Source organism: Streptomyces pluripotens (assembly GCF_000802245.2).
Lineage (GTDB): Bacteria > Actinomycetota > Actinomycetes > Streptomycetales > Streptomycetaceae > Streptomyces > Streptomyces pluripotens.
In genome coordinates this window covers 6832293-6946101 of sequence record NZ_CP021080.1, presented here as the reverse complement: position 1 = coordinate 6946101, position 113809 = coordinate 6832293, and the positions used below count along the sequence as shown (strand labels likewise).

Below are 113809 nucleotides of genomic sequence, written 5' to 3'. Positions count from 1 at the left end.
CCAGCACCACCCCGGCCGCGGTGATCACGCCGCCGGTGGAGACCAGCCCGCGCACGACCCCCTGGCGCACGCCGTACCGCAACGACTCCTCACGCACGCGGGACATGAGGAAGATGTTGTAGTCGACGCCCAACGCCACCAGGAACACGAACCCGTAGAGCGGTACGGACGGATCGGTGCCGGTGAAACCGAACACGTGCCGGAAGACCAGGGCCGAGACGCCGAGTGTCGCGACGAAGCTCAGGGCGACCGTGGACACCAGCAGCAGGGGCAGCAGCAGGGACCGCAACAGTAGGGCGAGGATGACGAGAATGATCGCCAGGACGACAGGGACGATGATCATCCGGTCCCGCTCTGCGGTGTGCAGCGTGTCGTACCGCTGAGCCGTGTAGCCGCCGACCAGGGCGTCGGCGCCGGGCACCGCGTGCACGGCGCTCCGCAGCCGGGCGATGGTGTCCTTGGCGTCTTGGCTGTCCGCGGCCGAACGCAGGGTGGCGTCGACCCGCACCCGGCCGTCCACGACCAGGGGCTCGGCACCCGGACTTCCGGAGGCGGTGACACCGGCGGCGGAGGCGACGCCATCGGTGCGCCGGGCTGCGTCGAGCACCTGCGGCAGCCGCTCGGCGTCGGCAACGATGACGGCCGGGGTGCCCGAGCCGCCGGGGAAGTGCTGACTGAGCGTGTTCTGTGCCGCGACCGATGGTGCGTCGTTGACGAAGATCTCGGACAGCGGGACGCCTTTGGAGGTGAGTGTGGGAGCGAACCCGGCGCAGATGAGCAGGGCGATGAGGCAGCTCGCCCACACCCTGCGGGGCGAGCGGTCGACGAGGCCGGCGACGCGCCGCCACACGCCCCGCGCGATTTCCCCGTCGTCGGCGGGAGTCGGGCGGGCGGGCCAGTAGGCGGTCCGGCCCAGGAGGACGAGGACGGCAGGCAGGAAGGTCAGGGCACTGAGCACGGCACAGCCGATGCCCACGGCCCCGACCGGACCGAGTGCCCGGTTGTTGGTCAGGTCACTGAGCAGCAGGGCGAGCAGAGCGAGAGCGACGGTGGCGGCGCTCGCCGTGATCGGCCCCCAGGACCGCCGGAGCGCGGTCCAGGCCGCGGTGAAGCGGTCCGTGTCCCGGGCGAGTTCCTCGCGGTAACGCGCGCTGAACAGCAGCGCGTAGTCGGTTGTCGCGCCGATCACCAAGATGAAGAGGATGCCCTGTACCTGTCCGTCGACACGGACCGCCGCACTGTCCGCGAGGGCGTAGACGATCGCACAAGCCAGTCCGAGGGCGAAGACGGCGCCGAGGATCACGATCAGCGGAAGCAGCACGCTGCGCTGGACGAGCAGCAAGATGACCAGGACCGTGAGGAGCGCGACGCCGAGCAGGAGGCCGTCGATGCCGGAGAAGGCGTCGGCCAGGTCGGCCTGGGTGGCAGCCGGCCCGGCAAGTGCGACGGTGGTGCCGGGAACGGTGTCGGCGGTTGCGCGGATCCGACCGAGGACATCCGGGAGCCGGTCCCCGAGGTCCGGCCGCACCGGCACCACACCCTGCAACGCCTTTCCGTCCGCGGAAGGCAGGGCTGGGGAAGCCCGGCCGACCACGCCGGGTGTGCCGGTGAGCGAGGCCAGGACTGCGGTGGCGGCTGCCCGACGGTCTCGTACGGATCCCCCTGCGTCGGCTGTCCAGACAACGATCACGGGCAGGGTCTCCTGCTGTTGGAAGGCTCGCTGCTCGGCGATGACACGGGTGGACTCGGCGCTGCGCGGCAGAAAGGCGGCCTGGTCATTGGTGGCGACCTCGCCGAGACGCCCGGCGAAGGGCCCCAGAAACGCGCCGATGGAAAGCCAGACCGCAAGCAGGATGAAGGGGACCAGCCGACGGGCGGTCCGGGTGGTGGTGGCAGCCATCTCTCTCCAGGCTCGGCACGGACTCCTATCGCATCTATCGACCCATCTTGGTCGCCGCGACCGTCTTGGCGATCTCGGCCGTCTCGGCCCTGAGCCATCCCCTAGCGACCGGGTCGTGCGGTGGCCGCCGGTTTTGCGGCCCACAGCTGTCACTTCCCCTGTGGGCCGGTCGGTGGATGCGGTCGGATTCCTCGCCGGAAGCCGGGAAGGCGTGGAGCCCCGGGCCACGGCCGTCCCTGAGGCCGGGCGCGGGTACCCGAACGGCCCGCCCGGGCCTTCCCCAAGGACCTCACGCAGACTCAGATCACGGCCAGGACCGGGTGGCCGCTGGGCGCGCTGAAGAGTCACGCCCGGCAGGGCTGCATCAGATGCGGCGCGGCCTCCGATAGATGCAGCTGGCGTGCACGACAGGGCCGCCCTGCCGCGAGACGGTTCCGCCGGGACTTTCGGTGCACGACTGGTGCAGCGCTTCCAGGGAGCGGATGCTCTCCGACGGCTTTCCGGAGAACCCTGCTGATGTGCAGCACAACAGGCCCACCCCACCTCTACACATAAAAGCCAAATAAGAGCAAACTGGACCATGCAGCGCTTACCACGCACCGCACCAGACGCGGTCTGGCCTGCACAGTCAAAGGAGACGAGTCATGGCCAACGTCTCGCACAGGGGTGACATATCGACTCACCCCGATGTCTCCGAAATGCGGGCGCGCTACGCCCGCATGCTCGGCGGTCGCGATGTGGCGCTCGTGGACGGGCCGGTGTTCCTACTCGGCCTGTACTGCGCGGCGTCTCCGTGGATCGTGCACTACACGACGAGCCAGCCGGCGCTCGTCACCCACAACCTGATCGTGGGGATAGCGATCGGCCTGCTGGCACTGGGATTCACCAGGGCTCCCGAGCGAATGTACGGCCTCAGTTGGGCCATGTGCGCCGTGGGTGTCTGGATGATCATCGCTCCGTGGATCGTGGGCAGCAGCCCGGACGCGGGCGTGATCATCAACAACGTCGTCATCGGGGCACTCGCCTTCACCCTCGGCCTGGCCTGCGCCGGCACGGCGGCGAAGAGCACCCCCACGACGTAGGGCCGGACGCCAAGGAGACGGAGAAGGAGGAGAGGAGGGCCGGAACGACGTGACGGATGGAGGGCCAGTCCCCCGGGCAAGCCAGCCCTCCGCCCCACCCGGTTGCAGGCGCCAGCCGACGCGGGCTGGCGGTCTGGCGGGCTTCGTAGACGGCCGAGGTACCGGAGCCCGACCGGCCTAATCCGGGTCGGTCGGGCTCCGATTGCCCCAGGCCGGCCCCCGATGGGGCTCGGGCCGACACTGCGGGGGCGGACCGGATGGACAGCCCACCCCCTTCGACACGCTCAGCTCACATGGAGCGCGGTGTCGTCCACGACGAAGGAGGTCTGGTACTTGGACCCCTCGGTGCCGGTGAACTTGAGGGTGACGGTCTGCCCTGCGTAGCCGCTGAGGTCAAAGCTCCGCTGGGTGTAGCCCGAGGCCGCGTCGAGGTTCGAGTACGTCGCCAGGGTCGCGAGGACCGTACCGGAGCTGCTCAGCACCTGGACCTTGAGGGTGTCGTAGGCCCTACTGGTCGTGGTCTCCGCCGTGTCCACGTGGAGGAAGAAGCTGAACGTCGCCGCCGTACAGCCGGAAGGGATGGTCACCGGTTGGGAGAGGGTGTCGGTGGTGGCTGTGCCGTACCCGTCGAGCCAGGCATAGTACGAGCCGGACCGCGCCGCCTCGCTCGTCGAGCTGGTGATCACGCCACTGGACGCGTTCCAGACGGAATTGCCCGACTCGAAACCGTTGTTGCCGAGAAGCTGGGCTGCGGTGCAGCTACCGGTGCCGCCTCCCCCGCCACCACCGCTGCCACTGCCGCTGCCGCCCGAACCGGCCAGCCACGCAGTGGCGTTGAGGGCGAGGGCCGCATTGGTGGCGCTGGAGTCGTTCCAGCCGTCGTACAGCCTGTTGCCAGACTGGCCGGTGCCGTCGTCGATGGGCGAACTGTCACCCCAGAACGCGACACGACCGCTGCCGAAGGTGCTGGTGAGGAAGAAAGCTCCGGTGTTCCCGGAGTACCCAGTGCGGTAGAGCAGGCCCTTGACGCTGGAGTTGTCGGCGGGCTTGAGAGTGGCGGTCGTTCCACTGGCGATCAGGCTCTTGGTGACCGTGCCGAACGAACCGTGCAGAACCGGGTCGGTGCTGTCACTGATAGCCGAAGGGTGGTCGGAACTGATGCTGAGCGAGTCGATGGAGAAGCCGAACGGATCGGCGGAGTCGACACTGTTGTTCGCCATCAGGTCGTTGAGGATCTCGACCGCGTCCTCGCCGTCGTTGTTGCGGTCGGCGCCGGTGTGGTCGGAGATCATGAACAGGCCACCGCCGTTCTTCACGAAGTTCATGATCGCCGTCTTCTCGGCGGTCGTGAACAGCGTGTTGGGCTCCGGCAGAACCAGCGTGTCGAATTGCGACAGGTCCATCGAGGAGGAGCCGCCGTAGCTGAGGCTGGAGCCCGGCGGCAGCGTCTTCAGACTGTAGTCACCGGCCTTCTGGAGCGCGACGCCCCACGAGGACAGAGCGCCGGTCCAGTCCGTCTCGGCGGACGGCGACGCGTCCTCGCCGAGCGGGTCGGGCTGACTGGTGGAGATGATCCAGTCGGCGTTGCCGGCCGTCTCGGCGTGAGCGTTGTCGAACAGGATGCGGTGGGTGGTCGCCGCGCGGGCGGGGGTGCCTGCGCCGACCTGGCAGGCGGCCCCGGCGAGGAGCAGCCCAAATCCGGTCAGAGCGGTGGTGAGTCTGCGGCGGGATCTCCTGGTTCCAAGCATCCGGCATACCTCCGTGAGGGGTGGGGAGAGGGGCGATGCGGGCGCCAAGTCTGCGCGCGTAGAGCTCGTTTGAGCGTTCTACACGCGTCGAGTGGTTGAAAGGTACATGGCATGAAGGTCCAGTGAACAGAAAGTCCCGGCAATAACCGAAGCGGACTGTCTCCGCTTACAGCGGGAACACCACAGAACGACGAGGTTGGTAACGAAGTGGGGTGGACATGGAGATCTCAGGCATCATCAGTGCCATCGTCATCGGGCTCATCATCGGCGTACTGGGCCGACTGGTCGTCCCCGGACGGCAACACATCGGTGTCCTGTGGACGATCGCCGTCGGCATCGTGGCCGCGCTGCTGGGCTCAGCCATCGCCGCCGGATTCGGGGTCGCAGACACCAAGGGACCCGACTGGATCGAGTGGTTCATCCAGATCGCCCTGGCCGCGCTGGGCGTCGCAGCGCTCGACCGGGCACGGAACCGCCGCTGAGGGGCCGCCGGTGAGGGGCCGGTCAGCCCCCGTACAGGTGGGGCGTGGTCGCGCTCACTACGTGGAAACCGAGGCGTTCCAGGGCCGGCCGGCTCATGGACGAGGCGTCCACCTGGAGGTGGCGGTAGCCGTGGGCTGCGGCGCGGGCACGCCCGGCGACCGGGGCACGGTAGATGCCCCGGCCGCGTCAGGACGCCGCGGTGCCGGCGGCCCCGCCTCGTACGGCGGGCCAGCCGGTCGGCGGACCACTCCCCCCCCGGTCAACCGAGTTCGAGCGTGGTGACGCCGAACACGGACTCCTGAGCGTGGTCGCGCACCGGCCCCGTGTACATCCGGGCGGTCTCGAACGAGGGACGGAGCCCCGCCTCTTCGGCGAGGGCGACGCCGCTCGTGTTTGGCTCGGGTACGTCGACGGCGACCTCGCGGCCGGCGACGTCGGCCGTCAGGGCGGTGAACAGGGCCCGGGCGTCGTCCGTGGTGTCGGCGAGGAGCGGACCGATGCGCAGGCTGTCACGGCCGGGACGCACCACCCCGTAGCCGGTGAGGCGGTCGCCGTCGTACCGGACGAACGCGCAGTGTCCAGGCCCGGTGAGCCACTTGGCGAGGAAGCTCGGCCGGTCGGCCGGGTGACAGGCGCCGTCGTAGGCTGTGATCGCGGCCAGGTCCCCGGGCACGGCCGGTCGGACACCGGTGGGCGTCCCGTCACCCTCGGGAGCGGCGCCGCTGAACCGGATGGTGCGATAGGCGAATTCGAAGCCGGACTGGCGATAGTTGTCCTGCTGGGCGACGACTCCGTCCAGGCCGACGGTCCGGCTCCCGGCGTGGGCCAGAGCGGTCTTCCAGGTGGTGAGGCCGTGGCCGTGGCCGCGCAGGCCGGGCCGGACGAGGTAGCAGCCGAGAAAGGCGTAGTCGGGGCTGTAGTTGACGACGGAGATGGCCGATACTGGCTCCCCGCCGATGCGTCCCAAGAAGAACCCCTCGGGGTCCTGCGCGAAGAACGCGGGTCCGTCGGACAGCCCCGGATTCCACCCCTCCGCCGCCGCCCACCCGCTGATCACCGGCCAGTCAGCAAGGGTGGCCTGCGTGACGACGAGGTCGTGGGGTGCCGCAGAGGTCATCGGTGCGCTCCATGTGCTTCGGGTCGTGACTGCCGCGCAGCATCCTCGCGGATCAACGAGGAGCGCACCATGGGAAGATCAGCCGTTGCTCGCGACGCGCAGGATGCAGGCGTACTCGGTGGACGTGCCGCTATGCCGCTTCGACACCGCACTGACGGTCCGTGGCACATGCGGGTCCGGGCCGCCTGACGGCGCGCACGGCCCGCAGACCCGGGGTCCGCGGGAGCAACCGCGCGCCCCGGGCCCCGCTGGACCGGTGTCCGGCGGGGCCCGGGAGCTGGTGCCTCAGCCGGTGCGGCCCGGGCGGAAGCGGCGGTACAGGATCGTACCCGCGACCAGGAGCGCTGCACTTCCGGCGACGGCTGGGGCCATCACGTCCGTTCCGGTGTGGGCCAGCGTGGACACCGTCTGCTGCGGGACAGCCTTCGAGGGCTGCGGCGCAGGTCGGGACTTGCCCGGAGTCGGAGGCTTCGGCGCCGGGGGCGTCGGGGGCTCCGGGGCCCGTGGGGGCGGGGGGGTGCGGGGGTGATCGCCGCCTGGCGCGTCCACCGACTGGTTCCCCTCGGCCGGATTGAGCAGGCCGACCACGTCGACGCTGTTGCCACTGACGTTGACCGGCAGGTCAACGGGGAGCTGGATGCCGTTGCCGGAGATCACTCCGGGCGAATCCGACGCCCCTCCCTGGGCCGATGCCCCGCCTTGGGTCGCCGCGCCGCCGGACGTCGCCGGCCCGCCCGTTCCCCCGCCGCCGCTGTTCTCGCAGCGGTTGCCCGCGGCCGGATTCAGCAGTCCCACGACGTTGACGGTGTTGCCGCACAGGTTCACCGGAACCTGCACCGGGAGTTGGATGCTGTTGCCGGAGATCAGCCCGGGCGAGCCGACCGCGGAGCCGTCGGCGGCGGCGCCATCGGCCGCGAACGCGGCGGATACCGGTAGCGCCACGGCCATTGCACCGGAGGCGGCAGCGACGGCGATCACACCGTTTCGGGTAGCCCGTCTCATAGGTTCCCTGCCTTCCAGAGATCGTCGCGGGCGCTCACCCGCACCTGTGTAAACGCAGGCGAACCAGCAAGAGTTATGGCGTATCGGTCTTTCACCCCATCGAGCTACAGGATGCGCCAACCACTCGTTTAGTCGCTCAATAATCGCTAATAGGCACGGATGGCGCGAAGGGTACCGCACCCGGCACACTCTCCGCCCGCCCGGAGGCAGGCCGTCCGGGGCCCGCCTATGGTGTTCCGAGGGCGCCGCCCCCGGTCCACGGTCGGCACCCCGGGAGGCGATCGATGCAGGCCATGCTCTCGACATTGCCCGCCGTGCGGCGTTGCGCGGTTGCCGGAGTCCTGTCCCTGGCGCTGTTCGGCGGGGGGTTGCCCGCAGCAGCCGCCAGCCGGCCGCAGCCAGACCTGTCCCGGTTTTACCGGCAGAGGGTGGCATGGGCCGCGTGCAAGGGCCCGGACGTGCCACCGGATCTGCAGTGCGCGAAGGTCACCGTGCCCCTCGATTACTCCCATCCGCGCACGGGAACACTCGACCTGGCGCTGGCCCGGTACCGCGCCACCGGCGCGTCACGCGGCTCGGTGCTCTTGAACTTCGGCGGCCCCGGTGGTGCCGGGATCAGCGAACTGGCCACTGACGGCAAGCAGTTCATGGACCTGACCAACGGCTACGACGTGGTCTCCTTCGACCCTCGCGGTGTCGGTCGGTCCTCGCCCGTCAGTTGCGGCGACGCCGCCTCGCCGGTGACGGGCCGGGGTGCCGACATCAACCATCCGATTGCGCTGCTGCTGGCACTGCGGCAGGCCGCCGAGCAGTGCGCCCGGCACTCCGGCCCGGTCCTGCCCCATATAGGCACCGTGAACGTCGCCCGAGATCTGGACATCATCCGCCAGGCACTCGGCGACAAGAAGCTCAATTACCTCGGTTTCTCCTATGGAACGCGACTCGGCGCCGTGTACGCGGCACAGTTCCCGCACAAGGTCGGGCGACTGGCTCTCGACGGCGTGGACACCCTGACCGAACCGCTGTCCGAGCAAGGCATCGCGGGCGCCCAAGGCCAACAGACAGCGCTGGACGACTTCCTGGACTGGTGTACGACGGATACCGGCTGCCCGTTCGGGCAGGACCGGCGTGCGGCCGGGGATCAGGTCGTGCGGCTCGTACACTCCCTTGACGAGAACCCGGTGCCCACGGGCTTCGGCGGCTCGTTCTCGGGACAGGATCTGGTGGGCGCCCTCGGGCAGGCCCTATACAGCCAGGAGTTCTGGCCCCTGCTGGAACGCGCGCTGGCCTCGCTGGTCGAGAACGGCGACACCCGGGGCGTGCTGAACTTCGCCCCGGGCGGGAGTGCGCCGTCCCGCGACCGCGGGCGGAACGACGGCGGGCCCGTCAACGCCGACGAGGTGCCGGCGGACAACCCGCGGGCCGCACTGCTGGCGATCGACTGCGCTGACGACCCCGACCGGCCCTCCGCCACCCGCCTCATCCAAGACTTGAAGGAACTGCGGACCGCGTACGAGGAGGCCTCACCGGTATTCGGCCGCTACCGGCTCACCCAGCTACTGATGTGCTACGGCCGCCCCAAGGGCACCACCTTCATCCGCAAGCGGGTCAAGGACGTGCATTCGGCGAAAATGCTGCTGGTGGGCACGCGCGGTGACCCGGCGACCCCCTACCGGTGGACCGTGGAGACGGCCGAACGGCTCGGGCGGTCGGCCGTGGTGCTCGACAACAAGGGCGAGGGCCACACCGGGTATTCCTCCTCCAGGTGCGTGCACCGCAAGATCGACGACTTCCTGCTCTACGGTTCCCTGCCCCCGAGCGGCAGCTCCTGCCCCGCGGAGGGGAGCGCTCGGATCGACACCTCAGGCAAGGGCGGAGGAGGAGCAAGCGGGTGACGGCTGCACGTTCGGGCCGACTGGGCCATTGCTCTCAGCTGAGAGTCAGCTGAGGCGCGTAGAGGTCCAGCCAGCGCGCGAGGTCCAAGGTGCGTTCCAGCCCGCGCCGGGCCGCCTGGGTGCTGACCGGTGCGTCACGTTCGGCGGCCACTCGCACACGGTCCCGGTCGACCAGGTCGAAGACGGGGTGGGAGGGGCTGCCGAGCAGATCCCTGGTCTGTTCCTGCAGGGCGCGGGCATACCGCGGGTCCTGGGTGGACGGGTACGGGCTCTTGACCCGTTCGTACACCGAGCGCGGCAGGACGTCCGCGGTCGCCTCCCGCAGCAGACTCTTCTCCCGACCGTCGAAGGACTTCAGGGCCCATGGGGCGTTGTAGACGTACTCGACCAGTCGATGGTCGCAGAACGGCACCCGGACCTCCAGGCCGACGGCCATACTCATGCGGTCCTTGCGGTCGAGCAACGCACGGACGAAGCGGGTCAGGTGCAGGTGGCTCATGCGCCTCATGCGGTACTCGAACTCACTCTCGCCGTCCAGCCGCTCGATGCCGGCGACGGCGGTGCGGTAGCCGTCGGCGACGTACTCGTCCAGGTCCAGGGACTTGGTGAGATCGGGACGCAGGACGTCGGTGTCGTCGCCGAAGTGCCGGCCGAACTGCACCAGCCAGGGAAAGGTGTCGGCGGCTCGCGCCGCCTCGTCGAAGAATTGCAGGTAGCCGCCGAAGACCTCATCGGCGGACTCACCGGACAGGGCCACGGTGGACTTCTCCCGGATGGCGCGGAAGAGCAGCAGCAGCGAGGCGTCCATGTCGCCGAAACCGGCCGGCAGGTCGCGGGCACGGATCACCTGCTCGCGCACGGCCGGATCGGCGAGGGCGTGCGCGTCCAGAACGATGTCTTGGTGGTCGGTGGCGGATAGCCGGGCCACGTCGTGCACGAAGGGCGTGTCGGGGGTACCGCGCAGTTCGTCCGCGACGAAGTTGTCCACCTGGCCGGCGAAATCAACAGCGAAGCTGCGCACCTGCTCGCCCCGTCCGGCTAGTTGGCGGGCGGCCAGCGCGGTCATGGCGGAGGAGTCGAGACCACCGGAGAGCAACGTGCAGCGCGGCACGTCGGCCACCAGCTGGCGGCACACGATGTCATCGAGGAGCGAACGCACGGTGGCGATGGTGGTGGCACGGTCGTCGGTGTGCGGACGGGTCCGCAGTCGCCAGTAGACGCGCGTGGTGAGGCCGTTGCGTCCGACGGTGACGACCGTGCCGGGTTCGACCTCCTGCATTCCGTCCCAGACCGCCTGCCCCGGGGTCTTGACCAGGACGAACAACTCACGCAGGCCGTCCAAGCACACGCGCGGGCGGGCCAGTGGATGGGCGAGGATCGCCTTGGGCTCGGAGCCGAACAGAACGCCGTCGGCGGTCGGGTAGTAGTAGAACGGCTTGATGCCCATGCGGTCACGGATCATCACGAGTTTGTGGTCGCGGCCGTCCCAGAGGGCGAACGCGTACATGCCGTTGAGGCGTTCGGCCACCGCGTCACCCCATTCGAGGTATCCGCGCAGGACGACCTCGGTGTCGGAGTCAGTGGTGAACCGGTGGCCACGGCCCACTAACTCCCGGCGCAGCTCGGTGAAGTTGTACACCTCTCCTGAGTACACGAGGGCGACGTTCCCCTCGGAGGTCGCGACCGACATCGGCTGGCGCCCCCCGGGAAGGTCGATGATGGCAAGCCGGCGGTGCCCCAGGGCAGCGGGGCCCTCGGCCCAGGTGCCGCGGTCGTCCGGGCCCCGGCAGGCCATCGTCTCGGTCATCGCCTGCAACGTGGTGGCCTCGGTGGTGAGGTCACGATCGAAAGAGATCCATCCGGTGATGCCACACATGCGCTACCTCCTGCCTCCGGATCGCCGTGGGGCTCGTTCACCTGCGACTGCAACGCGGAGGCGACCCGACCGGCAAACCAGTTGTACTCAGCATCTATATGCCGAGCAGCCTCCGTCAGCACCCGGGCGCGGTCAACGAGGCTGCCGCACCACAGGCCGCCGGCACCTCATGGTTTCGGCCGCGTTTTGCCTGCGTGACATTCAGCGCACCCCACGCCACCGGGCCGACGCCGTCAGGAACCGGCCAGAGGTAAAGTCTTGCCCAAAAACCTTACGGCTTAAGGCCTTTCAGTCACGAACCAGTCCAGGGCCGCGGTCAGCTCAGCCGGTTTCTCCACCGGCAGTTCATGGCCGGCATCCAGGATGCGCACGACCGCATCCGGATAGGCCTTGGCCATCCGGAGCATCTGCCGCACCGGCAGCTGGACGTCGTGGTAACCGTGCACCATCAGGGTCGGCGTACGGATCTCCCCGGCCCGGTCGAGCAGGTCGAAGGTGCGCATCGCGCCGTACAGGGTCATGACCACCTCGCGCGGGACGCCGGACGACGTGCGGACGTGTTCCCGGATCTCCTCGCGCGGGTATCCGGGTGCGAACGCCCGCTGGATGTTGGCCGCGACGAACAGCTTGAACGGCACCAGAGCGGAGGCCGCCATGAGCAGCGCCCGGCCACGGCTGTACGCCATACGGCCGATCGAGTTCACCAGCACCATCCGCTCCACACGCTCGGGGTGGGCGAGCGCGATGGTCTGGGCGATCATCCCACCCATGGAGTGGCCGACCAACACGAACCGCTCGACGCCCAGATGACCGAGTAGGGCGAGGACGTCCTCAGCGAGCTCGGCGATCGTACGCACCCCGACCCCCGTGCTCGCGCCGTGGCCGCGCAGGTCCAACCGGATCACCCGCCGGCCACCACGGAAATGCGCCACCTGATGGTCCCAGCGGTGCCGATTGGCGGTCCAGCCGTGGACGAGCACCAGGGGTGTGAGCATGGCGTCGCGGGGACCCTCATCGTCGTACGTGAGGGCAGCTCCGGCGACTTCGAGCTGCGGCATGAAGGCCTCCTGCGGGTGGAGTGCGAAGCATTGTGGTTACTGGCGGGTACGGTGACCGGTCGCACGACGTGCCGTCACCGGCGGCAGAAGGATCACCGACGAAACCCATGGGAGTGTCCGCATCGGAAACTCAGAGGCCAACGGGTCCGGATTACCCCGAATGCCGTATACGCGAATCCGCCCTATCGTGCTGTTCATGGAGCACGCACTGAGTCCCGCCACCCTCGCCGAGCTGCGGCGCCCGCGCCCCTACCCCGCGGTGTCCGTGCTGACCCCGACGCACCGCCGCGAACCGGAGAACGGCCAGGATCCGGTCCGGCTGCGCAACGTGGTGACCGAGGCGCGCAAACGCCTGGAAGCCGACCCCGCCGTCTCCCGCGACCGGCGCGCCGACGTCGTGGCACAGCTCGATCGTGCGCTGGCCGAGGTCGATCTGGCGCACGCCGAGGACGGGCTGGTGATCTTCGCCGCCCCGGGCGAGCACCAAGTCTGGTCGCTGGCCCGCACCGTCCCCGAGCGCGTGGTGCTCTCGGACACCTTCCTCACCCGCAACCTAGTCGCGGCGCAGGCCGCCGAACGGCCCTTCTGGGTACTGTCGGTATCGGCGGACCGCGTCACGCTGTGGAGCGGTGGTCCGGAACGGGTCACCGAGGACCGCACTGGGGATTTCCCGCTCACCCGCAGCCGGGAGAACTTCGACGCCGAGCGCCAGGAACGCGTCGGTGATCTGCCGAGCACCTTCAGCGACGAAGACACCCGGCAGTTCCTCCGGGAAGCTGACACCGCGCTGGGCACGCTCCTGCGCGACCAGCCCCGTCCGCTGTACGTCACTGGGGAAGAGGCGGCGCTCTCCTTGTTGGACGAGGTCGGCGGCGCCGCCAAGTCCGCCGTGCAGGTGCGCCGCGGCGGCCTTGCGCACGCCGGTCCCGACGCCGTGTGGCAGGCTCTGCAGCCGGTCTTGGCGGCGGAGACCGCGAAGGACGCCGCCTCCGTGGTCCGGGAGCTGACCTCCGCACGTGGTCACCGGACCTTCGCCGCCGGGCTGGACGAGCTGTGGCAGAGCGCCCGGGACGGCCGGGTCCGGCTGCTCGCCGTGGAAGAGAACTATCAGGCGAGAGTCGGCGACCTCGGTGCCCATCTGATGCCAGCGGGGCCCGGTGCCCTGGATGCCCGCGACGACATCGTGGACGAGATCGTGGAGCAGTGCCTGGAGACCGGTGCCGACGTGCGCTTCGTTCCCGACGGAACCCTGGGCGACGCGAACGGCATCGCGGGAGTGCTGCGGTACTGATGTCCCACCACGTGCCGCCTGGGCCCCCGGAGACCGCTGGGGACCAATCGGAGGAGCGTGGGGGACGCCGGGAGCTCGGAGGCAGCGTTCCGGGGCCGGCAGCGCCCGGAACCGCGACGGGCCCACGGCGCGACCACCGCCGCGGCAGCGGTACCGCCGGAGGCGTCCGGCCCGATTCGCCGAGGCCTGCAACCACGAGTTGCAGGCCCGGCTCGACACCACCCGGCGCGGACGGGTCTCCGACCCGAGGAACCGGGGCGACTGCACGACGTCCGTCGCAGCCGATGCGGGCACCCGGACGGTGAGGTCCGCGGCCACACCACCACAGGCCTCGCCCCGCACCCCGGTGGCCGCCGGGAGCCGAGCGCCCCGGCCTGTCACACTCCACCGAACAGGGCGCTCAACCCCCGCTCCACCACCGCTGCCATGTCTTCCTGCCCGGAGCCCACGACGCCGTAGGTGCACACCAGGAAGCGCCGCAACGCCGAGGCCTGGAACTGCAGCAGGGCGAGACCGTATGGCGAGTGGAACTCCACGACCGTCCGCGTGCGGCCACACGGCCATATTTGCACGTCCCCGTGGCCGGCCGGGGCACGCAGCCCCTGGTCCAGCAGCGAGCGCGCAAAGGTCCAGGTGACCTCCTCACCGTCCAGGGCCGCCTCGGCGGGAAAGTCCACGTAGACGGCCAGAGGATCACACGTGGTGTACCGGAGGGTGGCCGACACCGGGATCTCGCGGTCCTCCGTGGTGATGAGCCGGGCTCGGGCGAGGTGTTCGATGGTGATGTCCATACCCTTATGGAGTGCGCGAGGGTCCCGTCCATGCCGCCAAATCCGGTCAGAGTTCGGCGGGTACCGGCCGGTTGGCGACCTGAGGGAGCATGAGCGCGGCAAACCTGCGCACGGACGCGACGCAGTAGGCACCGGCGTCAGTCGATTTCCTTGGCGCGCCGACCGCTTGAGTCCAACGACGGCTACGTTGCCGGTATCCGCGTTCAGCCGGGGAAGACTCTGACATATGCCGGAAGCACCACCGTATCGTGTGTTGCCAATTTCCCTACAGGGCCCCGACCACTGTGCGACAGTCGTAGCACCCCGTCCTCCCCGGCCGTACCGTCCCCCATCGGAGTGCGTCATGCCGTCCCCAGTCTCCGCGGACCGTCCAGCCGCCCAACCATCCGGACGCGACTCGGTCGAGGCGTTGATCTCGCAGGCACGGCGGCTCAAGGACGAAGTGGACGCGGTGCGTCGGAACACCCGAAGCGACGGCGCGGCCCCAGAGGGACGCTGGCAGCGTGCCCTGTACGACCTCGCACTGCACCACCTCGACGACCTCGACGCTCACCTGGCTCAGTTACGGGACGGTCCGACCTCCGTGTCCCCCGCCCAGGCCGGGCCCGCCCGGACGTCCGCCAGCGGTCCGGCACCGCCCGCCGGCCCTACGTGCGGATCGCTCCTCAGCCGCGTGGGCAGCGCGGAGTGGAACCTGCTGACGGATGAGGCGACCTGGTCGGGCGAGCTGTACCAGATCCTCGGCCGCGACCCGGCCGGTCCCGCTCTCACCCTGGATGACCTGCCCTCTCTCATCCTCGACGAGGACCGGCCCAGGCTGACCGCGATGGTGACGGACTGCCTGGTGGACGGCAAGCCCATCGACGGGGAGTTCCGCGTGGTGCGGCCCGACTCCTGCGTGCGGACCGTACACATGATGGGCGAACCCGTACTGGGCCCGGACGGTGGCACAGCATCGATGTGGGCCGTGTTGCGGGACGTCAGCGCATTGCGCCGCAGCCAGCGCTGCGTACGCGAGACCAGCGAGTCGCTGCAGCGCCACCGCCGGCAGGAACAGACCGAGCACCGGATCACGGCCGAACTACAGGAAGCCGTGCTGCCCCCCTGGCGTGGCCCGCTGCGCCTCCTGCACCAAGGGGCACCGGCTCTGGATCTGGCCGCCCGCCGCTTGCCCGCGGCTGCGCGCGCGTCGATCGGCGGCGACTGGTACGACGCACTGGAACTGCCCGACGGCCAGACCATGCTCGGCGTCGGCAGTCTCACCGGGCAGGGCGTGGCCGTCGCCTCGGGCATGGCCATGTTACTCGGGGCGGTGCGCGGCATGGCGATGAGCGGCGCCGAACCCGGCGAACTGCTCACCATGCTCAACCAGTTGTTCGACACCTCGGTCCAACCCGCCCTTGGCAGTGCCGTCTGCTGCCGCTACCGCGCCGAGAACCGCACTCTGCTCTGGGCCCAGGCAGCACATCCCGTCCCGCTGCTCTACCGAAACGGGACGGGGCACATGCTGAGCCCGCCGGACGGCGTTCTGCTCGGAGCCACTTCGGGCGCCGGCTACGGGCAGGCCATGGCAACCCTTCAGCCCGGGGATCTCCTCCTGCTGCACACCGAAGGCCTGGTGACGGCCCACGACCAGCCGACTGCTGTGGGCCGCCTGCTCGACATGGCCCCGCGCTTCAGTGCGGCGCGCACCGCGCAGGAGTGCGTGCGGGCGGTCGTGGAGGAGCTCAGCAAAACGCGACGTGCGGACGACGTCTGTGTGCTCGTCGCCAGGGTCACCTCGTGAGCTGATCCCGGCGAGGACGCGGTGCACAGTCCCTCCTACGCCGGTGCACTGCCGTCACCCGTGCTTCTCGGATTGGGCAGGGCGAGCCTGATCTCCTCCCGCAGCTCGTGGATCTTCGGGTAGCCGGCGTACTCCGCGGTCAGGCGGTACATCTGCCGCAGCCGGTCCCAGGTGCGCCGGGAGGAGTTCGACCCCATCGACATCAGGGCCAGCCGTGCGTACCGGTCGGCCTGTTCGGGATCGTCAGCGATGAAACAGGCCGACGCCATCGACAGATGGTCGAAGATCTTCGACCGCTCCCGCCCGTCGATGCGTAGGGCGAGCGCCTTCTCCGCGTAGTGCTGGGCGTGCACGGCCGCGCCAGGGTCGAAGTCGGCCAGCGTCCGGTACGCGAGGGCCTGCATCCCGTACAGATCCTCGTCCCTGAAGGTCTGCATCCAGTCCAGTGGTTCGCCGTCGTCCCGGTCGGAGACGAACAGGTCCTCCGCCATACCGAGGGTGCGGCGCATCGCCTGGCCCTTGCCCATCGAGGCCTGGGCCCAGGCCTCGATGGTGTGGAACATCGCCTTCGTACGCGGCTGCAGACGGTCGCCGGCACCGGACTGGGCGAGCTTCATCAGATCCAGTGCGTCGTCCGGCCGACCGAGGTGCACCATCTGCCGGGCCGCCCGGGACAGTGCCTCACCAGCGCGAGGCCGATCACCGCCCTCACGGGCGGCGTGGGCGGCGATGACGAAGTACTTCTGCGCCGTGGGTTCCAGGCCGACGTCGTGCGACATCCAGCCTGCGAGGACGGCCAGGTTGGCGGCGACACCCCACAGGCGCCTCTGGAGGTGTGAGGGGTGACGGTACGTGAGCATGCCGCCCACCTCGTTGAGCTGCCCCACCACCGCCTTGCGCTGCAGCCCGCCGCCGCGGGCCGCGTCCCAGGCACGGAACACTTCGACCGAGCGCTCCAGTTCGTCGACCTCCTGCGATCCGATCGGAGCGGCTTCGAAGCGGTCGAACCCAACGGGGCCGGTGTGCAAGGGGTCGTCGAGAATAGGGGCATCGGCCTTCAGGGCCGGGTCGGTGTGCAGCCAGTCGTGCATGGCGCTGCTGAGTGTGGATCCCGCGGCGAGCGCGGCACCCGCGCCCACCAAGCCGCGTCGGTTGAGCATGAGGTCCATTCCCGTGAATTCGGTGAGGACCGCGGCGGTCCGTTCGGGCGGCCACGGCACTCCGTCGGGGTGTTCCTCGATCCCGTCGCCCTGCCGTTTCCCCGCACGCCCGTGCCGTACCAGACCGAGGTCCTCGATGGTCACGACACGGCCGAGACGCTCGGTGAACAGGGCCGCCAGCACCCGCGGTACCGGATCGCGCGGGATCTCTCCCATGTCGATCCACCGCCGCACTCGGGAGGTGTCGGTCGCCAGCTGGAGGTGGCCCATGGCCGCCGCCTGCCGGTTTACCAGCCTCGCGAGTTCGCCCTTCGACCAGCCGGCCAGGCCGAACAGGTCCGCAAGGCGGGTGTTGGGTTGTCCACTCACGTCAAGCCCCCAGGTTCTCGGCTGAGTTGACACTAGCCCCGTGGAGGTTGCCGGGCGACTATTCGCCAGGGTTCGCCAGGGTTCGCCAGATGGTGTGCCACTGGGCATCAGGTGTCAGGTAGGAACGCGCCACCCCGACCTGGCCGCCACTTCATGTGACGGGTGCATTCCCCAGGGTGCACCCTGGCGGCCGGGCGGGTGGTCGCACGCTCCGAGCACACCGCGCTCCCGACCCGACCGGGCCGGCTGCGGATCGGAGCACGGACTCACAGGCAGGCACAGCAGGCACACGAAGGGATCTGTATCTCCCATGTACGCAGCATCGTCCTCCGTGTCCGCCCCACCCCGGCCGCTGCGTTCTCGTCCGGCGGGCGGAGGACCGTACCTCGACCCGGCAGTGCGTCCGGGTGGCCCCGCGCTGGGCGGGGGCCGGCCCCGGCGGGTGCCGGGCCAGCCCGGCGGCCAACCCCTCAGCGGAAGGCTCGACCTCTCCGGCGCCCAGGGCACGCAACTGCGCTCCGCGATCGCCTCGGTGCACCGGATCTGCCCGGAGTTCACTCCAGTGCAGGTGCTCCGGCGCAGCGGACGGTCCGTCCTCCTCGTGGGGACGACGGGACGCAGCACAGCCGTCGCCAAGTGCCTCCTGGACCACTCGCCCGCCTGGGCCGAGCGGATCCATCACGAAATAGCCGCATACCGCTCGTTCGTCCGGCACCGACCTCCGGTCCGTGTGCCGCGACTGATCGCGGCGGACCCGGACAACTGCACCCTGGTCATCGAACGGACGCCGGGCCGCACGGCGGCCCTGCAACGGCACCCTGCGGAAGCTCCGCCCCGCACGGACATCCGGGCCGCACTGGGCGCCATCTGCCGGGTGAACGCCTGGCGGCCCCCGGCCGGCACCTTCGACGTGCCGTTGGACTACGCGGCCCGGCTCTCCCGGTATCACGAGCTCGGCCTGCTCACCGACCGCGACCTCGGCGATCTGCAGAAGCTCCTGCACGGCATCGCCCACGAGGTGGGCCGGCACGGCATGCTCCAGTTCTGCCACGGTGATGCCCTGCTGTCCAACATCCTGCTCTCGCCGGCTGGTCCCGTGCTGGTGGACTGGGAACACGCCGGCTGGTACCTACCGGGATACGACCTGGCGACGCTGTGGCTGGTCCTCGGGGACGCTCCGGTGGCCCGGCGGCAGATCAGCCAGATCGCCCAGTCTGCGGGCCCGGTTTCCCGGGACGCCTTCCTGGTGAACCTGATGCTGCTCCTCACCCGGGAGATCCGCACCTACGAGACGGCCGTGCAGCGTTCGATGCACGATCCGGCCCCGGCGGCACCGGGCACGGCCCACCCGGGTGCCGCGCCGTCCGGCGAGGAACAGCGGCTGCTGCTCAGGCGGCTGCACGACGACTGTCAGATGGCCCGCAAGGCCGTCCGTGCGGCGGTCGGCACTCGCTGACGGGGACGAGGGTCCGCGGTGTGCCCGGAGCGGCGGCGCACCGCGGACCTTGGTCTGTGCCCTCTCCGGCTCCGGGGCGTGGGTGTGGTGGCCACCGGCCGTGGCGGGCTCCCGGGATGCCGGTCACTGATCTACACCATTGATGCTCCGCAGGTCCGCGTGGCGCCGCAGCGAAACTCGCCGGTCCCCACCGTGACATGGGAAATCGTCGCCTCGAAGGCATGATTGACGGAACGTCGGCAAGCCGGTACCACTGACCCAGCTCGGCGCCGCACGCCCCGCCACGCCCGCCACAGGAGGCCGCATTGCGAGGACCCGCCACCGACCGCACGTCCACGCCCGGCCGCAGGACTCCGCGGCGGACCACCGGACCGCTCGCCTCCGCCGCCCTGCTGCTGCCGCTGCTCCTCGCCGCCCCCGCCCAGGGTTCCACGGACGCCGCCACGGGCAGGTTGCAGCGCGCATTCGCCACCGCGGCGGCCAACTACCACGTACCGCAGCGCGTGCTGCTGGCCGTCTCCTATCTGCAGTCCCGCTGGGACTGGCACGGTGGCGCGCCCAGCGTGAGCGGGGGCTACGGCCCGATGCACCTCACCGATGCCCGAGCCGCGATCGCCACCACGGAGCACTTCGCCGAGGGCACTGAGGACGCCCGTGGCGACGCCGCCCGCGCCGCGCTGCGCCCCACCATCGGGGTGCCCTCCGGGCTGGCGGTTCCGTCCCGTCTGAGGACGCTGCCCGAGGCGGCGCGGCTGGCGGGCATCCCAGCCGGGGAACTGCGCACCGACCCGGCGGCGAACGTGGCGGGCGGCGCGGCGCTCCTCGCGTCCGCGCAGAAGGAACTGGGCGAACCTCCGAGCAGCGACCCGGCGGACTGGTACGGCGCGGTGGCCCTGTTCTCCCGCGCCAATGACACGGCGACCGCGGCGGCGTACGCCGATAATGTCTACGACATCCTACGCACGGGCGAGGAGCGCATCACCGACGACGGCCAGTTGGTCGCCCTGGCCGCACAGCCCCGACTCACCGCCGACACCGCCCAGCTGAGACGGACCGGCCTGCCCACCCTCCCCAAGGGCGGTACCGAGTGCCCGAAGTCGGTCTCCTGCGAGTCGGTTCCGGCGCCGTACACCGAGTTCGGGAACGGCGACTACGGTAACCACGACCTCGGCGACCGTCCGGTGTCACAGAGCATCAAGTACCTGGTCATCCATGACACAGAGGGCACCTGGGACGGGGTGATGAAGCTCATCCAAGACCCCACGTATGTGTCATGGAACTACACGATCCGCTCCACCGATGGGCTGATCGCCCAGCACGTCAAAGCGAAGGACGTGGCCTGGCAGGCCGGCAACTGGTACATCAACGCCAAGTCGATCGGCATCGAGCACGAAGGCTTCCTGGCCAGCCCGGACGCCTGGTACACGGAGGCGATGTACCGGTCCTCGGCGCGGTTGGTGAGGTACCTGGCCAGGAAGTACGACATCCCGCTAGACCGGCAGCACGTCCTGGGCCACGACAACGTGCCCGGTCCGACGGCCTCGGCCATCCCCGGTATGCACACAGACCCCGGTCCGTACTGGGACTGGCGGCACTACTTCCAGTTGCTGGGCCGTCCGTTCAGGCGCACGGCCGGCCGACAGACCGGGCTGGTGACGATCCTGCCGGACTACGCCTGGAACCGCCCCGCCTACACCGGCTGCGCCACCAAGGGCGAGCCTTGCACAACGCACGGTTCCAGCGAGGTCCGGCTGTACTCGGATCACGATGTAAAGGCACCGCTCATCAAGGACATCGGACTCACGACGGACCCGACGACAGGGGTGAACGACCTGTCCTCCCGGGTGTCCACCGGCCAGCAGTTCGCGGTCGCCGGCCGCTGGGGCGACTGGACGGCGATCTGGTACCTGGGGCAGAAGGCCTGGTTCCAGAACCCTCGCTGGCAGCCGGCGGCAGTCCCCGCGAGAGGGTTCGCGGTGACCCCCAGGGACGGCTTGGCCGGCGTCCCGGTGTACGGCCGCGCCTACCCGGAGAAGGGTGCGTACCCGGCGGGCGTGCCCACCCAGTCGGTCGTGCCGCTGCCGTACACGATCCCTGCCGGGCAGAAGTACGTGGTGGGTGACGAGGTGCCGGGAGAGTACTACTACGCGGTCACCTTCACCACCGGTTCGCACCGGGTCGTGGTGGGCAAGGACCTGTACTACGAGATCCAGTACGGCCACCGGGTCGGGTTCGTCCGCGCCTCGGACGTACGGCTCGAGGGCTGGACCCGGTAGCAGAGTGTCAGCCCTGCTGGAAAAGCTCCGCCGGGAGCGGCTTCAGCAGGGCGTACAGGTCATCGGTGATGGGGCGGTCCCAGGCGGCGATGGTCACCAGGACGCCGTCGCTGCGGTCGAACTGCACGCACGAGATCCGGCTCTCGGAGAGCTTGAGCCGCCGCACGATGAGCAGGTTGTCGCCCTGGAGGACCGGTGTGTCCTCGGACTCGACGACGGTGACCTCCTCGTCGTTCTCCAGCGCCAGCAGCAGCTGAGCCACCTCGAAGGGGACCTCTCCCTCGGCAACTTCGCGGGCCGGGGAGTGCTCCGGCAGGTTGCCGATGATCATGGCGGGGCCACGGCCGCCGAAGAGGTCGTAGCGCAGGAAGACACCCTGGCAGGTGCCGTCGGGGGCGGGCAGCAGGCCCGCGCCGAGGTTGCCCGGCCAGTCGCCCGGGTCCATGGCCAGCACGTCGAAATCGGGTCCGGCGGGAGTGGCGCTGCGGCGGCGGAGGAACGACATGCGGCCATGGTACGTGCCCGGGACCCGGAGGGTGACCTGCAGGCACCTGGGGGGCGGCACCGGTGGGCGGGGCTCCCGCACACGCTCCGGGAGGTCACGGCTCTGCTCCCTGTTCCGTTCCCCCCGTTGGCTGTGCCGCCCGGGGGGACGGAGCGAGCAGGCGGTGAAGGACCTCGATCTGCGCTCGCATGAGGTCGGCGCGCACCGCAGCGGGTGACTCGCGCAGGTGTTGCAGGGACCAGCGGTCGAGGCATTGCAGGACGTCACCCACGAGCGCCGCCTGCAGGGATGCGGGCAGGTCGTCGCGGACCGCGCCGCACTCACGGCCGACGGCCAGCGCTTGGGTGAGCCACGTGTGGATCGAGCGCAACACCTCACGCAGTACGGTGCCCTGCCCATCGGGCACGTCCGGCAGATAGAAGAGCTTCCCGGCCTCGGCGTACCACTGTTCCCGGTCGGCAGCGGCAAGGACGTCGTTGAGCAGTGCGGTCACCCGGTCCCAGAAGTGCGGGCCGGCCAGTTCCCGCGGTGCGGGAACGCGGAGCCTGCGGGCCAGTGCACCCGTCGCCTCCCGTACCACCGTGTCGAAGAGCGCTGCCTTCGATCCCATGTAGTGGTAGAAGGAGCTCTTGCTCATCCCACAGGTGTGGATGATCGCGTTGAGTGACGCGTGCTCGTACCCCCTGGCTGCGAATTCCCGCGCGGCCACCTCCAGTAGGCGCCGACGGCGCTCCGGGGCGAGTTCACCTGCTGCCATGGGAGCAGCCTAACCGCCGTGTACCAGCCGGTCCAATCCCTGTTATGGTCACAGTGGACCACCTGGTCCACAAGACGGGAGGGCGCATGCGGACAGAGACGGACGTGACGGAACAACTCAGACTCGCCCGGGAGGACCCGTTCCGGGTGCTGATCGTCGGCGCCGGAGTCGCAGGCCTCACCCTGGCCCGGCTGTTGCGGCTCCGCGGGCTGCATCCGGTTCTCGTCGAACGCGCGGCGCCGGAAGGAGAGGACGGCTACATGCTGGGGCTGATGCCGTTCGTCGACCCGGTGCTGCACGACCTCGGCGTGCTCGACCGGTACCTCGAAGCCAGTGTCGAAATGCATCAGTACCGCTTGCACGGCGCGTCGGGGGCGGTGCTGAAGGACTACTCCCTGGACGATGCGATCGGCAGGTTCGGCCACTACCGTGGCATCGAACGCGGGCACCTGCTCCGCGTGCTCGGCGTGGAGCAGACGCCCGTGGCCTACCGGACCACGGTCACGGAAATCGTCCAGGACGAGGGCCTGGTGCACGTCACCCTGGCCGCCGGAGGGAAGCAACTCGCCGTCGACGTCGACGCGCTGATCGCGGCCGACGGACTTCATTCGGCCACACGGTCACTGGTCCTCGATCCCCGCCAGGTGCATCCCTACGACACCAGTTGGGGCGGTTGGGTGGCCTGGACCGATTCCGACGCCGACGCATGTGGCCGTTACGAGGAGACATGGGGTGCGGGGTGCTTCATCGGCCTCTATCCCGTGCTCGACCGCGTCGGGGTGTTCGTCGGCGGACCCCGCGATGTCACCTCCGCGGGCCCGGCCGCGTTCGCCCAGCAGGTCCGGCGCGCGCTCCGTACGCTCGACGGCCGCCATGCCCGTGCGCTGCAGGCCGTCGCAGACGCTTCCGACGCCTACTTCTGGGACATGTCCGACGTACGCGCCTCGACGTGGACCGCCGGCCGCGTAGCCCTGTTGGGTGACGCCGCCGCAGGGTTCCTGCCCACCGCGGGCGTCGGAGCGGCGATGGCGATGGAATCCGCGGCCGTCCTGGCCGGGAACCTCACCACGGGCAACGCAGCCTCGGTACCGGACGCGTTGCGCGCCTACGAGGCCCGGCAACGCCCACGCGTGGAGACCGCCCAGGACAACTCCCGCCGCCTCGCCCGGCTGATGTTCCGCCGCGGGCGGACGATCTGCCGGGCACGCGACGAGGCCACGCGCTTCGTCGGAGTGAACACGGCCCTTGGCCCCATCCGGAAGCTGCTCGCGGAACGCGCCCCGTCGGCACACCCCTCCCCCGGGCGCCCGCACCGGATGCACTGACCGGCCGACCGCCCCGACCGGGCACCGGGAGGACCATCGGCCGCCGGGCGTTCGCCACCCGGCGGCCGGTCGCGCGACCACTGGACTCGGGCCGCCCGTGCGAGGTCGCTCAGGTGAGGTCGAACTCCCCTTCCCGCGCGCCGCACACGAATGCGCCCCACTCCGCAGGGGTGAAGATGAGGGAAGGGCCCTCGGGGCGGCCGCTGTTGCGCATGGCGATGAAGCCCTCGACAAAGGCGATCTGGACATCTCCCAGACCTCGGCTGCTGGACTGCCACTCGGCCCCGCTGAGGTCCAGCTCCGGCTTGTCCCAGCCCGCGAGCGACTGCTGCTGCTGGATGGTGCTCTCGGCCACGTCCGTGCTCCTCCCGGTTCGTCATCCGCGGCCAGCCTAGCGAGCGCTCACGACGCCCAACAGGCCGCCTGGGAAGGACTTTCAGGAGTCCGGCGGTTCGCTTCCCACGAGCCACATCGAGAAGAACTGCGCGCCGCCGCCATAGGCGTGCCCCAGCACCCTGCGAGCCCCTTCCACCTGGTGTGCTCCAGCCTGTCCGCGCACCTGGAGGGCCGCCTCGGCGAAGCGGATCATGCCGGAGGCGCCGATCGGGTTGGCGGACAGCACACCGCCGGACATGTTGACGGGCAGGTCCCCGTCGAGTGCGGTCGCACCGGACTCGGTGAGCTTCCAGCCTTCGCCCTCCGCGGCGAACCCCAGGTTCTCCAGCCACATGGGCTCGTACCAGGAGAACGGCACGTACATCTCCACGGCGTCGATGTCCCGGCGAGGGTCGGCGATGCCGGCCTGCCGGTAGACGTCCGCGGCGCAGTCCTTGCCGGCCTGCGGCGAGACGAAGTCCTTGCCCGCGAAGAGGGTCGGTTCACTGCGCATGGCGCCGCCCAGCAGCCAGGCGGGCGGCCGGGGCGAACGGGCGGCCCCGGCGCGGCCGGTGAGGACCATCGCGCAGGCACCGTCGGAGGACGGACAGGTCTCGGAGTAGCGGATGGGGTCCCACAACATGGGTGAGGCCTGGACCTTCTCCAAGGTGATGTCGTGTTCGTGGAGGTGTGCGTAGGGGTTCTTCAGGGCGTTGCACCGGTCCTTGTAGGCGACCAGGGAGCCTACGGTGCCGGGTGCGCCGCTGCGCCGTATGTACGCGCGCACGTGCGGGGCGAAGAAGCCGCCGGCCCCGGCCAGCAGGGGCTGCTGGAAGGGGATCGGCAGGGACAGGCCCCACATGGCGTTCGACTCGGACTGTTTTTCGAAGGCGAGGGTGAGCACCGTGCCGTGCACACGGGCGGCCACCAGGTTGGCGGCGACGAGCGCGGTCGACCCGCCGACGGAGCCTGCCGTGTGCACGCGGAGCATGGGCTTGCCCACGGCCCCGAGGGCGTCGGCGAGGTACAGCTCGGGCATCATCACCCCCTCGAAGAAGTCGGGCGCCTTGCCGATGACCACGGCCTCGACGTCGGCCCAGGTCACCTCGGCGTCCCTCAGGGCCCTTTGTGCCGCCTCGCGGACGAGTCCGGCGATCGACACGTCCCGGCGGGCTGCCACGTGCCTGGTCTGGCCGATGCCTACGACGGCCACGGGCTCCTTGCTCATCGGGGATCCCCTTCGAGTACGGCGACCAGGTTCTGCTGCAGGCAGGGGCCGGACGTGGCGTGCGCGAGAGCACGGTCGGACTCGCCACTGTGGATCCGGGCGGCGGCCTCACCGATGCGGATGAGGCCGGCAGCCATGACCGGGTTGGCGGCGAGCGCCCCTCCGGAGGGGTTGACGCGGACGCTGCCGTCGAGCCGGAGCGCCTTGCGCAGGATCACCTCCTGCGAGCTGAACGGCGCGTGCAACTCCGCCGTGTCGACCGGCCGTTCGAAGGCTCCGGCGTGTTCGGCGGCGAGCCGGGCGGACGGCGAGTCGGTGAGGTCGCGGACGCCGAGTGCGTGGGCCTCGATGCGGTGGTCGATGCCGCGGATCCAGGCGGGCCGCTCGCACAGTTCCCGGGCCCGCTCCCCTGCGGCGAGGATCACGGCGGCGGCGCCGTCGCTGACCGGCGGGCAGTCACCGGTGCGCAGTGGCCGTACGACGTAGTCGCCCTGGGGGACGTTCCCCGTGAGTTGGGCATGTGGGTTGGCGGTGGCGTCGGCGCGGCTGCGTGCGCCGACGGCCGCGAGCGCGGTTTCGTCGGTGTCCCCCGCGTCCACGAGCGCCTGTGCCTGGAGCGCGGCCAGGGCCACCGCGTCGGGCCACAGTGGGGCGAGGTAGTACGGATCGAGCTGGCGGGTCAGCACGTCCCGGATCGACCCGGATGAGGATGTGCCGTAGGAGTACACGAGGGCGGTGTCCGCGTCCGTGGTCAGCAGCTTGGTCCAGGCCTCGTACAACGCCCAGGCGCCGTCGGCCTCGACGTGCGACTCGGAGATCGGCGGCCAGGCGCCGACGCCGTCCAGGGCGAGGGTGAAGGAGAAGGCGCGGCCGGCCAGGTAGTCGCTGGAGCCCGAGCAGGTGAAGCCGATGTCCGCGGCCTTGAGGCCGGTCCGGGCCAGCACCTCGTGGAGCACCGGCATCAGCATCTCGACTTCGGAGGACTCCTCGGTGGAGCGGCGGTGTTCGGTCTGTGCGAAGGCGACGACGGCGACGTCCCGGGGGGTGGGGGCTTCTTCACCGGTCACAGCAGCTCCCTGTAGGTCTCGTAGTCGGCGTCGGGCTCGCCGCTGGGCCGGTAGTGGTCGGGGTAGCGAGCGTCCTCCGTCCACACGGGTTCCACGCGCAGCCCCATGCGGACCTGGTCGTAGGGGATGCCGCCGATCCGGGCGTGCAACGCGAGGTCGGCACCGTCCAGGGCGATGTGTGCGTAGACGTAGGGCACTTCGATGTCGAGGTTCTTCGCCTTGATGTTCACGATGCAGAACGTGGTGACCGTGCCCCGCGGACCCACTTCGACCCGTTCGGCCGTGGCGAGGCCGCAGGTGGGGCACGCCCCCCGCGGCGGGACGTACACCTTGTGGCACGAGGGACAGCGCTCGCCGACGGTGCGCCGCTCGGAGAGGGCATTGATGTAGGCGGATTGGGCGCGGCCGGGCGTGTAGGTGTAATCGAGCCGGGCGGGGGTGACGATCGCGGTGAGCGGGTTCCCGAACGCACCGCTGTGCCCGGTCGGTCGGCCCGGTCCCCCTTCGTGGGGCTCGAAGCAGGCGATGTCGGTGATGGCCCCGGTGCGCTCCCGGGCCCAGCGGACGCGCACCCGCATACCCGTGTGCACGCTGTGCGGGCCGGGGGCGTCGAGGGCGTGCAGCAGGGCGGTGTCGGCACCGTCGAGGCGGACCAGGACCCAGGCGAACGGGGTCGCCAGGGGCTGCCCGCGGCGGGGGGCGGGGTTCCAGGCCCAGGTGGTGACCGTGCCGGTGGGGGCGACTTCCACCAGCTCGCCGATCTCCTCGGCGGTGACGGGGTCGTACTCGACGGGCGGGACGAGGGTACGCCCGTCCGTGGTCCGCACCCCGAGGACGACGCGTTCGCGCAGGCCGGTGAGGAAAGCGCTTTGGACAGGGCCGAGGGATCGGGTGAAGGGGAAAGCGACGACGAGTGGTGCTTTGAGCACTTCGGGCACGGGCGGGCTCCTCGGGTCAGGCGCGCTTGTAGAGGGGGGGTCGCTTCTCCGCGAAGGCGCGGGCGCCCTCCTTGGCGTCGGCGGTGTCGAACACGGGCCAGCCGCGTGCGAGTTCGGCGGCGAGTCCGTCGGTCTCGGTCATCTCGGCGGTCTCGTACACGGACGCCTTGACGGCCTCGACAGCGAGCGGACCACACGTGTTGATCCGTCCGGCGACCTCCAGGGCCCTGGCCAGCGCGGTGCCGTCGGGGACGACATGGCCGATCAGCCCGATCCCGGCGGCTTCCCGAGCGCTGTAGGGCCGTCCGGTGAGCAGCATTTCCAGGGCGTGGGTGCGCGGGATCTGGCGTTGCAGTCGCACGGTGGAGCCACCGATCGGGAACAGCCCGCGTCTGACCTCGAACAGACCGAAGGTGGCGGACTCGCCCGCGACCCTGATGTCGGTGCCCTGGAGGATCTCGGTGCCGCCCGCGACGCAGTACCCTTCGACGGCGGCGATCACTGGCTTGCGGGGGCGGTGATGGCGCAGCATCGCCTTCCAGTGCAGATCGGGGTCGGCCGTGAGCCGGTCGCGGTACTGCTGCCCCTGCATGCCGTCCCCGGCCAGCGCCTTCAGGTCCATTCCGGCGCAGAACGCGCCGCCCGCGCCGGTGAGCACGATCGAACGGATCGCGTCGTCCGCGTCGGCTTCGATCCAGCCGTCGTAGAGGCCGACGAGCATCGCAAGCGAGAGCGCGTTCCTGGCGTCGGGCCTGTTCAGCGTGAGCACCAGTGTGGCGCCTTCGCGCCGCACGGTGAGGTGTTCCGTCCCGCCCATGGGCCATCTCCCCTCGGTGAGAACCAGAACAGGTTGCAGGAGCTGGGGAGGCACTTCAAGAGTTTTCTGACAGCTAGTCAGATTTATTGGTGCGAGGCCTTCACACTTGCCTCCCGCTTTGCTCTGATGACCGGCGAACCGGTGTTCGCGACTTTCTTCGTCCGGTTGCTTCGTCCGGTCTGCCGGGGTCAGGAGGAGCGGTGGAGTACAACCTTGCTGATCTGTTCGAATCGGTCGTCGACGTGGTCCCGGACCGCGAAGCGCTCGTGTACCTGGACCACCCCGGCACGGGCGCGCGGCGCCGGCTGACCTACGCGGACCTGGATGCCGCCGCCAACCGCGTCGCACACCACCTGATCGACAGCGGAATACGGCCCGGTGAGCACCTGGGCATCCACCTGTACAACGGCGTCGAGTACCTACAGACGGTGCTGGGTTGCCTGAAGGCAAGGGTGGTCCCGGTCAATGTCAACTACCGCTACGTCAAGGACGAGCTGGAGTATCTCTACCGGGACACGGACCTGGTCGCGCTGGTCTTCGACGCGGAGTTCGAGGACCGGGTGGCGGGCGCGCTGCCGCGCTCCCCGGGGTTGAGGCATCTGCTGCGGGTGGGAGCGGGGACGGGGCGGGCGCCGGAAGCGGTGCCGTTCACCGATGCCGAGGCATCAGCAGCGGCCGGCCGCGGTTTCCCGGTCCGCTCCGGGGACGACCGGTTCATCATCTGCACCGGTGGCACGACGGGCCTGCCCAAGGGTGTGATGTGGCGTCAGGAGGATCTGTTCTTCGCCGGCCTAGGCGGCGGAGCGCCGACCGGCGAGCCGGTGGGGCGGCCCGAGGAGTTGGCCGAGCGGGTGGCCGCGGGGGGCTCCGGGATCACCTTCTTCCCCACTCCGCCGTTGATGCACGGCACCTCGACGCTCACCGCGTTCATCGGCTTCAACTTCGGCCAGCGGGTGGTGCTGCACCGGAAGTTCGTACCCGGGGAGGTACTGCGGACCGTCGAACAGGAGAAGGTCACCAGCATGTCGCTGGTCGGCGACGCGATGCTCCGGCCGCTGATCGATGAGCTGAGCGGGCCGATGAAGGACACCGACTGCTCGTCCTTGGTCAGTGTCTCCTCGTCGGGCGCGATCATGTCAGAGACGGTACGCCGGCAGTTCCGGGCACTGGTCCCGAACGCAGTGCTGTTGAACAATTTCGGATCCTCGGAGTCCGGGTTCAACGGGACGGCGACCGAGGACTCCGGGCCCGAGCGTGGATTCCGCATCCGGGTCAACTCGCGCACGCAGGTGGTGGACCCGGTGACGCACGAGCCGGTTGCCGCCGGTGAGACCGGCCGGGTCGCCCAGTGCGGCCATGTCCCGCTCGGCTACTACAACGACCCGCAAAAGACCGCGGAGACCTTCTTCGAGCGGGGCGGGCAGCGCTGGGTGCTGCTCGGTGACATGGCGACGGTCGACGAGGACGGAGTGGTGACCGTGCTCGGCCGGGGCTCTCAGTGCATCAACACCGGGGGTGAGAAGGTCTATCCGGAGGAGGTCGAACAGGCGCTCAAGGCACATCCCGACGTGTACGACGCGCTGGTGCTGGGGGTGCCGGACGCAACGTGGGGCAACCATGTGACGGCCGTGGTGCAGCTGCGCCCTGGAGCGCGGCGCCCCTCGCTGGCCGACATCCAACGCCACTGCCGGACCCGGCTTGCCGGTTACAAGATCCCCCGCCAGCTGGTGATCGCAAAGACCGTCCAGCGGTCACCGAGCGGCAAAGCGGACTACCGCTGGGCCCGGAAGGTGGCCGCGACGGACCTGTGAGGCCCGGGCGGAGGTTCACCGGCCGGGACGGGCTCCGCCGCGGGGAGGAAGGCCCTTACGGTCAGCCTGGTTCACCGGGGGCGGCGCAGCCCGCGCTCAACTACCGACTGGCCGCCGATCAGCCGCCGAGAAAGGCCAGCGCGCGGCGGACGAATCGGTCCGGATCGTCCAGCCAGGGGTAGTGTCCCGCGCCGGGCTGGACGGTGAACACGGCGTTCGGGAAGGCTTCGGCGGTACGGCGGGCGAGGTCGGGGCACGGGCCGCCGTCGAGCGCGCCGGCAAGTACCAGGACCGGTGCGGCCAGGCCGGCCAGGCCGGCTCGGGTCGGGGCCGGCGTGAAGGCGCCCTGGGCGACGTATGCCTCGGCGGCCTCCTCGTTGGTCTGCTCCGGCTCGGTGTCCGAGAGGGCTCGGGCCGCGTCGTCCCAGCGGCCGTAGAAGAACGGCAGGAACACCTCGTCGAAGTCCGCCCCGTCCGTCAGCCAGGCCCGAAAGGCCGGGAACGCCGCCGCGAACCAGGGCTCGTCCGCGCGCAGCCGGGCCGCGGCCAGCCGCTCCTCGGCTCTCGCCCGCATGCCCAGGGCGGCCGGGTTGGGGGTGATCAGCAGCAGCCGCCGTATGCGCTGCGGGTAGCGGGCCGCGTAGAGCATCGCCAGGGCGGCGCCCGCCGAGTGGGCGAGCAGATCCATGTGCTCCAGGCCCAGGTGGGTGCGCCATGCCTCCACGTCCTCGACCATTCGGTCACACCGGTACCTCGCCGGGTCCGCCGGCACCGCGGAATCGCCGGTGCCCCGCAGGTCGAGCAGGGCCAGAGTGCGGTGCGCGGTCAACCCGCCGAGGTCTCCCAGATAGGCGGAGGCTCGCATGGGCCCGCCGGGCAGAACAGCGAGGGGCTCGCCGTCCCCTCGCAGGTGGTAGGCGAGCCGGGCACCGTCGGCTGTGGCGAAGGTCGGCATGGAGATGATCCTCGGGCTCGACCCACCGGTGCGCAACGCATTTACAGTGGCCGGTGGCGAGTGGAGCGGTAGGCAGGCCGGGCACCCGCAATCCGGCACAGCTTGTGGCTGATCAACCGTGTGTAAGGTCATTGATCATGAGTGACGACTGGCGCAAGGACCGGATCGGCAGCGCACTCCGGGGCGAGAACCCGACGGTGCTCCGCAGGCTGCAGGCCGGCTTCGCGGCGATCGGAGACGTACAGTTCCTCCCCGGGTATGCGGTGCTGCTGGCGGATGACCCTTCCGTGCAGCGGCTGTCGGAACTCCCACGGAGCAAGCGGCTGACGTTCCTGTCCGACATGGACAGGCTGGGGGAAGCCGTCGAGCGTGCCTGCCAGGGGTTGGACCCCTCCTTCCGACGGGTCAATCTGGAGATCCTCGGGAACACCGACCCGTTCTTGCACGCGCACGTCTGGCCGCGGTTCGCATGGGAACCGACCGAACTCATCGACAAGCCCGTGTGGCTGTACCCGCGCGAGCGATGGACCGACACGGGGTTCGCCCTTGGCCCGCAGCATCACGCCCTGCGCGAGGCGATCGGTGGGGAACTGGACCGCCTCACGCCGGCCCGGCAGCCCTGAACCGAGGCAGGACGACCGCGTAAACCCGTTGCCCCGGTGGCCGGGTGCCACCGATGATCTGCCCATGACCACGACGCCCGTTTCCGTCCTGCCGATGTCCTCCTCCACCGCGGGGCGGGGCCGGCAGCAGCCGGGCTGCCCGTGGAGGTCGGCTTCGCACCGCGCGTGAGCACGGCCCTGGTCGCGGGACTCCTGGCCGGATACGGCGTCGCCATGCCGGTGGGAGTGATCGCGACGTATCTCGTCGCCCTCACGGCACAGACCTCGTTGAGAGTCGGAGTCTGTGGCGCTCTCGGTGTGGCGACCGCTGACGGGGTGTACGCGCTGATCTCCGTGATCGGAGGCTCGGCGCTCGCCCCCGTGATCAAGTCGATCACGCTTCCTCTGCACTGGGCCTCGGCCGCGGTCCTCGTGGCGCTGGCGTGCCGGAGTGCCGTGGCGGCCGTCGTCCGATACGGCGAACGCCAGGTCTCCGCCGACGCTGATCGGGAGCTGACGAGTCCAACGCGCGCGTATCTGGGGCTCCTGGGCGTCACGATGTTGAACCCGATCACCGTGATCTACTTCGCGGCTCTGGTACTCGCCGGCCAGGGGAGCACCGTGTCCGATCGGTGGGAGAAGGCCGTGTTCGTCCTGGCGGCCTTCGCGGCGTCCGCCAGTTGGCAAGTCCTCCTCGCCGGCGGCGGAGCCCTGCTGGGCCGCACGCTCACAGGTCCTCACGGCAGGTTGTTCACCTCCCTGGTCTCCAGTGCCGTGATCGTGGGACTCGCAGCCCATCTGCTGGTCTCCCGGCCGTGATCGGCGGGGAAGAGCAGCGCTTCCCGTCGCGGTTCCGGGCATCCGTCCCAGTTCGGTGCGGAAAATCCGCGCAGCCCCCTTGCCTGAAGCCTCATGGCCTGAATTACTTGCCCAGAACGGATCGACCGAATGATCGGTCGTCCGTAATGTGAGGGCAGCAAGGGAGACGTCTCGATGGCAGATGCGACGGACCTGCTCGACGCGGGCGAACGACTCGGACCCGAGGAGCTGCGGACGCTGCAGTTGGAGCGGCTGCAGGCCTCCCTGCGGCACGCCCACGAGCACGTACCGTTCTATCGGAGGTCCTTCGACCGGGCCGGCGTCCGGCCGGAGGACTGCCACTCGCTCGCGGACCTGGCGCGTTTCCCCTTCACGACCAAGGCCGACCTGCGGGAGAACTATCCGTACGGCATGTTCGCCGTGCCCCGCGAGCGGATCCGCCGACTGCACGCGTCCAGTGGCACCACGGGACGCCCCACGGTCGTCGGCTACACAGACAACGATCTTTCCATGTGGGCCGACATGGTGGCCCGGTCGATCCGCGCAGCCGGGGGACGGCCCGGTGACACCGTGCATGTGGCATACGGCTATGGGCTGTTCACCGGCGGGCTGGGTGCCCACTACGGGGCCGAACGCCTCGGCTGTACGGTGATCCCGGCGTCCGGTGGTATGACGGCCCGCCAAGTACAGCTGATCCGGGACCTGGAACCGGACATCATCATGGTGACCCCCACCTACATGCTCACGCTGCTGGACGAGTTCGAACGGCAGGGCGTGGACCCGCGCGGCACCTCACTGCGCGTGGGTGTCTTCGGGGCCGAGCCGTGGACCGAGCACATGCGGAGCGAGATCGAGGAGCGCTTCGCGATCGACGCCGTCGACATCTACGGTCTGTCCGAGGTGATCGGCCCGGGAGTGGCCCAGGAGTGCGTGGAGACCAAGGACGGCCTCACCGTGTGGGAGGACCACTTCTATCCGGAGGTGGTTGATCCCATCACGGGCGAGGTGCTTCCCGAGGGCGAACGCGGCGAGCTGGTCTTCACCTCGCTGACCAAGGAGGCCATGCCGATCGTCCGCTACCGCACGCGGGACCTGACCCGGCTGCTGCCCGGCACGGCCAGGGTGTTCCGGCGAATGGAGAAGATCACCGGCCGCAGCGACGACATGGTCATCCTGCGTGGGGTGAACCTGTTCCCGACCCAGATCGAGGAGATCGTACTGCGCACGCCCGGTGTGGCGCCGCACTTCCAGCTGCGCCTCACCCGGGAGGGCCGCCTGGACGCGCTGACGGTCCGGGCTGAGGCCCGCCCGGGCGCGACACCGGAGGCGCGTGAGGCAGCGGCCCGGTCCATCGTTGCGGCCGTGAAGGCCGGCATCGGGGTCTCCGTCCGTGTGGAGATCGTGGAACCGGAGTCACTGGAGCGCTCCGTGGGCAAGATCCGCCGGATCGTGGACCTGCGGCCACACGACGCAGGTTAGGGGTGTTCGGGGCCGGCACAGGCCGGGCCCGCGCCCCCGTGTCCCGAAGTCTCCGTGCGGATTCCGAGACGCGGGGGCGCGGACTCCGCTCGGTCACGACGATCCGCTGGAGCGGTCCCGCAGTTCCCGCTTGAGGATCTTCCCGCTGGCATTGCGCGGCAGCTCTTCCACGAACAGCACTCTCTTGGGCGCTTTGAAGGACGCGACCTTCTCCTTCACATGCGCGATGAGCTGATCCTCCGTCACTGCGCCCCTCGATACGACGAACGCCGTGATGGCCTCGATCCACCGCTCGTCAGGAAGACCGATCACGGCGGCCTCGGCCACGGCCTCATGGGTGTACAGCGCGTCCTCGACCTGACGGGAAGCCACGAGTACCCCGCCGGAGTTGATGACGTCCTTCACCCGGTCGACGATTGTGAAGTAGCCCTCGGCATCGCGTACCGCGAGGTCGCCTGAGCGGAACCAGCCGTCCCGGAAGGCCTCGGCGGTCTCCTCGGGCCTGTCCCAATAGCCCTCGCACAGTTGCGGAGAGCGGTAGACGATCTCGCCGGGCGTGCCGTCGGGCACCTGCTGGCCCTGGTCGTCCACGACCCGGGCATCCACGAACAGCACGGTCCGACCGCAGGACTCCAGTCGGCCATGGTGTTCGGCAGGGCCGAGCACCATGGCCAGCGGGCCGATCTCGCTCTGCCCGAAGCAGTTGTAGAAGGCGAGCCCCGGGAGGCGTTCATGCAACCGCTCCAGTACGGGCACAGGCATGATGGACGCGCCGTAGTAGGCCTTGCGCAGCCCGCTGAGGTCACGGGTGGTGAAGTCGGGTCGCCCGGCCAGGCCGATCCACACCGTGGGCGGAGCGAACAGGCTGTCCACGCGACCCGTTTCGATGAGGTCGAAGAGCCGGTCCCCGTCCGGCGCGTCCAGGATGATGTTGGTCGCGCCGACCGCGAGGTAGGGCAGCAGGAACACGTGCATCTGTGCCGAGTGGTACAGCGGCAGTGCGTGCGCCGGGCGGTCGCCGGCACTCAGGTCGAGGGCCGTGATCGCGCTCAAGTACGCGTGCACCAGGGCCCGGTGGGTCATCATCGCGCCCTTGGGCAGAGCGGTCGTACCGGAGGTGTACAGCAGTTGGACCAGGTCCTCGGTACGCGGTTCGGGCCCGTCGTACACGGGCGCGGCCGGCAACCTGGTGAGGAGCGCGTCCGCTGCGTCCCGCAGCGGCAGCACCCGGACTCCACCGGGCAGCCGCCCGGCGAGATCAGGGTCGGCGAGCACCAGTTTGCTGCCCGACTGACCGACGAGGTAGGCCAGGTCGTCCCCGGTGAGGTTCTGGTTGACCGGCACGTGGACCAGGCCAGCGCGGGCACAGGCGAGGAAGCCGATCAGGTAGGCGTCGGAGTTGTGACCGTAGGCGCCGACCCGGTCCCCCGGTGCGAGTCCTTCCGCGAGCAGTAGTGCGGCCGCCCGGGAGGCGGCATCGTCGAGTTCGTCGTAGGTCCAGCTGCGCTCGCGGTACTCCACCGCGACGCGTGCTGGTGTGCGCCGGGCGCTGCGTCGCAGGACCCCGTCGACCGTGCTGCCGTGTCCCTGTCTCATGGCAGCCGATCCTCGGCCCGCCGGACGTGCCGGTCAAGGACCCGGCAGCGTCCGTCAGACCGGCCGGGTGCGCCCTGCCCAGTAGGAGTCGCGCAGCCGCCTCTTATAGAGCTTGCCGTTCGGATCACGGGGCATCTCGGCGATGAAGTCGACGCTCTTGGGTCGTTTGTATCCGGCCAGCCGCGCCGCACAGTGGTCGAGGAGGTCCGCGGCGAGGTTCGGGCCCGGCTCGTGTCCGGGAGCCGGTTCGACCACGACCTTGACCTCCTCGCCCCAGTCGTCGTGCGGGACACCGAAAGCGGCGGCGTCGGCAACCGCCGGGTGGGAGAGGAGTACGGACTCGATCTCGGCCGGGTAGATGTTGACCCCACCGGATATGATCATGTCGATCTTGCGGTCGCGGAGGAAGAGGTAGCCGTCCTCGTCCAGGTAGCCGAGGTCGCCGACCGTGAAGAATGCGCCGATGCGGTTCTTGTGGGTCTTGGCCTGGTCCTTGTGGTAGGTGAAGCCGCCAGTGCTCATCCTCATGTAGACGGTGCCGAGGTGCCCCGGGGGGAGCCGGTCGCCGTGGTCGTCGAAGATCGCCAGCTCGCTGATCGGCCAGGCCTTGCCGACGGTGCCGGGCTTCTTCAGCCAGTCCTCAGCGGTGGCGAAGGCTCCACCGCCCTCACTCGCCGCGTAGTACTCCTCCACGCAGTTCCCCCACCAGTCGATCATGGCCCGTTTCACGTGGTCCGGGCAGGGGGCGGCGCCGTGGATGGCGTGCCGCATGGACGTGACGTCGTAGCGGACCCGTACCTCGTCCGGGAGGGAGAGCAGTCGGTGGAATTGGGTGGGCACCATATGGGTGTGGGTGCACCGGTGGGTGGCAATGAGGCGCAGCATCTCCTCGGGGGTCCACTTGTCCATCAGCACCAGACGGTGACCGATGTGCAGGGACGCACCAGCGAACTGCAGGACGGCCGTGTGGTAGAGCGGCGAGCAGACTAGGTGGACGTTGTCGTCGAACGGCTTGATGCCGAAGATGCTGAGGAAACCACCGAGGTGCGATTCCTCTGGTGGCCTGCCGGAAAGCGGGCGGCGGATGCCACGCGGACGTCCGGTCGTACCGGAGGTGTAGTTCATGACCCAGCCGAGTTCCCGGTCCGGGGGCGCGGACTCCGACCGGCCGTCGAGGAGCCGGTCGTACGGGTGGAAGCCCTCCGCGCCGCCCACCGCATAGCGGTGTGTGCCCGGCAGACCCGCCTCATCGGCCGCTGCGCGCGCAGCACCCGCGTACCGTCCGTGCGTGATGAGCACCTTGGCTCCCGAGTCCGCGACGATCCAGGCGATCTCGGGGCCGACCAGGTGGTGGTTGACCGGGACCAGGTAGAGGCCGGCCTGGGTGGCGGCCAGGTAGGCGGTGAAGAACTCGGGGCCGTTGGGCAGGATGACGGCGAAGGCGTCGCCGCGCTCCAGGCCGGCCGAACGCAGCCCGTGGACAAGCCGGTTGGCGGCGGCGTGCAGACGTCCGGCGCTCCACGGTTCGCCGTCGGGCGCGATCAGGACGGTGCGGTCGGGGTCCAGGGCGGCCTGCGCCCAGAACCCGTTGGCTGGTGTGCTGACGGGTGTGCTCACGGACGGCCGCTCCTTCCGGCGATGCGGTTGATGCGCTCCACGGCCCGCTCGAAGCCGCGTGTGAGGTCGTCGAAGACGGCCTGGACGCTGCGCTCGGTCGTCATGCGGCCGACGATCTGGCCCACCGGTGTGCCCAGCAGCGGTTCGACCTCGAACTTCTGGATGCGGGAGACGGCCTCGGCCACCAGCAAGCCCTGCAGCGGCATGGGAAGAGGGCTGGGCCCTGCCGGATCATCCCAGGCGTCGGTCCACTCGGTACGGAGCTGACGTGCTGGCTTCCCCGTCAGGGCGCGGGAGCGCACGGTGTCCCCAGACCCGGCGGCCAGCAGCTTCCGGGTCAGGCCGGGCGAATGCAGATCGGCTTCCGTAGTCGTCAGCCATATGGAGCCCAGCCACACTCCCTGGGCGCCGAGAGCCAGCGCAGCTGCCATCTGCCCTCCGCTGCCGATGCCACCGGCAGCCAGCACCGGCAGCGGATCGACCGCCTCCACGACCTCGGGAGTCAGCACCATGGAGGCGATCTCGCCGGTGTGCCCACCGGCCTCGTAGCCCTGGGCGACGACGAGGTCGATGCCGGCCTCCTTGTGCTTCCGGGCGTGCCGGGCACTGCCCGCGAGCGCGGCCACGAGGACGCCCCGGTCGTGAGCGCGGGCCACGACATCTGCCGGCGGGGATCCCAGGGCATTGGCGAGCAGCCTGATCGGATAGCCGAAGGCGACGTCCAGCTGGGTGCGGGCCACCTGCTCCATCCACCCGGTGATGCGCCATCCGGGCGCCTCCCCCTCGGCCAGCTCCGGCACGCCGTACCGGGCCAGAGTGTCCCGCACGAACTGTCGGTGCCCTTCGGGGATCATCGCCTCGACGTCCGACTCGGTGACCCCTTCGATCCTCCTTGCCGGCATGACCACATCCAGCCCGTAGGGCCGGCCCCCAACATGCGCATCGAGCCAGTCGAGGTCGCGTTTGAGATCGTCGGGGGCGGTGTAGCGGACTGCGCCGAGCACGCCGAAACCGCCGGCCCGGCTGATGGCCGCGGCGACGGCGGGAAACGGCGTGAAGCCGAAGACGGCGTGCTCGACTCCCAGTTTCTTGCTCAGCTCCGTCTGCATGGGCGCAGGATGCCGCAGCGGCCCGGACGACGGAAGGCTTTTTCTGATGGTACGTCAGTTAATCTCGGCCGTGTGCCGGTCCAGGACCCGGCAGAACGCGGCTCAGTCGCACTCGAGCAAGGCCATCGCCGCGTTGTGCCCGGGCACTCCGCTCACCCCTCCGCCGCGCACGGCACCCGCCCCGCACAACAGGACGTTGGCGTGCTGGGTCTCCACGCCCCAGCGGCCCGTGTCCGCCTGGGCGTACGGCCAGGACAGGGGTCGGTGGAAGATGTTGCCGCCGGGCAGCCGCAAGTCCCGTTCCAGATCGAGTGGGGTCTTCGCCTCGATGCAGGGGCGACCGTCGGCATCGGCGGCCAGGCAGTCGGTAAGCGGTTCGGCCAGATGGGCGTCGAACTGGGCGAGAGTGGCCTTCAGCAGGTCCTCGCGGACCGCGTCGTTGTTGTGGTCGAAGAGCCGGGCCGGGGTGTGCAGGCCGAAGAGGGTGAGCGTCTGGTAGCCGTGCTCGGCGAGCCGGGGGCCGAGGATGGTGGGGTCGGTGAGGGAGTGGCAGTAGATCTCGGAGGGCGGCGCGGCCGGGAGTTCACCGGCGCCGGCCTGGGCGTGGGCGGTGGCCAGCTGCCGGTACCCCTCGGCGATGTGGAAGGTGCCGGCGAAGGCCTCGCGGGAGTCGGTGGCAGGATCACGTAGCCGCGGAAGTCGCTTCAGCAGCATGTTGACCTTGAGCTGGGCGCCCTCAGCGGGCTCGGGCGGCGCATCCCCTGTCAGGGCTGCCAGTTCCCGCGGCGAGGCATTCACCAGGACGTACCGGGCGGCGGCATGGCCCTCACCGTCGGCGGTCCGGTAGGCGACCTCGGCGGTGTGACCGTCGGTGTCGATCCGGACCGCCTCGTGGCCGGTGGCGATCACCGCGCCCGCCGAGCGGGCGGCCGTCGCCAGCGCGTCCGTGAGGGCGCCCATGCCTCCGACGGGAACGTCCCAGCCGCCGGTCCCACCGCCGATGACGTGGTAGAGGAAGCAGCGGTTCTGGGCGAGGGAGGGGTCGTGGGCACCCGCGAAGGTGCCGATCAACGCGTCGGTGAGCACCACTCCCCGGACCAGGTCGTCGGTGAACGTCTCCTCGATCGCGATGCCGATCGGCTCCTCGAAGAGCGCCCGCCAGGCGTGCTCGTCGTCGACGCGGCGGCGCATCGCGGCCCGGCTGGGCAAGGGTTCGGTGAGCGTCGGGAAGACGCTCCGGGCGACGCGGCCGGTCATGGTGTAGAAGCGTTGCCACGCCGCGTACTCGCGCTCACCACCGGTCAGCCGGGCGAAGGACTCCCGGGTGCGCTGCTCGCCACCGCCGACGAGGAGTCCGGTCGGCCGGCCCTCCCGCTCCACGGGGGTGTACGAGGAGATGGTGCGGGCGCGGACACGGAAGTCCAGCCCGAGGTCACGCACGATCTTCCGGGGGAGCAGGCTGACCAGGTACGAGTAGCGCGACAGGCGGGCGTCGATCCCGGCGAACGGCCGGGTGGAGACGGCGGCGCCGCCGGTGTGGTCCAGGCGTTCCAGCACCAGCACGGAGCGGCCGGCCCGGGCCAGGTAGGCTGCGGCGACTAGGCCGTTGTGGCCGCCGCCCACGATGACGGCGTCGTACGCGCGGGTTCCCTCGTCGGCGGGCATGGTTCTTCGTAGCATGCCACGGTTGAGGGCGGCCAGAGGGCCTCCGCCCCATGGCCCTGCCCGGCCAGCCAGATGCCCTCGTGGTACCGGGCGGCACGGGCCGCGAGCGCCGCCGGCGCCCGGCCGGTGAGCAGTACCTGGGTCTGCCTGTGCTCCCCCACGGCGATCCTCCGCCCCGTCGCCGTCCGCCTGCACAGTTCCCCGGGGTGTCGCCGGTCGGACGCGGTAGCCATCGCACCGAGGCGGCCCGATCCGGTCGCCGCACCCCCTGCCCGTCCAGTAGGGCGCCCTCTCACCCGACTTTGTACGGTGCCGGGCGCGCTCGGGGGCCGATCCTCTCCACGGCCCCGAGGATGTGCCTGGGCGGTAGCTGCCAGCGCACCCGTGCCGGAATACGGCGCAGGAGGGCGCCGGTGGTCCGCAACCGGTGGGTGACCTGGGCGGGTGGCGGAGCCGGTCTGCCGTACAGCTGGTGGGCGTACGACGGCAGAGCGTCGTACGCGAGGCATGCCACGTGCCGCCACAGCACCTCGCGTGCCGGGACGAGGAGGGGATGCGTCGGCGGGCGGCGCAGGAAGTCGTCCACTTCACGTGCCCCGGGCCCGGCGGCCAGTTCCGGCCGCACCCGCTTGAAGTAGGCCGCCAGTTCCGCCCGGCTGGCCGGCACGGTTTCAGGATCCAGGCCCACCAGGCGGGCGCTGATGCGGTGTTCGGCGATGTACCGGTCGGCCTGGGCGTCCGTGAGCGGGAAACCCGAGCGCCGCAGGACATGCAGATAGGAGTCGATCTCCGCACAGTGCACCCACAGCAGCAGCGCGGGCTCGCCGACACCGTAGCGCTCACCGGTCTCCGGGTCGGTCGCCGTCAACATGCTGTGGATCTTCCGGACGCGGGCACCCGCCCGCTCGGCGACCTCGCTCGTGCCGTACGTCGTGGTGCCGACGAAGTTCGCGGTGCGCATGAGCCGACCCCAGGCGTCACGCCGGAAGTCGGAGTTCTGCAGGACGCCGTGGACCGCGCGCGGATGCAGGGCCTGGAGGTACAGGGCGCGGACACCGGCGACCCACATCATCGGATCGCTGTGCACGTGCCAGGTCACGGAGTGAGGAGTGAACAGCCCGGGGTCACCCTCGCCCCCGGCTGTGACCACAGCCACGGTTGTCCCCCTCTTGTCGCTGCCGACCTGCTCTTTTGGCAACCCAGCGGCAGCAGTCCCACTGTGCCACCGCCGGGCCTTCCGGACACGTTGGCCCGGACCTGCGGTGCGCCTGCGCACCCTCCGCAGAGGGCTGACGACCCTGGACACGCGTGCCAGGACACTGCTCTCCTCGCAAGTCTGCCCAGGTTGGCGGTGGATCATTCGCTCGGAAAGGACGTCATCGGTCAGGTCGCGTACCACCGGTGGGGACGCGCGCGGAGAGCCTTCACGTCCCGCTGAGGAGCACTCGCCGGATGTCGTCGATCACCTCGGGATCCTCGATCGTGGAAGGCGGTGCAGGGTCTCCGCCGTCGGCGATCTCGCGCATGGTGCGCCGCAGGATCTTGCCGGAGCGGGTCTTGGGCAGGGCGGCCACGATATCGATCCGGCGCAGTGCCGCCACGGGCCCGATGGCGTCGCGCACGAGGGCGACGAGTTCTGCGCAGATGTCTTCCGGAGCACGGCCCACGCCGGCTTTGAGCACCACCAGCCCGAGGGGAACCTGCCCCTTGAGCTGATCCCTGATACCGATGACAGCGCATTCGGCCACGTCGGGGTGAGTAGCGATCGCTTCTTCCATCGCCCCGCTGGAGAGGCGATGTCCCGCGACGTTGAGCACATCGTCGACTCGCCCCATGATGTACACGTACCCGTCCTCGTCCTTGTGACCACCGTCGCCGGTGAGGTAATGACCGTCGTACGTGGACAGGTAGGAGCCGACGTACCGCTCGTCATCTCCCCAGAGCGTGGTGAGGGTGCCCGGTGGCAGTGGCAGCCGGATGGCCACCGCGCCCTCCGCTCCTGCGGGTGCCTCCTGGCCCGCTTCGTCGAGGATGCGCACGTCGTAGCCGGGTACCGGCAGGGTCGGTGACCCCGGTTTGGTCACATGTGGCTCCAGGCCCACGGGATCGGACACGATCGGCCATCCCGTCTCCGTCTGCCACCAGTTGTCGATGACCGGCACACCGAGCAGCTCGCCTGCCCAGCGGTAGGTCTGCGGGTCCAGTCGCTCGCCCGCCAGGAACAGATGGCGCAGCGAGCCGATGTCGTGCGTGGCGAGCAACTCGCCCTTGGGGTCGTCCTTTCGCACGGCGCGGATTGCGGTGGGTGCGGTGAAGAGTGTGGCGACGCCGTGCTCTGCGACGACTCTCCAGAACGCTCCGGCATCAGGGGTGCCGACGGGCTTGCCCTCGTAGAGCACGGTGGTGCAGCCGGTCAGCAGGGGGCCGTAGACGATGTAGGAGTGGCCGACGACCCAGCCCACGTCCGAGGCGGCCCAGAACACCTCCCCTGGGTGGGTGTCGAAGAGATACCGCATCGACCAGCGCAGCGCGACGGCGTGACCCCCGTTGTCGCGCACGACTCCCTTGGGCCGGCCAGTGGTTCCGGAGGTGTAGAGGATGTAGAGCGGGTCGGTGGCCGCCACCGGAGTGCAGGCGACCGGTTCGGCCGCGCCGGCGGCTTCGGCCCAGTCCAGGTCCCGGCCTGCTGTCAGTTCGGCGGTGTATTGCGGGCGTTGGAGGATCACGCAGTGGTCCGGCCGGTGACGGGCCCGGGCGAGGGCGGTGTCCAGGAGAGGCTTGTAGGGGACGACGCCCTTGGGCTCGACTCCGCACGAGGCGGACATGATGACCTTGGGCTGGGCGTCGTCGATCCGCACGGCCAGTTCCCGCGAAGCGAATCCGCCGAAGACCACCGAATGGACTGCACCGATACGGGAGCAGGCCAGCATGGCGATCACCGCCTCGGGAATCATCGGAAGGTACAGCACGACGCGGTCGCCCTTGACCACCCCCAGCCCGGTGAGCAGACCCGCTGCGCGAGCGACCTCGTCGCGCAGCTCCCGATAGGTGAAAGTGGTCCGCACACCCGTCAGGGGACTGTCGTGGACGAGGGCAAGACGATCGCCGTGTCCGGCATCGACGTGCCGGTCCAGGGCGTTGTGGCAGGTGTTCAGCTCACCGTCCGGGAACCAGCGGTACAGCGGCGCGTGAGAGCCGTCCAGTGCCGTCGAGGGGGGAACGATCCAGTCGATCGCTTGCGCCGCCTCAAGCCAGAACTGTTCGGGATCCTCCAGGCTTCGGCGGTGGGCCGCGGCATAGCCGCCTCGCTCGGAAGGTGCTGCTGGCACGGTGTTCTCCTGTCTGCGGGGGCACGGAGCAACGGTGCAGCCCGTTCCGGCACGAACGGGTCGGCATGTGTGCGTATACGTACAGTGTCGACGCCTTGTCCCAGGTGCATGCTGTTGCCTGGTCGGTGGATACCGGGTGGGGTGCCGGGCCTTGGACGCCCGTGCGGTATGGGGATGCGATCCGGCCGCGTGGATTGTACAGTACAGTCTACACAATACGTTCCGACTAGCTCAGAGCGACAGACGGCGGGCCGGAGGGTCCCGGGCTGATGGCGGACCCCGAAGGCCCCCCGTTGGGGTATCTGCTTCCGCCGGGCTTCGCGCGCGTCTTCGATGAAGACCGCCCGCCGCGCGCAGCCGTCACGAGGAGGCAGCTCGGACAGGTGCGACGCATCAGGGTTGACGAAGGCAAGACTGTGATGTTTAGACTGGATTGTCCAGTCTAGGTGGATGTGGTCCATGTATACGAAGCACTCTTCCGAGGCCCGCTCGGCCCCGACGGTGAGCGGCACCCTGTCCTCGTGTGCCGGGCACTCGGGACTGGTGGTCATCGCTGTTCCCGCCGACGAGCGCCATGTGTCCGCCGTCCGGCATCGTGTGGCCGCTTGTCTGGATGCCTGGCGCATATCCCTCGACGACCAGGTCGCCGTCGTTTTGATCGTCGGCGAGCTCGCCGCCAACGCGGCACTACACGGGCGTGATGACATGACGGTCATGATCGGTGTCTCCGTGGCCGACGTACACATTCACGTCATCGACAGTGGCGGAACCGCAGGGTCCCGAGAACAAGAGATCGACGAGGACGAGCACGGCCGCGGCCTGAACATCATCCGCTGCCTGGCGCAGTCCGTCCGATGGCACAGCGACGCCGCCCGTACATGGGTGCACGTCGATTATTGCCTCGGTGGTGTCCAAAGAACCTGAAGGAACAGATCACAGGAGTCGCGCCAGGAGGTCGACAGGCACGTCCCACGGGGTGCGGGAGGGCGCACGCATAAGAAATCCGGAGTGCCGCGACTAAACTGGACTGGACAATCCAAAGGAGCCTCTCGATGTCGGCCGACACCACCAACTCGTCGCTCGTATCCGGACGCCGCGCAGCCAAACGGTCCAGCGCCACAGCCCTCAAAGTCTTGAATGCCTCCAAGACCCTCTTCCTCCAGGACGGGTACGACGGTGTCAACCTCGACCGGATCGCCACGCGCGCCGGCGTGGCCCGGCAGACCGTCTACAACCTGTTCGGAAGCAAGGAGGCGGTGTTCCGGGCGACGATGGAGCACCACTGGGCGGCCTTCGGGCTCGAAGAACTGCTGGCGCGCCTGGACCGGGACGTCTCACGCGTTGATCCGGCCGACTTCCTGCGCCGTTTCGCCGACATGGTGCTCACCTTCGTCGCGGAGACGGATCAGGTCTCCTTCACCCGGCTGGTCATCGCGGAATCACGCAGGCTTCCCTGGATCGCCGAGGAGTTCTACCGGCTCGGCAAGGCGCCGTTGGCGCAGACGTTCACCGCCTGTCTGCGGGAGATGTCGGAGACCGGTGTCATCGACTGCCCGCACCCGGAACTGGCAGCGCGCCAGTTCCTCGGGCTGATCCAGGAGTTCGTCATCTGGCCGCAGGTCATGGCGATCGGCCCGGACGTGATGAAGCTCCCGCCCACCGACCTCGTCGTGGAAGAGGCCATAGCCATGTTCCTGAGCCGCTACATGCCGACGGGCACGGCAGCGTAGCAACTGCCCCACCGTGCCATCGGTGCACACCGTCCGCAGCGGTGCGGCGCTTTCCGGTGTCCGCGGGCGGCGCTTGACCACACGCACCTGGCCCGGACTTTCCGCTCATCCGGCGGTCATGCGGTGCGAGGTCGTTCTCCGGGGACGGGTGACAGGCGGTAGGTGCCGCTGTCGCCTTCGGAGCGGACGAAGCCCGCGGTGGGGGGCGCGAAGTGGCTGCCCAGGAGCAGGGTGTCAGTGCCGGCGAGGCGCGCGAGGAGGCTGCGGCGGGTGCGGGCAGCTTGTGCTGGATCGACGTCCACGCTGCTGCACAGGGCGGGGCGGGCCATCTGCACGGGGTGATGGATGCAGTCACCGGTGATGACGGCGGAGTGCCCGGCGCTGTGCAGGTGGACGGCGACCTGGCCAGGAGTGTGGCCAGGAGTGGGCAGAAGCCGCAGGCCGGGAGCGACGTCTGCACCGTCCGCGGGCACGTCGATCAGCTCCAGCTGGCCGCTCTCGCGGACGGGATGAACGGAGTCGGACAGCATCTGGCGTCGGCTGGCATCCATATCCGCGCTCGACCAGTAGTCGGCTTCGGTGCGGGAGACGAGATAGCGGGCGTGAGGGAACGTGGGCTCCCAGCGGCCCGGGCCGCTGGGGCGGGTGTTCCACCCGACATGGTCGGTGTGCAGATGGGTCAGGATCACCATGTCGACGGACTCCGGGGGAAAACCGGCGGCGGCCAGACGGTCGAGGTAGGGGGTGTCGAGGTTGTCCCAGGCGGGGTTGGCACGGCTCTTGCCGTTGCCGATACCGGTATCAACCAGTACGCGCAGACCACCCGTCTCGACCGCGAAGCTGTGCACGGCCAGATGGAGTGCGCCTCGGGGGTCAGCGAAGGCGGGAGTGAGCCAGGGGATCTGCGTGACGAGGTCCGGCGTGGCTGCCGGGATGAGCCACGGGCCGGTCTCGGGCGGGAGGACCAGCTCGTCGACGCGGTGCACGACGGCGTCACCGACGTTCCACCGGGGAGAGCTGTCGGGCGAGGCGGGGGTGTGCGGGAGGGAACTCATGCGGAACTCCGTGTTCTTGGGGGGGAGGTTCATACGGGGTGCCGCGGTGGCGGGCACCACAGCGGTGAGGGCTCGTGCGCTTCTTGACGCGCTCCGGCTCCGTAGCGGCTGAGGAAGGTGGAGATCGCCTCTTCTATGACCACGTCGGTCGGGGGAATGTTCGTCCGGCCCGCATCGATGGCCATGACCTTGGGCCAGACGACGAACTCCTGGACCAGCCCGAGGAACTGCCGCGCCGCTGTACTGGGGGATGGGCACGAGATCGTGCCTGCCTCGCAAAGACGCTTCAGAAACGACGCTAACACCTGCAGCAGTGGCGCCTTGCCGAGCCGGTGGAACTCCCCGGCGATCCACGGGATGCGGCTGGACTCGGCGATCACGAGCCGGGTGAAGGCGACCTGGTCCGTCTCGTCGATGAAGGCGAGCAGGGCGTGGGAGAAGTGGCGCAGAAACTCGGCCGGGTCACCGCCGCTCCCGAGTCCTTCTCCGAAGCGCGAGGGCAGGGTGGCGAGGTCGAGGCTTGCCCAATGGTGCTCCACCACGGCACGGAAGACGGCCTCCTTGCCGCCGAACCGGTTGTACACCGTCTGCCGGGCGACTCCGGCCCGTGACGCGATCCGTTCCAAGTTGACACCGTCGTACCCGCCTTCCAGGAAGAGTGCCTTCGCTGCGGACAGGATCTTCGAACGGCTGCGGGCGCGAGCTGCGCCCTGGCCGGACACGTGCGACGTACACGCGGTGGGAACCACGACCGACACCTCCTAACGGACTGTACAGTCCAGTCTAAATCGCCTGGCCGAGGTATTGCCAGAGCCTAAATTTGGATTGTACTGTCCAATCTAATCGAGGGGTCGCGGGACCCCCATCGGCTCCAGTGGGAGAAGCGATGCAACGTCCAGAGGACGCCGGCAGTCCGCTCGTCGCCGCCCGGCTCGACCGACTTCCGATGACAGCACTCCACAAGCGGTTCGTCGCCATCATGGCGCTCGGCAACTTCTTCGAGATCTACGAGCTCTTCCTGGCGGGAGTCCTCGCCACCACCCTGAAGGCGACCTTCTCGCTGGTCGGCTTCGATCTGTCGCTCGTTCTTGCCTCGACGTTCGTCGGTGCTTTCTTCGGGGCTGTGGTGATCGGACGCCTGGCGGACCGCATCGGGCGCCGCGGCGCCTACATGCTCACGCTCACCACGTACTCGGCGGCCACACTCGTCTGCGCCTTCGCCCCGAACCTGTGGAGCCTGATCCTCTTCCGCTTCATCGCCGGGATCGGCCTGGGAGGCGAACTTCCGGTAACGGATTCCTTCCTCGGTGACATCCTGCCGCCGCAACAGCGCGGACGCTACGCAGCGTGGGCGTTCACTGCCGCCTACCTCGCCGTGCCCGCGGTGGGCTTCTTGGGCATGAAGCTGATCGGCGAGAGCCCGCTGGGTATCGCGGGATGGCGGTGGATGTTCGCGGTCGGCTCCCTTGGCGCCCTGCTCACCTTCCTGGTCCGCCGGGGTCTGCCCGAATCACCGCGTTGGCTGGAGTCGGTCGGAAGAAGGGCGGAGGCCGACGCGGTCGCCACGCGATTCGAAGAGGCTGCCGAGGCAGAGGGATGGACACGTCCCCCGGTCACCGACGTCACGCCGCAGCAGCGCCCGGTCCGGCTGCCTGCACGCAGCATCTTCCGGGCACCTCTCGCCCGCCGCACGGCACTGATGGCCGTTCTGTGGATCCTGGCCCCCATCGGTTACTACGGTTTCGGCAGCCTCGGCACGCTCGTGCTCGCCGCCAAGGGACTCACCGTCAGCAGCTCGCTGACCTACTTGACCTTCTCCTTCATCGGATACCCGCTCGGCTCCTTCCTCTCCGTGCTCGTCATGGAGAGAGCCGAACGGAAGTGGATCCTGTGCGCCTCCCTGGTGGGCATGGGGCTGTTCGGGCTGGCCTACGGCAACGCCGCCTCGCCGATGGCGATCATCCTCGCGGGCTTCTGTTTCACCTTGGTCGCCAATGTCATGTCCAACTCCGGCCATATCTACCAGCTGGAGCAGTTCCCGACGAGCGTGCGGACCACCGCGACCGGCTGGCTGTACTCGCTCAGTCGGCTGTCGACCGCCGCAGCCCCCTTCTACCTGATCCCCCTCCTCGACGCCCACGGCGCCGGAACCACCTTCGCGGTGGTGGCCGCGGCGATGCTCCTGTCCGCGCTCGCGGTCGCCTTTGGGGTGCGGACCACAGGCCTGTCGGTAGAGAGCATCTCGGGGGCCCCGCAGGACGCGGACTTCCCGCCGTCGTCCACCGGCGTGCCCGCGCACGTCGCTTCCGGGCGGCGCACCGAGACGCCGTGACACCCCGCCTGCCACACATCGCCCCGCCAGGGGTGGTCGTTGTATCCCCCCTGGCGAAGCAACCGGCCGCACGGCCCCGCCCGCCGGCCGAGAAAGGACACACCGCACCATGCCGGAAGATCTCTGGAACCGCATGACCGCGCCGGAGCTGCGGGCACGGGCCGCCCAAGGCGCTCCGGTCCTGCTGCCCGTCGGATCCACCGAGCAGCACGGTCCGCACCTGCCCACCGGAGTGGACGACTTCCTCAGTGCCGAGGCGTGCAGGCGCGCCGCCGCCATCATGGCCGACCACGAGCGGCCCGTTGTGGTCGCACCCTCCCTGTGGTGCGGACTCTCCGATCACCATCTCGCCTTCGGCGGCACCTTCACACTCACCCTGCGGACGTACCACGCGCTCCTGCGTGACCTGTGCCGCTCCATCATCACCGCAGGCTTCGGCAAGATCCTCATCGTCAACGGGCACGGAGGGAACATCACCGCCCTCAATGCCATCAGCAACGAACTCACCCGGGAGTTGTCCACCCCCATCGCCGTCACCAGCTACTTCCTGGCCGGGCTGGAACGGACGGCGGAGATACTGGAGACCCAGCCCACCCTGATGCACGCCTGCGAGGGCGAAACCTCCATGATCATGGCGATCGCCCCCGACCTCGTCGACCGCTCCCGGCTCGCCGAGGCGACCGGCCCGCACATCGCGCTGCAATCCGACGCGAGCCATACGTTCCACGTGTCACGGCCGTTCAAGGAGGTCACCTGTTCGGGCGTGGCGGGTGATGCGCGCGCGGCAACCCCGGAAAAGGGAGAGGCCATCCTCGACACGTGTGCCCGAGCCATCGCCGAATGGCTGTTGAAGTGGGCGTGAACGCCGCGCCGCGGCTTCCAAGACCCGTGCCGAGGCGTTCTGCGAGGCCGCCCACGATATCGACGTCGACGAGACGGAGCAGTGTCAGCACCCGACCGCGGTCGGCCAGGGCGCGGGCACGTCTGCGTCGGCCGAACCGGATGGTGCGCCGGACGCCGACCGGCTCGCGCTGGCCATCGACGAGATCGCCGCCCGCCACGGTCGAGCCCCGATCACCATCCGCAACAAGTGGGGCCTACACCCTGGCCCAGCCCTATGGGCAAGCGTGGCAAGCAGGTCCTGTTCGACCCGGCCGCTGTGGACCGCTACGTCGCCACCCACATCACCGCGAGACCGCCGAGCTGGAGCCCCGCCGCTTCCACACCGCCCGCAAGATCGAACAGCTCACCGACATCACGGCCGCCACCATCCGCGCCGAGCGCTCCAAGGGGCACTGGCGCGCAGCCGACGCCCTGTCCGGCCGTGCGCACCGCTGGTACGGCGCCACGGTCACCAAAGCGCTGTCCGCGCGGCGTGGCTACCGTAGGGCCGACACCCCGATGCGCTTCCTGGATGCCATGGCCCCAACTATCCCTCCGGTCACGGCCTCCACAGCGGAGGGAAGACGCGGACCGTCCCGGGGAACGTCGGGACGGTCCGCGGGTTTCAGGCAGAGGCGAGTGCCTCGGTGGGGGTGAGGAGGGATGTGCCGACTAAAATCCTCGTCACTCAAGGCTAGCGCCGCACCCGCGGCATCCCCAGCCCGATCCAGGAGATGATCTCGCGCTGGATCTCGTTGTTGCCGCCGCCGAAGGTGAAGATGACCGCCGACCGGTAGCCGCGTTCCAGTTCGCCGTGCAGGACGGCGCCTGCGGAGCCCTCCCTCAGCGGTCCGGCCGCTGCGACTATCTCCATGAGCCAGGCGTAGGCGTCCCGACGGGCCTCGGAGCCGTAGACCTTGACGGCCGAGGCGTCCTGCGGGGTGAGCGTGCCGTCCTGGACGGCCGAGACCATCTGCCAGTTGAGGAGCTTCATCGCGTCGAGCCGGACGTGCGTGCGGGCGAGCAGCCGACGCACCCAGGGCAGATCGGCCACTCGGCGGCCGTCGGCGAGCTTGGTCTCCCGGGCCCAGCGCTGCACGTCTTGCAGCGCACGGATGGCCATCGTGCCGTGAGCGGCGAGGGTGACCCGTTCGTGGTTGAGCTGGTTGGTGATCAGCCGCCAGCCCTGGTTCTCCTCACCGACACGCCGGGAGACAGGGACGCGGACGCCCTCGTAGTAGCTCGCGGTGGTGTCGTGGGAGGCGAGGGTATGGATGACCGTGCAGGAGTAGCCGGGGTCGGAGGTCGGCACCAGCAACATGGTGATGCCCTTGTGGGGCGGAGCCTCGGGGTCGGTGCGCACGGCCAGCCACACCCAGTCCGCGGTGTCGCCGTTGGTGGTCCAGATCTTCTGCCCGTTGACGACGTAGGTGTCCCCGTCGCGTACGGCACGGGTCTTCAGCGAGGCGAGGTCGGTACCGGCACCAGGCTCGCTGTAGCCGATCGCGAAGTCGATCTCGCCGGAGAGAACGCGCGGCAGGAAGTACGCCTTCTGCTCCTCGGTGCCGAACCGCATGAGTGTCGGACCGACCGTGTTCAGGGCCATGAGGGGCAGGGGTACGCCGGCTTGCGCCGCTTCGTCGAAGAAGATGAACTGCTCCATCGCCGTCATGCCGCGTCCGCCGTACTCCCGCGGCCAGCCGACGCCGAGCCAGCCGTCTTGGCCCAGTTGGCGGATGGTGTCACGGTAGAAGCGCTTCCGCGCGACCGAGTCAGCGTACCGGGCGTAGGCGTTGTCCGGGACCAGCTGCGCGAAGTAGGCGCGCAGTTCGGCGCGCAGTCGCTGCTGCTCGGGCGTGTGATCGAGATGCACGGCGCCTCCAGGCTCCCAAGGACGGTCCTGACCGCGCACACCGTAGAACGTGTTTCAGAAATTGGGAATGGCCGCCCCGAGGTCACTTCGAGCGCGCCCGCCAGAACCACGGGTTCCGGACGGCGGCAGGACACTCCCCCGGGGCCCGAGGGGGCGGGTTCGGGGGGTGAACGCAGCCCGACCCGCAGGAAGAGCCCCGGGGCGACACCATGCCGACCCACAGCACCCACTCACGGAGCGAGTCCGATTCACCCCATTCTGGGTGGGTATTCCTTTCATATGGATATCGCATCGATGCAGCTGGCCGCTGCGAGTGGCCTGATGAGCCTCGGCTTGTTCCTCGTGGCCCTGGGCCTTCTGGTGCTGCTGGGCGGCGGCTACTGGCTGACCTCCCGGGTCAAGTACCGCGAGTCACCACGACCACGCCCCGAAGAGCAGCCCCATCTGCCGCCGGAGGGAGCGGTGTACGAAGTCCGGGAGAACAGGGAGTCCGCGGAGGTTCCAAAGACGCCCGAGGGCGGTCGACCGCTCACCCCGTACGAGCTGACCAACATGGACACGAGGCCGAGTGAGTCCAAGGATCGCCCGCGCTGGAGCAAGGGGTCCAGCGGCTCGTTCGGCGGTGGCGGGCTCGGCGCTCACTGATCCACCGCACCCCGCCCTCGAACACGAGCCTGGACGCCAAGGCCGCCCCGTACGCCCGTACGACCCTAGGTATCCTTGCGGGCCCCATCCAGGCGGTCGACCCCGGATACGTTCTGCACGTCCTCCGGGTCCTGGCTCGGTGCGGCGCCGAACCAGGCGTCGAGGATCTCCTTCAGCACCGGTTCGGAGGTCAGGCGCAGGCTCAGTGCCAGAACGTTCGCGTCGTTCCAGCGACGGGCGCCGTCCGCCGTGACGGCGTCCGTGCACAGAGCCGCACGTACCCCCGGCACCTTGTTGGCCGCGATGGACGCTCCCGTGCCGGTCCAGCAGCACACCACAGCCTGCTGCGCAGCGCCCTCGGCGACGTCCCGGGCCGCCGCGACCGAGCAGGCCGCCCATCCCGTGTCGGCCCCGGGCCGTAGCGCACCGTGCGTGTGCACCGCGTGACCACGGTGCCGTAGCTCCGCCACGAGGAAACGGGCCAGGGGTTCGTCCATGTCGGAGGAGACGGAGATCCGCATGACCGGAGGGTAGCGCCTGCCGCGTCGCGGCCGGGCGCCCCCGGTCCGTGACGGTTGCCCTCCCACCCAGCGCAGCAGACGGGAGGCCGGGAAGAGGGCCGGCCGGCCGGCCGGTCCCCGGCGGCCTTGCGTCCGTCCTGGACGTCCGCGCCCCAAGGTGATCCTGGCATCGCGCACGGTGACGGTGAGCGCCTGCACGTGACCTCACCTGAAGCAAGGCCGATACTGCCATTAGCTCTATCGGTGAAATCGGCCCGACGCCGGACCACGCGGCAACACCCGCAAGGCTCACTAGGAGATACCGATGAGGATGCTGATCAACGTGCCGGAGACCGTCGTGGCGGACGGGCTGCGCGGGCTGGCGGCCGCGCACCCCGATCTGACCGTGGACGTGGAGAACCGGGTGATCGTCCGCCGGGACGCGCCGGTGGCCGGACAGGTCGCGCTCGTGTCGGGCGGCGGGTCGGGCCACGAACCGCTGCACGGGGGGTTCGTCGGCCCGGGCATGCTGTCCGCGGCCTGCCCCGGGGAGGTCTTCACCTCGCCGGTACCGGACCAGATGGCGCGCGCCGCGGCCGCCGTGGACAGCGGGGCCGGTGTGCTCTTCATCGTCAAGAACTACACCGGTGACGTGTTGAACTTCGACATGGCGGCCGAGTTGGCCGAGGACGAGGGAGTCCAGGTCGCCAAGGTGCTCGTCAACGATGACGTGGCGGTCACCGACAGCCTCTACACAGCTGGGCGACGCGGCACCGGCGCGACGCTGTTCGTGGAGAAGATCGCAGGCGCCGCCGCGGCCGAGGGCCAGCCACTGGAGCGGGTGGAGTCCATCGGCCGGCAGGTCAACGAGAACTCCCGCAGCTTCGGTGTGGCCCTCAGCGCGTGTACGACACCCGCGAAGGGCAGCCCCACCTTCGAGCTGCCGGACGGTGAACTGGAGTTGGGCATCGGCATCCACGGCGAACCGGGCCGGGAGCGGCGGCCCATGATGACCTCCGGCGAGATCGCCGACTTCGCGGTGAACGCGATCGTGGAGGACATGCCCCCGCGCAACCCCGTCCTCGCACTGGTCAACGGCATGGGCGCCACCCCACTGCTGGAGCTGTACGGCTTCAACGCCGAGGTGCAACGGGCACTGCGCGAACGCGGCGTGGCCGTCGCCCGCACCCTCGTCGGCAACTACGTCACCTCCCTCGACATGGCCGGCGCCTCGGTGACACTGTGCCAGGCCGACGAGGAACTGCTGCGGCTGTGGGACGCGCCGGTGAAGACCCCCGCACTGCGCTGGGGGATGTGACACGGCGGACGAGGCGCCCGGTGTCTTCACCGCGCCGGTCGCCAACCGCACAGCGCCATCTGCACCGCACCGGTCGAAACCCTGCCATGCAAGGAGGTCCAGTGCTCGACGCCGACTTCTTCCACCGCTGGATGACGGCGACCGCCGCATCCGTGGAACGCGAGGCGGAACGCCTCACCGCCCTCGACTCGGCCATCGGGGACGCCGACCACGGCATCAACCTGCAGCGCGGGTTCCGAGCCGTGAAGGCTGCACTGGAAAAGGAGGCTCCGGACACGCCGGGCGCCGTCCTGGTCTTGTCCGGGCGGCAGCTGATCTCGACGGTCGGCGGCGCGTCGGGACCGCTGTACGGCACCTTGCTGCGCCGGACGGGCAAGGCCCTCGGTACTGCAGCCAAGGTCAGCGAGGCAGAGTTGGCCGAGGCGCTGCGCGCGGGTGTGGACGCGGTGATGGCCCTCGGCGGGGCAGCGCCCGGCGACAAGACCATGGTGGACGCCCTGGTGCCGGCCGTGGACACCCTCGGCGACGGCTTCGCCGCCGCGCGAGCCGCCGCCGAGGAGGGGGCAGTGGCCACCATTCCGCTGCAAGCCCGCAAGGGCCGGGCGAGCTATCTCGGCGAGCGCAGCATCGGCCACCAGGACCCGGGGGCAGCCTCGTCGGCACTGCTCGTCGCCTGCCTCGAAGAAGCCGCTGCGGCGGCGGAGGGCTGACGGGTGAACGCCGACAAGCTGGTCGGAATCGTACTGGTGTCGCACAGTGCGGAAGTCGCCACATCGGTCGCCGAGCTGGCACGGGCCTTGGCGGGCGGAGCCACGGTGGTGCCCCTGGCTCCGGCTGGTGGCACGGAAGGCGGCGGGTTCGGCACCAGCGCCGAGCTGATCTCCGCCGCGGCGGCCACCGTCGACCGGGGTGCCGGCGTGGCGGTGCTCACCGACCTGGGCAGTGCCGTCCTCACCGTCAAGGCGCTGCTCGCCGAGGGCGACGAGCTTCCGGACGGCACTCGCTTGGTGGACGCCCCGTTCGTCGAGGGAGCTGTGGCCGCGGTCGTCACGGCGTCCACGGGTGCCGACCTGGACGCCGTGGCGGCTGCGGCGGCGGAAGCGTACGCCTATCGCAAGGTGTGACGGCCCCGCCTGCCGGACGTAGGAGTACCGGATGGCTGGTCACTGTTCGCCAGGAACAGTCTGGCCAGCCGCTGCCCCGTCGCCACCGCTGCCGCGTGGTCCTCGATGGGGCTGACATGGGAGTTCTTGAACACGATGTAGGTGACATCGGAGGCCGCCCCGCCGTCGCGGGGGTCGGCCCGGATGCCGAGACCCCGCGCCGTGGCGTAGGAGGCCTCACCGATGACGTCGCGCGGTCCGGTGTCGCCGACCACGGCATACTGCAGTCGGCCCCGGTAGACGACCGCGGCGACTGAGCCGCCCCGCACACCGGCTGCACGGTGGTCCCAGATGCGGCTCGGGGCCGGAATGACGATGTAGGGCAGGGCCTCGGCGTTCAGCTGACGGCCGTCGGACTGCTGGAAGGCCGTGGCGGCGGTGAACAGCGGGTCGGTGCGACGGTTGCAGCGAACGGTGGGCCGTCCGTCGCAGTCGATGTCCAGATCAGCCTTCCAGTACACGACGTCCTCGGTGCCGCAGACGGGCACGGTCGCGGGGCGATCGGCATCGGTGCGGTACCGGCCCTGGGACACCTGGGTGCACTCTCCCAGTCCGGCCAGCAGGTCGTCAGCGGCGACCGCGCCCTCGCCGCGGGCCACGGGCCCCTCCCGGGGCGGGACAGCAGCCGCCGGGGCGAGCAGCGGCGCCGGAGCGAGCAGGGCGGCGCCGGCCACGGCCAGCGTCAGCGACGGGACACGCACACGCACGATGAGGGACCCTCTCCTCGGGAACGCGGGAACGTCCAGCCCACTGTGATGCCGGTTGCGCCGATCGGCCACCGAGGCCACCGCGAAGCGGCCGGATGGAGCACGCTTGTGACACCCCGTGAGGGAACGGGGCACGAGTCCGGGGGCGGCGGAGCAGGACAGGGGCTGGGCTGTCCGAGTCGATGTCTGCCCGGGCAGCCCAGCCACCCGCACCGGCGCGGGATCGGCGACGACAGCGTTCCGCGCCGCAGGCGTGAACTGCCTTGCCTTATAGAGCAGTTCCACCGTAGGGACGTTCAGCATACGTAAGGTCCTGGGGCTTCGGCACACGGCCCTCCGAGTCAGCGACACCGGGCGGGCCATAGCGGCCGAGGACGGGTACGGACCATTGCTGTGAGGTGGCTGTTCCCTGGGAAGGCACAGCCGTGCAACGCGCCCCCCGTCCGCTCGGGTGGGCAGCGCATGGTGGACGTCACCAGGCTCAGACCGTCCACCATGTATGCCTTCACCCTGTATGCCTTCACCATGCGGGCCGGGGACACCCCAGGGCCCATGGGCGGATACCGGACAGCGCGGACGGTGACGACGGGCAACCGCCCGGCGTAGTGCGTCGGCGAGTCACGCTGTACCGGGCGGAGGAATTCATCACCCGGCCGGGCGCCTCCCGTGTGCGGGCGTGCCGGTAGCCGAGTTGGCTGCAGCTGAGGCAGCACGGACGTTCCCCGATCCTTGGCGGCGCATGGGACGTACCGCCGACCGTGCCGCCGGAGGCCAGCCCATGCACACCTCGCGACTCCTCCTCCGTTCCGGCCTGACGCTGGCGGCCGCCGCCGCGCTCCCGGCTGCGCTCGCCGAGCCGTCCGCCGCGGTCTCGGGGATCTCCGTCAGCACCACCGGGTCCACCGTCTCGGTGGTCACCAGCGCGTGCACCCAGATCAACGGCAGCTGGGGCAACGCGGCCCTGCTCACCAGCCGCCAGGCGAACTTCGCCGAGGGTCGGCAGGTGGCCCTGTCCGGCACCACCATCAGTCAGTCCGCGGCCTGGTCGAAGGTGAGCCCGGGGACCTACACCGTGGTCGTCGTGTGCTCCAGCGGCAGCACGGCCGGAACCCAGTCGGTGATCGTCTCCGCGCCCACGTCCCCGACGATCTCGGCAACGTCGTCGCCGGCCCCCTCCCGAGGCGTGATGGGTGGGCTGGGCGGCGCCGCGCGCGACTACGGTCCCCTGACGCTGGGCATCGGCGCGGCACTGGTGGGCACGGGTGTCATCGCCACGGGCTGGTACCTGCGCAAGCGCTCGAAGCCGTACCGCCTCTGAGGGACCGTGTCCTCGGGCGGGCCGGCTGTCGTCAGCGCTCACGCGCGTCGGACAACTCGGCGAACTCCGCCAGCGCGTGGGTGAGCCACCCGGCCCAGAAGGTCTCCAGATCGATACCGGCCCGCAGGACGAGGTGGCGCAGCCGGTCCTCCGGGGCGTTCCGGTCCGGCGGGAAGTCGCGCTTCTCGATCTCCCGGTACTCGGCCAGCTGACGCCGGTGCAGTTCCAGATGACGGCGCAGATCGTCCTCCAGGCCCGCCGTGCCCACCACGGCCGCTGCACGCAGCCTTAGCAGCAGGACGTCCCGCTGGGGCTTGGGGTCCTGCGCAGCGGCGGTCCAGCGAGCCAGTTCGGCGCGGCCCGCGGGCAGAACCTCGTAACTCTTCTTCTGCCCACGGGCCGGCTGTTCGGCCGGCAACGCGCGGATGAGCCCTTGAGCCTCCAGCCTTCCCAACTCGCGATAGATCTGCTGATGCGTCGCGGACCAGAAGTAGCCGATCGACTTGTCGAACCGGCGGGTCAGCTCCAGTCCCGACGACGGCCTTTCCAGCAGGGCGGTGAGGATCGCGTGCGGGAGTGACATGAGCTCATCCTAGGGATGTACGGCGCGGACCCTACAGCGTCGCCGCGAGTTCCGTGCCCTGCTTGATGGCCCGCTTGGCGTCCAGCTCGGCCGCAACGTCGGCACCGCCGATCAGGTGCGCACGGCGTCCGGCGGCGACCAGCTCCTCGTACAGGCCACGGCGCGGCTCCTGCCCGGTGCACAACACCACGGTGTCGACCTCGAGGACCGTGCTCTCACCGTCGACGGTGACGTGCAGTCCGGCGTCGTCGATGCGGTCGTAGCGGGCCCCGGGGGTCATGGTGACCCCCCGGTGTTTCAGTTCGGCGCGGTGGATCCAGCCGGTCGTCTTGCCGAGCCCGGCGCCTACCTTGGTGGTCTTGCGCTGGAGGAGGTGGACGGTGCGCGGCGGCGCCGGCCGCTGCGGTGCGGCGAGGCCGCCCGGCTCCCGGTAGTCCATGTCAACGCCCCAGTGCCGGAAGTACGTCCGTGGGTCCTCGCTGGCCTTGTCGCCGCCGTCGGTGAGGTACTCGGCAACATCGAAGCCGATGCCGCCGGCGCCGAGGATGGCGACGCGGTCGCCGACCGCGGCACCGTCGCGGAGCACGTCGAGATAGCCGAGGACGCGAGGGTGGTCGACGCCGGGGATGTCCGGAACGCGCGGGGTGACACCGGTGGCGACGACGACCTCGTCGTAGTCGGCGACCGTCTCCGCGGTGACCCAGGTGTCCAGGCGTACGTCGACGCCGTGCGCGTCCAACTGGTGGCGGAAGTAGCGCAGGGTCTCGTCGAACTCCTGTTTTCCAGGCACCTTGCGGGCTACGTTGAGCTGACCGCCAATCTCACTCGCTGCATCGAACAGGGTGACCGAATGACCGCGTTCGGCCGCCGAGACGGCGCAGGCGAGACCAGCCGGGCCGGCGCCGACGACGGCGACGCGCAGGCGCCGGCGGGTCGGCGAGAGGACCAGTTCAGTCTCGTGGCAAGCGCGTGGATTGACCAGGCAGGAGGTGATCTGCCCGCTGAAGGTGTGGTCGAGGCAGGCCTGGTTGCAGCCGATGCAGGTGTTGATGGCCTCCGGCGTCCCCGCGGCGGCCTTGGCCACGAAGTCGGGGTCGGCGAGCATCGGGCGAGCCATGGAAACCATGTCCGCGTAGCCCTCGGCGAGCAACTGCTCCGCCAGTTCAGGCGTGTTGATGCGGTTGGTGGTCACGAGCGGTACGGACACCTCACCCATGAGCTTCCTAGTGACCCAGGTGTAGGCGCCGCGCGGAACGGAGGTGACGATGGTGGGGATGCGGGCCTCGTGCCAGCCGATGCCGGTGTTGATCAGGGTCGCCCCGGCGGCCTCGACGGCCTTGGCGAGGGTGATGACCTCCGCGAGGGAGGAGCCGCCCGGAACCAGGTCCAGCATGGACAGGCGGTAGATGACGATGAAGTCCTCGCCGACGGCCTCTCGGACGCGCTTGACGATCTCCACGGGGAGGCGCATCCGGTTCTCGTACGAGCCGCCCCAGCGGTCTTCGCGCCGGTTGGTTCCAGCGGCGATGAACTCGTTGATGAGGTAGCCCTCGGAGCCCATGATCTCCACGCCGTCGTAGCCGGCCTGCCGGGCGAGGCGAGCGGCGCGCGCGTAGTCGTCGATGGTCCGCTCGATGTCAGCGTCGGTCAGCTCGCGCGGAACGAAGGGGCTGATGGGCGCCTGCATCGGGCTCGGCGCGACGAGGTCCTGGTGGTAGGCGTACCGCCCGAAGTGCAGGATCTGCATCGCGATCCGGCCGCCCTCGCGGTGCACCGCCTCCGTGATGGTGCGGTGCTGCTCGGCCTCCGCCTCGGTGGTGAGCTTGGCGCCCCCCTCGTAGGGCCGCCCCTCCTCGTTGGGCGCGATACCGCCGGTGACGATGAGGCCCACTCCCCCGCGCGCGCGGTCCGCGTAGAACGCCGCCATCCGCTCGAAGCCGCGCTCGGCCTCCTCGAGACCAACGTGCATGGAACCCATGAGCACGCGATTGGGCAGGGTGGTGAAACCCAGGTCGAGCGGGGTCATCAGATGGGGGTAACGGCTCATCGGGCCCTCCGTGCGCGGTGTCGTCGCCTTCTGTTGTAGAGGAAGGCCCGCGCTTTATGCAATAAGTTGCATAACCAGGAGAGGTGACTCCAGCCACTTTGTACCTACTAGTATGGACACGACTGTCACTCAGCAGCCGCCCGGAAAGGACACCTCCCCTGCCCTTCGTCCGCATAGACGTGCTCGGTACCGATCCCACCCGGCTCGACGCCCTCGGTCGAGCCGTCCAGGACCCCTCACGGAGACGCTCGGCATTCCACCCGACGACTGCTTCCAGGTACTGACCGGCCACGACGGCATCGCGAGCACGCTGCGCCACGACGGCTACCCCGGAGTGCACCAGGACGACTCGGTGATCTTCGCCGCGATCACCATGCGCGCCGGGCGCACCGCGGACCGCAAGCGCGCGATGTACCGTCGACTCGCCGAGCTGGTGCACGAGCGGACCGGCACAGAGCCGCAGAACGTGTTCGTGACCGTCACCGAGAACGGTTCCGCCGACTGGTCCTTCGGTCACAGCCTGGCGCAGTACGCCCCTGCCGGCGACGAGCAGGCCGGGGCGCCGTCCCCGCCCCCGCCGTCAGCGGCTTTCCAGGCGGAGGTGCAGGTCCCTCTCCTGATCACCCGAGGCCGCGCAGGTCTCCTGAACGGTGAACAGCGAGTCCAAAGTAGTGCGGAACCGGTCAACGGCCCAGTAACCGCCCTGGACGTCCGCCTGGACGGCCGCACCGAGACGGACCGGCATGCGGCCCACCTCCCGGGCGTCCGCAACGTCGTACGTGCCGAGCCACACCATCGGGCGGGTCTCATGGAGTTGCTGGGGCTCCTCGTCCGCGCCCCGGTCGGACGCGAAACAGGACCTCAGCACGTCGAAGACGACGCGGGCGTCCTCCTTGGAGCCGCTGATCTCCACCGTGACGGTTTCCGGATGCGACCGTGCCGTGCGTCCCATTGACCGCTCCTTTCGTGGCCGCGCCGCGGTGGAACGGGGTGGCCCGCCGCACCACTGCCCCCTCAGCAAAGCACCCCGGGCCGCCGGGCACACCTCAGCCGCGTGAGAACGTGTACGTCTTGCTGTCCGTCAGCACGCAGAAGCCGGGCGACACCACGATCACACGGAGGATGCCCGTCCGCCGGTCGTAGTCGATGCCCTCCACCTCGAACGAGCCCGAGCAGAAGCTGCGCAGCGGCAACTGCCGCAGGGCCGTGACGTGGCCCGAGACGTCCGCGGAGCCGTTCGGGGCGGCCGAGAGGTCGATCTCCAACAGGGGCTTGGTCATGCCGAAGAGGGTGCCGTCCGGATCATCGGAGGAGCACAGCAGGGTCGTGGGTCCGGAGAAGTCGCAGCCCTGAACGTCCCGGACGGCGTGGTCCAGCTCGACCGTCGAAACCTGCGGGAGGTTCACCGAGGGGGACGTGCGGGAGTTGGCTCCGGGAGTCGGGAAGACCAGCAGACGGGACATCGTGCCCCATTCACCCGACAGCATCCACTGGCCGTCGGGAGAGATCGCGACCCAGGAGTTGTTCAGGGCCTCACCGGGACCGAGCGTGTGGACGTACTCGGACCAGCCGCCGCCGGGTGCCCGCACGCGGAACATCTTCGAGTTGCCGGAATCGCGCTGGTAGGGCTCGATGTAGTAGCCCTCGTACGAGGCGTCGGGATCGCCGACGTGGTTCCAGCCGCGCACGGAGACGCCGATGGGAATGGTTCCGATACCGGTGTACCGGTTGGGGCTGTTCGGCGGGACCTCCACCGAGGTCAGCCCCTGGCTCTCGGTCAGCGGATCGGCCCTGTCCGAGCCGGTCTCGGTCCAGGTGGCAGCCGCGGCGGCGGATGGGGGTAAGGCGAGGGACACGACGGCGGCGGTAGCCAGGGTGACGAGTCCAGCGAGTACCGCGTGACAACGTTGCCGGACGGACGTGGACATGGTCGACTCCTCGGACAGGAGGTGGGGGCACTCGGTCGGCGGACAGTCTGGCGTGGCGCAATGGTCATGTACACACCAATGCAGCAACATGGGTCCGAACTCCCACGGCTCGCGGGACCGCCGGGTACGGTCTTCTCCGTAGTCAGCCCGCACCGCGCGCGCCGCCGGCGTGGCGACTTCGGCGGACGTCCGTCACCGGGTCGAGAGAGGGTTGAGGCAAGCGGCGAAGGCGTCGGAGAGTCGGGTGTGAGCGCTTTAGAACAAGGGGAGTCGGCACGGGGGACGACGTGCCGTGCGAACGCGCGAAGGCGGTGCATGGCATGAGTGCAGCCAAGGCTCCGGTGGCCGCGGGTGACGAGCCCGCACGGGGGCCGCTGCGCCCGGGCGGGCTGCTCGACGTACTGGCCGTGGCGTCCGTGGTGCTCGACACCGACGGCCGGATCGTGCTGTGGAGTCCCCAGGCGGAGGAACTGTTCGGATACACCGCCCAGGAGGCGCTCGGGCAGTACGCCGCCCGCCTGATGGTGCACGAGCGGCACATCAAGGTCGTCGGCAAGCTCTTCGCCGATGTGATGCGCACCGGGCAGAGCTGGGCCGGTGGCTTCCCGGTCCGCCACAAGGACGGCAGCACCCGCCTGGTGGAGTTCCGCAACATGCGGCTTTTGGACGACCGCGGCAACGTGTACGCGTTGGGTCTCGCCGCCGACCAGACGACCGTGCGGCGGCTGGAGCAAGACGTGGCGCTGTCCGAGCGGATGGTGAAGCAGTCACCGGCCGGACTCGCCGTCCTCGATGCACAGCTACGTTTCGTCTCCGTCAACCCGGCGCTGGAGAAGATCAACGGGGTGCCGGCCGACCAGCACAAGGGACGCACGCTGCGCGAGGTGCTGCCCCTGCTGGACCCCGGCGCCCTGCAGGACGCCGCCCGGCGCGTGCTGGACACCGGCGTGCCCGTCATCGACACCACACTGGTCGGCCGTACCCCCGCCGATCCGGACGAAGACCATACCTGGTCGCTGTCCCTGTACCGGCTGGATGACACCATGGGCCATGTGCTCGGCGTGGCAGCCTCGGTGATCGACATCACCGAACAGCACCGGGCCTCCGTGGAGGCGGAAACCGCCCGGCGCCGCTTGGCGGTCATCGCCGACGCCTCGGCCCGGATCGGCAGCACGCTGGAGTTGGAGCAGATCGCCTGCGAACTGGCCGAGGTCGCCGTACCGGAGCTGGCGGACGTGGCGGCTGTGGATCTGCTGGACGCGGTGGTGGGGGGCCGGCACAGCACACTGGGTCCGTCGGAACCCGCGGTGCTCCGGGCCCTCGCGGTGCGCCCGGAGAAGGGTGTGGAGGCCGCGGACGCGGTGCGGGCCGCCGATCCTCCCGGCCAGATCGCCCGGTACGCGCCCGACCGTCTGGTCACCGAATGCGTGCGCGCGGGTGAGGCAGTACTGGTGCCGCGCGTCGGGGACGAGGACGTGCCGCGCATCGCCCGCTCCCCCGAGGCAGCCGTCCTGCTGGGCCGGGCGGGCCTGCACTCGTACCTCGCGGTGCCGCTCATCGCACGTGGCGAGGTGCTGGGTGCGCTCGACCTCAAGCGCACCCGGAATCCGGCACCCTTCGGTGAGGACGATGTCCTGCTCGCACGGGAACTGGCCGCCCGGGCGGCCGTGCAGATCGACAACGCGCGTTGGTACCAGAGCGCCCGCGACACCGCGCTCACCCTCCAACGCAGCCTGCTTCCCAGCCGGCCGCCGGTCACGACGGGCCTGGAAGTGGCCTCCCGCTACCAGCCTGCGGGCGCGACCAGCGAGGTTGGCGGCGACTGGTTCGACGTGATCCCGTTGGAGGGCGACAAGACCGCGCTCGTGGTGGGAGACGTCATGGGCAGCGGCGTCAGCGCCGCTGCCACCATGGGCCAACTGCGCACGGCGACCACCACGCTGGCCGCCCTCGACCTCGACCCGGCCCGATTGCTGGAGCACCTGGACAAGACGACCTCGGCCTTGGACCACTCCATCGCGACATGCGTCTATGCCGTCCACGATCCGCATCTGCGCCAGTGCCGGATCGCCAATGCCGGCCATCTGCCCCCGGCCCGGGTCCGGCCCGGCGCACCGCCAGAACTGCTCGACCTGCCCACCGGCGTGCCCCTGGGCGTGGGCGGGGTGGGCTTCTCCACCGTCACCTTCGACTTCGATCCCGGTGACGAGTTGGTCTTCTACACCGACGGCCTAGTGGAGACCCGCCACCACTCGCTGGACCAACGGCTGGAATTCCTGCTGTCCCTGCTGAACGACCCCGAACGCCCACTGGAGGAGACCTGCGACCTGCTCCTGCGGACGTTGCACCATCCCGACAACCACGACGACGTGGCCCTCCTCATCGCCCGGGCGCAGGAACTTCCCTAGCCGGCCGGGCCGCGGGCGGCGGAGTCGCGATCACGACGGTCGCCGGGCGCAGGCCCGCCGTGACGCCCTTGACCGGGCCTCGCCTCCCATGCCCTCAGATGCGCACGCCGATCACCATGCGCGTGCGCGTCCTCCGACACCGTCAGACGGCTCGTCAGGCCCGCCTCGCTGAGGGCCCGCACGGCGGCCGGCGCCTGGTGTTCGCTGGTCTCGCTCAGGAGGCAGCCGCCAAAAGCGAGCCACCGCGGCGGGTCAGCGACGGGAGGACGGACCACGGGGAACGGCCCGCTGCCGGGGGTGTGCTCCCGCCCCGGGGAGTTGCTCAGACGCCGACCGTCTCCTCGATCTCCTCCTCGGCCTGCCTCGCTGCCGTCCGTTCGGCGTCCCGCCCGGCCCGCGCCGGGACGGACAGGGACCGGTTCCCCGGCTCGGACCGAGGGTCTGCGGCCGCCTGCCAGGTCCGGCGGGTCCGCTCGTACCGGGCCGCGGTCACGGTCACGGCGAGGCCCACGAGCAGCCAGACCGCGAGGGTCCACACGTTGTGCGCGAGGCCGTCGTCGCCGAAGTACAGCAGGCTGCGGACGCCCTCGATGAAGCCTGCGCCGTTCCAGAAGGCGTGCAGGGCGCCGAAGAATCCGTTCTGCAGCTCGGGACGGAACAGACCGCCGCAGCTGGTGAAGTTCAGCATCACGAACAGCACCATCATGGTCAACGTGGTCCATCGCTTGAGGAAGGTGTGCAGGCCGATTCCGATGAAGAGGATCCCCGCCGAGTAGAGCCAGGCCAATCCCCAAACGCCCGACAGATCGTGGTGCGCGAGGTGGAACACCGGCCCCGCGAGCAGCACGCCGATGCCGCTGACCACCGTGGAGACACCGAGCGCGAGCACTGCCCGGACGCGCATCGCGAGGCCGGCGCCCGCGGCCCCGAGGGCGGCTACCGAAGCGTAGGAGCCGATGCTCAGCGCGATCAGCAGGAAGAACAGACCCTGGCCGGTAGGGTCCTCGGCGACCGGCGCCACCACATCGATGACCTTCAGTGGGAGGCCCTGCTGGGCAGCGACGGGAGTGAACACCTTCTCCACGGCAGTCGCGCCCATATCGGAAGCCGCACCGGCCACCAGCAGCTCGGGCGCCTTGGCGCTCGGCACGTAGGCACCGGTCACCTCCCGGGACCGGAGCAAGGCGACTGCGTCGGCACGGGTGGCAACCGTGCGGATGTCGAGCTTGTCCCCCGCGGTGTCCTGCACCGTTTGCGCGAAGACCTTGGTCTGCGGGGCAGTACCGACGACGGCGACGGGCAGGTGGTTCGGCTCGGGAGTGACGAAGGCCCCCAGATAGGCGAGCCCCATGCCCAGGCACATCAACAGCGGAGTGACCAGGTGCGTGAGCACATGGCGCAGTGCGGGTGACCTCATCGTGCGGGACCTCCAATGGTTGGCTTATACAACTTCATCATCAAGTTGTACTCTACAACTAGAGCTTGGAGGAGGTATTCCCATGAGCGCAGCGGAGTCGGCCGTCGAAGCGATCCAGCGTGAAATGACGATCTTCGCCCGCCGAGCCCGCGCCTCGGCGGAACGGATGCACCCAGAGCTGTCACTGGTGTCGTACACCCTGCTCGGCCACCTGGAGGAGAGCGGCGGCTGCCGGGCGACCGATCTGGCGGCACATTACGCACTGGACAAGTCCACGGTGAGCCGGCAGGTGACCGCTCTGCAGCGGGCCGGACTGATAGAGCGCCGCCTGGACCCGGAGGACCACCGGGTCCAGGTGCTGCATCTGACGGAGGCCGGGCGGGAGATCCTCGCCCAGGTCACCCGCAGCCGCCGGGCCGCCTTCCGGGAACGACTCGCGCACTGGCCCGAGGAAGACCTGATTCGGTTCGCCGCCTACCTGGAGCGGTACAACGCAGGGCCGGGTGATGCGGATTCTGGCTGACCCGTGTGCCCGGCCGCGAGGAGCGTCCCGGCGACGACGGCTCCCCGCCGACCCTGCGGTTCAGGGGACGACCAGGGACGGTGCACCCGGACCAGCAGCGTACGGTTGAGCCATGAACGTCACGCGAGGCTTCACGGGCCGCCCGCGCGTCGCCAACCCAGGGCTGCCGCCCGGGCAGTACGACGCACGAGAGGACTGGCCCGTCCTGTCCGCCGAGGTCACCCCCGACCTCGCGGCCACCGACTGGTCCTTCCACATCGACGGCCTGGTCGAACGCCCGTACACCTGGGACTGGGACGCGGCGAGGGCGCTGCCCGCTTCGTCGTACGAGGGAGCGATCCACTGCGTGACGGGCTGGTCCAAGTTCGGCGTCCGGTTCGAGGGCGTCTCACTGGACACGTTTTTCCATGTGGTGCGGCCCCACGGATCCGCCACACATGCGCTCGCCCGCTCCCACACGGGCTACACCACGAATCTCCCGCTCGCCGACCTCACCGGCGGGCGAGCCTGGATCGCCTGGGAGTACGGCGGCGCACCACTGGCGCCTGAGCACGGCGGCCCAGCGCGCCTGCTGGTGCCACATCTGTACTTCTGGAAGAGCACGAAGTGGATCGCGGGCATCACGCTCCTCGACCACGACGTACCCGGCTTCTGGGAACGCAACGGCTACCACCCGCGCGGCAACCCCTGGGCGGAGCAGCGGTACTCCGGTGACTGAAACGAACATCACGGTGACCGAAACGGTGACGACGAACACGGCCGCCGGAGCCCCGAGCACGCCTGCCTCGGCCCAGACCAGCCGCACCGCCGCCGCCTCCTCCGCCGCGTTCGCGGTCCCTGCCACCGGATCCGGCACTCGCGGGGCCCGGTTCGCGGTGCCCGGGCGCATTGCCGTGAGCGAGCAGGCGACGACGGCATGGCGGACCGCCACGCTGACGGAGATCCGGCGGGAGACCCCGCGGGCCGCCACGTTCCGGCTTTCGGTGCCGAACTGGGCGGGACATCTCCCCGGGCAGCACCTGATGCTGCGTCTCACGGCGCAGGACGGTTACGTGGCGCAGCGCCACTACTCGATCGCCTCGGCACCGGATGACTCCGGGCACCTGGAACTGACCCTGGGCCATGTGCCGGACGGCGAGGTCTCCGGCTGGTTCCACACGATGGCCCAGCCCGGTGACACCGTCGAGGTGCGTGGCCCGCTGAGTGGCTTCTTCGCCTGGCCCGGCGACCGTCCAGCACTGCTGCTCGGCGCTGGCTCCGGGGTCGTACCGCTGATGTCGATGGTGCGACACCACCGGGCCCGCGCCCTGACCGTGCCACTGCGGATGCTGGTGTCCGCACAAAGCCCGGAGGAACTGATCTACGCGGGGGAACTGGGTGCGGAGACGACCCCTGTGTTCACCCGCAGCGCTCCGGCCGGCATACCTGTGGGACGTATGACGTCCGCCCATGTGATACCCCTCCTGGCCGACCAGCCCCCATGCGGGTGGGAAGCGTATGTATGCGGATCCAACGGGTTCGCCGAGCACGCCTCCCAGCTGCTGGTCCAGGCGGGCCAACCAGTGGAACGCATCCGTATCGAACGCTTCGGCTGAGCGCTCGGGTCGCGTGACGGGACGGGGCACGCGATCGTGGGGCACATGGCACCTTCCGTGCCCCGGACCGTCTTGAATTTCACGGCTCGCGACATGCGCTGAGGTGCGCCGTACGGGGTACGTGACGAGTGTGAGCGGTCGTACGCGCGAGCGCGTGGAGCGGCGGACTGTGCAGCGGCCGTCCGACTCATCCGCCCTCCGGCTTCGCCGGTGGCGAGGAGGTGGGCATGCGTACCCGGATGCGAGGTTGGCGTTGGCGGCGCAATCCGCTGCGGCGCCGGTCGGACGTGGTGGAGGCGTGGACAGTACTGGTCGTCACCATCCTGCTGCTCGTGGTAGCCCCCCTGGTCGGTGTAGCGGCCGGTCTACGCGCCCACGACCGGGCCGAGACGCTCGCGGTGGCACAGCGGGCCGAGCGCCATCAGGTGCGGGCCGTGGTCATCGGTGACGTGCCCCAGCGGTTGTCCACCTCGCAGGGTGATCCCACGCACCCGTACCGCGCCCGGGTCCGCTGGAGCGAGCCCGGCGGCAAGGCCCGGACCGCCTGGGCCGGGGTGCCGGCCGGGACCCGGGCCGGTGACACCGTCTCCGTGTGGTTCGACTCCCAGGGCCGCAATGTCACCCCGCCGCCAGACGAGGCGGCGATCTGGCAGCACACATTCACCGTCGGCTTGTGCGCCGCGGGCGCGGCAGCGGGCCTGGTATTCCTCGGGCACGCCGTCGAACGCCGGATCGCCCTGCGCCACCGGCTGACCGAGTGGGAACGGGACTGGGCGCGTACGGGGCCCAGGTGGAACCAGCCCAGGACCTGACGGTGACCCGCTCACCGTGCCACGTCGCAGCCCCCTTCCTCTCCGGAGCAAGCACCTCACCGGTCCTGGTCCACGACATCGTCGCGTACTGCCGTCGCTCTGGACGTGCCGTTCCGGTGTGGCGTCCCGCGGGCTGAGGTACTGACGGACCGTCACCCCCACTGGGAGACCGGCATGTTCCTCAAGACGCACCGCGGTCGCAAGGCGAACGTGCTGCGCGCCCTGTCCTACTTCGACGGAGTTCACTTCGCGGCCCGCGGCCGGGCCCCGGCCCTGTTCTCGACGGCCCTGGAGGACCAGGCCTGTCCACCCTCGACCGCGTTCGCGACGTTCAACGCCTGGGCGCACACGGACAAAGCGATCAAGGTGTACGACTTCAACGACCGTCAGGGCGGCGGCCCCTACCAGGACGCGGAGCAGGTGCGCTGACTGCAGTCGTACGCGTGAGGAACCGGGCCAGAGGGCGAGGGGGCGAACAGCGCGCGAGGCCACGGCCCACCGGCCCCTCCGCACACCCATCCCGGTCCCCTCGCACCCTCTGGCCCGTCTCACCCTTCCCTCTGGTCCGACCAGTCGGTACGTTCGGGACGCCCCGGGGTGTCCCGGGGCGCAGCAGCGCACCCCGGGCCGCTCAGTGACGACGGAGGCAAACCCCATGCCCACTCCCGACACCCACCAGACCCAGAAGATGCGGCAGAACAGCCAGACGCGGATCTTCGGCCACTGCACCGCGCGCTTCTCCGCCGTGCGCGAGGCCTTCGAAGAGAACTTCCGCGAGCGGGGGGAACTGGGTGCCGCCGTGACGGCCACCGTCGACGGAGAAACGGTGGTGGACCTCTGGGGCGGCTGGGCGGACGCGGCCAGCACCCGACCCTGGCGGCGGGACACCCTGGTGAACGTGTGGTCGACCACCAAGGGTCCGGTGGCACTGTGCGCGCACATCCTGGCCGACCGGGGCCTGCTCGACCTCGACGCGCCCGTGGCCACATATTGGCCGGAATTCGCGGCCTCGGGGAAGGACGGGGTGCTCGTACGTCATCTACTCTCGCACCGCTCCGGACTGTCCGGCCTCCGGGAACCGCACTCGCTGGATGACCTGTACGACTGGGAGTTGACCACGGCGCGACTGGCGGCCATGGAGCCTTGGTGGGAGCCGGGCACCCGGTCCGGGTATCACGCGCTCACGTACGGTTTCCTGGTCGGCGAGGTCATCCGGCGCGTTTCCGGGCTGCGGCCGGGGGAATTCCTGCGCCAGGAGGTGACCGGGCCGCTCGGCGTCGACTTCGCCATCGGCCTGCCACCGGAGCACGCCGGTCGGACGGCCGAGATGGTGCACCCACGAGCCGCCTCGCCGCGTGAACCAACTGCGGTTTTCCGCCAGTTGCAACCGGCAGCCCGTGCGGCCCTAGCCAATCCGCTGGTCGGTGTGGCGGAAGCGAACTCACCAAGGTGGCGGGCAGCGGAGCTCCCGGCCGCGAACGGGCACGGCACCGCGCGAGCGGTCGCAGCACTGTACGGCGTCTTCGCCGGTCGTGGCTCCTACGCCGGCCGCCGCATCCTGTCGCCGGAGGCCGCGGAGCGGGTGCGCGAGGGCCAAGGGCGCTGCCACGACCTGGTGCTCGGGGCAGGGTTCGAAGGAGAGACGGAGATCGGGCTCGGTCTGTGGCTGAGCGGCCCGCAGCGCTCGTACGGCCCGAACCAGCGAGCCTTCGGCCATGATGGGTACGGCGGTTCGTGCGGACTCGCCGACCCTGACGCAGGAGTGTCGCTGGGCTACGTGATGAACCGGCTGGGCTCGGCCATCGTCAACGATCCACGAAAGATGGCACTGATCGACGCCCTCTACAGCGCCCTGTGACCACGTGACGGCACCTCGGGGACCCTGGATCACGCGGGCGGGTTTCAGCCGAACCGGCAGACTGCTCTTCCCTTGTGGTTTAGACCAATGCTAATTGTGGTCGCGCAATGAGCCCACACGACTACAACTGGTTACCAACAGGAGGCGCGGCATGGCCCGCACCACCCCGCATCATCCCCCGCAGCTCGACAGCCGGCCCCGGTATGCGCAGGTCGCCGCGCTGCTCCTCGACGAACTGCACGACGGCACCATCCCCCCGGGTGAACGGCTGCCGGGCGAGCGGCACTTGGCCGCGCACTTCGGCGTCAGCCGGGAGACCGTACGGCAGGCACTGGAGATGCTGCGCCGAGGTGGTCTGGTCGCCACCGACCGGCGCGGCAGCCACGCGACGCTGCCCGGCAGGCCGGTCGAGACGCCGGATTCGCTCACCTTCCCGGTCGGCGCCCGGTCGGCGGACCCCTACGCGGTCGACCGGGCCACCGTCACCTGGGAGGTGCCCCCGCTCGAACACGCGCGAGCACTCGACCTGGCTCCGCACCGTCCGACGCTGGTGCACCGCTACCGGTCGGCCACGCCCGACGGCCGGTCACTGCGCACGGCAGTGACCTCGTTCTCGGCAGTGGCATTGGCCGAGGTCGAGGAACTCGCCCGCTACCGCGACCGTGCCGATGGCGCCACCCCGGCACAGCTGCGGCGGGCCTACGACTGGATGCGCAGAGCCGGCCTGACACTGCACCACCGGGACTCCATCATCCAGGTCGGCAACGCCTCCTCGGTGCGGGTGACCCGGCGGGTGCACGACCAGTACGCCCGACCGCTGGAGATCACCGACCTGGTGGTGGACGCCGGACGCAACGCGCTGGTCTACGAGTTCACGCTCCCTGCCGCGGGCTGAGCGCCCGGGCGACCACCAGCCGGGCCCGTGGACTGCCGTCCTCACGTCTCCCGAACCCGGGCAACGGGTGAAGGTCGACCGCGAAACCGGCACGTTCCAGTTCCATCAGTACGCCGCCGAGCCGGAAGGCCCGGTAGTACATCACGAACGGGGGCCGCCACAGCGCGTTGCGCAGTCGCATCACCGCGTCGAAGCCGAGCAGTGTCCAGAAGGCGAGCTGCGTCGCACGGGGCGGGGCGAGCACCGGGAAGGCGAAGCGGCCCCCGGATCGCAGGACCGAGTGGATCTGGCCGAAGAGCCCCGGCAGTTCTCCGGGCAGGAAGTGCCCGAACGCACCGAAGGAGACCACAAGGTCGAAGGCGGACGCGAACGGCAGGACGCGGGCGTCGCCGCGCACCCAGGAGACCTCGGGTCCGCCGGCGGTAGGCCGGACCCGTTGCCGGGCGACGTCGAGCATGCCCGCGCTGAAGTCGAGCCCGGTGACGCTCCGGCGGCACAGGGCAGTCAGCACGTCCGCCCCAGCACCCGTGCCGCAGCACAGGTCGAGACCGTCCTCAAAGGGGCCGAGCGGTGCGAGCACCCTCGCCACGGATTCCAGCACCGTCTCGGGGGTCCGGAACGGGGTGCGATCGAACTTCGGAGCGAGCAGGTCGTAACCGTGCTCGACGGACGACAGCGCCTGTACGGCGAGCTCACGCAGCGTGGGACCTTCGGGACCGAACATCTTGCCAGCCTAGGGTCGCCCGCCCCCACAGAGCCTTCCGGGTACGGTCGCGCCACCGGCCGCGGACAGCCACTGCGGTACCTGTGCGAGGTCTGGTGAGTTCTCCTGAGCCACGTCCGAGAAGCGGGTGAACAGGTGCTCCCGTGCGAGCGTGACCTCAAGCCTGGCGAGCAGGGGAGCGCCCAGGCAGTAGTGGGCACCGTGCCCGAGGGAAAGGTGACGCACTGCATCGGACCAGGCCGGACGGGCCACGCCGAAGCGTTCGGCGTCCGGACCGTGCGCAGCCGGGTCCCGGCCCGCGGCGGAGTAGCCGACGAGCACCGGGGTGCCCGCGGGTATGCGGAACTCCGGTGCCACGCCGAGGAGTTCACAGATCACCGACATCGGCAGGGGCAGCTCGAAGTGCCGGCACATAGTGCGATCGGTCAACTCGTCATACATCGATCGCTGATATGACACCCCCATCGAGTGGTATTCTGCCCGCAGCATTCGAGTGCGCCCACTGTGGGCGCCGGTGCCTGTTCCTCTCCTCACGCTGATCTGCTCGTGATTCCCCCGGATCTCCGGCTCCCAGCGCATCAGCTTCTCAGCACCACCTCGTGATAGGCCTTCCGCGCCGTACCGAGGTGCCGTTCCCGCCGCCCGGACACAGGCGTACCCGCCTCCCACCTGCGGTCTTCTCCCTCCCCTTTTCTCTCTCCTTTTCTCTCTTTCTCCCTTTCCCTCCCACCCACGGAAGGACCCTCCCGTGACCACCACACTCCAACGCCCTCCCTCGGACCAGCAGGCCGGAACCGCCCAGCTCGTCACCGGCGTGCTCGACACCGACGCACGGGGAAGGGGGCACCTGAGGTCCCTGAGCCTCCTCCCCTCCCCCACGGACCCCCAGGTCCCCGCCTCGCTGATCCGCCGACACGGCCTGCGCAAGGGTGACCTGCTCGTGGGCGTCCGGGGAACCCCGCGCGCCTTGACCGAGGTGACGCGCGTCGGCCGACGCACGCCCGCGGACCTCGGCCCCCGTCGGCGCTTTTGCGACCTCACCCCGCTCCACCCACACGAGCGCATCCGCCTGGAACACCCCGCCGCCGGGCTGGCCGGACGCATCACCGACCTGTTCGCGCCGGTCGGCAAGGGCCAGCGCGGCCTTATCGTCGCCCCGCCCAGGAGCGGAAAGACGGTGCTACTCCAGCAACTCGCCGCCGCAGTGGCCGGCAACCACCCGGAATGCCGCCTGATGGTCCTCCTGCTGGACGAGCGCCCGGAGGAAGTCACCGAAATGCGCCGATCCGTACGGGGCGCGGTGTACGCCTCCACTTTCGACCGCCCCGCGCAGGAACACATCGCCCTCGCCGAACTCGTAGCCGAACGGGCGAAGCGCCTGGTGGAGGCCGGCGAGGACGTCGTCATCCTGCTGGACTCACTCACCCGGCTGTGCCGGGCGCACAACAACGCCTCCGGCACGGGCGGCCGTACCCTGAGCGGTGGTGTCGACGCGGGCGCACTGCTCGGTCCCAAGCGATTCTTCGGTGCCGCCCGCCAGGTCGAGGAAGGTGGTTCGCTCACGATCCTCGCCAGCGTGCTGGTGGACACCGGTTCCCGGGCCGACGGCTACTTCTTCGAGGAACTCAAGAGCACGGGCAACATGGAGCTCCGTCTGGACCGCGAACCCGCCGCCCGCCGGATCTTCCCAGCCGTGAACATCGACGCCACCGGCACCCGCCGCGAGGAAATGCTGCTCACTCCAGCCGAGTTGACAGCCGTATCTGGACTGCGTCGTGCCCTGCGCACCCGGGAAGGCGGACCGGCCGCCCTGGAAACACTCCTGGAGCGGCTGCGGGCCACCCCGGACAACGCCGCCTTCCTGCAGCGGGTCCGACCCACCCTGCCCGCCGGGCGACGAACGACTCCTTGACGGACCACGACAGCCTCCCGGGCAAGGCCGTGGCACCCGGCAGGGGAAGTCCCCACCACCTCACGGTCTCGCACCGGTACGCGCGCCGGTTCTTTCGGCCGGGCCGATACGTCATCCGGGTTGCTCCCGCGGGCCGGACGGCCCGGCCGGCACGATACTCACGACTCCCATTCGTACGTTAATCATATGATCATCCGCTTCTCTTACCGAGTAGCCGTGTCGGCCTGTTCCCTCTGTGTGGCGGGCCTGCTCGCATTGACACCGGCCGCCGCCGCCAGCAGGCACAGCGCCGGAGAACCGGCGCCACCCCCACCCCGGGCAGCGATGCCCGGACCGTCCCTGCTCTACCGCTCCGGCATCCAGGTCCGGGCGCACCACGGCGTGCCCGAGGTGCCCGATGTCTCGGCGTTGTCCTGGCTGATCGCCGACGCCGGCAACGGCGAGGTACTGGCAGCGGACGGCGCACACCGCAAATTGCCGCCCGCGAGCACCCTCAAGACCCTGTTCGCCCTCACCGTGCTGCCCGCGCTGCCCCGCGAACAGCGGCACACCGTGCGCTACGAGGAACTGGAGGACGTGGGCGAGGGCAGCAGCCTGGTCGGCGTCGAGGAGGGGCACTCCTACCGAGTCGAAGACCTGTGGCGAGGCGTCTTCCTCAGCTCCGGGAACGACGCCGTGCACGTACTCGCCTCGCTCGGCGGCGGCCTGGAGACCACGGTCGCACGGATGCAGAACAAGGCCCGCTCACTCGGCGCCCTCGACACCCATGTGGTCTCCCCCGACGGCTACGACAGACCCGGCCAGGTCTCGTCCGCCTTCGACCTGGCGGTGTTCGGTCGCGCAGGGCTGCGCAATCCCGACTTCGCCCGGTACTGTAGAACCGCTCAATCCCGTTTCCCCGGTGACGGCTCGTCGTACCCGATCGAGAACACCAACCGGCTGCTGACCGGTGAGGACGGCGTGATGCCGTATCCAGGGCTGATCGGGATCAAGAACGGCTACACCACCAACGCGGGCAACACACTCGTGGCAGCGGCCCGCCGCGGCGGGCGCACCTTGGTGGCAACCGTGATGAACCCTCAGGAGGGCGGCGGGTTCACCGTGTACGAGGAGGCCCGCGCGCTGCTCGACTGGGGCTTCTCGGCGGCCGGACGGGTGGATCCGGTCGGCTCGCTGGACGCTCTGCGTGCGAAGCCGCACGCGACAGCGGCAGCCGCAGCCGCACCGGTCGTGGCGGCCGCGTCCAGGACGCCGGACGAGGACTCGGGTTGGTCCGGCACCGCCGTCGTCCTGGGGCTGTCGGGGCTGGGGGCGGGAGCCGTGGTGCTGGCGCTGCGGGCCAGGGGCGGCCGGTCATCGCGCAGCTGACCCGTCGGCAGGCCGAGGAGCAGGCCCAGCGTGATCCATGTGTAGGTGTTGCTGCCCAGAAAACCATCAACGCCGGAGGCGTCGTCGTACCACAGCCAGACCACGCTGGTGCAGAACACCGTGTACAGGACCCCCGCGATCCGCAGCCGCCCGGCACGCATCAGCACGGCGAAGGACGGCAGCAGCCACACCAGGTGGTGCACCCAGGTGATCGGGCTGACCAGGCAGGCGGCCGCACCGGTGAGCGCGAAGGCCGCCGTCCAGTCACCGGCCGCGACCGCCCCGCGGCTCCGCCGCGCCCAGACGCACAGGGTCAGCAGGACGGCCATCGCCCACAGCACGCGGTCCGGCTCGCCGAGGCGGGCCAGCACGCCCTGCAGCGACTGGTTCGACACGTAGTCGAGGCGGCCGATCCGACGGGTGTTCCACAGCGCCTCGGTCCAGTAGAACCGCGATGCCCGCGGGTCCGCCCAGGCGGCCATCGCGGTCGCCGCACCGGCGACCGCGGTCGCGATCCCAGCCGACCGCCGACGCCCGACGAGCAGCAACAGGCCGATGAACAGGGCGGGCGTGAGCTTCACGGCCGCGGCGAGCCCGATCCCGGCCCCCGCCCAGCGGCCCCGGCCGCTCGCCAGCAGCCGGCAGTCGACGAGGACGAGGGCGAGCAGTACCAGGTTCACCTGGCCGAAGCTGAACGTGTCACGCAGTGGTTCGAACAGCGCGAGTACGCACAGGCACAGCGCCCAGCGGTACCAGCCGTGCCGACGCCAGCCGTCTCCGGCCAGGAGACGCAGGACGACCGCCAGCGCGGCGAGGTTCGCCAGCAGGGACGCCACGATCGCGGTGGGCCGGCTCAGCGGGGCCAGCGGCAGCATGACGACGGCGGCGAACGGCGGATAGGTGAAGCCGTACGCCGTACCCGGCACCCGGTAGTCGTAGATCCGGCCGCCGTGGTGCACCCATGTGTGCACGGTGCCGTAGTAGACGCGCAGGTCGAAGAAGCCGCGCAGCAGCGGCACGGTCGCCGTGAAGGCCGTCACGGCCACGGCGAGGGCCAGCACGAGCAGTAGGCGGCCCCTAGGTCCGGCCGCGGCCTTCCCCGACCGCCCGGTCACGCGGTGCGTCCCGGGGCGGGGGCCTGCATCTGGGCACGGACCGCCTGGTGGGCCTGCCACAGCACGACCACTGCGAGGGTCGCGCCGGAGACGGCGAGCACCAGTTGTCCGGGGCCGGCGGCGGCGCCGCTCGGCAGTACGGCCAGTGCCAGTGCGCCGGCCAGAGCTGCCACTCGGCGCCGTACCGAGGTGCTGGGTGCCGCGGCGGCAATGAGGAACAGGCCCCACAGCACGTACCAGGGGCGCAGCGCCGGGCCGCACACCGCCACGGCCAGCAGGCTGAGGCCGAGCGCATACACCGGTCTGGAGCGCAGCCGGAGCCATATCAGCACCACGGCGGCGGCAGTGGCCGCGATACCGAGCAAGTGCCAGGCCGGGACGGCCAACGGGGCCAGGCCACTGCCGAGATGTTCCAACAGGACACCGGTGGCGCGGCCCAACAGGCTGGTCAGGGCCCAGTTGTGTGGGGAGACCGGGGTCCGCAGGGCACCGATCCAGCCGTAGCCGGTACCGGCCAAGGCGGTGGCGACGGCAGTCGTTCCGGCCGAGGCCGCCACCGTGGTGAGGGCAGTCGGCAGCGGTCGGCGCCCGACTCCTGCCTGAAGGACCACGACTGCGAGGAGACCGAGCACCGCCGGCGCCTTGACCAGGGCGGCGAGGGTGACGAGGACGGCACCGACAGCGGGACGGCGTCCCCGCGCGGCTACCAGGCCGAGCCCGAGCAGACCGAGCATGATGGCGTCGTTGTGGGCACCCGCGACCAGGTGCAGTAGGACCAGCGGATTGAGGGCGCCGAGCCACAGGGCGGCGCCCGGGTCGGCTCCACTGTGCTGGGCGAGCCGGGGCAGCGACACCGCCATGAGGGCCACACCGGCCAGAGCCATCAGGCGCATGCCGAACAGGCCCGCGGGCAGTTCGCCGCGGGTCAGGCCGGACAGCGCGGAGGCCAGGGCGAGGAAGGCGGGACCGTAGGGCGCCGCGGTGTGCTGCCACATCGGGGCCACCTCGTCGGCGAGTGGGCCGCCGAGCCGGGCCGGTCCCTGGGCGTAGACGTCCAGGTGGGCGTCGACCATGGCGCCCTGCGCGAGATAGCTGTACACGTCCCGGCTGAACAGCGGCGGAGCAAGTAGGAGCGGGGCCGTCCACACGGCCAGTGCCAGGAGCAGGGAGCGCACGGTGGGCGGCTGCGGGCCCCGGACCAGGCGGCCTAGGAGCGCCCAGGCGGCGATCAGCAGGACGACCCCGAAGTACACCCCGACCAGGCCGAGCGCTGCCCGCCCGGAAGACGGGGCCAGCAGCTCCCGGACGGGCAGGGCGCCGGCCGTCTCGCCACCCAGCGCGAGGCAGGTGGTGCCGGTCAGTCCAAGCACCTGGCAACTGCGGAGATCGACGGGGAATGCCACGGCCACGGCAGCAGCGTGTCAACGCCGGATGGCCGGGAGGCGACGCTCCGTCCACCGGTCGGCGGCCCGGACGTGACCGGAGCGTGCGGGCACCGACTCGTGGGGGCGGGGCACTGGCCGGCGCCTGCGCCGACGGGCCGCGCCTCGGGGCCGCCGGCTTCCGGCGCGGCCGGCGGGTCCGCCGGGCGGGTCAGAACACCGACAACCCGGTGAGCGTGGTGAACCGGTCCAGCGCTGCCACCCCGGCCACCGAGTTGCCCCGCTCGTCCAGTCCCGGGCTCCACACGCACAGCGTGCACCGGCCGGGTACGACGGCGATGATCCCGCCGCCCACACCGCTCTTGCCCGGCAGGCCGACCCGGTAGGCGAAGTCACCGGCCGCGTCGTACGTGCCGCAGGTCAACATCACCGCGTTGACCTGCTTGGCCTGGCTGCGGGTGAGCAGTCGGTTGCCGTCGGCACGGATGCCGTGCCGGGCGAGGAAGCCGGTGGCGAGGGCGAGGTCGGCGCAGGAGGCGGCGATGGAGCACTGGCGGAAGTACTGGTCGAGCAGGACGGGTACGTCGCTGTCGATGTTGCCGTAGGAGGCCATGAAATGCGCGAGGGCGGCGTTGCGGTCGCCGTGTGCGGATTCGGAGGCGGCGACCTCCTTGTCGAATCCCAGGGAGGGGTTGCCGCTCTCGGCGCGCAAGAACGCCAGCAGTTCGCCGGCCGCATCTCCGGTACGGGTTTGCAGGCGGTCGGTGACGACGAGGGCGCCCGCGTTGATGAAGGGATTTCGCGGGATGCCGTTCTCGTACTCCAGTTGCACCAGGGAGTTGAACGGGTTGCCGGAGGGCTCGCGGCCCACGTGCTCCCAGAGTTCGTCTCCCTCGCGGGCCAGGTCCAGGGCGAGCGTGAACACCTTGGTGATCGACTGCGCGGAGAACGGCTGCCGCCACTCCCCCACCCCGTACACCGTGCCGTCCAGCTCCGCGACGGCCATGCCGAAGCTGCGGGGGTCACGGGCCGCGAGAGCCGGTATGTAGTCGGCGGGCCGCCCGTGTCCGGGCGCGCGTTCCACCTCCTCGGCGATGCGCTCCAGGACCGGCAGGAAAGTGAGGGACGACGTCGTTGTCATGATCACCATTGTGCCTCCGGATCGGCCCCGGGGCGTCCTCGCCCGCTCTCTGATATGAGCCCGTAATAGCAGGTCAGGCGAGGGGTGTGCGACTGCCCGCAACAACCTCCGGGCGCAGCGAGCCGGTCGGCTTCCCGGGCGGCAGCAAGCCCTTCTCCAGCACCAGTTCGGCCACTTTTCGGCCGGTGGCCAGGGCCCTCCTTGGCGATGCTGGTGGCGGCGGTGTGGCCGATGTGGCGGACGGTCAGGCGCAGTCCGTCAGCGGGGACGGGTCCAGGGCCCGTACCACGCGCACGCGACCGACCGGCTCCCCTCCACCGAGCAGTGCCTCACCCGCGAACCCGGTGAGCAGAGCGGGGTCGACGCCGGCGCGGGCGAGGGCCGCGGCGGCGACCGGAACGCGGGCCCGGTCGGCGCCGTCGGCGATCTTGACGGCGATGGCGCGGCCGTCGGGCAGCGCGGCCACCTGCACGCCCTCGAATCCGTCCTTGGCGAGCAGGCCAGGCACGGCCCGCATCAGCGCGGCGACGTCGCGACCGGACCCGGAGGCCATCTCGGCGTGCTCGCGCATCGCGTCCGCGACCTGGGCCTCGGGCGTCCTGGGGGCGGCCGAGGCGATCCTGGAGAGGGCGCGGGCGAGCCCGAGCAGGGAGATGGAGAACAGTGGTGCCCCGCAGCCGTCCACGGTGACCCGGGCGACGCGCTGGCCGGTGAGGTCCTCGACGGTCCCGACGATGGCCCGCTGCAGAGGGTGCGTCGGGTCGAGGTAGTCCGCCAGCGACCAGCCGTTGAGCTTGGTGGTCCACAGCATGGCCGCGTGCTTGCCGGAGCAGTTCTGGGCGAGCCGCGAGGGCGCGCGCCCCGCACGGACCCATGCGTCCCGCACGGCCGGGGCGAACGGCATGTCGGGGACGTTGCGCAGGTCCTCCTCGGCGAGTCCGGCGAGTTTGAGGATCCGACGGGTGCCGGCGAGATGGCGCTCCTCGCCCGAGTGGCTCGCGGCGGCCAACGACAGCAGTTCACCGTCGAGCGGCAGCCCGGCGCGCAGCATGGCCACGGCCTGGACGGGCTTGACGGCCGAACGCGGGTAGAAGGCGGCTTCGACGTCACCGATCTGGAACTGCACCTGGCCGTCGGCGCCGAGGACGACGACCGAACCATAGTGGACGCCCTCGACCACCCCGCCGCGTATGAGGTGGGCGACGGGGGCGTGGAGCGGTTCGCGGACCTTGGGTGCGTCGGCGGGGGAATCGGTGAAGGTGCTGTACATCACTGCCTGAATCAAGGGTCGGGGCGGCCGGTACGCGGATCACGCGTCGGCGCCGGTGGACATGCGCGAGATAGGGGCCGCGGGCGGCTTCCCGGCCAGCCGCGAGCACCGCGACGATCGGGCGATCAGCGGAAGACAGCGCACGGCGGCGCGGCCGGCGTACTCGGGGACCAGGACACGCCAGGGGCGCGTCGCGGTGTCCCCTCCTTGAGGTGCCGTTCGCTCACGCCCCGGGGCCGCCTTCCGCGGAGGGACCCGTCCGCTGGGGACGCATGATGTCGGTGAGGGTCGTCTCGACGCGGTCCAGGTGATGGCTCATGGCTTCCAGCGAATCGTGTTCGGAACCACTGGTCAGCGCTTCGACGATCGCCCGGTGCTCACGGTTGGACTGCTCACGTCGCCCACCCAGTTCGTTGAGGAAGGCCGACTGGCGTGCCAGTGCGTCCCGGATCTCCTCGATGACCCGGCGGAAGACCGGATTCTGGGCGGCCTCAGCCACCGCGAGGTGGAAGAGGGTGTCCATCGCCACCCACGCGGTGGTGTCCGTCTCCCGCTCCATGCGGTCGAGCAGGTGGTTCAGATGGTCCAGGTTCTCCGGGGTGCGGCGCAGGGCCGCGTACCCGGCGACCGGAATCTCGATGTGGCGGCGCACCTCCAGCAGGTCGCTGGCCGCGTAGTCGCCGAACGTGGGGTCCTCGACCGCTTGGGCGACGACGAAGGTGCCCTTGCCGGTCCGGGACGCGGTCAGGCCCATCGTCTGCAGCGCGCGCAGCGCCTCGCGCAGCACGGGCCGGGAAACTTCCAGGGTGCGGCACAGCTCTGCCTCGGAGGGGAGCTTGTCGCCGACGGCGTACTCGCCGCGCTCGATGGCATCACGGAGGTGGCCGAGGACCGCTTCCATGGCACTGATGCGCCGAAGACCCAGACCACCTGTCTGGCTGTCTGACAGGTTCACGGGGCGATCCTGCGGGTTGCCGGACGGCACTGTCAAGCCTGCCGGTCAGAACGCCCACGGGGTGCGGTGCCTGAACGCAGGCACCGCACCCCGTGGTTCGCGGGAGGATTCGCTCAGCCGTCGACCACGCCGGTGGTGAGCATGCCGAGGATCGCCAGACCGGCGATGATCCGGTAGACGACGAAGGCGTTGAAGGAGTGCTTGGCGACGAACTTGAGCAACCAAGCAATGGAGGCATAGGCGACGACGAAGGACACGAGCGTGCCGACCGCCAGCGGGGCGGCGCCCACGCCCGCGCCGAGGGCGTCCTTCAGTTCGTAGATGCCGGCACCGGTCAGGGCCGGGATGCCGAGGAAGAAGGACAGGCGCGTGGCGGCGACACGATCCAGGTCGAGGATGAGCGCGGTGGACATGGTGGCGCCGGAGCGGGAGAAGCCAGGGAAGAGGAGGGCGAGGATCTGCGAGCAGCCGACCCACATCGCGTCCCTGAGGGACGTGTCGTCCTCACCTCGCTTGTGCCGACCCATCTGGTCGGCACACCACATCACCACAGAGCCGAGGATCAACGAGCCGCCGACCACCCAGAGCGAGGCGAGCGGGCCCTCGATCAGCGGCTTGGCGGCCAGCCCCACGATGACGATCGGAATGGTCGCGTAGATCACCCACCAGGCGAACTTGTAGTCGTGGTGGTAGCGCTCCTCGCGGTTGGTCAGACCGCGGAACCACGCGGACATGATCCGCTTGATGTCTTTGAAGAAGTACACGAGCACGGCGGCGATGGCGCCGACCTGAATAACGGCGGAGAACCCGACGACGGACTTGTCGTCGACGGGGATGTCCATGAGCCCCTCGGTGATCTTCAGGTGGCCGGTGGAGGACACGGGAAGGAACTCGGTCACCCCCTCGACTACTCCGAGGACGACGGCTTGACCGACGGAGATGGCGCTCATGGGATCCAGTTCTGAGGAGAGTTGGTCGACAGTGCTGTAGACAGTACTTACTATGCCCGGCCGTACGACAAGCGCCTAGGCCCACAGTGCGCCAGCAAGCGAAACCCCGGCGAAGGCAGCTCCAAGCCCTCCCACCACACTCGCGAGGACGTTGACGGCAGCATAGAGACCCGAGCCGGCCTCGGTGAGCCGCAGGGTCTCGTACGAGAACGTCGAGTAGGTCGACAGTGCGCCGCACAGCCCGGTCCCCAGCAGCAGTTGCACAGGGGACCCGGTGACCCCGGCCGAGGCGGCGCCCGCGAGCAGCCCCAGGACCAGGCAGCCGGTGAGGTTCACGACGAACGTGCCCCACGGGAAGAGGGAGTCGTGACGGGCCTGTACAGCACGGTCGGTGAGGTAGCGCAGGGGCGCGCCGATCATGGCCCCGGCGATGACCAGCAGCCAGTTCACAACGACTTCTTACCCTTCGGATCCGCCTGGTCCAGGCCGGACCTCCCCACGTACCGGACGACCTCGCACTCCTCCAGCGTCACAAGGCCTTCGTCCACGAGTTCGTCCAGTTGCGGCAGGAACTCCCGGACCCGGTCCTCGGTGTCCACCACGACCACCGCGACCGGCAGGTCCTCGCTCAGGGACAGCAACCGCGAGGTGTGGATGCGGGAGGAGGCCCCGAAGCCCTCGATGCCCCGGAAGACGCTCGCCCCGGCGAGTCCGGCGGCGTGCGCGCGGTGCACGATCTCGGAGTAGAGGGGCTTGTGGTGCCAGGTGTCGTCCTCGCCGATGTAAACGGTCAGCCTGAGGGCGCGGCCGTTGAGTGATGTCATCGCTGCCTCCTGATCAGCACCCGGCGCGCGGCGGCCGAGGCCAGCCACACCGCCGTGAGGGCCGCGACCAGTGTCGCGGCGAGATAGGCCAGTCCGGTCCCGGGGTGACCACCGTCGATCAGTGCGCGGGTGTCGACGGCGTAGGTGGAGAAGGTGGTGAAGCCGCCGAGGACTCCGGTACCGAAGAAGGGACGGACGAGACGGTGAGCGGCCCACACGTCGGTGATGAGCACCATGAACACGCCGATCACCGCGCAGCCGACGACGTTGGTCCAGAACGTCGCCCAGGGAAAGCTCCCGGCGGGCGCGGGCCAGGCCAGGCCCAGTCCGTAGCGTGCCGACGCGCCGAGGGCTCCGCCGAGCGCCACCACCATGACGATGGGTGCTTGGGTACGCCACTCGGACCGACGTCGGCCGGCGGGACGGACGCGGATGCTCTCGGCTTCCGGGGCTGTCATGTCGTACGTCTCCTGTTCAGGCCTGCCCCGACGGGTGATCACGGCCGGGCACCAGGGTACCGCCGGGCGGGCGACCGGTTACCCTGCGGGGGCCGGGCGCAAACCGCGACGCCCGGCTCCCAGAGACTGCCGAGGACCAGGTGCCCGCCCACCGCGCAGACACTGGTGACCATCCGGAATCCGGAGCGGCGGCGGACGAGGTGGTGGACGGTACGGCCGTCGTCGTCGAGGGCCATCACGCCGATCGTCCCGCCCGGCCGGAACGGCGCGTGGACGGCAGCCCGGGCTGCGCCGCGGCGTACGGCGGGCGGGGTGTGGTGCAGGAGGTCCAGGGGCGGAACGCGCGGACCGGCCAGGGCGACCCAGATGGGGCCGTCGACTCCTTCGCGCCAGAGGTTGTCGGGCATGCCGGGGAGGGCGGCGAAGAGGTCGGTGCGACCGGCCCGCGGGCCGGTCAGGTGACAACGGGTCAGTCGACAGGCACCGGTCTCGGCGATCACCAGGAAGGAACCGTCGCCGCTGAGGGCCAGGCCGTTGGCGAACTGCAGCCCCTCCAGTACGACGTCAACGCTGCCACCCTCAGGTTCGATCCGGAGCAGCCGCCCGGTACCGGTGTGTTCGACGATGTCGCCGATCCACTGGCCGAGGGGGTAGCGGCGGCTGGAGACGGTGACGTACACGGTGCCGTCGGGCAGCGCGATGGCATTGCTGCAGAACCGGAGCCGCTCCCCCGCCACCGAGTCGGCCAGCACATGGACGCTACCGCCGCTGGGGCCGACGTGGAGCAGCCCGCGTTCCGCGTCGCACACCAGCAGGGAACCGTCCGGCAGGAGTTCGAGCCCGAGCGGCCGTCCGCCGGTCTCCGCCAGGACCTCCACCCGGGCAGTGCGCGGGTCGCCGAGGTGGTGAATCCGCAGGACGCGCCCGTCCTCGGTCCCCGTCAGCACGCGACCGTGCGGATCGGCCACCACGTCCTCGGGGCCGCGTGCGCCCAGGGAAACGTAGTGGAGCGGTACGAGTGCCGTGGACGGTCCCATGTGCGCTGCCCTTCGCCGTGCGTCGGACCGCCCGAGCGGTCCGGCCGCGAGAATGCCCGCACCGGCACCTTAACGGCCGGGCCGGCCCGCCCCTCCCGAAGGTCAGGCGCTCACCAACCCTTCTCGAACATCCGGGCCACCTCGGCGATGCGGATTTCGTCGCGCCGGTAGTAGGTTCGGCAGCGGAACCGCCGCGTGTGGAGCAGGCCGACCCGGGTGAGGAAGCACAGATGGGCGTGAGCGGTCCGGCGGGGTACACCGAGCTTGGCGGCGACGGCCCGGGCGGTGACACCGGTACCGGTGGGGTCGCGGTGGTTCGGGGCCGGAAAGTGGGCCGCTGGGTCCTTGAGCCACACCAGGATGGTCTGCCGCATCCGACCCGAGGCAGTTCCCATCATCCGTCCACCCTCCGTCCCGGTCCTCCTCTACGCAGGGTCCCCACTGTGGCGCGGACGACGGTGTCACGTGCCCGACTTGGCGGCTGTTGTCCGGTACCGACCGGTCGCGCGGCCGAACACCGTGCGCCGAGGCCCGGAACGCCCAGGCAACCGGCGGTGAAGCGGCCGCTGCCTGCAGCCGGCGCCCCGTCGCGCGTGGCCCGACACTCGCCGTGCCCCCTCACACACATGACCCGGCGTTGGCCGAACCGCGTCCCGGAGGGAGGGCCCCGCCGCGCTCCGCGCAGTCGGCGCGGGCGTCGCACCTACCGCGAACGAGGCGGGGCGTCAGCGCTCGCCCGGCCTGACCAACCGGTGACCGCGGGAACCCGCAACCGGTCAGGATCCAAGAAGCCCCAGCGGACCCCCCGGCCGTAGCGTGAAGGCACCGGCGAGGAACCGCCGGACCACACCATCCGGACAGGAGTGAGTCGCATGACCACCGGCCTACAGACGATCATCTACCCCGTGAAGGACCTGGAGCGGGGCAAGGCACTGTTCACCGCCCTGCTGGGCGTCGAGCCGTACGCGGACGAGCCCTACTACGTCGGCTTCAAGGCAGCGGGACAGGACGTCGGGCTCGACCCGAACGGGCACGCCAAAGGTATGACGGGGCCGGTGCCGTACTGGCACGTGCAGGACCTGAAGCAGCGGCTCACGGCCCTGGTGGAGGCGGGCGCGGAGTTGCTCCAGGATGCGCAGGACGTCGGCGGCGGCAGGTTGATCGCATCCGTCAAGGACGCCGACGGCAACCTGGTGGGGCTGCTGCAGGATCCGGTCGCCTGAGTGAGCTGCACCTACCCGCAGCATATTAGTTGCACATTCAACCACTGGCTGGATCGGTGCTACGGTGCAGTCATGGCAGTCAAGACGGCCGGTGCCCGGCTCGAGGAATTGTGGCGGGACATCCTCACGGTGCACGCGCGGACCATGTGCGAGATCGACCGCGTCCTGCATCCGCACGGGCTGGGCGCCAGCGATTTCGAAGTGCTGGACATCCTGGCGTCCGCGTCCCCCGAGGAGGGCGACCACTGCCGGGTGCACAACCTCGTCGGACGGGTCCACCTCAGCCAGAGCGCGTTGTCCCGGTTGATTGCCCGGCTGGAGAAGGACGGTCTGGTACGGCGCTCGGTGTGCACGGAGGATCGCCGTGGAGTGTGGGTGGCGCTCACCCGCAAGGGCCGCGACGTGTACGCCGAGGTGCTGCCGCTGCAGCGGGCAGTACTGGAACGCATGCTGGCCGAGCGGACGGGACCGTAGCGCCGTCCGCTCCTCAGCTCCGCTCACAGCCCACGCTCTCAGCGGGCGAGCAGGGTGCGCACCCCCTGCGAGGTGAGCGTCAGCGCGTGGGCAGAACTGCCGTCGATGGCGAGGGAGAGGTCCTCTTCGGGCCACTGCGACGCGAGTGCACCCAACGGGATCAGACGGTAGCGCGAGACGAACGGCAGCAGCTCGGCCATCTCGCCCTCCGAGGTGAACACCGGGACCACCGGGTCGCCGCTTGGCTGTTCCAGGATGGGCAGGGCCACTGTGGCAGGGTCGGCACCCTCTCCGTCGACAGCGTCGTCCGGCACCGGGACGAGCACGTCACTGTGGGCGAGGGTCTCCAGGGCGGCCTGGTCGTCGGCGTTCACGGTCAGCGCGTCCAGCGCCTGCCGGGCCGGGTTCGGCTGGTCGTCGTATGCGGGTGTCTCCATGGCAGATCCCCTGGTGGCGATGGTCGTACGGGCTACCCGGACAGGATGCCGTCCGGGCGCGCTCCCGCCTCGCGTACCCAGCGGAGTGCCGGACATGCGTCCGAATCGCCGGCGGTCCGGTCGGCCGCCGGGTCAGCCGGGGTGACACCGAACACCGCCCGTGCTGGGCGCGGACGTACCGCGGCGCAGCTCAGGGGCTCGCGGGGTCCGCGAAAAGGTGCTGCGTGTCGCTGACAGCGTCGGCGATCGCCAGGATTCCGTCGGGCAATGCGGCCTGGCAGCGCGGCGCACGGAGGCCGGCCTGGGGCGTCGGCCGGCCTGGGGCGTCGGCCGGCCTGGGGCGTCGGCCGGCCTGGGCACGGAACACCGCGGGGGTCCGCGGCGCCTCGCCAGGCCGGGCTCCGCGGGCCTCAGTGCCCTGGGGGACTTCCAGCCGGGGCCGGGCCACTGTCCGGGCGCACGACCGGCATGCCGAGGACGACCGGCCCCGGGGTGCCCGGGCCCTTGCACGAATCGTGGCAGTCCTTCTCCAGGCTGCAGCACAGTGAGCAGACGGAGCCCTGGTGGAAGGAGCACGCGGCCATGTCGGGCCTTTCGAAGTCAGTCGTGCACACGTCGCAGGTCAGCGTGGTGGCCGAGAGCAAACCGTCCGCTCCAAGCAGCGGCTCCTCCAGGCCGTCCACCCGGGCGATGTAGTAGCGGCCCCTGGTGAGCACCGCGAACAGCGGCGACAGCACCATGGCCAGAAACAGCGCGACGAACGGCGAGTACGCCTTGCCGTATTCCCCGAACGCCCCGAAGTACGCGGCGATGGAGACCGCGGAGGCGAGCAGCATCGAGCCGAAGCCGACCGGATTGAAGTGGTGGAGGTGGGCCCGCTTGAACTCGATGTACGACGGGCTCAGCCCGAGCGGTTTGTTGACGACCAGGTCGGCGACGACCGCGCCGATCCAGGCGATCGCCACATTGGAGTAGAAACCGAGGACCGTGTTGAGGAAGCCGAAGACCCCGCCCTCCATCAGGGCCAGTGCGATGCCGACGTTGAGGAAGATGTAGACCACCCGGCCGGGGTGCCGGTGGGTCAGCCGGGAGAAGAAGTTCGACCAGGACAGCGAACCGGAGTAGGCGTTGGTTGAGTTGATCTTTATCTGGGACAGGATGACGAAGAACGTGGCCAGCCCGAGGGCGACCGGCGCGGCGAAGGTCCTGAATCCGTGTACGTACTGCTGGATGGGCTCGTTGGCCTTGCCCAGCCCGATGCTGCCGGCCACGTAGAAGGCGAGGAAGGCACCCCCGAGCTGCTTCAGCGCGCCCAGGACCACCCAGCCGGGGCCCGCGCCGAGCACCGCGGCCCACCACCGGCGGCCGTTCTCAGGTGTCTTGTCCGGCATGAAGCGCAGGTAGTCGACCTGCTCCCCGATCTGTGCGATGAGCGACAGGGCGACGCCCGCGCCTGCTCCGACGCCGAGCATGCTGATGGCCGACCCGGTGGGCGAGTCGCCCGCGAAGTGTGTGAACTGCGAGAACTTCCCGGGTTCTTGGACCGCGATGGACACGAACGGCGCGACCATCAGTACCAGCCAGATCGGCTGAGTCCACACCTGCATCTTCGACAGCGCGGTCATGCCGTAGACGACGAGCGGCAGGATGATCAACGAGCAGACGACGTATCCGACGGCGAGCGGGATGTGCAGTCCCAGTTCCAGGGCCTGCGCCATGATGGAGCCTTCGAGGGCGAAGAAGATGAAGGTGAAGGTGAAGCTGGCGTAGATCACCGAGGTCAGCGTGGACCCGAGGTAGCCGAAGCCCGCACCTCGGGTCAGTAGGTCCATGTCGATGGAGTACTTCGCCGAGTAGTACGAGATCGGGATGCCGGTGAGGAAGATGACCACCGCAGCCGTCAGGATCGCCACCGCCGCACTGGAAAAGCCGTGGGAGACGGCGATCGAGCCGCCGATCGCGAAATCAGCGAGATAGGCGATGCCGCCCAGGGCCGTGGTGGCCACGACGTACGGTGTCCAGCGGCGGAACGACTTGGGCGCGTAACGCAGCGAGTAGTCCTCCAGCGTGTCGCTCCGCGTCCACCCGTTGTAGGTCCGGCCGCTCGGGGCCGGCGGCGCCTGGTTGTCCACGATCTCCGTCACGGCTGCTCCCTCTTCGTGCGGGCCGCCTCGGACGTGCGAGGGGTTTCAGGGAAGGTTCGCGCCGCGTCGTTGCTACGCCGTTTCGCGGCCTTTACATCGCCGGACACGATTCCCCGGGCGACCGCTCCGCACCGGGCCCTGTGGGGCGCTGGTCCGCGCTGCGGCAGAGGGCGCCCGTGGTCCGGTGGCTACGAGGCCGTCATCGCCGCACCCTGCGGTTCGGGACGTACGGCCAGACGCCCCGCACGGGCCAGCAGTGCGACGCAGGCCGCGCAGAGCGCCCCCGTCGCGGCCAGTGCCCACCAGGTCAGCTCCGGATGTCCCAGCCGGTCCGCCGTGTCCCACAGGGCTCCGGTAGCCAAGTTGCCGAGGGTGACGCCCAGGCCGGAGACCGTGTTGTACAGCCCGTAGTGGGTGGCCACCAGGCGCCCGCCGGCCAGGGAGACAACCGTGTCCATCTCGAACGGGTAGACCAGGGCCGTGCCGAGGCCGAGCAGGACGACGGTGGTGGCCAGGGGGACGAGCACCGCGGCCCGGCGCAGCAGGCCGGCGTTCCCGTCGCCCAGGTCCACGTCCGGGAGCAGGGGCAGGAACGCCGCTCCCATCAACGCGACGCCGTACACGATGGCACGCTGGGCCGACCAGCGTGTCCGGGCCCATGCGGTGATCTTGAGCTGGGCGGTCACGGCCACTGCGGCGGACAACGCGAACAGCCCCGTGGTCACTGCGTCCGCCCGGCCCGGAGCGAGCCGGCGAGCCTGCAGCGGCAGTGCCAGGTACACCTGGAAGGAGAGCACGTAGGAGCCGACCATGGCGGCGGCGAAGAGCAGGAACGGGCGGTTGTCGACGACCGTGCGCCAGGCTGTGAGGATCCCGGTGCCGGGCTCGGGCCGTGCGGCACCCGGGCGGCTGGGCAGCATGCGGAGCTGAATGAGCGTCAGGCCGAGGAAGAGCAGGGCGGCGACGGCACAGACGAGCCGGAAGTCGGCCGCGAGCAGGGCGAGTCCGACGAGCGGGCCGACGAACATCCCGGCCTGGTAGAAGACGTTGAAGACGGCGAACGCCTCCACTCGTCGCTTCCCCGACTCGTGGGCCAGGTAGGCGCGGACGGCCGGATTGAAGAGCGCGCCGGCGAATCCGGTGGCCGCGGAGGCGACGGTGAGCGCGGGCAGGGTGTCGACGAGGCCGAGCAGGCCGAAGCCGGCGGTACGCAGTACGCATCCGGCCACGATCATGTTCTTGTAGCCGAGCCGGTCGGCGAGTGTCCCGCCGACGAGAAACATCCCCTGCTGGGTGAGGTTCCGCACCCCCAGTACCAGGCCGACCGCCCAGGCTGCCATCCCCAGGTCTCCCGACAGGTGGACGGCCAGGTAGGGCATGAGCATGTAGAAAGCCGTGTTGATGGTGAACTGCTGGACCATCAGCAGCCGGACGCACCCGCTGAACGAACGGAACTGCCGGATCACGGACTTCACCGCGCCGCCCCTACCGGAACGGTGACGCCGGTGCACCTGGTCCAGCGTTCGACCGTACGCTCGTCGGGATGGGCGATCTCGTCCGGGTCCGCGGCCACAGTGCCGCCCAACAGGTCGTGGGCCCGGCAGTAGTCGTCGCTGTAGACAGTATTCCAGTAGCGGTGCACACCGTCCGGGAAGACCGCGACGACACGCGTGCGTTCCGGCTCTGTACGGGCGAGCCAGCCGGCGACGAGGGCTACCGCGCCCACGCTCCAGCCTCCGCTCGCCCAGTGCCCGCGGACCAGTCGTCGGCAGGACCGGACCGCTTCTGCCGGGGCCACCCAGTGAACTTCGTCGAAGGCCGCATGGTCGACGTTGCGGGGATGGATGCTGCTGCCCAGGCCGCGCATGAGGCGTGTCCCGGCGGGCTGGCCAAACACGGTGGAACGGACCGAGTCGACGCCGACGAGCCTCAGTTCCGGGTGGAGGGCACGCAGCGTACGCGCGATGCCCACCGAATGCCCACCGGTGCCGACCGCGGCAACCAGGACGTCGATCCGGCCGAGCTGGACGACGAGTTCGAGGGCGAGCGAGGCGTAGGCGGCGACGTTGTCCGGGTTGTGGTACTGGTCGGGGCACCAGGCCGACGGCGTGCGGGCGAGCAGTTCACGCACGCGTCGACGGCGCGCTTCCTGCCAGCCGCCCTCCGGGTGGGGGGCGGTGACCAGATCGACCTGGGCGCCGAGGGCGCGCAGTTGGTGTGCCATCAGGGGTTCCATACCGGGATCGGTGACCAGGGTGACGGCATGCCCGTACGTCATTCCCGCCAGCGCCAGCCCGAGACCGAGGGTGCCGCTGGTGGACTCGATGACGGGCGCACCGGGTGCCAACTCCCCCCGGCGACGGGCGGCGGCAACCATGTGGAGGGCGGGCCGGTCCTTGAGGCCGCCCGGGTTGGTGCTCTCCAGCTTCGCCCAGAATCCCCGTCCTGCCGGGTTGAACGGCTCGCCGATCCACAGCACCGGGGTGTTGCCGACCATGCCGGCCGGTGAACGACGCGGCGCTCCGGCGGGTCGGGGTAGTCGGTGTGCCGCGAGGAAGGAGGTGATGTCGCCTGGGGAGACGCCGTGCACGACGGTGCTCATGTGGGTCCTTTTCGTGGCCGCCTTGACGGGGCCGCGCCGGTGTGCCGTACAGATCGGGGTGCCGAAGGGGCCGGCGCCGGGCGCCGGCGGCACGCTCACACACGGCTGACGCAGACCAGGCGCAGCAGACGGGCCCCGGCGGGCACCACCCCGACGGAGCCTCCGTGCCGCCGCCGGTACGTGCCGGACCGCATCGGGCCGGTGGACCGGCTCCCGAGGAAATGGAGAGCGGTGAGCAGGAGCAGGAGGAGGACCCCGGCCGTGCTACGCGCTTCGGCCGGCCAGCCTCCCGGATCGCAGCACGGCGCGCCGTGGCCCGGACGATGCCCGGCTCCCTGGGCAGGCGCGCCGTGTCTTGTCTGCCCCATGGACGGCAGAGTCTGCACGACGGACTCTTGGTGCGGCGTGGCTGCGGCGGCAACTGTTCCAGCGCAGCCATGACTCCCCGACAGATGTGCGACACAGCTGAACGCATGGGCCGTGAGCGCCAGCACCAGACCCACCAGGAGGGCGATGACGGTCCCGCGCCTCTGCGCACGGGCCGCGGCTTCCTGCGGCATGCGACAGATCGTAGGCGGTAGCAGCGGGTGGGCGGCTCGTTCCGGCCGCCCACCCGTGTGTCGCGTCGCACCGCCTCGGGTTGTACGTCTTGGTTCCGGCTCGGCCGGGGTGCCGCGGGCCGGGCCGTCAGCCGAAGAGGCTGGAGGTGCCGTCCTGCCGCACCACGCACAGTGCCCAGATGATGAACCCGGAGATGGCGATCATCACGATCGACCAGATCGGGTAGTACGGCAGCGAGAGGAAGTTGGAGATGATGATCAGTGCGGCGATGACCACTCCGGAGACCCGTGCCCACAGCGCGACTCGGAAGAGTCCGATGCTCACGAGCACCGCGACGACGCCCAGGATCAGGTGGACCCAGCCCCAGCCGGTGAGGCTGAACTGGAAGACGTAGTTGGGCGTCGTGACGAAGATGTCATCCTGGGCGATCGCCATGATGCCGCGGAAGATGGCGAGGATCCCCGCGAGCAGGAGCATGACTGCGGCGAACGCCGTCAGGCCCGTGGCCCACTCTTCCCTGGCGGTAGGTGTGTGCGCGCTGTGTGTGGCGGTCATCGTGTTCCCTCGTTTCCCTGCTGTGCGACGTGCTCAGCCCGTGGGGGTGGTGGGCGCGTCTGCCGTGCGTTCGGACGTTCCACTACCGGCGAGTACCAATTCCTTCGCCCGGCCGAACTCCTCGTCGGTGATGTCGCCGCGGGCCCGCATCTCGGACAGCTTGGCGAGTTCGTCCGCGCTGCTGCGTCCTGCTCCGCTCTGGGCGGTCTCGCGGACGTAGCTGTCGAAGGCCTGCTGTTGCGCCCGTGCCTGTTCGACCTCGCGGCGGCCCATGTTCTTGCCCCGGGCGACCAGGTACACGAAGACGCCGAGGAAGGGCAGGATGATGACGAACACCAACCAGCCGGTCTTCCCCCAGCCGCTCAGGTCGTCGTCGCGGAAGAGGTCGGCGATGATCCGGAAGAGCAGGACGAACCAGATGATCCACAGGAAGAACACCAGCATGGACCAGAAGACGCTCAGCGCCGGGTAGTCATACGCGAGGTATGCCTGCGCGCTCATGTCGCTTCCTCCGTCTCGGGTCGGCACCCGGTAGTCGTTCCGTACCGTCTTCAGCGTGCGTAGCGTGCCGTCAGGGCCGCCTCACCCAGAGCGGGTGAACGGCACCATCAGGACGTGACGCCGGTGTCTCGGGCCGATCGGCGCACCGCGCTCCGCCAGGCGAGGGCGAGCGCGGCCTCGGCCAGGCCGAGCAGCACGAGCCACAGGCCCAGCAGCCTGGTCAGGGCCTGGGCCGATTCGATCGGCATGGCGAGCACCACTACGCCGGCGACGAGCCCGATCACCGCGACACCGAGCACGAAGCCCCGGTGGGGCAGGTCCTTCGCGTCGATGGCGGTGTAGAGGACGAGCATGCTCGACACCAGCCAGACGACTCCGACGATCAGTGTCAGCGCGGCGATGGTCTGCATCGGGTGCCGCAGGCACAACACGCCCGCCAGCACGTACAGCACCCCGGCCAGAAGGCGGGCCAGGCGTTCGCCGCGCTCGTCCCGGCCGAACGCCTCCACGAAGCGGAAGGCACCTGTGATCAGCAGATACAGGCCGAGGAGTACGGCCAGCACATGCAGGGTCTCCTGCGGCCACACCAGGATCAGGATGCCGGGCACGAGGGAGACGAGGGCGGAGCCGAGGATCCAGGTCCAGGACCGACCGAGCCTGCCCAGGGTGTCCGCCGGGTCGGTGGGCGGTGTGGCGGCGGCCCCGCCGGAATCCTGCTCCGCCCCGGTGTACGGCCCGTGACCACGTGACACGGTCATGGCTCCTCCTCACGTGCCAAGGGTCCGCACCCGGACGGCCGACGGGGCCGTGTGGGGACCACACCCGGACAGCATCCCGCCCGGGCACCGGGTGCGGATCACCCGTGGCGGGTGATCCGCACCCGGTGCCCGGGCGGTGAGGTGGGTGTCAGGATGTGGGTGCCGGCCCGCGGCGGAGCGGAAGAAGAGCCCGGAGATGACCGATCCAGCAGCTGCCGGTGGTGGGCTGCCGGATGCTGCGCCCCCTGTGGCATGTGAGCGCGCCGCAGGACGGGCGTCCGGGGCCCCGGAACGGGCGGGCCCGTGAGCAGCAGTACGGAGCCGCCCGGGTGAGGCGCGGGCGGCCGACCGCGGCCCGCAGGAGGTTCGAGCCATGACCACACGCAGCACGTTCACCGCATCCCTGTCACCGTCGGAGCGAGCGGCGTACGGCAGGCAGGCGCGCAAGCGCGCACCGCGTTCCTCCCAGGGCTCGTTCCGGGCGACCGCCGACCGCCCCGACCCGCTCGGGGTGATAGAGCGCCAGTCGGAGTCCCGGCTGCCGGAGTTGGTACCGATCCGGTACGGCCGCATGCTCGAATCCCCCTTCCGCTTCTACCGGGGCGCGGCAGCGATCATGGCGATGGACCTCGCAACGATGCCGGACACCGGCCTGACGGTACAGCTCTGCGGGGACGCCCACCTGCTCAACTTCCGGCTGATGGCCTCGCCCGAACGACACCTGGTGTTCGACATCAACGACTTCGACGAGACCCTGCCCGGCCCCTTCGAATGGGACGTCAAGCGCCTGGCGGCCAGTCTGGTGGTCGCCGGCCGCGCCAACGGCTTCTCCACGAAGGAGCAGAGCCGCATCGTGCGGGCGTGCGTGGAGGCCTACCGGCAGCGCATGCGGGAGTTCGCCGGGATGCGCACCCTGGACGTCTGGTACGCGCAGGACGACACCGACCGGATGCAGGAGCTCATGTCCTCGTCGATGGACCGCACGGCGCGGCGTCGTACCGCGCGGGCGACGGCGCGGGCCCGCACCCGTACCCATCTGCAGGCGTTCGCGAAGCTGACGCAGGTCACCGCGGAAGGCAGGCGGATCGCACCGGACCCACCGCTGATCACCCCGCTCCGGGACCTGTCGGCCGAGCCCGCCGACGAGCAGGAGAAGGAACTGAGCGCCGTCTTCGACGGGTACGCGCAGACACTGTCGTCCGAGCGCCGCCACCTGTTGCGCTACTACCACCGGGTCGACATGGCCCGGAAAGTCGTGGGCGTGGGCAGTGTCGGTACCCGCTGCTGGATCCTCCTGATGGTGGGCCGGGACGACACCGACCCGCTCCTGTTGCAGGCCAAGGAAGCGCAGGAGTCGGTCCTCGCGCCGCACACCGGCGGCAGCCAGTACGACAACCAGGGTCACCGCGTGGTGGCGGGACAGCGGCTGATCCAAACGACGAGTGACATCTTCCTGGGCTGGACCCACGTCGTGGGCCTGGAGGGGCGGGGCCGGGACTTCTACGTCCGCCAGTTGCGGGACTGGAAGGGCATCCCCCGGCCGGAAACCATGGATCCGGCCCTGATGAGCGTGTTCGCCCGGCTGTGCGGGGCCAGTCTGGCGCGTGCCCATGCCCGCTCCGGTGACCCAGTCGCGATCGCCGCCTACCTGGGGTCGGGAAACCGCTTCGACCGGGCGCTGACCGAATTCGCACAGGCCTACGCCGACCGCAACGAACAGGACTTCGAGGCGCTGCGCGCCGCCGCCCGGTCGGGCCGCGTGCAAGCCCGGGACCTGTGAGCGAGGACCGGTGAGCCGGAACGCGTGAGCCGGAACGCGTGAAGGTGCGGCCTGCGAACCGGCGGTTGCCTCACTCCGGCATCTGACGCATCTCCAGCACCCGCAGCCCGAACGACTGGCAGCGGGCGAGCAGTCCGTACAGGTGCGCCTCGTCGACGACCAGGCCGAACAGGATGGTGCAGCCGGACATCACCACGTGGTCCAGCTCCGGAAACGCCTTGGCCAGCGTTTCCGTCATTTCCCCGTCGACGCGAATCTCGTAGCGCATGAGCTGCTCTTCCCCGCGTTCTCGGACGGGCGTGCCCTGCCCCGTTCCAGTGATGCTCCGCCGTCGACCGCCTCCCGGCCTCACCCGCCGCAGGTGATGTGACCCCGGCCGGCGCCGCGGCGACCGCACCCCCGCGGCGCCGGGACACCACGCAGCGGCCCGCTCCCGGGCCGCTGGGACCGTCAGGACGACTGCGGACGCACCGGGGCGGCACCGGCCGGAACTTGATGGTCCGGTCGGGCCGTGACGAGATGCGGTCCCGGGTATCCCCGCCTCCTTCGCCGTCAGCGCCCGGAACCGGTCGCCTCGGGAGCACCCGTCCGGGGGCCCTGCGGCGCCGTGGCCGGCCGACCCGGCAGACTCGGTGTGACGAAGAAACCGGCGAGCGTGACCGCCCCGGCGGCCAAGATGGCCGCTTTCAGCCCGTCGAGTTGCGCCGAGGCATAGCTGTCCACCACCGCGTCCACTTCGGACGGTGGCAGGCCCGCCTGTTCGGCGGATGTGCGGACTTCGTCGGTCGAGACGAAGGAGACCCCGGCTTCAAGGGCGATCGTGGTCTGCTGGCGGGTCTGTGCCGACAGAGCGGGGTTGTCCGCGATCTGTGTGGTGAAGGCGTGGGCCAGGGCACCGATCAGCAGTGAGCCGATCAGCGCGGTACCGAGCGCCGAACCCAGGTTCTGGGCCGTGAACTGCAGACCGCCGGCCTCGCTGCGCTCCTCCTCACCGACGCTGGACTGTACGACGTTGCCGAGCTGCGAAGCGATCAGGCCCATGCCCACGCCGAGCAGGGCCATGGCCCCGGCGAACTGGGCGTTGTCGATGACGGGCTCGATGGTGGCCAGCAGCCATACGATGGCGGCGACCAGGGTCGCCAGCGCCAGCCGGACCACCCTGCGCGGTCCCGCCGACCTGCCGAGCCGGGCCGCGCCCAGCGAAGTCACGAGCATGGTGACGGACACGGGGAGCAGCCGCACCCCGGTCTCGAAGGCATCGAACCCCTGGACCACCTGAAGGTACAACGGGATGGCGAAGAACAGGCCCAGCAGGATGAGGTTCTGTGCCAGCAAGGCCATCAGGCCGGAACGCAACGGGGGCCGTCGTAGCAAGAGAAGATGCACCAGCGGGTCCTCACCGTGCGACTCCCGCCGCCGCTCCCAGTGGACGAAGCCGGTCAGCACCGCGATGCCGGCGCCGATCACGAACAGCGTCGGGGAGAAGCCCAGGATGGTGAAGGGGGCGTTGCGGGGCTGCACCCATCCCCAGGTACCGCTCTGCAGCACCCCCAGCACGCCGAGCGCCAGACCGACGCCGGAGAGGGTGGCCCCGACACCGTCCAGCTTCGGGCGCGGGCCGGTGCGCGGCGCCTCGGCGATCGCATGGCGGAAGGCCAGGACGGCCAGGACGATCACGACTTCCCCGGCGAACACCAGCCGCCAGGTGAGGTAGGTGGTCACCCAGCCGCCCAAGAGTGGGCCGACCGCGATGCCGGCACCCGCAAGTCCGCCGATCACGCCGAAGGCGACGGCCCGCTCGCGCCCGCGGTAGGACTCGGCGACGAGGGCCGCCATGGAGGGCAACACCAGGGCGGCACCGAGTCCTTCGATGACCGACCAGCCGAGGGCGAGGACCCACAGCGTGGGAGCCACCGCGGTCAGGGCCGACCCGGTGCCGTAGACGGCGAGGCCGGAGAAGAAGACACGGCGCCGTCCCAGGATGTCGCCGATCCTGCTGCCGATGATCATGAAGGCGGCCATCACCAGCGAGTACAGCGTGATGACGGCCTGGATGGCGGTGACCTCGGTGTGGAAGTCCGACACAAGCTGACTGATGGACACGTTCATGACGGACGTATCCAGGACCATCAGGAACTGGGCCGTGCCCAGGACGATCAATGCGCGCCAGTGCCTCACGGTGTCCACCTCGCGAACCGGCCCGGAACCCGGCGCCATCCGCCGGAGTGCGACAGCCCGTGCGCACCGCCGCCTGTTCCATGGGAGTCGAGGCGGTATACCCGCGCATCACCCGTCCCGGGCGAATCAGCCGCCCGATGCCGGAGCGGTGCTCACAGCAGTCCGAGGTCGCGGGCACGGTGTACCGCGTCGTAACGCCGGTTCACGGCCAGTTTCCGGTAGGCGCTCTTGAGATGGGTCTTGACCGTGTTGACCGAGACGTAGAGATCGGCGGCGATCTCCTCCGTCGACATCATCTCGGCGAGCCGTCGCAGAACGTCTCGCTCGCGGGCGCTCAGCTCGTCCACCATCGGCAACGGCGGTTGCTCCGCGGACGGGACCGGGGTACCGGAGGGCGGCGGGCCGGGTATGAGCCAGCCCTCGGCCAGTGCGCGCAGCGGCATGGTGGTCAGCAGCGGCCGCAGCCACGGCCCGGCGTCAAGGAGGGGGCGGCGCAGCCCCTCGCGCCGAGCCTCGCGAAGTGCTTGGGCCACGAGTCGGCGTTGCGTGGCCCGGTCTCCACTTCCGCCCGCCACCTGCGCCCTGACCAGCGCGGCCCGCACGGTCATGGCAGGACCGAGACCGCGCTGGGGCCGTAGCCGGTCGAGTAGTTCGAGCGCCGGATCGGTCCGGCCCGCGGCCAGTTCCGCCTGTGCGGCTCCCACCAGACACACCGGTTCGTCTCCGGGCTCCTCCTCCAACAGCTTGGCCGCCAGGTCCGGCCGGCCCTCGGCAAGATGTGCGGCGGAGGCCAGCAGCGCCGCGTGCGCCTGGGCCCAGGGCGACGGCACCTCGGCGGCCACTGCCCGGTCGGCCGCCTCGAGTGCGTCCTGCGTCTTGCCCCGGGCCAGCAGGATCCGCCCGGTGACGATCGCCTGTGCGGCTCGCGTCACCGGGTCCGACGACGGCCCTCCAGCGTCCACGGCGGTCACGAGGAGTGCCTCGGCCCGGTCGAGCTCATCGCGGTCCGCGGCCACCGCAGCCAGGACCAGCGACTCCAGTCCCGCCCCGGGTACCGGGGACTGGGCGCAGTGGCCGACCGTACACAGCGCGGCCGAAGCCTTGCGCTCAGCCCGGCCAGGCCAGCCCTTCAGGTAGTCGATCAGGGCCAGATGCCCCAGGCACTCGGCACGCACCTGCGCTGTCGCAGGCTCCGGGCAGGACTCGGCCACCGTACTCAAGGCGGATCGTGCCTCCGTGAAGCGGCCTGCCCACAGCCGTGCCGAGCCGAGATGGGCGGACAGGAGGGCGGTGAGCTCCGGATGCTCGTCCAGAAGCCGCCCGGGTACCTCGTGCCGCAGCTCCTCGACGGCCTGCGCGGCCGTCTCCGCCCGCCCCGGCGATCCGGTCAGCCGCGCCGCCAGGGCTTCCAGGAAGGCCTGGGTCAGCCGGGTCGCGGCCGGCTCGGGGTCGGCGTCGTCGAGGACGTCCCCGGCCAGGGCTCGTCCGGCCTCCTCCAGCCGGGCCAGGCCACGCTCCACATGGCACTGGTGCAGTTCACGGGCGGCGCGGACGAGATGGGTGGCAGGGCTTCTGGGCTCGGGGCCCATCCGGGAGAAGAGTTCGGACAGAGTCCCGGCGTGCAGGCCGGTGAAGAGCTCCCCGATGGCGAGATCACCGATGAGTGCTCCGGTGGCGCACTCCCAGTCGTCGGCCGCCGCGGCGTGGTCGAGCGTCTCGGCGAGCGGACCCGTGGGCCGCATCCAGTGCGCCGCACGGCGGTGGAGTTCGGCTTCCAGTCCGGGCGAACGCACCCGCAGGTGGGCGCGGAGGATCTCCCGGAACAGGGGATGGAGACGGAACCAGCCGTGCCCGAGGTGCTCGATGAAGGCATTCTCGCGGTGCAAGTCGGCCAGGAGGAGTTCGGCGTCGCAGCGTCCGGTGAGCTCATCGGCCAGTGCGGCGCAGAAGCGGTCCAGGATGCTGATCCGCAACAGCAGGTCCTGCGTTTCGGCGCTCTGCCGCCTGAGTACCTCGGCCAGGAGGAAATCGGCGATGGTGCTGCGGTCGACCTCGAATTCCTTGAGGTACCTGCGAGGATCGGTCTCCGTCCGGGCGGCCAGCGCGCTCAGCCGCAGTCCGGCCGCCCAGCCCCGGGTGCGCTCCACCAGGGCGCTCACCTCGTCGGCCGGGAGGCTCAGGCCGTGCCGTTCCAGAAGGTCGGCCGCCTCGCGGGTGGTGAAGGCTAGCTCGCTGTTCCTGATCTCGGTGATGGCTCCCGCTGCACGGTGGCGGTGCAGGGAGAGCAGCGGCTCGGTGCGGGTGACCAGCACCAGGCGCATGCCCTGGGCCGTGTGGCGCAGCAGGAATTCCAGCTGGTCCGCGATCTCCGGGCCGGTGACGCGGTCGTACTCGTCGATCACCAGGATCACGGGCCGGTCCCGACGGCTCAGTTCTGCGGCGAGACGGGTGAGAAGGCCCTCGTCTACGCGGTCGGCCTCGGTGGGTTTTCCGATCCCGGTGGACAGTGCCACCCCGGCACGGCGCAGAGCTTGGAGGAGGTACGCCCAGAACGTTCCGCATCCCTTGACCGTCACCTGCGCGGTGAGCCAGGCGACGCTCCCCTCACAGGCCGATGCCCAGTCGGCTACCAGCAGTGTCTTGCCTGCTCCCGCCGCCCCGTCGACCACGGTCAACGGTGTGTGAAGGGCCTCGTCGAGGTGCCTGACCAGCCGATCACGGCGAACGAACGAAGCAGGAAGGTCCGGTATGGCGAACTCCGTCCACAGAAACGGATCTCCTCGGGGATCGGCACGCTCCGCGGTCGGATCCGGTCCGTTGTCGTCCAGCACGGCCATGGTGTTCACCACCACTCGTGTCGTCAGGTCGCGGACAAGGCCGTCTCTCCAGCATGTTCCCCGTTCTGCCACCGATCACAGGGGCCGGTGGTCCCTGCCAAAGGCAGGACAGCCTCGGTGAGGCGGACCCGAGCGGGGTATGCGGGCCGAGGTGCGAGCGTTCGTCCGGGGCAGGCAGGCACGCGGAGCGGCCCGTCGGCGGCAGGCGAGGAGCCTGCCGATCCGGCGTGCGTCGGTGTGCCGGACCGGTGTGCACGGGTGGCGGAGTCCTGGATGAGGACGGGTTCGCCGCCGACCGCCGACCGTCGGCGGTCGGCGGTCGGCGGTCGGACGGCCGATTCAGGCGTGCGGGACGACGGCCGATTCAGGCGTGCGGGACGACGGCCACGGGACAGCCTGCGTGGTGCAGGACGGCGTGGGCGATGGGACCGGTGCGGGCACCGAGCCGGCCTCCGCCGGTCCTGCGGCCCACCACCACGAGACCGGCGCCGGCGGCGGCGCGCACCAGCTCCGGGGCCGCACGGCCCTCCAGAACGGTCTCCGTCACGGAGACATCCGGGTACTTCTCGCACCACGGACGCAGTGCCGCGACCACGGTCCGCTCCTCGGCGGCAAGCAGCTCCGGGCCGGTGAGGGCGGGCAGAGCGGCGTCGGATGGCGGCTCCTGGAAGACGTGGATCACGCGCAACTCGCTCCCACGGCGGTGGGCGGCGTCGAACGCGAAGGAGATCAGGTCGTCGCAGGGCTGGGTGACATCCAGGCCGAGGACCACGGCGCGGTAGGGGGTCTCGGGGATCTCCTCGGGGGCCACACCGTCCACGGCCGGCAGGTGCTCGTCAGCGGCGGCGCGCCCGGCCCGCACCAGGACCACGGGGCAGGAAGCCCGACCCACCACGCGCTGGGACACCGAGCCGGTGACGAATCCGGCTACCCTGCCGAGCCCCAGCGACCCGAGCACCAGCAGATCCGCCTCTCGGGCGGCGGCGAGCAGTGCGGAGACCGGAGCGTCGCACGTCAGACGGACGGCGATCGCCAGCGTGGGGTGCGCGGCCCGGATGCTGTCGGCTGTCTCCCGGAGGAGGCGCTCGGCCCAGGCGTGCTCGGTGTTCTCCGGGGGGATGGACGGCGCCGGGCGCACAGTCCGGTGCCACACGTGCACAAGGCTCAGCGCAGCCCCCCGGCGCAAGGCCTCCTGGGCAGCCCAATGCGCGGCCGCGAGGCCTTCCGGCGAGCCGTCGATTCCCGCCACGACGTTGCGAACCATGATGCGTCCCTTCCGGATCCGGGGCGGTGGCCCCTCTGCGCCGAGGCTGCCGCCGGCGGTGGAGGTGCGGCCAGGGGCCGACCGGCCCCCCGGCCGGGTCACCCGGTACGTGCGCGGCGCCCGCCACGGGTTCGGGCCCGGCGGCGGCGCGAATACCGTCAGGTCCACCGACGGACGGGCCGCGGGACGATGGACGTCCGATTGTCCGCCGACGCGGAGGACCGCCGTGACCAGCCCGGCCTCCGGGGGGCAGGGACTCGGCCCGTCGGGACCGTCCCGGCAGGTCCGGCCGTTCCCTTCTCGCTTCGCACCGGCCGGGCCGCCACCAGCCTCACCGACCGGTCCTGCCCGGCCCACCCAGGTCGGGCCCCGGCCGTACGCAGCACCGCTGGTGGGAGAGCCAGGTGGCCAGGACCACCGGTCCCTGTCCCGGGGTCCCCCGGCCCTGGGACCTGGGACGCCCGCACAGGAGGCTTGAGGTGCTGCCTCGACCAGCACAGGCGATGCTGCCTCGACCATCAGAAGGGGTGGAGCACATGGCTGCCAGGAACACCGCCGTCCGCGCACCCGACGTCACCGGCACCGCACGTGTGCGGGCCGTGGGCGACGCGGCCGAGGCGGACCTCCCCCAGGTACGGGAGGAGGCTGCCGGCGCACCGGACCGTCCAGGACTTCCGCCCTTCCGTGGCGAGGCGCGCGTCATGGGGGCCTGCGCCGGGCAGCCCTGGCCCGCCGGTGCCGGGATCCGTTCGGGCAGCGCACTCGTCGTCGTGCTCGCCTGCGAGGCGAGTCCCCGGCAACTGGCTGACCGGTTGCGTGGCCGGTACCGCAGCCGTACGGACCGGGCCGCGTACCGCGCGGTCGCTCCCCGCAGGACGGCCACGCCAGTGCCCGCGGCGGGGAGGGCCGGAGCACTCGACCGGCCTGGGCCGACAGAGCGTGGAGGACCCCGGTGCCTTGCTCCCGTACCGGTGAAGGAGGAACTGCCGTGACCAACTGCACCGTTGGCGAGGTGATGACCAGCGAGGTCGTTCAGGCCCGCCGGACAACACCGTTCAAGGAAGTGGTCCGGCTGCTGGACCTCCACAGGATCAGCGGCCTGCCGGTCGTCGACCAGGACGACAAAGTGCTCGGCGTGGTTTCGGGCACTGATCTGGTGCGGGAACAGGCCGCCCACGCCGATCGGCCCCCGGCGCCCGCCCGCACGGCGGAGGATGTGATGTCGACCCCTGCGATCACCGTGCACCCCGAACAGCCCGTCGCGGACGCGGCCCGGCTGATGGAACGGCGCGGCATCGAGCGGCTGCCCGTGGTGGACGAGGAGGACCGCCTCATCGGCATCGCGACCCGGCGTGACCTGCTGCGAGTCTTCCTGCGTACGGACGGTGACCTCCGGCGCGAGGTGACCGATGGCATCGTGGCAGGTGAGCTGGGCCTCTCCCCCGGCGCCGTCGCCGTCTCGGTCCGGGACGGCGTCGTCACTCTGCGGGGGCGCGTGGAGCTGCGCAGCGACGTGCCCCGCCTGATCCACTCGGCGTGGCGGCTCGAAGGCGTCATCGGGGTGGTCAGCTTCCTGAGCTACCGTCTGGACGACTGCGCACCACCGGCGGCGTCCCAGGGCGTCCGGTCCTGACGGCGGTGCGGGCAGCGGGACGGTGAAGGCGGTGCCGGTCCTCTGCCCCGGGCCGGCCGGGGTGCTGGTGCGGCCCGAGGGCGGTCGAGGCCACACAGCCGTGCCGCACCAGGTGGGTCACCTGCCCGGTGTCGTCGCTGGAGCGGTGTGTCGTGCGCCCCCGTCGGGGCCGCAGCGGAGCCTCTCGGGGCGGGCCACCGTCCGGTCACCACACATCGATCCGGCGGCCCGTGACGGTGCCGATCCGGATGCGCATCCAGACATCACGCTCCCCGCCCGCCCACGGCGTGCTGTACGCACGCTCAGCGAGGTGGCGTACCTCGTCGGGGTCGGTCACTCGCTCCGCGGGTCCGCGTACCAGGACGCTCCAGCCCTGACTCAAAGCGTCGTCCACCCGATCCACTTCGAAGGCCACCTCACGGCCGACGCCCTGCGTGGACACCGAATCGGGCTGGGTCCGGAAGACGATCGCGTCGTCGACGACGCTGTAGTTGAGGGGGACCACGACGGGCGCGTCCTCAGCGGAGACCGCCAGCCTGCCCACACCGTGCGTCGACAGCAGCCGGAGGCATTCCTGCTCGCTCAGTTCGCTCAACCGCGGTGTCCGGGCGGCCTGCCCGATGCCGGACGGCAGGTCGACATGGCCGCCGCCGAGTTCGGTGGGGCTGGTGCGCAACGCCCCGGCCAGCCTGAGCAGAGTGCCCGAGTCGGGCGCGGCGGTGCTGTGCTCCTCCAGGTGCGCGAGATAGCTGGGGGCCATGCCCGCACGGAAGGCCGTCTCCTCTCTGGTGAGGCCCAGTTCCCTGCGCCGCCGCTCGATACGGCGCCCGAGGTCGCCCTGCGGGGGGCCCGCCGCTCCCGGCGTCGCCTGTTCCGGCGTTCTCCGTTCGGCCATGTCGCTCACTCCTCGGGACTGCCTCGGGACTCTCTCGGTGTACCCATGCTCCGTCTGGAATTTTGCCCCACTACATCCACCATGGCCGAGCTTGCTGCAATCCGGTTGGGTCGGACGCCACTCCGCGCTCCTGGGCCAGGCACGTCCTGACCGGAGGGTCCTCGCAGCCCTGTGCACGGACCTGCCGACCCCGTCAGGACACCACCGCACACCGGGACCGTCGGCCAGCGCCACCCCAGAGCAACGGGACCGGTATCGGGCTCGCCGCGGCCGGTGCGTCTCGGGGCAGCAGGCGGGCCGAGGAGCATGCGAGACGCGGGGGGCGGTACGCGGACTCGAGGACAGCGCGGAGACACCCCCGGCACCAGGGAGGCCCTGGGCCCGAGGGGAGGGCCGCTCGGCCCCGGTCCGGTGCCCGGTCAGCCCCTGGGACCGCACGGCCGGGCAGCAGAGCCTGAGTGCACCGCCCCGGAGGGAGCCTTCCTGATGACCGAGATCCAGCAAGCGCCCGTGCACGCCCTGCTGACGGACGGCACCACCGTCCGGATCCGGCAGGCGAGCCCTGGGGACCACGACGCTGTGCTGCAGTTGTACGAGGCCATGTCCCCGGAGAATCTGCGGCTGCGGTTCTTCAGCCTCAGCCCGGTCTCCGCCGGGCAGGCCGCCGCCCGCGCCACGGCACCCGGCCGGCCGGAGCACCGCACCCTGATCGCGGAGCAGGACGGCCGTCTGGTGGGGCTGGCCGAGTACGACGGCCCGTCCGGGTCGGCCACGGTCGACATGGCGCTTGCCGTCGCCGACGACTGGCACCACCGGGGCGTGGCGACACTGTTGCTGGAACACCTCGCGGACGCCGCCCGCTCGGCGGGCATCACCGCCTTCACCGCCGACGCCCTCGCCGAGAACCACGAGGTTCTCAAGGTCTTCCACGATCTCGGGCTGCACGTCACACGCCGCTTCGACGGACCCGAAGTGCGTTGCGTCGTTGAACTCACCGAGGACGAGAACTACCTGCGCGCCGTGGAGACCCGGGGTAGCCTCGCCGAGGTCGCGAGCCTGCGGCCGGTGCTGCGGCCCGGGTCGGTGGCGGTGATCGGCGCCGGCCGCAAACCCGGCTCCGTGGGCCGGGCCGTTCTGCGCAACATCCGCTCCGGCGGCTTCACGGGCCGGCTCTTCGCCGTGCACCCGGAGGCGAGCACGCTGTGCGAGGTGCACGCCTACCCGTCCGTCGCCGCGCTGCCGCACGTGCCCGACCTGGCAGTGGTCGCCGTGCCGGCCGCCGCCGTGCCCGGGGTGGCCGAGGAGTGCGGCACAGCGGGTGTCCGCGCCCTGTTGGTCGTCTCCGCCGGGCTCGACTCGCACCAGTCGGCCGCCCTGAGGGAGGCGTGCCACCGCCATGGGATGCGGCTCGTGGGGCCCAACTGCCTGGGCCTGGCCAACACAGAAGAGAACGTACGGCTGGACGCGACCTTCGCCGCCCGGCACCCGGGACCCGGCACCGCGGGGGTGGCCGTGCAGTCCGGCGGCGTCGGCATCGCCCTGCTCGACGGACTGGCGCGGCTCGGCATCGGCGTGTCCAGCTTCGTCTCACTGGGCGACAAGTACGACACCAGCGGAAACGACCTGCTCCAGTGGTGGGAGTCCGACGGCCGCACCGACTTGGCGCTGCTGCACCTGGAGTCCTTCGGCAATCCGCGGGCCTTCTCCCGCACCGCTCGTCGGGTAGCCCGCCGAATGCCGGTGCTGACCGTGGACGCCGGACGCTCCGAAGCCGGACGGCGAGCCGCCGCCTCACACACCGCCGCAGCCGCCACACCCACCATGACCCGGCAGGCGCTGTTCACCCAGGCCGGCGTCACCGCCACTCGCACCATCGGCGAACTCCTGGACACGGCAGCCCTGTTGCACGCGCAGCCGTTGCCGACGGGCACCCGGGTCGCGGTCGTCAGCAACGCGGGCGGGGTGGGCGTCCTGGCTGCCGACGCCTGCACGGAAGCCGGGCTGAACGTACCGACGCTCGGAACGGACCTGACGGACGAACTACTCGACCTGTTGCCTCAGGGAGCCTCCGCCACCAATCCCGTGGACGTCACGGCCGCGGCTGGGGAAGAACAGCTGCGGGCCTGTGTGGCGCGCCTGGCCCGGCACAGGGCGGTGGACGCCGTCCTGGTGGCCCTGGTGCCGACCGCGGTGGCCGCGGCCACCGGGGATGACCTGGTCCGCGCGCTGACGGAGCCCCACGGTCCGCTCGCCGGCCCGGTCCTCGCCGTGCTGCCCGCCCAGGCCGCTCGGGTCGAACTGCTCAAGGCAGAAGGCGGCACGACGCTGCCCGCCTACGCCGTCGCCGAGGACGCCGCGCGCGCTCTGTCCCATGCCGCCGCGCGGGCCGCGTGGCTCTCCCGGCCGCCGGGCACCATGCCGGAGCTGAGCGGGGTGGACGCCCAGGAGGCCGGGCGGATCGTCGCGTCCTATCTGGAGGAGAACCCGGAGGGCGGCTGGCCAGACCCGCAGACCACGGGTGCGCTCCTCGACTGCTACGGCATCCCGCAGTTGCCCTGGGCGTGGGCCCGCGACGAGGACGAGGCGGTCACGGCCGCCGAAAGGCTGGCGGGCCCCGACGGACAAGTCGTGATGAAGGCGTACTGGCCGGGCCTGCTGCACAAGAGCGAACAGCACGCGGTCCATCTCGACCTGCGCGGTCCGGCACAGGTCAGGGCCGCCCACCGGGACCTGGTCACCCGTTTCGGCGATCTGCTGACCGGCGTGGTGGTGCAGCCGCTCGCCGACCGCGGCACCGAGTTGTTCGCCGGAGTGGTGCAGGACGACGTGTTCGGCCCGCTGGTGGTCTTCGGTCTCGGCGGTACGGCCACCGAACTGCTCGCCGACCATGCCGGACGGCTCGCCCCGCTCAGCGACCGGGACGTGCACGACCTGATCACGTCCCCCCGGTGCGCCCCGTTGCTGTTCGGCTACCGCGGCGCACCCGCCGCGGATCTTCCGGCCCTCGAGCAACTACTGCACCGGTTGTCACGGCTGGCCTGCGACCTGCCCCAGCTCGCGGAGGCCGATCTCAACCCGGTGCTCGCCGGACCGCACGGAGTGCACGCCTTGGATGTCCGCATCCGGCTCGTACCCCGGCACACCAACGACCCGTATCTGCGCCGCCTGCGCTGACGGGGAACCCACTCATTCCGAGGAGGAACGGAACCATGAAACCGACCAGGGTTGGCGCCGTGATGATCCATGACGTCGTAACCGCCGAATACGGCGCTCCCTTCAAGGACGTCGTACGTCTGCTCGGCGAGCACCGCATCAGCGGGCTGCCGGTGGTGGACGAGGACGGCAAGGTACTCGGGGTGATCTCCGAGACTGACCTGATGCTCCACCAGGTGACCGAGCACGAGCCGGAATCGTGGATCGGCCGGCTGCGGCAGCTGCGGCACGAATCCCGCGAGGACGCCGCCAAGGGCCGTGCGCGCACAGCCGGCGGCCTGATGACGGCACCCGCCGTCACCGTTCGCGCGGACGCCACGGTGGCCGAGGCCGCCCGGCTCATGGCGACACACCGGATCGAGCGGCTCCCCGTGGTGGACGAGGAGGACCGTCTCGTCGGCATCGTCACCCGGCATGATCTGCTGCGGGTCTTCCTGCGCAGCGACGAGGAGATCTGCAGCGCGGTGCAGGAGGAGGTGCTCGGGGAGACGCTGTGGCTGGCGCCGCACACCGTCGAGGTCAGCGTCACGAAGGGCGTGGTGACACTGACCGGCCAGTTGGAGCGGCGCAGCGAGATACCCGTCGCGCTGGGCATGACCAGCCGACTGGACGGTGTCGTCGACGTGGTGGACCGGTTGTCGTACCGGCTCGACGACCGGCGTCTGCAGCCGACGGAGCAGGCGCTGCACGGAGTGGCCGACGACTGGCTGCGCAGGCTGTGAACCGGCTCGTTACGGGCGCATGGTGGGGCATCCGAGGTGGATGCCCCACCATGCGTGTGGGCTGCCGGCCACGCTCCGGGCCGGAGCCCGGCCGGGAACCGGAAAAGGACGGCGGCGCGTGGGACGGGGAGTGAGCCGAGGGTCCGCGCCACCCTCAGGGCGCACCTGGTGTCCACGGCCGACACCGGCGGAGAAAACTGCAGGGGGGACCAAGGCTAGTGTTCTGAGTCTTAGAAAAGCTATAGAAATATGCTGGGCTCATGGCGCGGGTGGGTCTACCGACGGTCGACGTGGTTCTGACGGATGACGAGCGTGAGACGTTGCTGCGCTGGTCGCGGCGGGCGACGTCCGCGCAGGCTCTGGCGCTGCGTTGTCGGATCGTCCTCGCGTGTGCTGACGGGCACTGTCGAACACGCAGGTGGGTAAGGAACTTGGGATTCATCCGACCACGGTGGCCACTTGGCGCAAGCGGTTCGCGGCCCAGCGGCTGGAGGGCCTGGCCGACGAGAAGCGGCCGGGTCCTGCCCGCACGGTGACGGACGAGCAGGTCGAGGACGTGATCGTGCGGACTCTGGAGACGACGCCGAAGGGCGCCACCCACTGGTCCACTCGCGAGATGGCAAAGCAGAGCGGGCTGAGCCAGTCGACGGTCTCGCGGATCTGGCGCACCTTCGGCCTCAAGCCGCACCAGGTCGACACCTTCAAGCTGAGCAAGGACCCGCAGTTCGTCGAGAAGGTCCGCGACGTGGTGGGTCTGTACCTTGATCCGCCCGAGCGCGCCATTGTGCTCTGCGTCGATGAGAAGTCGCAGATTCAGGCGCTGGACCGATCGGCCCCGGTGCTGCCGATGATGCCCGGTAGGCCCGAGCGCCGCACCCACGATTATCTGCGTGGAGGCGTCACCACCTTGTTCGCGGCGCTCAACACCGCCACCGGCGAGGTCATCGGCTCCCTGCACCGCCGCCACCGCGCCGCCGAGTTCAAGAAGTTCCTCGCGAAACTGGACAAGGAAGTCCCCGCCGAGCTCGACGTCCACCTGATCTGCGACAACTACGCCACCCACAAGACTCCTGCCATCCAGAAGTGGCTGCTCGCGCACCCGTGCTTCCACATGCACTTCACGCCGACCAGCTCGTCCTGGCTCAATCAGGTCGAGCGCTGGTTCGGCCTGCTGACGGACAAGCAGATACGGCGTGGCGTCCACAAGAACGTCCAGGCGCTCAAGAAGGACATCCGCGACTGGAACGCCCACTGGAACGAGGACCCCAAGCCGTTCACCTGGACCAAGTCCGCCGACGAGATCTTCGAACGCCTCGCCGGCTACCTGAACCGCCTACCGAACCCCAAACCCTAGATATGCACCTCTTCCGAGACTCAGGACATTAGTGCCGCACCAGGCAACGTTCGCCCCGTCGCGACGCCCGGCACTAGCCGCCGGACGGGCATGGGGCGCTGCTTCCTTCCGGGGAGCGGCACTCTCGTCTGCCCCGCTCCTGGGCGTGTGCCGATTGAGAGGACACCAGGACGGGGACCCCGGGGCCGGCGAACACGCGAATGCGCGGCCGGGACGGATTCCCGGCCGCGCACTGTGGGTGCGGGACACGTCCGCAGTACTCAGACGTGGCGCACGGGGATGGTCCTGGTGTCCGTCTTCTCCTCCGGAACCGGAACCGTGATCGTCAACACACCGTCCTTGTACTCGGCGGTCGCTTCCTCGCCCTTCGCCCCGGCCGGCAGCCTGACGGAGCGTAGGAACGTGCCGTAGCGGAACTCGGTGCGGTGCTCTGCGGCGGTCTGTGAGGTCCGCTGCGCACGCAGCACCAGGACACCCTCCGTGACGCTGATCTCGACGTCCTTCGCAGGGTCGACGCCCGGGAGCTCGGCCCGCAGCACGTAGGTGCTGTCACCCAAGTGCTCCTCGATCCGGATCGGGTGGGTGCCGGGCACCGTGTGTCCACCGGGAAAACCGGTCTCCACCCAGCCGAACAGGTCCGGAAGCGCGGGCCAACCGGGCAGGCGTTCGATCATTCCGCTCATCATCGCCACCTCTCTCCCTCCTCTTCTCCCTGTCCTCGTCTCTCCCCGTCTCTGCACGTCTCTCCTCCTCCCCTTCGCCCTTCCAGCGTGCCGTGCCGGCACCGCGCGCGCGTGGGGCCGACAGGCCCCGGTAGGGGGCCTGTCGGGACCTCCCGGCCGCCGCCCCACGTGGTCGCGTGCCCGGGACGGCCTGGCCGGGGGTCCAGACGGCCGACGGTCGGTCCCCTGGCAGAGTCGGATGGCCCCTTCGCACCACGTCCGGCCCCCGTCAGGCTGGGGCCAGTCGCCCGTCCGCCGGGCATCGTCCGGAAAGAGGCCCCCATGTCTTCCACGACTCTGGACACATCGGCCCTGGAGAAACTGCTCGCGGCGGCCGTGGCAGCCCCGTCGATGCACAACACCCAGCCGTGGCGCTTCCGTCTGGACGCCGGTTCCTCGACCGTGGAGATCCGGGCCGTGCCCGAACGCTCGCTGCCCCAGGAGGACCCGTACGGCCGGGCGGTGCACATCGCGGCGGGCGCAGCGCTGCTGAACCTGCGTGTCGCGGCGGGCCGGCTCGGCTGGACACCGGTCTCCCGGCTGCTGCCCGACCCTCGCGACCCGACCCTGCTGGTCGCCGTGCGTCTGCAGGGCCGGGGCGGGCCACGGGATGCCCGTGAGGCCGACCTTTACGACGCCATCCCCCGCCGGCACAGCAGCCGGATGCCCTTCACGGAGCGGGCGGTGCCCCTTGCCGTCCTGGCCGAACTCGCCGACGCCGGTCACGCCGAAGGCGCCCGGCTCACGGTGGCTGGCGAGGACGAGACGGCCCGCCTCCTGCGGCTGAGCGGGCTCGCCGAACACCGCAACCACACGGATCCCGACCGCGCCGCCGAGAGCCGCCGCTGGACCGGCGGCGAAGGCGGCCGGGACACCGGCATCCCTGCACGGGCCTTCGGTCCGCGGGACGCCGGCGAACACGTGCCGGTACGTGACTTCTGCGCGCTGCGCCAGCCGGACCGGCTACCGTCGCTGCCCTTCGAACGCCACCCCATGTTGGTGGCGCTCAGCACCACCCACGACCACCGCGCCGACTGGCTTCGTGCCGGGCAGGCACTCGAACGTGTTCTCCTGCTGGCGACGGTGCACGGCCTACGGACCTCATTGCTGCATCAGGCGCTGGAATGGCCCGACCTGCGCAGTCTCCTGCGGGCGCCGGATGCTCCCTACGGCCACGTGCAGATGATCGTCCGCCTGGGGTACGGGCCCGAGGGGCCCGCGACACCGCGCCGCACACCGCACCTCTTCCTGGCGACCGCGGACGACGACGGACTTCCCTAACGGCACGGGCCGTTGCGCGGGGTGGCCAGCAGGGGGACACACACCGGTGCGGCCCCCGTCACCGACCCCGGCACCGGACTGAGGAGAGAATGGGCCGCATGGCGGACAAGAAGGCGGCGGAGCTGCCGCGCAAGACCTATGAGGCGGAACTGCTGCGTCTGCAGACTGAGTTGGTGAAGCTGGAGGAGTGGGTGCGGGCGCAGGGCGTCAGGTTGGTGATCGTGTTCGAAGGGCGGGACGCGGCCGGCAAGGGCGGAACGATCCAGCGGATCACCCAGCACCTCAACCCTCGAATCGCCCGGATCGCGGCGCTGCCCAAGCCGACGGAGCGCCAGCGCACCCAGTGGTACTTCCAGCGCTACGTGGAGCATCTGCCGGCCGCCGGGGAGATCGTGCTCTTCGACCGGTCCTGGTACAACCGGGCCGGCGTCGAGCGCGTCATGGGTTTCTGCACCAGGGAAGAACACCAGCGGTTTCTGCGCCAGTGCCCGATCTTCGAGCGGATGCTCGTCGAGGACGGGATCCTGCTGCGCAAGTACTGGTTCTCGGTGAGTGACGCCGTGCAGTTGGAACGGTTCCGGCGCCGCCTGGAGGACCCGCTGCGGCGCTGGAAGCTGTCGCCCATGGACCTGGAGTCCATCACACGCTGGGAGGCGTACTCGCGGGCCAAGGACGAGATGATGGTGCACACCGACATCGTGGAGGCACCCTGGTACGTCGTCGAGAGCGACGACAAGCGGCGGGCCCGGCTGAACATGATGGCCCATCTGCTGGCGTCCGTCCCCTACCACGAGGTGCCGCCACCGGTGTTGGAGCTCCCCGAGCGTCCGTCGTCCACCGGCTACGAACGGCCGCCGCGTGACCTGCAGACGTACGTCCCCGACCACACGGCGGACCTGTGAGCCCACCCCGCTGTCCGTGCGTGGGGCGCGGGGTCAGTCGTGCGGGACGACGGCGACGGGCGTGGTGGCGTGGTGCAGGACGGCGTGCGTGACCGGACCGATGTGCGCGCCGAACGGGCCCGGCCGCTCGCGGCGCCCCACGACGACCAAGGACGCGGTGAGCGCGGCGTCCACCAGGCGAACCGACGCGCTTGCGGGGCCGCACTCCTCGACGACCTCGACGGAGGGGTACTTCTTCCGCCACGGGCGCAGCACTTCGGTCAGTGCAGCCTCTTCCTGCCCGGAGAGCTCCTGGTCGTACGTGGGGTCGGCGGCGAGTCCGTAGCCGTAGTACATCGGCAGGCTCCAGGCGTGCACGGCCCGCACGGTCGTCCCGCGCCGGGCGGCCTCATCGAAGGCGAAGGCGAGGACGGTGTCGTCCGGGGCGGCGGTGTCCACTCCGACCACGACCGGACGGTAGGCCGTCGCCGCGGACGGGATGCCGACCGGGTCCGATTCGTGCTCGTCCGCGGCCTGCTCTCCGGCTCGTACCAGGACGACCGGCCGCCGGGCGTGCGCGACCACCGAGAGCCCCACGGAGCCGACGAGGAAGCCGCCGATGCCGCTCAGGCCCCGGGAGCCCAGCGCCAGTAGTTCGGCTTCCCCGGCTGCCGCCGCGAGTTCGTCACCGGGGCTGCCGTTCCGCTGCTCGGTGAGCACCTCCAGACCGGGATGGCGCAGCCTCAGCCCCGCCGCCGTCTCGCCCAGGACGTCCCCCCAGCCTTCGGCCGGGGCGCCCGTCGTCTCGCTGCGCTCGTGCCGGCGCTGGTTCGGTTCCGCGCCCAGCAGCGGCGTCTGCGTCACGGGCGCAGGCACCGGCTCCCACACGTGCACCAGGCACAGTGACAGATCTCGCAGCCGTGCCTCGCGGGCAGCCCACTCGGCAGCGGCCCGGCTTTCGGGGGAGCCGTCGAGACCCACGGTGACGGTGCGGGACATGGCGTCCACCTCCTGTTTGTCGGAGCTCTCAGCCTCACGCCTGTGGCCGCCGTCGGACAGGGTCCGCAGGTCCCTGGGGAGACCCGAAGGACCTACGCCGGTGCCGAGAACGGGAGAGCGGAGACTGGGGGAGAAGGACCCGCGCTGGCGGAGTACGGGCAGGTCGGCTCGGTCGGCCTCCGAAGGGACCTGCGGGGCCGTCGGCTCTTGGTGCGTGGGCCGGAGGCGGCGCAGCCCATCGCGGAGCCGTCACCGCTCCCGGGGGGCCGTCACCTCCCGCACGGGCACGTGCCACGCCAGTTGGGAACCCCCGCCCTGCGGCACGGTGATCTCCATGTCCCCGCCCAGCTTCCGCGCCCGCTGCAACATGTTGTCCAGCCCGCTGCGGCGGCCCTGAAGGGGGATGCCGACGCCGTCGTCGGTGACCGTGAGCCGCAGCTCACGGCCGTCGGTCTCCAGCAGCACCTCCGCCCGGCCGGCGTGCGCGTGCCGTGCGACGTTGGTGAGGGACTCGGAGAGCACCGCGATCACGTCGTCGGTCGTCTCCCTGGGCACATGGGTGTCGAGCAGGCCCTCCATGCGCATGCTGGGCGCGAAGCCCAGGAGCGGCGCCGCCTCTCCGACAGTGCGCACCGCCCGGGCCCGCAGTCCGGGCGCGTCATCGTCGCGGGTACGCAGGCCGAAGATGGTCGATCTGATGATCTTGATGGTGGCGTCGAGGTCGTCCACGGCGCGCAGCACCCGCTCAGAGGCCTCGGCGTGCTGGATGAACCGGCCTGCGCTCTG

100 protein-coding genes and 6 pseudogenes (2 of these 106 only partly in view) are annotated in these 113809 nt (G+C 70.4%); 43 read left to right on the top strand and 63 right to left on the bottom strand.

From position 1 onward, the window contains the following. Window positions 1-1900, bottom strand: partial view of an MMPL family transporter gene (locus LK06_RS30705; RefSeq protein ID WP_039657766.1) — the 5' portion only. The gene continues 227 nt to the left of window position 1, outside the view; the window shows 1900 of its 2127 coding nt (coding positions 1-1900); the start codon lies at window positions 1898-1900; its stop codon lies beyond the left edge, outside the window. 644 nt (window positions 1901-2544) lie between these two features. Between LK06_RS30705 and LK06_RS30700 the strand changes: the two genes are divergently transcribed. Next, window positions 2545-2982 carry an SPW repeat protein gene (locus tag LK06_RS30700; protein WP_039657764.1) on the top strand — a complete coding sequence of 146 codons (438 nt, stop codon included), beginning with the start codon at window positions 2545-2547 and terminating at the stop codon, window positions 2980-2982. A gap of 284 nt (window positions 2983-3266) precedes the next feature. Here LK06_RS30700 and LK06_RS30695 read toward each other — a convergent pair whose 3' ends face one another. Next, on the bottom strand, window positions 3267-4730 hold the full coding sequence (locus LK06_RS30695; protein ID WP_039657762.1) for a hypothetical protein: 1464 nt from the start codon (window positions 4728-4730) through the stop codon (window positions 3267-3269). A gap of 218 nt (window positions 4731-4948) precedes the next feature. Between LK06_RS30695 and LK06_RS30690 the strand changes: the two genes are divergently transcribed. Continuing rightward, window positions 4949-5212, top strand: a complete 264-nt coding sequence (locus tag LK06_RS30690; protein ID WP_039657837.1) for a GlsB/YeaQ/YmgE family stress response membrane protein — start codon at window positions 4949-4951, stop codon at window positions 5210-5212. 260 nt (window positions 5213-5472) lie between these two features. Here the strand turns inward: LK06_RS30690 and LK06_RS30680 are convergent, their stop codons facing one another. Together LK06_RS30680 and LK06_RS30675 are read right to left on the bottom strand one after the other, a co-directional pair. Beyond that, window positions 5473-6330: a GNAT family N-acetyltransferase gene (locus tag LK06_RS30680; protein WP_039651792.1), complete on the bottom strand. Its 858-nt coding sequence runs from the start codon at window positions 6328-6330 to the stop codon at window positions 5473-5475. A 285-nt stretch (window positions 6331-6615) separates the two neighbouring features. Beyond that, the gene (locus LK06_RS30675) at window positions 6616-7332 is read right to left on the bottom strand and encodes a chaplin (RefSeq protein ID WP_086083573.1); all 717 of its coding nucleotides are present in this window, start codon (window positions 7330-7332) and stop codon (window positions 6616-6618) included. Between the two features lie 284 nt (window positions 7333-7616). Here LK06_RS30675 and LK06_RS30670 point away from each other — a divergent pair, with 284 nt between their 5' ends. Then, window positions 7617-9227, top strand: a complete 1611-nt coding sequence (locus tag LK06_RS30670; protein WP_039651796.1) for an alpha/beta hydrolase — start codon at window positions 7617-7619, stop codon at window positions 9225-9227. 34 nt (window positions 9228-9261) lie between these two features. Here the strand turns inward: LK06_RS30670 and asnB are convergent, their stop codons facing one another. Further along, a complete protein-coding gene (asnB, locus tag LK06_RS30665) occupies window positions 9262-11103 on the bottom strand; it encodes an asparagine synthase (glutamine-hydrolyzing) (RefSeq protein ID WP_039651798.1) in 1842 nt (613 codons plus the stop codon). A gap of 278 nt (window positions 11104-11381) precedes the next feature. Beyond that, window positions 11382-12161, bottom strand: coding sequence for an alpha/beta fold hydrolase (locus tag LK06_RS30660; protein ID WP_039651799.1), 780 nt, complete (start codon window positions 12159-12161; stop codon window positions 11382-11384). A gap of 196 nt (window positions 12162-12357) precedes the next feature. Between LK06_RS30660 and LK06_RS30655 the strand changes: the two genes are divergently transcribed. Further along, window positions 12358-13452, top strand: coding sequence for a baeRF3 domain-containing protein (locus LK06_RS30655; RefSeq protein WP_039652197.1), 1095 nt, complete (start codon window positions 12358-12360; stop codon window positions 13450-13452). A 377-nt stretch (window positions 13453-13829) separates the two neighbouring features. On the opposite strand, the gene LK06_RS30650 is transcribed toward LK06_RS30655, so the two are convergent. Continuing rightward, on the bottom strand, window positions 13830-14243 hold the full coding sequence (locus LK06_RS30650) for an SsgA family sporulation/cell division regulator (protein WP_039651801.1): 414 nt from the start codon (window positions 14241-14243) through the stop codon (window positions 13830-13832). A gap of 343 nt (window positions 14244-14586) precedes the next feature. Here LK06_RS30650 and LK06_RS30645 point away from each other — a divergent pair, with 343 nt between their 5' ends. Next, window positions 14587-16029 carry a PP2C family protein-serine/threonine phosphatase gene (locus LK06_RS30645; protein WP_039651802.1) on the top strand — a complete coding sequence of 481 codons (1443 nt, stop codon included), beginning with the start codon at window positions 14587-14589 and terminating at the stop codon, window positions 16027-16029. Between the two features lie 35 nt (window positions 16030-16064). On the opposite strand, the gene LK06_RS30640 is transcribed toward LK06_RS30645, so the two are convergent. After that, window positions 16065-17558, bottom strand: a complete 1494-nt coding sequence (locus LK06_RS30640; protein ID WP_039651804.1) for a DNA-binding protein NsdB — start codon at window positions 17556-17558, stop codon at window positions 16065-16067. Window positions 17559-17868: 310 nt separating this feature from the next. On the opposite strand from LK06_RS30640, the gene LK06_RS30635 reads away from it, so the two are divergent. Both LK06_RS30635 and LK06_RS30630 read left to right on the top strand, forming a co-directional pair. After that, the gene (locus LK06_RS30635) at window positions 17869-19014 is read left to right on the top strand and encodes an aminoglycoside phosphotransferase family protein (RefSeq protein ID WP_039651805.1); all 1146 of its coding nucleotides are present in this window, start codon (window positions 17869-17871) and stop codon (window positions 19012-19014) included. Window positions 19015-19319: 305 nt separating this feature from the next. Further along, window positions 19320-21290, top strand: coding sequence for an N-acetylmuramoyl-L-alanine amidase (locus tag LK06_RS30630; RefSeq protein WP_039651806.1), 1971 nt, complete (start codon window positions 19320-19322; stop codon window positions 21288-21290). Between the two features lie 7 nt (window positions 21291-21297). Here LK06_RS30630 and LK06_RS30625 read toward each other — a convergent pair whose 3' ends face one another. Both LK06_RS30625 and LK06_RS30620 read right to left on the bottom strand, forming a co-directional pair. Continuing rightward, entirely contained in the window at window positions 21298-21795 is a 498-nt protein-coding gene (locus LK06_RS30625; RefSeq protein WP_039652198.1) for a hypothetical protein, read from the bottom strand. A gap of 94 nt (window positions 21796-21889) precedes the next feature. Next, window positions 21890-22552, bottom strand: coding sequence for a TetR/AcrR family transcriptional regulator (locus LK06_RS30620; RefSeq protein WP_052269873.1), 663 nt, complete (start codon window positions 22550-22552; stop codon window positions 21890-21892). A gap of 86 nt (window positions 22553-22638) precedes the next feature. On the opposite strand from LK06_RS30620, the gene LK06_RS30615 reads away from it, so the two are divergent. Then, a complete protein-coding gene (locus LK06_RS30615) occupies window positions 22639-23877 on the top strand; it encodes an FAD-dependent oxidoreductase (protein ID WP_039651807.1) in 1239 nt (412 codons plus the stop codon). A gap of 109 nt (window positions 23878-23986) precedes the next feature. On the opposite strand, the gene LK06_RS30610 is transcribed toward LK06_RS30615, so the two are convergent. The 5 genes from LK06_RS30610 to LK06_RS30590 form a co-directional block, all read right to left on the bottom strand. Next, window positions 23987-24232, bottom strand: coding sequence for a DUF397 domain-containing protein (locus LK06_RS30610; protein ID WP_039651808.1), 246 nt, complete (start codon window positions 24230-24232; stop codon window positions 23987-23989). A gap of 81 nt (window positions 24233-24313) precedes the next feature. Further along, the gene (locus LK06_RS30605) at window positions 24314-25480 is read right to left on the bottom strand and encodes a thiolase domain-containing protein (RefSeq protein WP_043434660.1); all 1167 of its coding nucleotides are present in this window, start codon (window positions 25478-25480) and stop codon (window positions 24314-24316) included. Further along, the gene (locus LK06_RS30600) at window positions 25477-26547 is read right to left on the bottom strand and encodes a thiolase domain-containing protein (protein ID WP_039651810.1); all 1071 of its coding nucleotides are present in this window, start codon (window positions 26545-26547) and stop codon (window positions 25477-25479) included. The genes LK06_RS30605 and LK06_RS30600 overlap by 4 nt, the downstream gene beginning before the upstream one ends. Further along, a complete protein-coding gene (locus tag LK06_RS30595; RefSeq protein WP_039651811.1) occupies window positions 26544-27485 on the bottom strand; it encodes a Zn-ribbon domain-containing OB-fold protein in 942 nt (313 codons plus the stop codon). Before LK06_RS30595 ends, LK06_RS30600 begins: the two co-directional genes overlap by 4 nt. A gap of 16 nt (window positions 27486-27501) precedes the next feature. Continuing rightward, complete coding sequence (locus LK06_RS30590; protein WP_039651812.1) at window positions 27502-28302, bottom strand: crotonase/enoyl-CoA hydratase family protein; 801 nt, start codon at window positions 28300-28302, stop codon at window positions 27502-27504. A 200-nt stretch (window positions 28303-28502) separates the two neighbouring features. On the opposite strand from LK06_RS30590, the gene LK06_RS30585 reads away from it, so the two are divergent. Next, on the top strand, window positions 28503-30113 hold the full coding sequence (locus LK06_RS30585) for an acyl-CoA synthetase (RefSeq protein ID WP_039651813.1): 1611 nt from the start codon (window positions 28503-28505) through the stop codon (window positions 30111-30113). Between the two features lie 118 nt (window positions 30114-30231). On the opposite strand, the gene LK06_RS30580 is transcribed toward LK06_RS30585, so the two are convergent. Beyond that, complete coding sequence (locus LK06_RS30580) at window positions 30232-31068, bottom strand: alpha/beta fold hydrolase (RefSeq protein ID WP_043409403.1); 837 nt, start codon at window positions 31066-31068, stop codon at window positions 30232-30234. A gap of 137 nt (window positions 31069-31205) precedes the next feature. Between LK06_RS30580 and LK06_RS30575 the strand changes: the two genes are divergently transcribed. The 3 genes from LK06_RS30575 to paaK all read left to right on the top strand — a co-directional run bounded on the left by LK06_RS30575 (window position 31206) and on the right by paaK (window position 33968). Beyond that, window positions 31206-31691 (top strand): HIT family protein, encoded by a 486-nt coding sequence (locus LK06_RS30575; RefSeq protein WP_043433285.1) that lies wholly within the window; start codon window positions 31206-31208, stop codon window positions 31689-31691. A 165-nt stretch (window positions 31692-31856) separates the two neighbouring features. Then, on the top strand, window positions 31857-32489 hold the full coding sequence (locus tag LK06_RS30570) for a LysE family transporter (RefSeq protein WP_039652202.1): 633 nt from the start codon (window positions 31857-31859) through the stop codon (window positions 32487-32489). A gap of 174 nt (window positions 32490-32663) precedes the next feature. After that, on the top strand, window positions 32664-33968 hold the full coding sequence (paaK, locus tag LK06_RS30565; protein WP_043433283.1) for a phenylacetate--CoA ligase PaaK: 1305 nt from the start codon (window positions 32664-32666) through the stop codon (window positions 33966-33968). A 93-nt stretch (window positions 33969-34061) separates the two neighbouring features. Here the strand turns inward: paaK and LK06_RS30560 are convergent, their stop codons facing one another. The 6 genes from LK06_RS30560 to LK06_RS30535 form a co-directional block, all read right to left on the bottom strand. Beyond that, window positions 34062-35564, bottom strand: coding sequence for a fatty acyl-CoA synthetase (locus LK06_RS30560; RefSeq protein ID WP_039651817.1), 1503 nt, complete (start codon window positions 35562-35564; stop codon window positions 34062-34064). Between the two features lie 54 nt (window positions 35565-35618). Continuing rightward, window positions 35619-37181 (bottom strand): acyl-CoA synthetase, encoded by a 1563-nt coding sequence (locus LK06_RS30555; RefSeq protein WP_043433282.1) that lies wholly within the window; start codon window positions 37179-37181, stop codon window positions 35619-35621. Then, a complete protein-coding gene (locus LK06_RS30550; RefSeq protein ID WP_039651819.1) occupies window positions 37178-38290 on the bottom strand; it encodes a nitronate monooxygenase in 1113 nt (370 codons plus the stop codon). The genes LK06_RS30555 and LK06_RS30550 overlap by 4 nt, the downstream gene beginning before the upstream one ends. 102 nt (window positions 38291-38392) lie before the next feature. Continuing rightward, the gene (locus LK06_RS30545; protein WP_039651820.1) at window positions 38393-39955 is read right to left on the bottom strand and encodes a phytoene desaturase family protein; all 1563 of its coding nucleotides are present in this window, start codon (window positions 39953-39955) and stop codon (window positions 38393-38395) included. 292 nt (window positions 39956-40247) lie between these two features. After that, window positions 40248-41111 carry an oxygenase MpaB family protein gene (locus LK06_RS30540; RefSeq protein ID WP_374208095.1) on the bottom strand — a complete coding sequence of 288 codons (864 nt, stop codon included), beginning with the start codon at window positions 41109-41111 and terminating at the stop codon, window positions 40248-40250. A gap of 268 nt (window positions 41112-41379) precedes the next feature. Continuing rightward, window positions 41380-43284, bottom strand: coding sequence for a propionyl-CoA synthetase (locus LK06_RS30535; protein ID WP_052269874.1), 1905 nt, complete (start codon window positions 43282-43284; stop codon window positions 41380-41382). A gap of 459 nt (window positions 43285-43743) precedes the next feature. Between LK06_RS30535 and LK06_RS30530 the strand changes: the two genes are divergently transcribed. Then, window positions 43744-44208, top strand: coding sequence for an ATP-binding protein (locus tag LK06_RS30530; protein WP_052269875.1), 465 nt, complete (start codon window positions 43744-43746; stop codon window positions 44206-44208). Between the two features lie 128 nt (window positions 44209-44336). Then, on the top strand, window positions 44337-45014 hold the full coding sequence (locus tag LK06_RS30525; protein ID WP_039651822.1) for a TetR/AcrR family transcriptional regulator: 678 nt from the start codon (window positions 44337-44339) through the stop codon (window positions 45012-45014). Window positions 45015-45130: 116 nt separating this feature from the next. Here the strand turns inward: LK06_RS30525 and LK06_RS30520 are convergent, their stop codons facing one another. Both LK06_RS30520 and LK06_RS30515 read right to left on the bottom strand, forming a co-directional pair. After that, entirely contained in the window at window positions 45131-46069 is a 939-nt protein-coding gene (locus tag LK06_RS30520) for an MBL fold metallo-hydrolase (RefSeq protein ID WP_043409396.1), read from the bottom strand. A gap of 29 nt (window positions 46070-46098) precedes the next feature. After that, entirely contained in the window at window positions 46099-46818 is a 720-nt protein-coding gene (locus LK06_RS30515; protein ID WP_078858807.1) for a TetR/AcrR family transcriptional regulator, read from the bottom strand. 137 nt (window positions 46819-46955) lie between these two features. Here LK06_RS30515 and LK06_RS30510 point away from each other — a divergent pair, with 137 nt between their 5' ends. Further along, complete coding sequence (locus LK06_RS30510; protein WP_039651824.1) at window positions 46956-48401, top strand: MFS transporter; 1446 nt, start codon at window positions 46956-46958, stop codon at window positions 48399-48401. 109 nt (window positions 48402-48510) lie between these two features. Then, window positions 48511-49263 carry a creatininase family protein gene (locus LK06_RS30505; protein WP_039651825.1) on the top strand — a complete coding sequence of 251 codons (753 nt, stop codon included), beginning with the start codon at window positions 48511-48513 and terminating at the stop codon, window positions 49261-49263. A 305-nt stretch (window positions 49264-49568) separates the two neighbouring features. Here the strand turns inward: LK06_RS30505 and LK06_RS34970 are convergent, their stop codons facing one another. Then, window positions 49569-49697: a hypothetical protein gene (locus LK06_RS34970; protein WP_267894080.1), complete on the bottom strand. Its 129-nt coding sequence runs from the start codon at window positions 49695-49697 to the stop codon at window positions 49569-49571. 280 nt (window positions 49698-49977) lie between these two features. Then, a complete protein-coding gene (locus tag LK06_RS30500; RefSeq protein WP_039651826.1) occupies window positions 49978-51156 on the bottom strand; it encodes an acyl-CoA dehydrogenase family protein in 1179 nt (392 codons plus the stop codon). Window positions 51157-51435: 279 nt separating this feature from the next. Here LK06_RS30500 and LK06_RS30495 point away from each other — a divergent pair, with 279 nt between their 5' ends. Next, entirely contained in the window at window positions 51436-51801 is a 366-nt protein-coding gene (locus tag LK06_RS30495; protein ID WP_234367545.1) for a DUF6479 family protein, read from the top strand. Window positions 51802-51866: 65 nt separating this feature from the next. On the opposite strand, the gene LK06_RS30490 is transcribed toward LK06_RS30495, so the two are convergent. After that, a complete protein-coding gene (locus LK06_RS30490; protein ID WP_039651828.1) occupies window positions 51867-52322 on the bottom strand; it encodes an RpiB/LacA/LacB family sugar-phosphate isomerase in 456 nt (151 codons plus the stop codon). A 304-nt stretch (window positions 52323-52626) separates the two neighbouring features. Between LK06_RS30490 and dhaK the strand changes: the two genes are divergently transcribed. The 3 genes from dhaK to LK06_RS30475 all read left to right on the top strand — a co-directional run bounded on the left by dhaK (window position 52627) and on the right by LK06_RS30475 (window position 54743). Next, the gene (dhaK, locus tag LK06_RS30485; RefSeq protein WP_043409392.1) at window positions 52627-53619 is read left to right on the top strand and encodes a dihydroxyacetone kinase subunit DhaK; all 993 of its coding nucleotides are present in this window, start codon (window positions 52627-52629) and stop codon (window positions 53617-53619) included. Between the two features lie 101 nt (window positions 53620-53720). After that, complete coding sequence (dhaL, locus tag LK06_RS30480; RefSeq protein WP_039651830.1) at window positions 53721-54329, top strand: dihydroxyacetone kinase subunit DhaL; 609 nt, start codon at window positions 53721-53723, stop codon at window positions 54327-54329. Window positions 54330-54332: 3 nt separating this feature from the next. Then, window positions 54333-54743 (top strand): PTS-dependent dihydroxyacetone kinase phosphotransferase subunit DhaM, encoded by a 411-nt coding sequence (locus LK06_RS30475; protein ID WP_039651831.1) that lies wholly within the window; start codon window positions 54333-54335, stop codon window positions 54741-54743. Here the strand turns inward: LK06_RS30475 and LK06_RS30470 are convergent. Beyond that, the gene (locus tag LK06_RS30470; RefSeq protein WP_039652206.1) at window positions 54728-55483 is read right to left on the bottom strand and encodes a glycoside hydrolase family 75 protein; all 756 of its coding nucleotides are present in this window, start codon (window positions 55481-55483) and stop codon (window positions 54728-54730) included. The two genes, LK06_RS30475 and LK06_RS30470, sit on opposite strands and share 16 nt — an antisense overlap. Window positions 55484-55951: 468 nt before the next feature. On the opposite strand from LK06_RS30470, the gene LK06_RS33545 reads away from it, so the two are divergent. Both LK06_RS33545 and LK06_RS30465 read left to right on the top strand, forming a co-directional pair. After that, window positions 55952-56095: a hypothetical protein gene (locus LK06_RS33545; RefSeq protein WP_159025107.1), complete on the top strand. Its 144-nt coding sequence runs from the start codon at window positions 55952-55954 to the stop codon at window positions 56093-56095. 172 nt (window positions 56096-56267) lie between these two features. After that, window positions 56268-56807, top strand: a complete 540-nt coding sequence (locus LK06_RS30465) for a hypothetical protein (protein WP_039652207.1) — start codon at window positions 56268-56270, stop codon at window positions 56805-56807. 31 nt (window positions 56808-56838) lie between these two features. On the opposite strand, the gene LK06_RS30460 is transcribed toward LK06_RS30465, so the two are convergent. Together LK06_RS30460 and LK06_RS30455 are read right to left on the bottom strand one after the other, a co-directional pair. Then, window positions 56839-57390 (bottom strand): PadR family transcriptional regulator, encoded by a 552-nt coding sequence (locus LK06_RS30460; RefSeq protein ID WP_039651833.1) that lies wholly within the window; start codon window positions 57388-57390, stop codon window positions 56839-56841. A 31-nt stretch (window positions 57391-57421) separates the two neighbouring features. Beyond that, the gene (locus LK06_RS30455) at window positions 57422-59437 is read right to left on the bottom strand and encodes an NADPH-dependent 2,4-dienoyl-CoA reductase (RefSeq protein ID WP_039651834.1); all 2016 of its coding nucleotides are present in this window, start codon (window positions 59435-59437) and stop codon (window positions 57422-57424) included. 158 nt (window positions 59438-59595) lie between these two features. Between LK06_RS30455 and LK06_RS30450 the strand changes: the two are divergent. Further along, window positions 59596-59978 (top strand): annotated as a pseudogene (locus LK06_RS30450) (tautomerase family protein); the annotation flags it as partial. 39 nt (window positions 59979-60017) lie between these two features. Here the strand turns inward: LK06_RS30450 and LK06_RS30445 are convergent. Beyond that, on the bottom strand, window positions 60018-60389 hold the full coding sequence (locus LK06_RS30445; RefSeq protein ID WP_071659228.1) for a hypothetical protein: 372 nt from the start codon (window positions 60387-60389) through the stop codon (window positions 60018-60020). Window positions 60390-60483: 94 nt separating this feature from the next. Further along, the gene (locus tag LK06_RS30440) at window positions 60484-61365 is read right to left on the bottom strand and encodes a hypothetical protein (RefSeq protein ID WP_043433274.1); all 882 of its coding nucleotides are present in this window, start codon (window positions 61363-61365) and stop codon (window positions 60484-60486) included. A 320-nt stretch (window positions 61366-61685) separates the two neighbouring features. On the opposite strand from LK06_RS30440, the gene LK06_RS30435 reads away from it, so the two are divergent. Next, window positions 61686-63773, top strand: a complete 2088-nt coding sequence (locus tag LK06_RS30435; protein ID WP_174673958.1) for a SpoIIE family protein phosphatase — start codon at window positions 61686-61688, stop codon at window positions 63771-63773. Window positions 63774-64095: 322 nt separating this feature from the next. Here the strand turns inward: LK06_RS30435 and LK06_RS30425 are convergent, their stop codons facing one another. Then, window positions 64096-65190 (bottom strand): ABC-2 transporter permease, encoded by a 1095-nt coding sequence (locus LK06_RS30425; protein ID WP_039651836.1) that lies wholly within the window; start codon window positions 65188-65190, stop codon window positions 64096-64098. Between the two features lie 82 nt (window positions 65191-65272). Here LK06_RS30425 and LK06_RS30420 point away from each other — a divergent pair, with 82 nt between their 5' ends. From LK06_RS30420 to LK06_RS30390, 7 genes and pseudogenes are all read left to right on the top strand, one after another. Then, on the top strand, window positions 65273-65713 hold the full coding sequence (locus LK06_RS30420; protein WP_039651837.1) for a MarR family winged helix-turn-helix transcriptional regulator: 441 nt from the start codon (window positions 65273-65275) through the stop codon (window positions 65711-65713). Between the two features lie 112 nt (window positions 65714-65825). Beyond that, a complete protein-coding gene (locus tag LK06_RS30415; RefSeq protein WP_039651838.1) occupies window positions 65826-66431 on the top strand; it encodes a sulfite oxidase-like oxidoreductase in 606 nt (201 codons plus the stop codon). Between the two features lie 157 nt (window positions 66432-66588). Next, a complete protein-coding gene (locus tag LK06_RS30410; RefSeq protein WP_039652209.1) occupies window positions 66589-67308 on the top strand; it encodes a ferredoxin reductase in 720 nt (239 codons plus the stop codon). 227 nt (window positions 67309-67535) lie between these two features. Continuing rightward, window positions 67536-68120 (top strand): Rv1733c family protein, encoded by a 585-nt coding sequence (locus tag LK06_RS30405; RefSeq protein WP_039651839.1) that lies wholly within the window; start codon window positions 67536-67538, stop codon window positions 68118-68120. A 90-nt stretch (window positions 68121-68210) separates the two neighbouring features. Further along, window positions 68211-68549 (top strand): annotated as a pseudogene (locus tag LK06_RS30400) (acetylxylan esterase); the annotation flags it as partial. A 259-nt stretch (window positions 68550-68808) separates the two neighbouring features. Continuing rightward, entirely contained in the window at window positions 68809-69978 is a 1170-nt protein-coding gene (locus LK06_RS30395; RefSeq protein WP_043409433.1) for an EstA family serine hydrolase, read from the top strand. Between the two features lie 151 nt (window positions 69979-70129). Beyond that, window positions 70130-70873, top strand: coding sequence for a GntR family transcriptional regulator (locus tag LK06_RS30390; RefSeq protein WP_039651841.1), 744 nt, complete (start codon window positions 70130-70132; stop codon window positions 70871-70873). On the opposite strand, the gene LK06_RS30385 is transcribed toward LK06_RS30390, so the two are convergent. Together LK06_RS30385 and LK06_RS30380 are read right to left on the bottom strand one after the other, a co-directional pair. Continuing rightward, a complete protein-coding gene (locus tag LK06_RS30385; RefSeq protein ID WP_039651843.1) occupies window positions 70851-71597 on the bottom strand; it encodes a class I SAM-dependent methyltransferase in 747 nt (248 codons plus the stop codon). The genes LK06_RS30390 and LK06_RS30385 overlap by 23 nt on opposite strands. Before the next feature lie 9 nt (window positions 71598-71606). Continuing rightward, window positions 71607-71936 (bottom strand): annotated as a pseudogene (locus LK06_RS30380) (cytochrome P450); the annotation flags it as partial. 409 nt (window positions 71937-72345) lie between these two features. Here LK06_RS30380 and rho point away from each other — a divergent pair. Together rho and LK06_RS34720 are read left to right on the top strand one after the other, a co-directional pair. Continuing rightward, window positions 72346-73509, top strand: a complete 1164-nt coding sequence (gene rho / locus LK06_RS30375) for a transcription termination factor Rho (RefSeq protein WP_039651846.1) — start codon at window positions 72346-72348, stop codon at window positions 73507-73509. 186 nt (window positions 73510-73695) lie between these two features. After that, window positions 73696-74529, top strand: a pseudogene (locus LK06_RS34720) (D-alanyl-D-alanine carboxypeptidase family protein); the annotation flags it as partial. 59 nt (window positions 74530-74588) lie between these two features. On the opposite strand, the gene LK06_RS35135 reads toward LK06_RS34720, so the two are convergent. The 12 genes and pseudogenes from LK06_RS35135 to LK06_RS30310 all read right to left on the bottom strand — a co-directional run bounded on the left by LK06_RS35135 (window position 74589) and on the right by LK06_RS30310 (window position 84407). Then, window positions 74589-75992, bottom strand: a complete 1404-nt coding sequence (locus tag LK06_RS35135; RefSeq protein ID WP_052318895.1) for a glycosyltransferase family 87 protein — start codon at window positions 75990-75992, stop codon at window positions 74589-74591. Continuing rightward, on the bottom strand, window positions 75989-77395 hold the full coding sequence (gene mptB, locus LK06_RS30360) for a polyprenol phosphomannose-dependent alpha 1,6 mannosyltransferase MptB (RefSeq protein ID WP_039652213.1): 1407 nt from the start codon (window positions 77393-77395) through the stop codon (window positions 75989-75991). The genes LK06_RS35135 and mptB overlap by 4 nt, the downstream gene beginning before the upstream one ends. A gap of 190 nt (window positions 77396-77585) precedes the next feature. Then, the gene (locus LK06_RS30355) at window positions 77586-78524 is read right to left on the bottom strand and encodes a glutaminase (protein WP_039651848.1); all 939 of its coding nucleotides are present in this window, start codon (window positions 78522-78524) and stop codon (window positions 77586-77588) included. Window positions 78525-78588: 64 nt separating this feature from the next. Further along, window positions 78589-78751: pseudogene (gene aspA, locus LK06_RS34710) on the bottom strand (aspartate ammonia-lyase); the annotation flags it as partial. An 8-nt stretch (window positions 78752-78759) separates the two neighbouring features. After that, the gene (locus LK06_RS30345; protein WP_174673957.1) at window positions 78760-79785 is read right to left on the bottom strand and encodes an asparaginase; all 1026 of its coding nucleotides are present in this window, start codon (window positions 79783-79785) and stop codon (window positions 78760-78762) included. 223 nt (window positions 79786-80008) lie between these two features. Continuing rightward, window positions 80009-80740: a FadR/GntR family transcriptional regulator gene (locus LK06_RS30340; RefSeq protein ID WP_043409370.1), complete on the bottom strand. Its 732-nt coding sequence runs from the start codon at window positions 80738-80740 to the stop codon at window positions 80009-80011. 113 nt (window positions 80741-80853) lie between these two features. Then, on the bottom strand, window positions 80854-81690 hold the full coding sequence (locus LK06_RS30335; protein WP_039651852.1) for an undecaprenyl-diphosphate phosphatase: 837 nt from the start codon (window positions 81688-81690) through the stop codon (window positions 80854-80856). A 75-nt stretch (window positions 81691-81765) separates the two neighbouring features. Then, the gene (gene crcB / locus LK06_RS30330; RefSeq protein ID WP_039651854.1) at window positions 81766-82140 is read right to left on the bottom strand and encodes a fluoride efflux transporter CrcB; all 375 of its coding nucleotides are present in this window, start codon (window positions 82138-82140) and stop codon (window positions 81766-81768) included. Further along, window positions 82137-82514: a DUF190 domain-containing protein gene (locus tag LK06_RS30325; protein ID WP_039651856.1), complete on the bottom strand. Its 378-nt coding sequence runs from the start codon at window positions 82512-82514 to the stop codon at window positions 82137-82139. Before LK06_RS30325 ends, crcB (LK06_RS30330) begins: the two co-directional genes overlap by 4 nt. Further along, window positions 82511-82972, bottom strand: coding sequence for a fluoride efflux transporter CrcB (gene crcB, locus LK06_RS30320; RefSeq protein ID WP_039651857.1), 462 nt, complete (start codon window positions 82970-82972; stop codon window positions 82511-82513). Before crcB (LK06_RS30320) ends, LK06_RS30325 begins: the two co-directional genes overlap by 4 nt. A 38-nt stretch (window positions 82973-83010) precedes the next feature. Beyond that, complete coding sequence (locus tag LK06_RS30315; RefSeq protein WP_052269877.1) at window positions 83011-84009, bottom strand: SMP-30/gluconolactonase/LRE family protein; 999 nt, start codon at window positions 84007-84009, stop codon at window positions 83011-83013. 110 nt (window positions 84010-84119) lie between these two features. After that, window positions 84120-84407, bottom strand: a complete 288-nt coding sequence (locus tag LK06_RS30310; protein WP_039651859.1) for a helix-turn-helix domain-containing protein — start codon at window positions 84405-84407, stop codon at window positions 84120-84122. Window positions 84408-84881: 474 nt separating this feature from the next. On the opposite strand from LK06_RS30310, the gene LK06_RS30305 reads away from it, so the two are divergent. Together LK06_RS30305 and LK06_RS30300 are read left to right on the top strand one after the other, a co-directional pair. Further along, window positions 84882-85232: a VOC family protein gene (locus tag LK06_RS30305; protein ID WP_039651861.1), complete on the top strand. Its 351-nt coding sequence runs from the start codon at window positions 84882-84884 to the stop codon at window positions 85230-85232. Between the two features lie 72 nt (window positions 85233-85304). Beyond that, a complete protein-coding gene (locus tag LK06_RS30300; RefSeq protein WP_039651863.1) occupies window positions 85305-85706 on the top strand; it encodes a MarR family winged helix-turn-helix transcriptional regulator in 402 nt (133 codons plus the stop codon). Window positions 85707-85744: 38 nt separating this feature from the next. On the opposite strand, the gene LK06_RS30295 is transcribed toward LK06_RS30300, so the two are convergent. From LK06_RS30295 to LK06_RS30265, 8 genes are all read right to left on the bottom strand, one after another. Next, window positions 85745-86143, bottom strand: a complete 399-nt coding sequence (locus LK06_RS30295) for an SseB family protein (protein ID WP_039651865.1) — start codon at window positions 86141-86143, stop codon at window positions 85745-85747. Between the two features lie 410 nt (window positions 86144-86553). Beyond that, window positions 86554-88287: a purine-cytosine permease family protein gene (locus LK06_RS30290; RefSeq protein ID WP_052318894.1), complete on the bottom strand. Its 1734-nt coding sequence runs from the start codon at window positions 88285-88287 to the stop codon at window positions 86554-86556. A 188-nt stretch (window positions 88288-88475) separates the two neighbouring features. Beyond that, window positions 88476-89762 carry an MDR family MFS transporter gene (locus LK06_RS30285; protein WP_039651866.1) on the bottom strand — a complete coding sequence of 429 codons (1287 nt, stop codon included), beginning with the start codon at window positions 89760-89762 and terminating at the stop codon, window positions 88476-88478. Next, on the bottom strand, window positions 89759-90889 hold the full coding sequence (locus tag LK06_RS30280; RefSeq protein WP_078858800.1) for a PLP-dependent cysteine synthase family protein: 1131 nt from the start codon (window positions 90887-90889) through the stop codon (window positions 89759-89761). Before LK06_RS30280 ends, LK06_RS30285 begins: the two co-directional genes overlap by 4 nt. A gap of 95 nt (window positions 90890-90984) precedes the next feature. After that, window positions 90985-91449 carry a hypothetical protein gene (locus LK06_RS33540; RefSeq protein WP_043409366.1) on the bottom strand — a complete coding sequence of 155 codons (465 nt, stop codon included), beginning with the start codon at window positions 91447-91449 and terminating at the stop codon, window positions 90985-90987. A 127-nt stretch (window positions 91450-91576) separates the two neighbouring features. After that, complete coding sequence (locus LK06_RS30275) at window positions 91577-92005, bottom strand: DUF7144 family membrane protein (RefSeq protein ID WP_039651868.1); 429 nt, start codon at window positions 92003-92005, stop codon at window positions 91577-91579. A 33-nt stretch (window positions 92006-92038) separates the two neighbouring features. After that, complete coding sequence (locus tag LK06_RS30270; RefSeq protein ID WP_039651869.1) at window positions 92039-92506, bottom strand: SHOCT domain-containing protein; 468 nt, start codon at window positions 92504-92506, stop codon at window positions 92039-92041. 107 nt (window positions 92507-92613) lie between these two features. Beyond that, the gene (locus tag LK06_RS30265) at window positions 92614-93264 is read right to left on the bottom strand and encodes an HdeD family acid-resistance protein (RefSeq protein ID WP_039651871.1); all 651 of its coding nucleotides are present in this window, start codon (window positions 93262-93264) and stop codon (window positions 92614-92616) included. Window positions 93265-93637: 373 nt separating this feature from the next. Here LK06_RS30265 and LK06_RS30260 point away from each other — a divergent pair, with 373 nt between their 5' ends. Beyond that, window positions 93638-95044, top strand: a complete 1407-nt coding sequence (locus tag LK06_RS30260; protein ID WP_043433267.1) for a DUF2252 domain-containing protein — start codon at window positions 93638-93640, stop codon at window positions 95042-95044. Between the two features lie 70 nt (window positions 95045-95114). Here LK06_RS30260 and LK06_RS30255 read toward each other — a convergent pair whose 3' ends face one another. The 4 genes from LK06_RS30255 to LK06_RS30240 all read right to left on the bottom strand — a co-directional run bounded on the left by LK06_RS30255 (window position 95115) and on the right by LK06_RS30240 (window position 101323). After that, on the bottom strand, window positions 95115-95312 hold the full coding sequence (locus LK06_RS30255; protein WP_039651874.1) for a hypothetical protein: 198 nt from the start codon (window positions 95310-95312) through the stop codon (window positions 95115-95117). A gap of 284 nt (window positions 95313-95596) precedes the next feature. Then, window positions 95597-97222: an MFS transporter gene (locus LK06_RS30250; protein WP_043409423.1), complete on the bottom strand. Its 1626-nt coding sequence runs from the start codon at window positions 97220-97222 to the stop codon at window positions 95597-95599. Between the two features lie 152 nt (window positions 97223-97374). Further along, a complete protein-coding gene (locus LK06_RS30245) occupies window positions 97375-100059 on the bottom strand; it encodes a winged helix-turn-helix domain-containing protein (RefSeq protein WP_078858805.1) in 2685 nt (894 codons plus the stop codon). 364 nt (window positions 100060-100423) lie between these two features. Beyond that, window positions 100424-101323 (bottom strand): universal stress protein, encoded by a 900-nt coding sequence (locus LK06_RS30240; protein ID WP_039651876.1) that lies wholly within the window; start codon window positions 101321-101323, stop codon window positions 100424-100426. Window positions 101324-101859: 536 nt separating this feature from the next. Here LK06_RS30240 and LK06_RS30235 point away from each other — a divergent pair. Then, complete coding sequence (locus tag LK06_RS30235) at window positions 101860-102315, top strand: hypothetical protein (RefSeq protein WP_063837873.1); 456 nt, start codon at window positions 101860-101862, stop codon at window positions 102313-102315. After that, window positions 102312-102956, top strand: a complete 645-nt coding sequence (locus tag LK06_RS30230) for a CBS domain-containing protein (RefSeq protein ID WP_039651879.1) — start codon at window positions 102312-102314, stop codon at window positions 102954-102956. Before LK06_RS30235 ends, LK06_RS30230 begins: the two co-directional genes overlap by 4 nt. Window positions 102957-103161: 205 nt before the next feature. On the opposite strand, the gene LK06_RS30225 is transcribed toward LK06_RS30230, so the two are convergent. Further along, window positions 103162-103851 (bottom strand): helix-turn-helix domain-containing protein, encoded by a 690-nt coding sequence (locus LK06_RS30225; RefSeq protein ID WP_039651880.1) that lies wholly within the window; start codon window positions 103849-103851, stop codon window positions 103162-103164. Window positions 103852-104337: 486 nt separating this feature from the next. Here LK06_RS30225 and LK06_RS30220 point away from each other — a divergent pair, with 486 nt between their 5' ends. The 3 genes and pseudogenes from LK06_RS30220 to LK06_RS30210 all read left to right on the top strand — a co-directional run bounded on the left by LK06_RS30220 (window position 104338) and on the right by LK06_RS30210 (window position 109140). After that, on the top strand, window positions 104338-107025 hold the full coding sequence (locus LK06_RS30220) for a bifunctional acetate--CoA ligase family protein/GNAT family N-acetyltransferase (RefSeq protein ID WP_174673956.1): 2688 nt from the start codon (window positions 104338-104340) through the stop codon (window positions 107023-107025). A 35-nt stretch (window positions 107026-107060) separates the two neighbouring features. Next, entirely contained in the window at window positions 107061-107786 is a 726-nt protein-coding gene (locus LK06_RS30215) for a CBS domain-containing protein (protein ID WP_039651882.1), read from the top strand. A 260-nt stretch (window positions 107787-108046) separates the two neighbouring features. After that, window positions 108047-109140: pseudogene (locus LK06_RS30210) on the top strand (IS630 family transposase). Between the two features lie 260 nt (window positions 109141-109400). Here the strand turns inward: LK06_RS30210 and LK06_RS30205 are convergent. Continuing rightward, window positions 109401-109826 carry an Hsp20/alpha crystallin family protein gene (locus tag LK06_RS30205; protein ID WP_308355353.1) on the bottom strand — a complete coding sequence of 142 codons (426 nt, stop codon included), beginning with the start codon at window positions 109824-109826 and terminating at the stop codon, window positions 109401-109403. 318 nt (window positions 109827-110144) lie between these two features. Between LK06_RS30205 and LK06_RS30200 the strand changes: the two genes are divergently transcribed. Continuing rightward, window positions 110145-111143 carry an Acg family FMN-binding oxidoreductase gene (locus tag LK06_RS30200; RefSeq protein ID WP_043433265.1) on the top strand — a complete coding sequence of 333 codons (999 nt, stop codon included), beginning with the start codon at window positions 110145-110147 and terminating at the stop codon, window positions 111141-111143. Between the two features lie 98 nt (window positions 111144-111241). Further along, entirely contained in the window at window positions 111242-112045 is an 804-nt protein-coding gene (ppk2, locus tag LK06_RS30195; protein WP_039651885.1) for a polyphosphate kinase 2, read from the top strand. Window positions 112046-112078: 33 nt separating this feature from the next. Here the strand turns inward: ppk2 and LK06_RS30190 are convergent, their stop codons facing one another. Both LK06_RS30190 and LK06_RS30185 read right to left on the bottom strand, forming a co-directional pair. Then, entirely contained in the window at window positions 112079-113023 is a 945-nt protein-coding gene (locus tag LK06_RS30190; RefSeq protein WP_039651887.1) for a universal stress protein, read from the bottom strand. A gap of 249 nt (window positions 113024-113272) precedes the next feature. Then, a protein-coding gene (locus tag LK06_RS30185; protein WP_043433263.1) for a GAF domain-containing sensor histidine kinase crosses the window boundary here: on the bottom strand, window positions 113273-113809 show its final stretch. 1203 nt of this gene lie beyond the right edge of the window; 537 of the gene's 1740 nt are visible here — the last part of the coding sequence; its start codon lies off the right edge, out of view; its stop codon occupies window positions 113273-113275.

What these genes read in the sequence shown, in the direction of transcription:
- LK06_RS30700 (WP_039657764.1), top strand. Translation starts at nt 2,545, where the DNA reads ATGGCCAACGTCTCGCACAGGGGTGACATATCGACTCACCCCGATGTC.
- LK06_RS30695 (WP_039657762.1), bottom strand. Translation starts at nt 4,730, where the DNA reads ATGCTTGGAACCAGGAGATCCCGCCGCAGACTCACCACCGCTCTGACC.
- LK06_RS30690 (WP_039657837.1), top strand. Translation starts at nt 4,949, where the DNA reads ATGGAGATCTCAGGCATCATCAGTGCCATCGTCATCGGGCTCATCATC.
- LK06_RS30680 (WP_039651792.1), bottom strand. Translation starts at nt 6,330, where the DNA reads ATGACCTCTGCGGCACCCCACGACCTCGTCGTCACGCAGGCCACCCTT.
- LK06_RS30675 (WP_086083573.1), bottom strand. Translation starts at nt 7,332, where the DNA reads ATGAGACGGGCTACCCGAAACGGTGTGATCGCCGTCGCTGCCGCCTCC.
- LK06_RS30670 (WP_039651796.1), top strand. Translation starts at nt 7,617, where the DNA reads ATGCAGGCCATGCTCTCGACATTGCCCGCCGTGCGGCGTTGCGCGGTT.
- asnB (WP_039651798.1), bottom strand. Translation starts at nt 11,103, where the DNA reads ATGTGTGGCATCACCGGATGGATCTCTTTCGATCGTGACCTCACCACC.
- LK06_RS30660 (WP_039651799.1), bottom strand. Translation starts at nt 12,161, where the DNA reads ATGCCGCAGCTCGAAGTCGCCGGAGCTGCCCTCACGTACGACGATGAG.
- LK06_RS30655 (WP_039652197.1), top strand. Translation starts at nt 12,358, where the DNA reads ATGGAGCACGCACTGAGTCCCGCCACCCTCGCCGAGCTGCGGCGCCCG.
- LK06_RS30650 (WP_039651801.1), bottom strand. Translation starts at nt 14,243, where the DNA reads ATGGACATCACCATCGAACACCTCGCCCGAGCCCGGCTCATCACCACG.
- LK06_RS30645 (WP_039651802.1), top strand. Translation starts at nt 14,587, where the DNA reads ATGCCGTCCCCAGTCTCCGCGGACCGTCCAGCCGCCCAACCATCCGGA.
- LK06_RS30635 (WP_039651805.1), top strand. Translation starts at nt 17,869, where the DNA reads ATGTACGCAGCATCGTCCTCCGTGTCCGCCCCACCCCGGCCGCTGCGT.
- LK06_RS30625 (WP_039652198.1), bottom strand. Translation starts at nt 21,795, where the DNA reads ATGTCGTTCCTCCGCCGCCGCAGCGCCACTCCCGCCGGACCCGATTTC.
- LK06_RS30620 (WP_052269873.1), bottom strand. Translation starts at nt 22,552, where the DNA reads ATGGCAGCAGGTGAACTCGCCCCGGAGCGCCGTCGGCGCCTACTGGAG.
- LK06_RS30615 (WP_039651807.1), top strand. Translation starts at nt 22,639, where the DNA reads ATGCGGACAGAGACGGACGTGACGGAACAACTCAGACTCGCCCGGGAG.
- LK06_RS30605 (WP_043434660.1), bottom strand. Translation starts at nt 25,480, where the DNA reads ATGAGCAAGGAGCCCGTGGCCGTCGTAGGCATCGGCCAGACCAGGCAC.
- LK06_RS30590 (WP_039651812.1), bottom strand. Translation starts at nt 28,302, where the DNA reads ATGGGCGGGACGGAACACCTCACCGTGCGGCGCGAAGGCGCCACACTG.
- LK06_RS30580 (WP_043409403.1), bottom strand. Translation starts at nt 31,068, where the DNA reads ATGCCGACCTTCGCCACAGCCGACGGTGCCCGGCTCGCCTACCACCTG.
- LK06_RS30575 (WP_043433285.1), top strand. Translation starts at nt 31,206, where the DNA reads ATGAGTGACGACTGGCGCAAGGACCGGATCGGCAGCGCACTCCGGGGC.
- paaK (WP_043433283.1), top strand. Translation starts at nt 32,664, where the DNA reads ATGGCAGATGCGACGGACCTGCTCGACGCGGGCGAACGACTCGGACCC.
- LK06_RS30560 (WP_039651817.1), bottom strand. Translation starts at nt 35,564, where the DNA reads ATGAGACAGGGACACGGCAGCACGGTCGACGGGGTCCTGCGACGCAGC.
- LK06_RS30550 (WP_039651819.1), bottom strand. Translation starts at nt 38,290, where the DNA reads ATGCAGACGGAGCTGAGCAAGAAACTGGGAGTCGAGCACGCCGTCTTC.
- LK06_RS30545 (WP_039651820.1), bottom strand. Translation starts at nt 39,955, where the DNA reads ATGCCCGCCGACGAGGGAACCCGCGCGTACGACGCCGTCATCGTGGGC.
- LK06_RS30530 (WP_052269875.1), top strand. Translation starts at nt 43,744, where the DNA reads ATGTATACGAAGCACTCTTCCGAGGCCCGCTCGGCCCCGACGGTGAGC.
- LK06_RS30525 (WP_039651822.1), top strand. Translation starts at nt 44,337, where the DNA reads ATGTCGGCCGACACCACCAACTCGTCGCTCGTATCCGGACGCCGCGCA.
- LK06_RS30520 (WP_043409396.1), bottom strand. Translation starts at nt 46,069, where the DNA reads ATGAGTTCCCTCCCGCACACCCCCGCCTCGCCCGACAGCTCTCCCCGG.
- LK06_RS30510 (WP_039651824.1), top strand. Translation starts at nt 46,956, where the DNA reads ATGCAACGTCCAGAGGACGCCGGCAGTCCGCTCGTCGCCGCCCGGCTC.
- LK06_RS30505 (WP_039651825.1), top strand. Translation starts at nt 48,511, where the DNA reads ATGCCGGAAGATCTCTGGAACCGCATGACCGCGCCGGAGCTGCGGGCA.
- LK06_RS30495 (WP_234367545.1), top strand. Translation starts at nt 51,436, where the DNA reads ATGGATATCGCATCGATGCAGCTGGCCGCTGCGAGTGGCCTGATGAGC.
- LK06_RS30490 (WP_039651828.1), bottom strand. Translation starts at nt 52,322, where the DNA reads ATGCGGATCTCCGTCTCCTCCGACATGGACGAACCCCTGGCCCGTTTC.
- dhaK (WP_043409392.1), top strand. Translation starts at nt 52,627, where the DNA reads ATGAGGATGCTGATCAACGTGCCGGAGACCGTCGTGGCGGACGGGCTG.
- LK06_RS33545 (WP_159025107.1), top strand. Translation starts at nt 55,952, where the DNA reads ATGGTGGACGTCACCAGGCTCAGACCGTCCACCATGTATGCCTTCACC.
- LK06_RS30465 (WP_039652207.1), top strand. Translation starts at nt 56,268, where the DNA reads ATGCACACCTCGCGACTCCTCCTCCGTTCCGGCCTGACGCTGGCGGCC.
- LK06_RS30460 (WP_039651833.1), bottom strand. Translation starts at nt 57,390, where the DNA reads ATGTCACTCCCGCACGCGATCCTCACCGCCCTGCTGGAAAGGCCGTCG.
- LK06_RS30455 (WP_039651834.1), bottom strand. Translation starts at nt 59,437, where the DNA reads ATGAGCCGTTACCCCCATCTGATGACCCCGCTCGACCTGGGTTTCACC.
- LK06_RS30445 (WP_071659228.1), bottom strand. Translation starts at nt 60,389, where the DNA reads ATGGGACGCACGGCACGGTCGCATCCGGAAACCGTCACGGTGGAGATC.
- LK06_RS30440 (WP_043433274.1), bottom strand. Translation starts at nt 61,365, where the DNA reads ATGTCCACGTCCGTCCGGCAACGTTGTCACGCGGTACTCGCTGGACTC.
- LK06_RS30435 (WP_174673958.1), top strand. Translation starts at nt 61,686, where the DNA reads ATGAGTGCAGCCAAGGCTCCGGTGGCCGCGGGTGACGAGCCCGCACGG.
- LK06_RS30425 (WP_039651836.1), bottom strand. Translation starts at nt 65,190, where the DNA reads ATGAGGTCACCCGCACTGCGCCATGTGCTCACGCACCTGGTCACTCCG.
- LK06_RS30420 (WP_039651837.1), top strand. Translation starts at nt 65,273, where the DNA reads ATGAGCGCAGCGGAGTCGGCCGTCGAAGCGATCCAGCGTGAAATGACG.
- LK06_RS30415 (WP_039651838.1), top strand. Translation starts at nt 65,826, where the DNA reads ATGAACGTCACGCGAGGCTTCACGGGCCGCCCGCGCGTCGCCAACCCA.
- LK06_RS30405 (WP_039651839.1), top strand. Translation starts at nt 67,536, where the DNA reads ATGCGTACCCGGATGCGAGGTTGGCGTTGGCGGCGCAATCCGCTGCGG.
- LK06_RS30395 (WP_043409433.1), top strand. Translation starts at nt 68,809, where the DNA reads ATGCGGCAGAACAGCCAGACGCGGATCTTCGGCCACTGCACCGCGCGC.
- LK06_RS30390 (WP_039651841.1), top strand. Translation starts at nt 70,130, where the DNA reads ATGGCCCGCACCACCCCGCATCATCCCCCGCAGCTCGACAGCCGGCCC.
- LK06_RS30385 (WP_039651843.1), bottom strand. Translation starts at nt 71,597, where the DNA reads ATGTTCGGTCCCGAAGGTCCCACGCTGCGTGAGCTCGCCGTACAGGCG.
- LK06_RS30355 (WP_039651848.1), bottom strand. Translation starts at nt 78,524, where the DNA reads ATGGTGATCATGACAACGACGTCGTCCCTCACTTTCCTGCCGGTCCTG.
- LK06_RS30345 (WP_174673957.1), bottom strand. Translation starts at nt 79,785, where the DNA reads ATGTACAGCACCTTCACCGATTCCCCCGCCGACGCACCCAAGGTCCGC.
- LK06_RS30335 (WP_039651852.1), bottom strand. Translation starts at nt 81,690, where the DNA reads ATGAGCGCCATCTCCGTCGGTCAAGCCGTCGTCCTCGGAGTAGTCGAG.
- LK06_RS30325 (WP_039651856.1), bottom strand. Translation starts at nt 82,514, where the DNA reads ATGACATCACTCAACGGCCGCGCCCTCAGGCTGACCGTTTACATCGGC.
- crcB (WP_039651857.1), bottom strand. Translation starts at nt 82,972, where the DNA reads ATGACAGCCCCGGAAGCCGAGAGCATCCGCGTCCGTCCCGCCGGCCGA.
- LK06_RS30315 (WP_052269877.1), bottom strand. Translation starts at nt 84,009, where the DNA reads ATGGGACCGTCCACGGCACTCGTACCGCTCCACTACGTTTCCCTGGGC.
- LK06_RS30310 (WP_039651859.1), bottom strand. Translation starts at nt 84,407, where the DNA reads ATGATGGGAACTGCCTCGGGTCGGATGCGGCAGACCATCCTGGTGTGG.
- LK06_RS30305 (WP_039651861.1), top strand. Translation starts at nt 84,882, where the DNA reads ATGACCACCGGCCTACAGACGATCATCTACCCCGTGAAGGACCTGGAG.
- LK06_RS30300 (WP_039651863.1), top strand. Translation starts at nt 85,305, where the DNA reads ATGGCAGTCAAGACGGCCGGTGCCCGGCTCGAGGAATTGTGGCGGGAC.
- LK06_RS30295 (WP_039651865.1), bottom strand. Translation starts at nt 86,143, where the DNA reads ATGGAGACACCCGCATACGACGACCAGCCGAACCCGGCCCGGCAGGCG.
- LK06_RS30280 (WP_078858800.1), bottom strand. Translation starts at nt 90,889, where the DNA reads ATGAGCACCGTCGTGCACGGCGTCTCCCCAGGCGACATCACCTCCTTC.
- LK06_RS33540 (WP_043409366.1), bottom strand. Translation starts at nt 91,449, where the DNA reads ATGCCGCAGGAAGCCGCGGCCCGTGCGCAGAGGCGCGGGACCGTCATC.
- LK06_RS30275 (WP_039651868.1), bottom strand. Translation starts at nt 92,005, where the DNA reads ATGACCGCCACACACAGCGCGCACACACCTACCGCCAGGGAAGAGTGG.
- LK06_RS30270 (WP_039651869.1), bottom strand. Translation starts at nt 92,506, where the DNA reads ATGAGCGCGCAGGCATACCTCGCGTATGACTACCCGGCGCTGAGCGTC.
- LK06_RS30265 (WP_039651871.1), bottom strand. Translation starts at nt 93,264, where the DNA reads ATGACCGTGTCACGTGGTCACGGGCCGTACACCGGGGCGGAGCAGGAT.
- LK06_RS30260 (WP_043433267.1), top strand. Translation starts at nt 93,638, where the DNA reads ATGACCACACGCAGCACGTTCACCGCATCCCTGTCACCGTCGGAGCGA.
- LK06_RS30255 (WP_039651874.1), bottom strand. Translation starts at nt 95,312, where the DNA reads ATGCGCTACGAGATTCGCGTCGACGGGGAAATGACGGAAACGCTGGCC.
- LK06_RS30245 (WP_078858805.1), bottom strand. Translation starts at nt 100,059, where the DNA reads ATGGCCGTGCTGGACGACAACGGACCGGATCCGACCGCGGAGCGTGCC.
- LK06_RS30240 (WP_039651876.1), bottom strand. Translation starts at nt 101,323, where the DNA reads ATGGTTCGCAACGTCGTGGCGGGAATCGACGGCTCGCCGGAAGGCCTC.
- LK06_RS30235 (WP_063837873.1), top strand. Translation starts at nt 101,860, where the DNA reads ATGGCTGCCAGGAACACCGCCGTCCGCGCACCCGACGTCACCGGCACC.
- LK06_RS30225 (WP_039651880.1), bottom strand. Translation starts at nt 103,851, where the DNA reads ATGGCCGAACGGAGAACGCCGGAACAGGCGACGCCGGGAGCGGCGGGC.
- LK06_RS30220 (WP_174673956.1), top strand. Translation starts at nt 104,338, where the DNA reads ATGACCGAGATCCAGCAAGCGCCCGTGCACGCCCTGCTGACGGACGGC.
- LK06_RS30215 (WP_039651882.1), top strand. Translation starts at nt 107,061, where the DNA reads ATGAAACCGACCAGGGTTGGCGCCGTGATGATCCATGACGTCGTAACC.
- LK06_RS30205 (WP_308355353.1), bottom strand. Translation starts at nt 109,826, where the DNA reads ATGATGAGCGGAATGATCGAACGCCTGCCCGGTTGGCCCGCGCTTCCG.
- LK06_RS30200 (WP_043433265.1), top strand. Translation starts at nt 110,145, where the DNA reads ATGTCTTCCACGACTCTGGACACATCGGCCCTGGAGAAACTGCTCGCG.
- ppk2 (WP_039651885.1), top strand. Translation starts at nt 111,242, where the DNA reads ATGGCGGACAAGAAGGCGGCGGAGCTGCCGCGCAAGACCTATGAGGCG.
- LK06_RS30190 (WP_039651887.1), bottom strand. Translation starts at nt 113,023, where the DNA reads ATGTCCCGCACCGTCACCGTGGGTCTCGACGGCTCCCCCGAAAGCCGG.